The following is a 115,343-nucleotide window of genomic DNA, read 5'->3' on the forward strand; positions in this document are numbered from 1 at the left end:
AGTTTTGCGCCAAATCATTTACATAAATTGTGTTTGTTGCATCAGAAAACGCACCCGCAAAGGCTGGGTCATCTTGCATCAGCACTTTTGCTTCTACCGGGTCAACGCCCATTTGTACAGCCACTTCATTGGCAAGTGCAGTATAAGCTGCTTGTTTCTGCTCAGGAGTGGCAGAGGCATCCCCTAACGTTGCAATATGCTCAGCATTAGCCTCATTCTGCATAAAGTTTTTGGTTGCGGTGAAATAATCTTGCTTATTACCAATGTGCTCACGCAGTGAGCTTTCACCATCACCACTTCCGGTTATAGAGACGCTTACCTTTAGTACATCTGCAACTGATTCACCCAAAATCTCAGTACGCTTCACATCTTCTTTAATCTGCGCCCTTCCCTCTTCACTCAACAAACGATGGTCAACGGTTAAATCTATTTTGCCCTGCTGACGGTTTACGTCGTAAATCTCGTTGGTGGTGTTGGCGGCGTCACGGTTTAAACCAGCTAACTCTGTTTCTTCACCACCCACAGTCACATTGCCTTCACCCACCGTTGCCATGGCTTTGCTTAAGCTTTGGCTGCTGTTGTTCTGATAGGCCGTATTGCTGCTGTTGAGCTTGGTGTCGGTGCCACTTTCATTGTGTTTGGCATCGGCTGTCAGGCCGACATTGGCATTGATACTGGCGCTTTGACTGCTACTGTAGCTGCGGTTGTTTAAATCGCTGTAGCTGATGGTGCCCGTGCTTAAGGTCAGCGCACCGTTGTCGTTACCGTTATTGTCCATGGCTGCAATAAGGGCACCAGTAATGGCGGTATTGCCGCTAACATCTACATTCACGTTGCCACCGGTGATACTGGATAGCACGGTTTCGGTGCTGTGATACCGGCTGTTACTGGCGTTTAGGCCACCATTGACGCTGGCGGCGCCAGCACGGGTATCACCCAGGTTGCTTGCCGCCTTGGCCACCGCTTTGTGCACATCCAGGGTGTTGTTTTCACCGCCGGTATTACCAAAGCCCATGCCTGCACTGATACCCATTCCTTTACTGCTGCCAGTGTAGCGGTTTTGCACCGATTCTAAGGTTAAGTTACCGCCAATGTTCATATTCAGGCTGTCTTGGCCGTGCAGGTTGCCCCCGCTGATGGTGGCATCGCCGCTGGTTACCACATTCATGTGTTTGGCCGTTAAGCTGCTGTTGGTGTAAGTGGTGGCTTTATCCTGCTGTTCGTTGCTGCCCAGGCTGGCATTGATGGTGGGGCCGCCTGCGGCACCCCACAGGGTGTGGGCGATGGTTACATTGCCGTATTGACTGCTGCTACGGCTTTGCTGGGTGTTTTGGCTGGCCGTGACGGAAAGCGTATCGGTCAGCACGTTAAAGCTGTTTTGTGCAGTTAATGCACTGCCTGAAATGTGGGTGCTGCCGCTTTGCCCTTGTGGGCCGGTGACAATATTAATGTTATTGGCATTCACCGTTGACCCGCGAGATGTGGTGCTGTGGGTGGTGCTGCTGGTTTGGTTGGCCGCAATATCCAGCTGCACGCCCGCATTAAACCCATAGGTGGCGGTACTTTGTGCCGCGGCGGCGGATTGTTGGGTCAGTAAGGTAATTTTACTGGTCAGGTTAGCCGCGGCGGTGGCCAGGCCTGCCTGATACCAGCTTTCATCACCTTTTACGTCATCCAGCAGGCCCTGTAATTCATTGACATCGGCCTGAGTGAAACCTGGTTTACCTGCGGTCACATCGGCCTTAAGCTGGGCCAGTTGCCCTTCCAGTTGCGCGGTTTCTTTTTGGTAGCGGCGGTAGTCGGCCTCGGCCTGTTTTACCTGGTCTTTGGCGTCATCAACCGCTTTGGCGGCTTTGGCCACTTCCACAGCCTGATGTTGTACTACCACACTAAGCGTGGCACTGCCGTGGGTTTCATCGTCTGTTTCAGCGAAGGTCTCTACCGTTTCAGTTACGCTGACATCACCCTGGGCAAAGAAATTAGCGGAGTCGTCAGCCGAAATGTCAGAGCCCGCAATGGTAATATCACTGATGGAATCAAGCGTTACGCTGCCTTTAGCATTTATCTGACTGGCTTTGTATGTGGTGCTGTCAGTAGTGCGGTTGACTTCATCATAGCGGGCATCGGCTACTTTATAGGTCAGTTGGCCATTGTCGGTGCTAAACAGCTCATCCGGGCGTGAGAACCCTTCCATGGCGTCACCAAAACTAACCCCCACCTGTTTATCGCTGGAATAGGTATGCTGGGTTTCTTTTGCGGCCAACACCTGTATGTCACCAATATCCGTGGTAACCGAAATGCTGTTATCGGCATTCAGGTTTGAGCCGATCACGGTAGCACGTCCCGCATCCACCACGATGTTGCCAGAGGCGTTTAGATTGGTGCTGTTGGCAGTGGTGCTTGCACTACCACTAATGTTTTCGGTAGTGGCGTACAAGCTGCCACCACTGAACAGGCCGCCAGATTGACTGCGAGACTCGCGCAAACTGCTTTCCTCGCCAGAAGCGATGAGTACTTCGTTAAAGGCGGTTAAGGCAATGTTATTAGCATCCAGATCACTGGCAATGATGCTCAGGTTATCCCCTGCATCCATGAAGATATTGTTGCCCGCTGAAATAGTGCTGCCAGCGAGGAGATCATCCTGGGCCAATTCTTCTTTTGTCTTTGATTTAAAGCCGCCCAGACTGCTTTTGCTGGTATGCGTAAATTCATCATCCTGATAAGTTGCGGCGGTTACAGCGATGTTGTCACCCATCGCTACCACGTTTTCAGAAGCATTGATGGTCGCAGCCGTTAGCGTAACGTCCCCTTGTCCTGATTGAATTATATTACCCTGCTCGTCTACGGACGCGTTTAACAGCACATTGGTAGCATCAATACCGGTACCTTGCACCTGCTCGTGCAGAGTTACCGACTCGGTGACTTTTTTCTTTAAAAATCCTTTTTCGGTCTTTTTATTGGCCGCATAATGGGATTCAACCACTGCATTCAGGTTCAACTGATTATCAGCTGACAAGCTGGCCGTTTTACCCGCACTAAACTGCGCCCCTTCAGACTCAAGATTATTACCTGCGTTAACGGTTAAATTCCCGCCCGCATTCAGACTGACTACATCAAAGGTGCGGTGCTCGGCTTTGTCGTACCCCCCTTTGAAGGTTCGGTCGTGCGCGTAAACGGTTTCAACGGTACCAAGCAGAACATCGTTTCCAGCACTGAGGTTCATATCGCCTTTGGTGCTCAGCTGGCTGCCTTGTAAATCAAGGTTGTTGCCGGCCTCCATATTCAGACTGTCGGTTGACACAATTTGTGGGGCGTCGCCAATTTCAGTGTAGGTGGTGGTATTGCCCTTTCTATCGGTCACGGTGTGATGGCTGAACTCGGTGCGGTTAATGATGTCGCCTTTGGCAGTTAAGCTCACCGCGCCGCCGCTGATCAGGCTCTGGTTAATAAGGTCACCGCCAGCATTTAAACTTAAGGTGTCGCTGCCGGTAAAGCTGCCCAGGTTGGTAATATCGCCTGCAATGTCTAACCATAGGTTTTTACTTTCCAGGGCCAGGGTGTTGGTGAAATCGCCGCCTAATTGCAGGCCCAATAAATTGTCGCTGTCAAAAAAGCCCAGGTTAGTCATATCCAGGCCGCGATCGCTGCGTAAAATCAGCCCTTCACCGCCTGCAATACCCCCATCTACGGTAAAGCCTTTTGCCGCGGTGATATCAATGGTACCGCCCGCGCTTAGGGTGACGCCATCAGCCATTAAGTCGTTGTGGCTGATGGCGGCATACAGGCTTTTTTGGCCTTCATTAATCGCTTCGGCATCAAAGCCTAAGTCTTCGGTAAGCACGCGCATTTGTGCAGCCGTTAGAAATACATTCTGGCCAACCTGATGGGGGTTTTTGGGTGGCGTAAGGTGTTGCCCTGCCGCCAAATCATGCGGTGCATCTGGCTTAGTTTGCTCTGCCAGCATGCCCTGCTGATGGTCGATTTGCTGTTTAATGATTAAATCAGGGTTGTGCTGACTTATGGTGTCCGGTGAAAGCGGCACGGCACTACCCTTGCCTGTATATTCACTTGGGATCGCCCCCGCCTGCCCCTGAGCAAAGTGAAGATCCGGGTTGATATTGGCAGGATCTGCGAATTGCCCTTGCTGACCTGCGTGAACCGCAGCATCATCAATGCCGGGCTGGCTGGCAATATACGCCTGAATGCGGGCTTCTTCCTGTTCACGCTGCTTTTTCACCTGCTCCTGGTTGGCGGCCGAATTGGCTGGAATAACCGTAGTGTTGCCATCGCTAACCTGGCCGTTGGCGTTAACGGCAGAGGCAGTATGCAATATTGCACCTTGCGTAAGGGTTGCTTCCACGTCGCTATTTGCGCCGTCTACTGTGGTGAGGCTTGCCCCTTGTGTCGGCGTATTGGTGTAATCTGTGGCTTGCTCATCGGCTGATAAGGCGGTTAATCCGGAGGATACCTGCTCGTTGGCCTCAGTACCGCGGCCAGCGCCAGTTCGCGTTTCAGCGCTGGTGCTTTCTTCAGTAGCCGCAGCTTTGGCTACCGTGACATTGTTGTTTTTGTCAAACGACGCGCTGCTGCCTTTTTCACCCGTTCCTTTACTGCCATTGGCGTTAGTGTTGACATGTTCACTGTCAGCGCTTGTTACCCCGTCAATAATCTCGACTTTATTTTTCAAATTGCCGTATATATTGCCGCCAGCAGCAATGGTGCCGTAACTGCCTGCGCCGCCATAACTAACCTCTGAATAGGTGTCTATTACACGTTCACCGGTTTTATGTGGCGAGCCTGGCTCAGAGCAAAAATAATTGCCAAACCTATCAGTGGTGCCTTGCAGACAGTTAGCGGTCCAGGTTTCTTCAACTACAGTTACATCCGATTCATGTTTGTTCTGAGCGTTGATGTTAGTCAGGCTGGTACCCGACAAGGTTAAATTGTTGCCCGCCGAAATGGTGCTGTACTGGTTGGTAATAGTGCCATTGAGGGTCATATTGCGACCCGATGATATCAACCCTTCCTGTCCATTCGCAGAAACACTGTATGACGTAGTCGCTCTATCTTCTCTATTGCGGGTTGATGTAAACTGGTTTGTAGTAGTGCCGCCACCTTCGTTTGAACCCCCTGTGTAAGACGATGAGTTTGTTGTTGCACCTTTTTTGTAGCTAAACGCGCCAGCATACTCATTTTTAATGGTTCCGCTGATGCTTAAATCTCTTACCGCTGCAATTACCCCGCCCGTATTGGTAATAGTGCCGCCTTTCAACGTAGCGTTGGCGCTGGAATAAATGTTGGCGGTGTTGGTTACGTCTCCATCAATGGTAAGGTTGCTACCTGCAAACAACAGGTTTGAGTTGGTGATGTCGCTGTTAATATCCAGCGTGCCAGCAGATGCCAACGTGCCACTGTTAGTGGTAGTGCTGGCGTTGACGATCAGATCTGTATTTCCACTGACTGTCCCCCGGTTTACTAAACGGGTTAACGACAGGATGGTTTTATTGTCGGCACTGATGTTAGCGCCGCTGTTGTTGGTTAATGTGTTCGCAGTAACGCCTATGGTGCCTGAACTGGTCACGCTGCCTGAGTTAGTGATGTCGTTATCACTGCTTAGCTCTAGCGTATTGAGGGCGCTGAGTACCTCAGTGCTTTGAACGGTAATCTTGTTTTTACTGTGAACATCAACGTCCTGGCCGGTGATTCTCCCTACATTAATGCTGGTCACATTTACGTTAACTGTGCCGTCTGATTGGAGTTCGCCGTCCCGGTTGTCCAACGTTACCCCATCAACGTCTACGCCTGTTTTGCCAGAGATTTTGCCACGGTTAGTTAGCGTTCCTGTGCTGTCGATATCTACCTTGCTATGGCTGCTTGTAATGGCGTTAAGGTTAGTAATGTTTCTGGCATTCACCGTTAACTGCGACTTGGACGAAATCACCCCTGAATTAGCAACACTGTTGCCACCGTTCAGGACCAGCATGCCGTTACTTTTTATCGCTGACGAATCCGTGCTGTTAGTGATAGAGCCGCCAGAAACCGTCAGCTTACCGGTGCCCTGATGGAGTATTTGGCCGCCGTTGTTATTCAATCCAGTGGTAGTTAGTGACAGGTTTTCGCCTTTCGAACCAATCAAGCCATTCTGGTTATACAGTGCGCCACTTTCGATACTGCTGGAGCCATAGCCTGTGGCAACAATGGTTCCTGAATTATTGGTGAGGGTTGCGTTAGTATCAATTTGATAATAACTGGCAGTGATGTCACCCCCCGTATTGTTCAGGTTGCCCTGAATGGCTGTGGTAAGTTTTCCTTCCGTGTTGATGATGCCGTTACGTTGATCGAGCTGGCCTGCACTGCTTAACGACAGTACGCCAGCGCCTTTATGCAGTATTTTGCCGTTGGCATTGTCCAGTTCGCCGGTCTGCGCAGAAATGAACAGATAATCGTTGGTCGACTGAATGGTACCGCCATTGTTATACAGGGTCGTTGCAGTGATGTCGGCGTTGCCTGCGCCAAGCGAAGTAATGGTACCATTGTTATTGTTAAGGACACCTGTGGTAACACTTAGATCATAGCCTTGTAAGCGCCCGGTATTAGTGACCGCCCCGGTAGTGTTTATGGTGAGTTGTCCGTCACTTAACAAGCTCCCACCCTGATTGTTCAGCGCGCTGCTAATGAGCAAATCACCTTTAGTGTAAAGTTCACTGTTATTGGTGAAGGTGCCGTTGCTGTCGATGTGCATGCCCTGTTCAGCAAAGAGTTTGCCGCTACCGGAAACACTGTTTTTTAAGGTGGTGCTGCCCGCACTGGCGATGCTGCCATTGGCATTGTTGATACTGCCGGTTTCGCCTAATTTCAATACGCCAACGCCCGCGTGGATGATTTCACCGTGGTTGGTTAAGCTGCCTTTTACATCTACGTTTTGCGCGCTGCTATAAAGGGTGCCGCTATTGTTGAGTTGCGCGGTGTTAAGTTGAAAGCTGTCAGCCTGAGAATCTGCATTGATGAGCACACCGCTGGCTTGGTTTTCCAGCGTTGTGCCACTAAAGCTGCTGGAATTACTTTCAATACGACCATTGTTTTTAAGTAAACTGAAATTTGCCGCGTTTACGCTATCGCTTGACCAGGTGCCAGTGTTAGTAATGCTGTTGGCATTAACCGAAGTGTTGTTTCCAGCATAAAACAAATTGCTGTTGTTTAGATGGTCTGCGCTAACGTTAAGGTTGTGACTGGCTGAAATGACCCCTTCGTTCGTTACGCTACCCGTGGGCGTTAACAGGGTAATAGTATTACCCAGCAGCGCCCCCTGAGCTTGATTGCTGACATCGCCATTAACATTTAGAAGCTGTTGTGCCTGAATATTACCCTGATTGATCAATTCATTACTGGTAATGTCTAAATTCGCCGCCGCAGCAATAGTACCTGTGTTAGTCATCGCACCACTGTGTGAGAGGCTAAATGTGCCGTCTCCATAATGAATCAGTTGACCAGCCTGATTGGTCAAACTGGTTAACATCAGATCCCAGTTAAGGCCATGGCTGCCAATAATGCCTTGCGTATTGTTCAGACTGTTAACGTCTAACTGAAGTGCCTGATCCTGACTGCCCAGCGCTAAAATCAGGCCCTGCTCATTAAGTAACGTTGGCGTGGCAAGTGATAATGTCTGGGTTTCGATAATGCCGTTTGTATTGGTCACACTCTCTTGTGCATTGGCTGTTAAATGGCCGTTTACCTGAATCATGCCCTGTGAATTATTAATTTGGGTGGCATCCAGGTGGGCATCTGCAGCCGCCAAAATACTGCCTTGTGCGTTATTCAGCATTTCAGACCGCAATACCATATTTGCATTACTGGCCAGTTCGCCTGCGGAATTGTTAAGTGTTTGTGCGTCAATGCTTAACGTACCATTGGTCTTGATCGCACCGGCATTGTCGTTATTCAGTACTCCTGAGACATTCAGTTGCACGTTATTTTCTGCCGACAGGTTGCCGTTGTGATTGTTGAGCGATGCTGCAGCCAGGTCGATTGCATTGCCTGCGTACAGGTTGCCAGCCATGTTGTCGACGTGATCTGCATCAATATGCAGATTGTTTGCGGCTTCAACTTTACCCTGAGCGTTGTTCACATCACCGGAAAGCAGAATATCTGCGTTACTGAGCACCTGCCCTTGCGTGTTATTATGCAATGTGGTGATAGATATATTGCCATCGCCTAGCTGCACGACATTGCCCGCAGCATTATTGAATTGGGTATATAAGAACAGGTTACCGCCATCACTTTGGATCAGGCCGTGTTGATTGTCAGTGGTGGCTGAATCAATTTGAAGTACCCCGGTAGTGCCGTAGCTGGCAATAAGCCCATCGGTGTTGATCACACGCTGCCCGTCAATAGTGACCTGTGTTCCAGAGACTTCGCCGCTGTTATTCAGTTCATCGGCGCTTAGCGTAACGGTTTCAGCTTGTACATAGGCACTGTTCAAAAACTGTTCGGTGATAGTCGCATCAAGCTCAGTAGCGCTGATAGTGCTGTGGTTATCCAGCCGAGTCAGCGTAAGCTGCATGCGGCCGTCACCCGTCTGGCTTAGGATACCCTCTTCGGTATTCAGCAGCGACTCTGCGTTAATGTGCATAGCACCCTGGCTGTGCAACACTCCCTGGGTGTTGTCAATGCTATCGGCTGTTGCGTTCAGCGCATTTTGCGCTTCAATAACCCCTTGCTGATTGGTTAACGTCGCGGTGCTTAATATGATATCTGCAGCACTGATGTGGCCCTGGTTGGTTAATTCTGCTGACGTGATCTCCAGAGTTCGCTGTGATTGAAGCTGTCCGTCAGTGGTAATTTCAAGCGTGTCGGCATTAATCGCTACATTCTGTTCACCGGCGATCACTCCATCTTGCAGCGCCAGATCGCCTGCGTTGACGGTTAATAGGTCTGCTGCGCTGTAAATACGCCCCTGCCCATTCGACAGGTCCGCTGTCGCCGTAACTGATGAGGTGATTCCAGCGCTCGAGATGGTGCCGTTACGGTTATCCAATGTTGATGTAGTAAGTACAAGAGCGTCGTCGGTGATCAGTTGCCCAAACTGGTTGTCGAAAGTACCAGCGTCAACCGAAACCGGTCCGACTGCCTGAATAATGCCTGCATTGTTGTCGGTGTCGCCATTTATTATCAGGCTGCTGGCGGTGAAAACACTGCCTTGATGGTTATTTAAATGCGCTAAAGAAAGTACGCCCGTACCGGCGTGTGCAATGGCGCCATTGCGGTTGTCAAGATTGTCCTGAATCGTAAAGGTGTGGCTGTCACTTTGAATATGGCCGCTATTGGTAATGCCATTAGATGCTGCGATTACCAGTGCTTCGCCCTGGGTGTTCGTGGCTAGAATGCTACCTTGATTATTCAGAGTCGTACTGGAAAGTGTCGCGTTGCCCGCCTGAATATGGCCTTGATTAGTTAACGCTTCAGCGTTGACATACAAAGACGCTGACTGTAGGTCTCCCGTATTCGTTAACGCAGCACTGTCGATATGCAGAGCACCCTCACTGACGATTTGACCATTGAGGTTGTCCAGGCTGGAGGTGGTTTGGATGTGAGACGTTGCTGCACCGGTAAGGGTGATGAAACCGTCGTTGTTAATCAGGCTGTCGGCAGAAAGTGAAGCACCGTCAGCACTTGCGATATCTCCTAAGGTGTTGTCTAAGGATTCGCTGTTACTGATTAATTGTCCGGCAGTTTGAATGTTACCCTGCTGGTTATTCAACACACCAAGGACATCTAGCTGCAGTACGCCCGTGCCAAGGTGAGAGATTTGCCCCTGGGTGTTATCTAACTGCATGTCAGTTAGAGAAAAGCTTTCTCCGTGACTCTCGATATTACCGGCATTGCGGAGCGACTGAGCCTGAATTGACAGCGCCTCTTGCGCTTCACCGGTTGCTAAAACGGTGCCCTGATTGGTAATGGTTGTTGCTGTTAGTGCAACCTGCGTACCTTCAATTATTGCTGTTGCGGCGTTATCAAGGGTTTCTGAAAGTACTTCGACGTGACTGCCACTGATCAGGCTATCGTCACCGTTAGTCATCGCTATGGTTTGAAGTGTCAGATCCTGGCTGCTTTCTATTACCCCTTTGTTGTTATTGATGCTGTCGGCCACAACTGTTAGGTTTGCTGCACTTATTATCCCGTTTGCGTTTTCAAGGGTGTCGGTGGTTATAGATAGCTCGCTGCCAGCTACTGCCCCGGTGTCATTATTAAGTCGGTCGGTTATTAGTGTCAGTTGCGTTGCTGCGGTAATATCGCCTTTCACATTATCAATATCAGAGGCTGTAAGTTGCAGTGAACCATTACTTTGCACCTTACCGTCGCTATTGTTAAGCGCGTTTTGAATATCTAATACCAGGCTGGCATCATTTAACTGATTAATCTGACCTGCTTCGTTATTGATTGATTTTGCGGTTATGATGCTGTCAGCCGCGAACTGCAGCGTGCCTTCTGTATTGTTGATGTCATCAGCAATCGTCAGTGTCGTCACGTCAGTAGCTGAAAATTGAGAGATACCACTATTGACGTAACTGTCAGCGTTGATCTCAGTCTGTCCGTTAAACACGATTGAGCCGTTATTAACAACTTCGCTGACATTTATCACGGTTGCCTGATTAAACGTACTTTGGGCATTATTTGCTAATTGCGCGGACAAATTAAAGGTAGCATTTCCTTCGGCAATAACGTTGCCACTTTCAAAATTAACACTTTGGCCAGAAACAGTCATAGCGCCTGAATCACCGACCTGGTGGAGCGTACCCTGGCTTTGGGTTAGCTGTTTCACTGTCAGCGTGGCGTTATTTGCCTGGATATATCCCGCGTTCGTCAAACTGTCTGAGTCAACGTTTAGCTTAGATGCGGTTAAATTACCCTGGTTTGCAAAGAGAGGCATTGCAATGCTTGTCGTGTCGGCGTACAAGGCAGCATCAGCATGATTTTGCAGCGCTTTGGCGGCAATGTTGAGCGCTCCCTGGCTAACAATATTACCCTGATTGTCCAACTTATCGGACAGCGCAATGTGTATTTGAGCATCGTCTTGCCACTCACCCTGCAAGGTAACGCCGGATAACATATCACCCTGTTGTACCAGCGAGTTTGCATTAAGCGTAATTGACTCTTTAGACGCGACTAAGCCTGTGTTAGTGACTTTTTCGGCAGCATTAATATTGACAGATTGACCATATACTGAACCTGTTGTCTGAATGCTATCGTTAACGGATGTTAATGCTAACTGGCCTTGCGCAACGGCGTCTTTGAGCTGCAATTGGCCATCAACGCTAAGTTGCATATTCTCAGTGCTGCTGATTAAACCTTTACTACGCACACCTAAGCCAGCTTCTGTGCCGATAAGTTTAATTTTATTGGCGTACATGGCGCCCAGAGCTGAAGCATCAAGGGCAAATTCATAGGTTGAATCAGCGCCAGATTGCGCCGTACTGGTTTGGTGAGTGCCAGTTGCGAAATCATAGCGATTGATGCCAGTAAGAATATTCAGCTCGTTGGCGTAAAGCGCGGCATTGAGCTTGATTGCGCGGGTTAAAATATCCAGCTGGTTCACATTTGATGCGTTTAAGCCTGCGCCAGTGATCAGCACATCGCCTCCGCTGACACTGAGTCCGATCAGATTGCCGTTGTTTAACTCGGGCGTTCCAGTGGCTAACACGGTGCGGGGAATATTGATAAAGCCGCAGCCGTTACAAGTGATGCCGTTGGGGTTGGCAAGCACAAATTCAGCTGAGTTGCCTAAAACTTCAGTAAAGCCCCGCAATTGTGAACGATTAGCGCCAGTTATTTCAGCAAGAATGACGTTGGCCGACCCACCCGTCATGCGCCTGTTACCATCCGTCCAGCCGCCAATTATCGAAATTGCTGGATCAAGCGAATTATTCAGGATCACGCCATCTGTGGTGACATTGTAATTAATAAACTGGTTGTGCGAGACGCCGCCCTGAGTAGGAGCGGCTATGTTCACCACAGTGACACCATCGGCTGAGGAACTTAATTCGCCTGATTGACCATTGGCGAACATGATTGCCGGGTCATTGTAAGAGGAAGTGGCTGTGCTGGAGGTAGACGATGCCGGCGGGGTATTTTGCGCAGCCATTGCTTCCAGTAAACGCAGTTCCATTAAGCGTTCATCGTATGCGCGCTCAGCACCATAGGCAGCCATCAATACCGGATTTCCTGCCAATACCACTATCAGGGCTTTGGTTATACCATTGCGCCATTTTCTGGGTAAAATTCTCATCAGCTTTCCTTAAAAACTCACTCGCAATGACAGGTCAACTTCCTGTTGCTTTTGGGTAAAAAAATCAGGCACGCGCAATGCTCTGGCATAAGACAACGTCGCTTCGACCTGATTGCCATGCCACTTAATTCCTACTACAGAACCTGCTACCCATTCACTGTTTTCCTGCGGATATTCAGGCAAATTTGACACGCCTGCATCAACGCCGAAGAAATAGTGAATTTGATTTATAAATGACAGTTCACTTGCTACGGGCAAGGTGAACTCATTGCGGATATATCCGCCTTTGTAACCGAACAGACTGCTTTGAGAAAGACCGCGTACGGTATAGCGGCCACCTACTGTCAGGCCTTCGGAAGCAAGAATGATGTCGGGGGAATATAAATAATTTGCAGAAATCGCATAAAGGATCGGCGTTTCGGCCATACGCCATTGAGTGTTATAAGCCAAATTTGCCTGGTATTTTATAAACTGAAAGTCATCTTCTGCGGCGACCAGTTTCTTTTTCGCATCAAACCAGGACACACTTTTATAGATATGAAGTCCTGCACTTAGGCTGCCCTGGCTGAGCGAACGTCTGTAAGCGGTGTGAAAATCCCAGACATACAAAACGCGCGAAGACGTGTCTAAAAATACATCTTCAATGAAGTTCTTGCTCGTTTTGCGGGTGAGACTCAGGGCCAGATCGATCTTGTCAGTTTGGTCACGGTAAACTGTGTAGCCTAGCTGAAGGCTGCTATTGAATGATGAGCCATGAATCGCAAAATTGCTGTTTTCACCCACCACGATTTGTTCGTATTCGTAAAAATTACTTTGGGCACCGAGAGACCAATAATGAACTGGCACCGACCACGATAACGCGTAGCTTCTTGACATGGCGTGAGGTAAATCGTGACCGCCAATGTTGGTAGACGCTGAAAACAACGTGGTGTCGTTGATGCCAACCAGATTGCCCATGACCAGATTCGCGTCCAATTGGTATTCACCCGTACTTTCTACGCCATAATTATTTAAGCCTACCGAGCCTTGCCAGTGTTTAGCAGGTTGATTGTTGATGGCTACTTCTGAGCCCCCCTGCTGTAAGGCTGGATTCAATGCGACGGTGGTGTTATTGCCCGTTAACGTGTTGAGATTCTCAAGCCCCTGCTCAATATCGCGGATATTCAAGGTGTTACCTATAGTAACGGGAAATGCCCAGGCAAGTTGTTGAGCGGTAATAGATTGATCCGTAGACGAAAGGGTTTCGACGAAGCCTTCCACAATATCTATTTCCAGATGTCCATCAGATAGATCCTGCGGGCCGATATAGGCACGGCTTGTCACATACCCTTTATCTAGATACAGATTTGTAATGCTGCCAAGTAGCGCGTTGATCTGCTCTAAACCGAGACATCGGTGATAAAAGGGGCTGGTTACACGTTGAATTTCGTCGGCGGCAATCGATTTCTCACCTGACACTTCAATACTGGTGATATTAAAGCACTGATCTGACGCGCTGGTGCCTTCTGATGTACTTACCGATTCAGGCCTGGAAAGATGGATGACAGGACGATTCTTCAGCGGCTCGATCTGGTTTTCCAGGCGATCAAGGCCTTGCTTGATTATTTTCTCGTGCTCTGAAAAGACGGGTTGCTGCGCACTGGTTTTCGCTGACACACACATCGCCACTAAAAGCCAGACAACAGCTATGTATAACCGACGATGGTGAGTGAAAAAGAAACAGCGCACTTGATTACCTTCTTATGTAAACAACAACGACAATCCTTTTGGATTGTTGATTTACAAAAGACAAACGTGCGCAGACACAGCTGCATGGTACGCAGGAATTACCAGCATATTACCTTACAGGTAATGCGACTAAGTTAATGCAATCGATGCAGTCATTGGTGCATTTGCGCCTTTAGATCACCGACTTTGCGTGCTGCCCTTTCGAAACAGTTTGCCTTTTAATTGTCTCAGCCAGCGAAATGCTAAATTTCTTGCTAGCGAAGATCCGAGAGTATATACGACGAAAGTATTAGATCAAGTCTGTTTAAATTTTATTCTGTTTCAAAATTTTATTTACGGGGGAACGCTAGTGCTGAAGATTTATGAATGTTTTTGTTTTATTTAGAGTAAGGGGGGAAGTCAGCCGGTATTTTCTTTTCTTTTGTCTAATATACATCAATGAAAATTTTGGGGCTGGTTTGTTTGGAACTGATATTGTGATATTGCCATCTTCAGGTATGCGAAAAGCTTATATGACTATGGTCAGAGTGTGGGTGTCCATGACTGTTCAATTTTGTTCACATGGGAGCAAAGTGTAGATGGCGAAAATTGAATCCAAAATTGATGCGAAGACTGGTTTAAGAATAGTTTTTATTTTTAAGATGGATATAAATTTTATTATTTCTTCATTTCTGTTATAGAAATTATGGGTTAATGAAAATTTTTGAACTACTATCATTGGAGCCAGTTATCGCTATTCAGCTTGGAGTCGCTGGCAGGTTGGTCAACAAAAGATGTAGATGTTGATGATTTTGTACATTCAGGGAAAAGGAAAAAAATTATGCGATATCATTACAGACTTGCGGCTCTAATTGCTCTTTTATCAGCATTTACTGTTAGTGCTCGGGCAGAACTGATTATCTTCAATGTCACCGGTAATCCTTTAATATCAGGTTACTTCACCCTTGATGACGCATTACTCGATGGGTCAGCTGCACAGATAATCAATAATTCGGATATATCGGACATGGGTTTCGAGATTTTTCCAGGCTCACCTTCTGGTACCTGGACATTTTCTGATCTTATTTCATTACCCAATCCAGAAGAACCTGGAGTAATACCCGCATTATTGATCGACTCATCTGGCTTAGCGCCCCGAATTATTGACGCTCGTGGGGGCCTTGCAGATAATGGTACCAACATTATTTCGCTATTTGGAAACACCTCACTCATTACAAGGTCTTCAGACCCCTTTACAATTGGTGATAGCGTCACTTACGAGATTGAATGGACGGTTGAAACTACGGGGAGTGGTATCCCTGTTTCTGAACCCAGTTTATTGCTTTGGCTATGCGTGGGCCTGCTGTTGTGCTATTCCCGCAAATCAACAGTGAGCAACCCCGTTCCAACTTTGTAATGATAGAGAAAGATATCACCCTGCAGAGATATCTTTCTTCGGTGGCTGTCTACACTCTAACGATAACATTCTTACGATATAGCAGATAAGCGACAGCATAAAACAGCACAACCAGCGCTAAGCTGTACAGCAATGAGGCCAGGTTCGCTGGTATGTGCTGTGATAACAGTTTAAATAGCTGTGTTTTGATTGAAAAGGTGCCGAGATCAGTGGTTAAGTTTATCTTTTCCATTGAGACGGTAAATAGCCAGGCCAGTACGTAAATGAGAATGGGATTGGTGCCATATATACGCAATGGCTGCAGCATAAAGCGCACCTGCTTTTGCTCCCACAACCAGATGAAAAGCGACAGGCACATGCCTGCGGCTCCTGCAGTGACCAGTACAAATGTGGGTGTCCACAGGTATTTATTGATTGGTTGAAGGAACGTCAATGCAGCACCGCTCAGCGCAAGAGCCGCCCCAAGGCATAAGGTTGCTTTTACTCTCTGGCCGGGTTGGTTGATACCTTGCAGCAGCAACGCAAACAGGTATCCGCATAGTACGGTGACGGCGGCGGGAATGGTGCTGAGCAGGCCCTCCGGATCAAAGGGGATCCCCTTCCCTTTCCACATATGCTCAGGTCCGATGATAAACAGGTCCAGTTGAACTACGGCATTATGCTCCAGTGCATACGGTGCTGGTGAAAACCCAATAAGCAGCGCCGTGTAGACGACTAACGCACCTATGCCAACGGCGACTAAACGGCGAGGCGGCACAAAAAGTACCAGCAACCCCGTGATAATAAAACACAGGCCGATGCGTTGCAGTACCCCCATGTAGCGCCACTGCTCCGGGGGATGATCAAACGGGAATAAATGCAGTAGAAAGCCGATGGCAGCGATAATCAGCCCGCGCTTAATTACCCTAAAAACGGGTTTTTCATCTTGCTCAATTGCGGACTTAAATGAATACGCCATGGCGGCGCCCACCACAAACAGAAAGAAGGGAAAGACCAGATCAGTGGGCGTCATACCATGCCAGTCGGCATGGCGCAGCGGTGGGTAAATATGGGCCCATGAGCCCGGATTATTCACCAGGATCATAAAGGCAAGGGAAAGCCCCCTTAAGATATCAATGGCTTCGATGCGCGCTGAACTTACCGCTGTCATGGTGTGATACGCTAACCCTTAACAGGACTCACTTCGCCGTTAATCCAGCACTGTTGTACAGCAAGCTGCGAATTTAACTGAATGAAATCAGCGCGACAACCGGGTTTCAAAAAGCCTCTGTCGTTACTATGTAAAAACTGTGCCGGGGTTGAGGTCGCCATCTGTAGTGCATCGGCTAATGGCAGATGTACCTGATTTACCATGTTGTTCACCGCGCCTGCCATATCAAGACAAGATCCGGCAAAAGTGCCATCTTCGGTTAACAGTTTATCGCCGTGGCGGGTGATCATGGTGTCTTCCCACGCCATTGTCTGCACTGTGCTGCCTACGTGCGCCATGGCATCGGTGACCAACATCAGTCGCTGAGGCCCAATGCTGTTAATCGCCAGGCGACAGTTTGCCGGATGCACGTGCTGCATATCGGCAATAATTCCTACGTAAGCTCCGGTTTGTGTCAGCGCTGCACCAATCATGCCCGGCTCTCTGGCTTTTAATCCCGACATGGCATTGAATAAGTGAGTGAAGCCACGTGCTCCCGCTTCAATCGCGGCCACCACGGTTTCATAATCGGCATTGGAATGCCCTAACGAAATCACTACCTCTTTGTCCGTTAACTCTTTAATAAGGTCAGGTCTTAGGGCTTCTGGCGCAATGGTCAGCATGACCTTCCCAAGGTCTTGACGCAGGTAGGTGTTCAGTGCTGCGTCATCGATATGACGAATGGATCCTGCGGCGTGAATGCCCCGCTTTGTTTTGCTTAAATGGGGTCCCTCAAAATGCACTCCGATGATGCTTTGATGATTGTTTGCAATGGCCTCGGCAATAGCATCAGCTGCTTTAGCCATTTTTGCTGGTGTATCGGTAATTAGAGTCGGCAATAAGGCAGTGGTACCAAACTGACGATGAGCAGTCGCAATGCGGTCAAGGGCATCTAATGACTGCGCGTGATTAAACAGCGCGCCGCCGCCGCCATTCACCTGGGTATCAATAAAGCCCGGACAAACTATGCCATCCAGCGTATCACTTCCCAACACCTGGTCATGTAAAAGTGACGTCACTACCCCATCTTCAACAGTCAATACACAATTATGCAGCATGCGATTGCCGTCAAACAGCTGTTTGATTTGAAACTGGCTCATGTCTTTCCCTTTTTCATTCACGTTACCGTGCTAACTACGCAGGGTTAACTCACCCCAGCGCTTAGTCGCTGTGTTGCGCGGCATCATTATAGGCGGTGGTGCCATACAGCGGCACGGTAGACAAACTGTGCTTGAAACTACCTGAGGTTTCTTTAGTGGAGTAAGCCAGATACATCAGGGTCTGGTTTTTCTCATCAAGAATGCGACGGATTTTCATCGCTTTAAAAAAGATGCTTTTTGACTTGGTGAATAGGATCTCGCCATTTTTACTTTTATCTATTTCGTTAATCATGGCTAAGGTAATCGGCCCGGTTTGACGGCAGGCGATTGAGCTATCAGACGGATCGGACAGATCGAGGTTGGCTTCAATACTGGATACATGGCAGGTAACGCCTGTGACCACCGGGTCGGTAAAGGCATCAAGTTTGATATCTTTGGTGGTAAACATGCCCAGCGAGACATCGCCCACCTCATTTTGATCGCACCCGGCCAACGCCAGTGTGGTTAATGCTACGTATAGTAATCGCATAGGAGACTCCCCATTAATGTGCAATTAGCATATCATTATCAACAACCTGGGTGTTAGATAGAATATTAACACCGTATGAAATACTTATTCCGCCACGCCCTTGTACGTAGATTTAGAAAATTGGCTGTGCTGATTAGTGGCTTTAATGGGGGTAACCGCGTCAGCTAACGATAGCATGCATCAGGCACGGTAATAAATTGTTCAAACTGCGGTCTGGCGAAGAAAAAGCCTTGTTGTCGGGTAATGCCGATTTCAGCCAGTACATCACGCTCCGCTTTGGTTTCGACACCTTCTGCAACCGCTTCGATGCCTAATGAAGACGTCATCTGTTGCAGTTGCTTGACGATGAGTTTTCGTTTTGGCGATTTATCAATTTCGTTAACCAGAGAAATATCAATCTTGATGCTGTTAGGGTTTAGGTACGCCAGCCAGTCGAGATTGGCGTAGCCAGATCCAAAATCATCTAATGCGATGCTCAGCCCAATTTTCTGATAGTACTGAGCGATACTTTCTAAACGGGCTATGTCGGTTACGTGGTCGGTTTCAACCATTTCAAAGTTAAGTAATTCAATAGGGAAACGATTGGCTTGAGCAGCCGCCAATGTGGTACGAATACACATATTCGGCTTATAGATAGCGCCAGGAAGAAAATTGATGCTCAGCATCTTATTTAAGCCAAATTCGGCCGCAAGACAAATCGCCTTTACCCGACAGAATTGATCAAACTGGTATATGTTATCGGCGTTTACTTGATTGATTACCGTGTAGGCGGGTTCGCAGTTTGGTCCTCGAACTAGTGCTTCGTAGCCGTAAGTTTCTCTGGTTGACAGGTCAACCAACGGCTGAAACGCCATGGAAAAATCGTATTCAAAGTGCTGTCCTTCTCTACACGAGTGACAGGGAACCGACTGTGCACTTTGTTCTGTGTAATTATTTTCAAGTTGTTGTCGATCAACGTTGCCAAACCGCACTCGGGCCTCTTCTTATTTTCCAACAGAGTTTAAAATAAAATTATTAAAGCAAAGTTAAGCTTCACGCTTCAATAATTTCTCTACGGGTAAAAATTTTATTCATATCAATTGAACCGATATCAAAAGTACGTTTCGTCAATAGTATTGTGTATTTTGATAAGTGCAGCTTGTAAATCATCAATAACAGCATGTAACTTCTCTTGCTTCAAATCGCGGGTATCCAGTTTCGTCAGCTCACCAGACATTTCAGCGACTTTTTTCTTAAACGCCTGCGACTTAGGCAGTTCGCCAGCACATTTTCCCAGTTGTTTTACAGAATGGCTGATCGAGCGTGGAAAGATATCGCGCTTTAACAAAAACTCAAGAATATCAGCGCGGCTGATTCGCAAGCGCATTTCCTGCCGGTACATTTGGTATGCCGTTAGAGATTTCAAGACGCTCATCCACTGAATATTCTCAAACGCCGTCAGTTTGCCGGAGACATTAGGTAACAACGACGCAGAGCGAACATCGATGATACGTGTTGTCATATCGGCCCGTTCCAGATGGCGGCCAAGGCGTAAAAACGAATAGCCCACATCGCGATTCATGGTCCCCCCCATTAAGCCGGTGATGGTTTGATTGCCTGACACAATTTTATCTAAGCATTCAAAACGATGGCGACGGGTTAACACGCTTTGGCTGTCTTCTTTCGCTGTTGCATACAGTTGGTTGATGAGCTCCCATGCTTCTGAGGGGATGATTTCGCGGATTATGCGCGCATTTTCTTTCGCATTTGCCAAACAGTTGATGATTGAGCCTGAATTCAGTTGATCAGTGACTACAAATTTGATCACGTTTTTCTCATCTGCGGTGTCATAATGCTCATAAAAGGTTTCGCGAAAAGAAAGCATGTCGACAATCGGTTCCCACCCCAATGTTACATCTCTGGGTAAGTCCAGTAACAAATGGGTATTCACCTGAATGAGGCGCGCAGTATTTTCTGCTCTTTCCAGATAGCGAGCGAGCCAATAAATATGATTAGCTACACGTGAGAGCATGTTATTTATCCTCCATGTCGACGATCCAGGTATCCTTACTGCCGCCACCCTGAGATGAGTTTACGACCGTAGAACCCTTACGCATTGCCACACGTGTTAACCCACCCATGGTCACACTGGTCGTCATCCCCGATAAAATAAAGGGTCGTAAATCCAGATGCCGCGGCTCCACTTTAGTGTCAATTAGCGTCGGCGCGGTGGATAGCAACAGCATGGGCTGAGCGACATAATTTCTGGGGTCGCGCCGGATCAGCCGAATAAACTTTTCGCGCTCGGCTTTCGAAGCATGTGGCCCTATCAGCATGCCGTAGCCCCCGGATTCATTCGCCGGTTTAACCACCATTTTATCGATGTTGTCGATAACGTGATCACGCTCTTCCTTGTTTACACATTTGTAAGTGGGCACATTAGGAATGAGCGGTTCTTCATTCAGATAATAACGGATCAAATCAGGAACAAAGGCATAAACCACCTTATCATCTGCAACCCCTGCCCCGGGCGCATTAACCAGCGCGACATTGCCCGCTTTCCAGGCGCGCATCAAGCCGGGTACCCCTAACATCGAATCTTCTTTGAACGCTTCAGGGTCAAGAAACGCGTCATCTATACGTCGGTAAATGACATCTACGCGCGCCAGCCCTTCGACGGTTCGCATATGCACAATGTCGTCCTCATCCACCACAAGATCACTACCAACGACCAGTTCGGCCCCCATCTGCTGCGCCAGATAGGCATGTTCAAAATATGCCGAATTGTAGATGCCGGGGGTCAGCACTACAATTTCCGGTTGATGAACTTTACGTGGTGACATTTGCGAAAGCATGTCATACAGCTGAGAAGGATAATTATCGATAGGGAGAATATTGTATTTTTCAAACATATCTGGAAAAACGCGTTTCATCACATGACGATTTTCAAGCATGTAGGACACGCCTGAAGGCACTCTTAAATTATCCTCCAGTACATACACAGTACCGTTTTCGTCACGCACTAAATCAGACCCACAAATGTGCGCCCAGATCCCGTGCGGTGGAGTGATTCCTCTACATTCAGGTAAATAATTTTTGGAGTGTTCAAGCAGGCTTTCAGGCAGTATCTGGTCCTTAAGTACGTTTTGTTCATTATATAAATCATTAATAAACATATTCAGGGCTTTAACTCGCTGTTTCAAACCTTTTTCAATCTGATCCCATTCTTTTTTAGGAATGATTCTGGGGATAATGTCGAACGGCCACGCCCGATCTATCGAGCCCTCTTCTTCGGAATAGACGGTAAAGGTAATCCCCATCACCTGAATGGCTGTGGTTGACGCGGTTTTGAACTCGTTAATTTCCTTTTCGCTTAAGTTCTTCAAGTATTCACACAGCTCCAACGCGGCATCCCGAGGTTTATTGCGAACACGAATAAGTTCGTCGTAAAAAGGCGTTGGATAATAATTTCCCCAGCGGATAGCCATAGAACAATCTCTGTGATTGGTGGTTTATTTATTATTCATCTAAGCTGCAAATGGGAAAAAAATCAAAATTTCTTTTAAATTCAATAGCAGAGTTTCTGGCGAACTAATCGCTTTTTGCTATGCTGCATGAATGACTCCCAGGAGGAATACAACATTGACTTACTGTCTTGCTATCAAAGTGAATAAAGGCTTAGTTTTTGCGTCAGACTCGCGCACCAATGCCGGCGTCGATTACATTGCGACATATAGTAAAATGACCCGCTTTGTGTGGCCTGGTGAACGGGTATGTGTTTTGTTAACTTCAGGTAGTCTGGCCACATCACAGGCGGTGGTAAATGCGGTATATCGCGATTTAGAAAATCCCGACGCTGAAGTTAACTTGCTCAGACCCAAACATTTGCACGAATTAGCCAGTTATATTGGCAAACTCAGCCAAAAAGAGCAGTTAATGCACGCAAAGGCGATGGAAAAAAGTGGTTCCAGTGCGGAATCCAGTTTTATTCTGGGCGGCCAGATTAAAGGACAGGAGCCTGAAATTTTTATGATTTATCCGCAAGGAAACTATATTTCAGCATCGCACGACACCCCATACTTGCAAATTGGTGAAAATAAATACGGTAAGCCGATACTCGATCGCATCATACAAGCCAGCACGACATTGGAAGACGCGGCAAGATGCGCGTTAGTTTCATTAGATTCAACCATTCGCAGTAATATTTCTGTAGGCCCGCCAGTTGAACTGGCGATCTATCAGAATAATCAGATTGACGAGCCTTTTCACCAGACCCTGACCCTGAATAGCCCCATGTATAAATCCTTGCAGAAACAATGGACGCAGGGATTAAAACGCGCATTTAACCGCTTGCCGCGGTTCGAATGGGAAAAAAAATAAGCTAAGCAGAAAGTTGCTTTTGCACAATATCGTGCACGAACCGTAACTTTAGTAACGCCCTATCGGAAATAACAAACGGATAAGCATCATCCAGCCCCATGCTTCTATTAAGTGCATTAAGCACAGTGGTTAGTCTGCACCAATCTTCATAAACGACATCAAATTCTGGGTTGGCGGCACCATTGTTTGTCAGTGGGTTGACCGTTTCGTATCCCAACAGAGCAACTTCGTATTCGGTGGCCGTTTCCAGCGTATCTACAATGTGTAAATAGTGGGCCCAGGTTTCTGCCCAATCTTCCCACGGGTGCATGCTGGCGTAGGCGCTAATGTAATTTTCCTGCCAGTTGGCGGGCGGCCCTGACTTATAATAGGCTTCAAGAGACTGCATGTAATCGATATTTTCATCGCCGAACAAGTCACGAAAGGATTGCTGCCAGGGTGAATTTTGGATTAAAACATCCCAGTAAAAATGGCCTGACTCGTGACGAAAGTGACCAATTAACGTGCGATAACGTTCATTCATCTTTTCACGCATTAGCACTCTGGACGCATCTTCAGCTTCGCGCAGATTAAGCGTAATAACACCATTATTATGCCCGGTGATAATCGTCGATTTTACAGTAAGTTCGTTGCCGTATTTATCCTCTTTTACATCTTCTAAGAACCGAAAACGTAAGGGAGGTTTATCTGGTATCGGACGCCATACAGGTAACCCAAGCTTCTTCAAAGTGTATAGCAGACGCCTTTTGGCTAATTCCATGCGGTACCACAACAATACATTCTCCTGACGCGAGAGATCGGGGATATGCGTGGTGAGCGCACAACTGCTACAGTACTCGCCCTCCTGATTTAGAGGTACCAGCCAGTTGCACACCTGATACTTTGTGTAGTTGCTACAAGGCTTGTAATGCTGATTGTCGGCATACGCCAGCCAGACGTTATCTTCAATAAGTTCACAGGTAGATAACGTTAGTTGTTCAGGGATAAAGCCCACGGACCGGCCGCAGGATAGACAGCTTGAATTGGCAAAATACAAGGTATTGCCACACTTACAGGTGAAGTTTCGCACAGATGGTTTGCTCGCTATGGGCTTTTATCTAACCACAGTGTAACGTAAATTTATGCAAATAGAGCGAGTTATTGCGTAAATTGAGATTACAAATGATTAAGTGAGCAATCAAAACACTTAACATTTAAAATCAGCATCTTACAGGGTTACGCATAACCATAAGGTGGGCGGGAGTACTTATATTTTCTGGTTTTTTGATAACATAGATAAAAAGCGGGTGGCGGATGACTGGGCGGCTTCGAGTTTCTCCGTGGACATGCGGCTTAGTGCATTCATTACCATATTCATGCGTGGATTATCGGACAGAATTGTCTGATGCTTGGCGACAAATCGCCAGTACAAATAATTAAAAGGACACGCGGTCTCACCCGTTTTGACGCTGACTTTATATTTACAATGCTTGCAATAGTCAGACATCTTATTAATGTAATTGCCGCTGGCAATATAGGGTTTGCTGGCCAATTTACCCCCGTCGGCAAACAAAATCATGGCATTCACATTGGGCAGCTCTACCCATTCGTAGGCATCCGCATAAACCAGTAAATACCATTCCTGCACCTGTTCTGGTGCTATTTCAGTAAGTAAGCAAAAGTTGCCCAATACCATGAGCCGTTGAATGTGGTGGGCGTAGGCGTTTTCCCGGGTGTCGTTAATGCATTGGCGTAAACAATTCATTTTGGTTTCGCCATTCCAGAAAAACGCAGGCAAATCTCGTGATGCCTTAAAAAAATTATCTAATTTCAAATTGGGCATGAAATGCCAGTAAAACCCTCTAATAAACTCACGCCAACCTAAAATTTGTCGGATGAAGCCTTCCGCTGAATTCAGTGGCACTTCGCCACTGTGGTATGCCTGCTCAGCCGCCTGCACCACTTCCTTAGGGCGCAGTAAGCCGCAATTAATATAAAATGATATATGAGAATGGAATAGCCAGGGTTGGCCGTGCTTCATTGCGTCCTGATACTGGCCAAAATCTTTTAGTCGGACCTCGACAAAATGCTGTAGCACCTTTAGTGCCTGTTCTCGGGTAACGGCCAGATCAAAGTTGTCTATTTCACCAAAATGGTCGCCAAATTCGGCTTTTACCAACTCAATTACTTGTCGGGTTATCTCGTCAGGTTCAAAGGTTACCTTTTGGGGAATTTCAACTGAGTCAGGCAACGCCTCACGGTTTTGCTTGTCATAATTCCACTTGCCGCCTATTGGCTTATTGTCTTGCTCAATCAGGACCTGATGGTCAACGCGCATCTGGCGATAGAAATACTCCATTCTGAGGATCTCCTTATCGCTGGCCCATTGGTTAAAGGCTTCGGTGGAACAGAAAAAGCGAGGATCGGGCAGCAAGGTGGCAGGTAGCTTTAATTGATGTTGCCATTGCTGCATACTTTTGAGTAATCTGAATTCGCCAGGTTCAGTCACTTCAACGCTATCGAACTTTTGCTTTTCGCATAATCGTGCAACTTCGTTTAGCAATGAGCCTTGGTTATTCGGGTCGCTATACTTGCGATACACAACCGTATAGCCATCCTGTTTCAACTGTTGCGCAAAGTGGCGCATGGCAGAAAATAGCAGAGCAATTTTCTTTTTGTGGTGTTTTACGTAGGTGGCTTCTTCTTTAACTTCAGCCAGCAGAAAAACATCTTTTGTTTTCACGGCATCTTTAACTATAGGCAGTGTGGCATCAAGCTGATCACCCAAAATTAAGCGTAATGTTGTCATGACGACTTAATCTGATCATAGCGGTCAAGGGCACGTTGTCGACTGGCCTTTAAGTCAACAATGGGCTCTGGGTAATCTTTGCCCAGTGCAACACCCGCCTCCTTTAAGGTGTCCTCACTGGCTTTCCATGGCTGATGAATATATTTGTCAGGTAGGTCGGCTAATTCAGGACAATATTTGCGCACATACTCGCCCTGCTTGTCAAATTTTTCCCCCTGCAGAACGGGATTGAATATACGAAAATAAGGCACAGCGTCAGCGCCGCATCCTGCTACCCATTGCCAATTCGCATTGTTGTTGGCCAGATCCGCGTCGAGCAGACAATCCCAGAACCACTGCTCTCCTTTGCGCCAGTCTATTAATAGATTTTTAACTAAAAACGAACCCACAATCATGCGCACACGGTTATGCATGAAGCCGGTTTGCCAGAGCTCACGCATGCCCGCGTCGACGATAGGATAACCGGTTTTTCCCTGTTGCCAGGCATGCATGGATGAGACATCAGTTTGCCAGTTGAACTTGTCGAACTTCTCATTGAAGTTGGCGTGACACATCGAGGGAAAGTGGTACAGTAAATGGTAATTAAATTCGCGCCAGCCGATCTCGCTTAAAAAGGTGTCGACATGAACGCTTTGTTGACCTTCAAATTTATCCTTAACCGCGTACCAGACCTGGTGGGGTGACAATTCACCGAAGTGTAAATGAGGGGACAAACAAGATGTACCTTGCGCGGCGGGTTCATCACGCGCTGATTTATAGCGTTCAATTTCATTGTTAATAAACTGCTGCAGTCTGTCCGCTGCTCCCTCCTCGCCCGGTTTCCAATGCTTATCGATGGTTTCAAACCAGTTAATTGAAGGAAACAGACCCAGGTCATCGAGCGAACAACCTTTATCAGCTGCATTCTGATAGGTAATTCTGCCTGGCGCACCGCTTGGATAGCGTGGGTTAGGTCCATGTTGCAGGCAGCCCTTTTTGTAAAAAGGGGTAAATACTTTATAGGGATCGCCATCTTTTTTACTGATTTCGAACGGCTCCCACAACAGCGAGCCGTTGAATGAAGTGACATTATATCCTTCGTCGGACAATTGCTTTTTCAGTTTTTGGTCGCGGTTGATTCGCCAGGGCTCATAACAGCGATTCCACACAACCCCATCGCATTCGAAAGCTTTAGCCAGTTCTGGTAATAGTTCTGCTGGATCACCTTGAAAGAATTGCATATGACCATTTAGTCTTTCATTCAGTGAATATAAGCTCTTATGCAGCCACCAGTTGGATGCCTCACCACGTTGATATTTTTTAGGACACGAAGTGTCATCAATATAGATGGGGATAATCTTACCGTTATCGCTAGCGGCTGTAAGCGCAGGATTATCTTTGACGCGTAAGTCTTGTCTGAACCAGACTAAGGTGGTTGGGACTGTCACAATTACAACCTGTTTTGATTACTTGCTTGAGTGGTACGGCACGCAACCCTATTAAAGGTTAAAAATTAATAATATTTTTTGTTAATGTGTGCTTCATTTAGTTAGCGTTTATGATCTTTAAGCCACTCGTTCAGCAGTTTGATTTGACCACATTTGTACGCAGCAAATAAAACCCGCAGCGCATTAGAAAGGGTTTCACTGTCACTCCAACCCGTTTTTTGTCTGATTTCGTCGTAACATTCCTGCGCCTGAGGCGTCACATAGCCACGAATTAATTTTTTACCCGCTTCTTGTTGGCGCGCTCTGAACCGGCGTTGTTTTTCAGCATTTGCAGACGTGTTCGTGCTTTTATCATTTTTCATAAGTGCGTCGTTTATTGAGGGCGATGTGAATGTGTAAAGTTTAGCACGGTAAAATAAGTGAAATAAATCACTGTTCGGAGTTGTTTAGCGTACAAGTGTTCGCTAAATTAGCCGTTCATTTTTTCAGAAGCGATATTGAGTAATGACAGAAAGAAAAAATAGTTTTGACCGAGACGACTTGTTGGCGTGCAGCCGAGGTGAGATGTTTGGTCCGGGTAACAGTCAATTGCCTGCCCCGAATATGTTGATGATGGACAGAATTGTTAGCATTACTGAAGACGGTGGTGAGCACGGTAAGGGACAAATTATCGCAGAGCTGGATATTGCAGAAGATCTGTGGTTTTTCGATTGCCACTTTCCCGGCGATCCTGTAATGCCGGGTTGTTTAGGTCTAGATGCGATGTGGCAGCTGGTAGGCTTTTTTCTTGGCTGGAGCGGAGGCCCCGGTAAGGGTCGCGCATTAGGTGTAGGTCAGGTGAAATTTACCGGTCAGATATTGCCAACGGCGAAAAAAGTAACTTACCGTATCGATATGAAGCGTGTGGTAAAGCGCAAGTTATTCATGGGCATGGCAGACGGTACGGTTGAAGTTGATGGGCGTCAGATTTATTCGGCTAACGATTTAAAAGTGGGCCTGTTTCAGGATACCTCTGCTTTTTAATCGCCCTAAAAAAGTAAAAGCCCCTAAACGGGGCTTTGTTACTACCTCAGAAAAGATTATTACCGAACTGACAATCCTTGCTGCCGATCATCAACAGCCTCACGCCATCCCCCTAACCAATGCGACCGCGCATCATTTGATTGAAATGGACAGTTTTCCTTAGATCGACCGCTTATTCCTGCTTGATACCCTTTTGCATGGGCGCGTGTCAGTTTATCTCTTTTTTGTCTTTTCATTGATAAGCCTCTTTTTTGGTTAACGTGCAAAAAAACACTTACCGAGCGCTCTTACTAAATTCGTATCGTTAGTGCCGATAAAATGTTTCGCACATTACTGAGATAGCGTAATTGACAAAATGGTTCAACAAAGTTTTTTTAATTGGCTAATTGACAAACAGTAAGCTATTAATTGCATTATTCTTTTTTATTACAATTTTTTGTCATAAATATGTCATTTATTGCCAATATTTGGCATAAAAAAACCGCCCTAAGGCGGTTTCAATTTCGTTTAGCAAAGTTTTCGCCTGCGTAAACAAATCAACAAGCATAGAGCGAGCAAAGAGACAAAGGTGCCGGTAGCAGCAGCGCGCTCGTAGTTTGGTTGCTCTTTTTCATCACAGGCTTCAATTTGACCGTTTGCGATAGGTGATAACTTTACAGCGACGATTTTATCGACCTTAATATTTTCGCCGTTCTCATCGAGTATAGGTGTGCCACTTGCGTATCTTTCGTTTGCACGGATCCTGGCGTTTGCAATAATTTCGTTGTCATCATTAATATCGATCGCTTCAACTAGCAAATATGGCGTGTCGCATTGAGTAAGCTGGTTGAGGTTAACAAACTCATCCGCGTTGATGTCATACATAAAGGCGTTAGTTTCTCTGTTCGCTTCATTGCTGGACTCAATATCCGCGCCGCCCACAACGATATTTTTATTGTTTATCGCCTGCGGCTTAACCCCAGCATTAACAAAAAAACCATCCGGATAGCGGGTTTCAGCGGTGGCTGCGTTATGCACGAAAAAGCGTTCTCTGGCGACCTCATTAGGCGCTCTAAAAACGGTTCCTGTTATCCAACCGCTGTCATTAACCGCCGTGGCCTGACTTGAGAGATCACGCTCATCGGAAAGAAATGCAACAGTTGCACCATCCTTAAAATAGGTTGCGTGCTGCTCTGGTCGATTAACGGGCACCTGGTTATCTGGAAGCAATAATCTGACAGAATCCCCCGTGTGCGTCCAACCTACTGCCAGACCATTATTATTAATATTAAGGATGCGGTTTTCCCAGGCAAACTGGTTAGATTCAGGCTCAAACGGTAACGGGAACGTTTCTTGTGAAAGTACTTCCCCGCTAGCGCTCAGCTGCCAGACAGTAGCTCGCTTGGATGAGTTCTGTTCAAACTCTGCGCCGGTGATGATACCGAACAGACAAACTTCCTCCGGCACATCACCCCGTTCGTTTTCATCAGCACACGCTGCGACGCTGTCGCGTAAGGCTGGGGAGAAGCGGGTTGAACTGTAGCCGCCTACCTGAAAGTTACGATTGACGGCAAAGGCTTCGGATAGGCCATTGGCAAGTTTGTCTTTTGGCAATAACGCTGTGGTGTCACTACCAACCTGAACAAATGCTCTGCGCAGGATATCGTTAACCGTATACCTGATTAGCTGATCGTCTGCGTTGGTGTATTCAACGTCAACGAATGGAGATTGCGAAGACCCCACGATAAAATCACCATCCACACTGTCATAGGCGATGGTGGTAACTGACTTACTGAAGTCATCAAATTTTTCAACGTAATTATCAAATCCGGCAATGAATTGAGTATTAACTAAATCAGTGGCATAGCTTTTAAATTGGGCAATTTTTTGCTTGCGCAGAGAAAACGCACTCTGGTCATTTTGAACGATCAGATAATTTACGATTAACGTGTAGTCGATATCACTGAATATACCATTGCGGATATCTTCTTCGCTTTCAATCGACGCTTCATTTGTTGAAAAAAAGTTGGTTTGGGTCAACCGTTTTACGTCTATCGGAGAATTGAACTCATTGCTGGTCGTAACCAGCATAAAATCGCTATTATCAATTGACTGGGCAAATGTACCTTTTGCCTTATTATTGACCGGAAGCGGTGTTATCGAATAAGTCGCAGCGACAGTACTCATGCTGGTCAATGTTAACAGGGCGGCTGCAATTGGTGTTATTTTCATGGATTATCCTATTTACTGCTGATCTTCCAGCGTACTTTCTAATTCATCCCAGCGAGCGTATTTCGCTGCTAACGTATCCTCAATTTCAGCAAGTTGCGCGAGTGCTGTTGAGGTCTCATCATTCGTTCGTTTAAAAAATTCGGGTTGGTTAACTTGTTCTTGTAATTCTGCCAGCTTTTCCTCTAACGATTCAATCTCTTGAGGTAAGCTTTCCAGCTCTCTTTGTGCTTTGTACGAGAGCTTTTTAGGCTTTTTCGTTACTGGCGCTGGCTTTGGACTGCTTTCCTGAGATTTAGTTTCACTTTTAGCTGACCTGAGCTGTTTTCTTTCAAACACATCAAATACCGATTCGCCTCTGCCTTTATACCATTGTTCAATATCAGTAAACCCGCCGACAAATTCCTGAATCTTGCCGTTACCGGCGAAAAACAAGGCACTGTCAGCTACGTTGTCAACAAACTCCCTGTCATGGCTAACCAGCAACACGGTGCCTTCGTAGTTCAGTAGCAGGCTTTCCAACATTTCCAGAGTTTCGACATCCAGATCATTGGTCGGTTCATCGAGAACCAGAACATTACTGGGTTTAAGCATGAGCTTGGCCAGCATTAAGCGGTTTTTTTCTCCGCCAGACAAAGATTTTACCGGTGCATTAACCCGCTCCGGCGTGAACAGGTAATCTTGCAGATAGCTAATCACGTGTCGGGGTTGGCCATTCACGGTTAAATCGCGTTTGCCGTCGCCAACCGCATCGATGACGGATTTTTCCAGATCCAGCCCTTGTCTGTGCTGATCGAAATAAGCAACTTCAAGATTTGCGCCTTGCTTGCAATTTCCGCTATCGGGTTCAAGTTGACCTAATAACAGTTTGATAAGGGTGGTTTTACCGCATCCATTAGGGCCGATAAGAGCGATTTTATCACCCCGTAACAGGGTCAGGTTTAAGTCACGAACCAGACACTTTTGTTCAATTGAGTAGCTCAGATGGGTGGCTTCAAAAACGGTTTTACCTGAGCGTGTAGAGGCTGATTGCGATACTACCGCATTGCCCTGCACTTCCTGGCGTTGCCTGCGCTGTTCGCGTAGCTTTTTCAGGGCTCTGACCCTGCCTTCGTTACGTGTTCTGCGTGCTTTGATACCTTGACGGATCCAGACTTCTTCCTGCGCTAACTTTTTATCAAACTCTGCATTCTGAGTTGCTTCAATTTCAAGATCTTGCTGCTTCTTTTCAAGATAGGTCGCATAGTTGCCCGGGTAACTGGTGAGCGTACCTCTATCGAGATCAATGATACGGGTTGCCATACGTCTGATAAAAGAACGATCGTGGCTGATAAAAATAATGGCCCCATTATAAGTCGATAGAGAGCTTTCTAACCACTCTATCATAGCAATGTCCAAGTGGTTGGTTGGCTCATCAAGTAATAAAATATCCGGTGAACGCACCAGCGTGCGCGCCAGTGCTGCCTTGCGGCGCCAGCCACCAGATAACTCAGCGAGCCTGGTATCAGGAAGCAGTTGTAACTGTGACAGCGTTTGCTCAATTTTCTGTTCAAACTGCCACGCATTCTGTGCTTCCAGTTGTTCTTGCAGATTTTGTAGCCGCACTAAATTTGCTTCTGATGGATCTTCTGCCACGGTTTGCGTTTGATGAAAGTAGGCCTTTATCGTTTCACCCAACTCGGCAAGACCTTCGGCTACATAATCAAAAATGCTGACGTTATTGGTTTGGGGTGGATCCTGTTCCAACCGGGCGATAATGGTGTCATTATCGATAATTCGCTGGCCGTCATCGGCATTAATTTCACCGGCAATGACTTTCAGTAAAGTCGATTTACCGCTGCCGTTTCGTCCAACCAGGCAGACCCGCTCTTTAGGTTGTACCACCAGATCAATGTCATTCAGTAACGGAGGGCTACCGAACATTAACGAAATATTTTTTAACTGAATTAAACTCATTCTAAAAACTGCTCAAGAAGTTCGGTATCAAATGGCCAACCAAGTTCGGCATCGGTATCTTTTCGTTTTACCACTGGAATGCGTGCACCATACAAATGATATAGCTCGGCACTCTCTCGGATATTGACCTTTTCAATATCAACGGGCCGATTCAGCTCGGCAATGATGGCTAGCGCATCATCGCATAAATGGCAGCCAGGGCCGGTGAATAAAATAAGACTTAGCATGCCAGTAGCCAACACTTATGAATATTGCTGTGCCGTGCAAAGTCAGTGGGGATAGTTTGTTGACTTATGTCGGTAATGTGGAGGCCCAACGCAGCGATGTCATCGGTTGCTAACTTAAATCCCCGTCGATTATTTGAAAAAACAATCTCTCCTCCCTCTCGCAAACATTTTCTAGCGTTAGTAATCAGCTCTACATGGTCGCGCTGGACATCCCAGGTAGTATTCATGCGCTTAGAGTTAGAGAACGAAGGTGGGTCAATAAAAATTAAATCGTATTTGGCGTTGTGTTCGGCTAACCAGCTCACACAATCAGCTTGAATAAACGCATAAGCGCCACTTAATTTATTCTGCTTAAAATTGTCTTTCGCCCACTCAAGGTAGGTATTCGACATGTCAACCGTGGTAACAGAACGCGCTCCACCCAGTGCGGCAAACACAGACACTGAACCGGTGTACGAAAACAAGTTTAACACATCTTTATTGGCGGCTTTGCTTTTTACTATCTGACGGGTTTCCCGATGATCGAGAAATAATCCGGTATCCAGATAATCAGTCAGGTTTACCAGAAATTGGGCACCGTTTTCATGCACAACCTGCTTGTCGCCTTTTTGAGATAGCTTAGTGTATTGCTGAGTGCCTTTTTGTTTTTCGCGAACTTTCAAATAAACATTTTTGCTGGCAACGCCGCACACCGCTGGCGCGTGCAATAGGACTTCCTGTAAACGGCGCTTGGCTTTGTCTTCGGAAACCGTTTTAGGCGGAGCGTATTCCTGGATAACCAGTGCCTCACCGTAACGATCAATTGCTACGTTATAGTCAGGTAAATCTGCATCATAAATACGGTAACAGTTAGTTTGCTGAGACTTGATCCACTTATTAAGTTTTTTAAGATTTTTTTGCAAGCGGTTAGCAAATTCATGATTACTGCCAGATTCACTAAACTGCTGGCAATTATCTTCGTCTAAAACATAATTAACCAGGCGGCACTCCAGCTTGCCATTGTTAATGGCATAATCTTTATTCGCCCTTAACTTAAGTAACTTCAGGAGGTCCCGATTACTGCTCAATAGGGATACATGCCATCCCTGCCATGCGGTTTTAAGATGCTGTCCCCAATCGGTAAATAACTCAATCAGTTCAGTCAGCTGGCCAAGCCTCTCTCCGTAGGGTGGATTACTAACCAGATAACCGACAGTTTTCAGCGGCGGGCAGAACGTGGTGGCGTTAGAATGAGCAAACTCGATATCACTGAACACGCCGGCATTGTCAGCGTTTTTACGGGCGACTGCCACAAGGTTTTTGTCTATGTCAGCTGCGAAGATGTTATTTAATGCCGGCGTTTGTGCGGCCAGGGCTTCAGTATTTAACTGATCCCACATCGCTTCGTCATGTTGTTGCCAACGATTGAACCCCCAATACTCGCGTTTTACACCGGGTGCGATATTGCGTTGAATGTATGCCGCTTCGATTGCCAGCGTGCCAGAGCCGCACATGGGATCGATTAAAGGACTGGAAGTCTTTTTCGTCCAGCCGGAACGCATTAGAATAGCGCAAGCAACATGCTCTTTAAGCGGCGCTTCGCCGGTGGATTGTCGATAGGCACGCTGATGTAAACTACTACCACTTAAGTCGATACCAATGGTGATCAAGTCTCGTTTGCAGCGGGCATAAATGGGCAAGTCAGGCTTATATTTTTGTACCGAAGGGCGCTCGCCCACGTTTTCCATAAATTGGTCAACGATGGCGTCTTTTATTTTAACAGCACCAAACTGGGTGTTTTTTATTACCCTGTTGGTACCGTGAAAGGCAATACTTAACGTCTGCGAAGGCGCTAGATGTTCTGACCAATCAATGTCTTTAGCCGCATCATAAAGCCCTTCAGCATCATCAAATTTACTTTCGTTTAATACCCAAACCACTCGGTTGGCAAGCCGTGACCACAAACAAAGACGGTAGGCCTGCTCAAGTGTGCCGGTAAACGTAAGCTGACCGGGCGATGATTTTATTTGCGCATCCGGCACCAGCATTGTCACTTCTTCAGCTAACAGTTCATCCAAACCTTTGCTGGTTGTGAGTAATATTGAATTCATAATCTTCTTAATTAAAGCGACTTGGCAATACGTTTGATCAAGTCGGGGCCCTGATAAATAAAGGCTGAATATACCTGTATAAGTGACGCACCGGCATCTAACCGCTGACGGGCAGTGTTTTCAGAATGAATCCCGCCGACACTGATTATAGGTAGCGCTCGATCCAGTTCGGCAGCAAGCTGTTTGGTTACCTGGTAACTTTTATCATCCAACACTTCACCACTTAGACCGCCCGCTTCCTCTGCATTTTTAAGGCCCTCTACAGGCTTGCGATCAAGGGTAGTATTGGTGGCAATAACGCCATCCATTTTTGATTTTATCAACGCGCGCGCAAAGTCCGATACTTCAGATTGAGACAGGTCTGGCGCAATTTTAACGAAAATAGGAACGTATTTGCTGTGAGTCTGACACAGTTTTTCCTGGCCCTGCTTTAACCCGTCCAATAAGTGGGACAATGCCTCACCATGCTGCAAGTTACGCAAACCCGGAGTGTTGGGCGACGAAATATTAACGGTTATGTAGCTGGCGTAAGGATACACTTTGTTTAAGCAAACCTGATAGTCGCTAAGTGCCTGTTCGTCGGGTGTATCTTTATTTTTACCTATATTGATACCAATGACACCGTCATATTCTGTTCGCTTAACTTGCTCGACCAGGTAATCAACCCCTTTATTGTTAAAGCCCATGCGATTGATGATCGCCTGCTTTTCAGGGATCCTGAATAATCTCGGTTTAGGATTTCCTGACTGAGGACGCGGGGTAACCGTGCCTACTTCGATAAAGCCAAAACCCATGGCGGCAAATGCGTCAATACATTCGCCATTTTTATCCAACCCCGCAGCTAAACCGACAGGATTAGTAAATTTAATACCCGCCACGGTGGTGGGCTTAGACACAGTCTGGTGTGAATATAATTTATTCAGTGGCGTATGTTGGGTGCGATGTAGCCATTTTATTGCCAATTCATGGCTGGTTTCTGGGTCGCACTTAAGCAGTAAATTTTGAATAAGTGATTGCATGTAATTATAAAAAAGCCCTGTATCCCAGGGCTTTTATTCGTCAGGTAACAATTGTGACCATTCTAATGGTTAGACTTAACGCTTAAAAGCATCAATTCACGCAATGCGACAGAAAACTTAGCAAATTCGTGTGTATTGCTTGTTTTAAACTCAGACATCATGTGATACCAACGTTTCAGAAGCGTTTGATTTTGCTCAATCCAGCTGTTTAAAATTTCATCCGCATCTTTTGCGTCGGGACGCGATTGCAGTAAATTTGCTGTAATCGAACGTTGTTGCCAGTCAAGCTCTTCACGATAAGATGCTCTGGCCAGTGCTTGCCAGTGATTACTTACCGATTGATTAGTGATTTGCTCTAAGAACCAATGCAGCTCCAGTTTTGAACCTAACTGGAAGTACAGCTTGGCAATCACTGAGGTATCGTGTGAATCGGCTTCATCAATTTGCGCCAGATCCAGACTCGAGAACATATTGGAGAAGCTGGCTACTTGATAAGCAATATCCTGCGGCACCCCTTCTTTTGCATAACGCTGGGTCATTTTTTCCAGATACGAATATTCTGCTTCTACCAGGTAGTCCTGCAGATGACGAGTCAGGTTTTCGAAGGTAGTACGATAACGGTCGATAGACTCCTGAATGCCCAGCGACTTATTACCATGGCGTAAATACCAGCGTGACGCTCTGCGCATAATGCGACGACACGCTTCCAGCATTTCCAGTTGCAAATCAGCAGGTACCTGGTTATCTAAATCTTCGATTTTTTCCCAGATGGTTTCGATATTAAAAATACCTTTGATGATTGCATAGGCGTTAGCTATTTCATCAACGGTGGCACCGGTTTCTTCCTGCATTCTGAACACAAAGTTCAGGCCCATGTCATTAACAATGTTGTTAGTTAACTTGGTGGCGATGATTTCGCTTCTTAGCGGGTGCTCCTGCATCTGCTGGCTGAACTTATCACGAAGCACTTCAGGGAAAGCGGTGATGAGTAATTTGCCGTGATACGGGTTAGACGTAATTTCAGGAATATCCAGAGACTCTTTCAATACCATTTTGCCGTACGCCGAAAGTACACTCAGTTCAGGACGTGTAAAGCCTCTGTCAGACGCAACGCGGTCAGATATCTCTTCATCAGTAGGAATAAATTCCAGTTCACGATTTAATAACCCTTCGCGCTCCAAGCCATGAACAAAGCGTAACTGCTCTTTCAGCAACGAGACACCTGAGCGTTCGGTAATTGAAATAGATTGAGTCTGGCGATAACAGTCCTGCAATACCAGTTCGGCGACGTCATCAGTCATGTCATAAAGCAAGGCGTTACGCTGCTTTAGTGTCATATCACCATTTGCAACTAGGCTGTTAAGCAAGATTTTGATATTGACTTCGTTATCTGAACAGTCAACACCACCCACGTTATCAATGAAGTCGGTATTTACCCGTCCACCATGCGCGGCATACTCAACTCGACCTAGCTGGGTCAGACCCAGGTTACCCCCCTCGCCTACAATTTTCGCTTTCACATCTTTACCGTTTAAGCGTAAATCGTCATTGGCACGGTCACCCACGTCGGAGTGAGTTTCTTTGCTGCTCTTGACGTAAGTTCCGATGCCACCATTCCAGAGCAGATCGACTGGCATTTTCAGAATGTTGTGAATAAGCTCATTCGGCGTCATCGTTTGTTGACGCGTGCCTAACCACTTTTTCATTTCGGCAGTTAACTTAATCGATTTTGCCGAACGGTTAAACACACCACCGCCTGTTGAAATCAGCTTGCTGTCATAGTCTTCCCATGACAACGACGGATTTTCAAATAAGCGTTTGCGCTCTTGATAACTGGATTTAGCATCCGGGTCAGGATCGAAGAAGATATGTAAATGGTTGAACGCGGCAATTAAACGCGTGTGTTCTGACAGCAACATACCATTACCGAATACGTCGCCTGCCATATCACCCACACCAATAGCGGTGAAATCAGTGGTTTGACAGTTCACGCCCATTTCGCGGAAATGACGTTTAACCGATTCCCAGCCACCGCGGGCGGTAATCCCCATTTTCTTATGGTCGTAGCCAACACTGCCGCCTGATGCAAAAGCGTCGCCTAACCAGAAATTAAATTCGGCAGAGATACTATTTGCAATATCAGAGAAGGTGGCAGTTCCTTTGTCTGCAGCAACAACCAGATAAGGATCATCTTCATCAAGACGAACCACATCTTTAGGGGGGACTATTTCACCATTGACAATATTGTCAGTAATATCTAATAAACTTCTTATAAAGGTGCGGTAACAATTCTGACCTTCTGCCTGAACTGCTGCACGACCTTCGCTGAATGGCAGTTGTTTACAGATAAAGCCACCTTTCGCACCCACTGGCACGATCACGGTGTTCTTCACCTGCTGCGCTTTAACCAGCCCGAGGATTTCAGTGCGGAAATCTTCCTGGCGATCTGACCAGCGCAAGCCACCACGGGCGACTTTGCCACCACGTAAATGCACCCCTTCAACACGGGGGCTATAGACAAAGATTTCAAATTTAGGTAACGGCAGGGGCATATCAGGAATAAGCTCAGGCATCATTTTAAATGACACATAAGGTTTTTCCATGCCGGCATCGTCCAACTGATAGAAGTTGGTACGTAAGGTTGCCTTCATTAAATCCAGGTAGCGACGGATTATCCGGTCGTCGTCCAGATTACTCACCCCATCTAACTGCGATTTTATTTCGCTAAGAATGGCTTCCTGTTTCTTCTGATTGCGTTTTTTCTTGGGATTGAAGCGCTGTTCGAAAAACTCGATTAGCAGCTTGGCAATATCAGGGTAATTAGACAATGTGTTGGCAATGTAATCACGGCTGAATGAGCTACCCGTTTGACGCATGTATTTCGCGTACGCACGCAAAATAGTAACCCGTCGCCCGGTCATACCGCCACCCAGGATCAGACGGTTGAATGCATCATCTTCCAGCGTGTTGTACCAGACTTTGGCGAACGCGTCCTGAAACAGTTCCTGCGCTTTTTCCATGTCCATATGCTGACCACTTTTGTGCAGCATGGTGAAATCCATCACCCAGTTGCGCTCATTTTCAGAACAGGTAATTTTATAGGGACTCTCGTCTACCACGCGCAGACCAAAATTTTCCAGCATCGGCAAGACGTCAGAAAGATGGATCGGTTCAGCTTTATGGAATAGCTTAAGTTTTACGATCTGACTGTCTGATTGCTCTTCCTGTGGGCGATAGAACAGCATGTCCAGCGTATGGTTTTCATCCAGCAATTCAAGCTTCTGAATATCAATCAATGCTGCGCTGGGTAAGTTCTGTTCCATGTAACTACGGGAAAATGCATTGAGATAGCGTTTCTCTAGTGCCTTACCATTTGCCTCACCGTGTGCTGCAGTGATCGACGAAGCTAGCCTATCGTTCCAGGTTTTCGTCAGTTCGATAATATTTTTCTCAATTTCCTTCACATCGTATTCCGCATTGTTGTCATCGACCCGTGCAATGTAGTGTGTTCTTGCATACACAGATTCAGAGAAATAGGTAGTAAATTCGACTTCTTCCTGGGCTCCTAAGGAAGCTTTCAGTAGCGCCTGCGTGTCTTTACGCAGTTGTGTGTTGTAACGCTCTCTGGGTACGAATACCAGACATGAGAAGAAGCGACCGAAGATATCTTTTCTGATAAAGAGCTTGGATATGCCGCGCTCCTGCATCTGGAAAATACCTTTTACAATCTGTGCAAGCTCGGCTGACGGGGTTTGCAATAACTCATCACGTGGATAAGTTTCAATAATATTAACAAAGGCTTTATAGGCGTGAGTTCCCGGCTCGAACCCGGAATGGTCACATACTCGCTTAATTTTCTCGCGCAAGATGGGTAAATCGATGGCGCTTGAGTTGTAGAATGAAGCCGAATACAGACCCAGGAAACGGTGTTCACCGACAACATGCCCCTCTTTGTCAAATGCCTTGACACCAATGTAATCCATGTACGCAGGACGATGGACGCGGGCTCTGGAATTGGTTTTGGTTAAAATAAGCGGGTTACTACTTAACGCTGCGGCGCGTGCGGTAGCAGGTAAGTTAGAAACCAGGCGTTCACGATCACTGATGGAGTTTTTCATCAGCCCTAAGCTGGAGTCATTCGCCGGTACCCAGCGATGGTCACCTTCGATGGCTTTTACATCATAGTAGCGGTAGCCCATCAGGGTAAAGTTATGGTCGGCTAACCAGTCTAAAAAGGTTTTAGTTTGCTTTTGTTCGTCTGCAGCAACAGGCCAGTTTAGTTTGTAAGCCTGTTGGATGACTTCGTCAAGTTTTTGTCCCATTGCCTGCCAGTCATTCACTGCAAGCCAGACTTCATCCACCACCGAATGCAATTCTTTGGTCAGTGTATCAATATCTTTTTTAGCAGTTTGACGGTCAATCTCGATAAACAGGACGGTTTCTTTGGTTATGCCATTACCTGCTTTGCCGGGTTCGACAAATTCCGTGATCTTGTTTTCGTTATTGCGCTTCAAGCCGATCGGGCTGTGCAAGAATAAATGCGAGTTAATGCCCATACGGTTGAGCGCCATACGCACAGAATCAACCAGAAATGGCATATCCTTAACGATGATTTCGACTATAGTGTGACTGGAGTGCCACCCCTGTTTGGCAATTTCAGGATTAAAAACCCGGATGAAGGGTTCTTTACTATCAAACTTCTCCAGTGCATTCCATAAACTTAATGTTGCACCATATAGATCGCTATCATTGCGGTATTCAAGGTCATCGTTGGAAATGTTTTTATATAACAGACGACCAAATTGCTGAACGAGCGATTTTTGCTTCGCGTCCACTTTTTTATCAATAAGTGAATAAACATTGTCTAGCAGTACTGAATGCCGCTGAGAGGTGACTGTCATGTATAAACCTTTTTGTTGTCGTAAGTGCAGAGTATCACTAGCTATTTTCGCTAAATATTAGCGTTAATGAAAGCCTTATTTAACGTCATTTTAACAGCATAGATAAGTATGCAGAATTAACCTATAAAAAAGGGCCTGATTGGCCCTTTTCTGCTTAGCTATGCAAAAATAATTTAACGATTATAGCTCATTTCGTTTGTACCAAAGAAGTCTGGCCAGTGCGGGTAATACGATTATTGCGCCTAACATGTTCACTAGGAACATAAATGTAAGCAGTATACCCATATCCATCTGGAACTTTAACGTCGAGAAGACCCAGGTACTTACACCTATTGCTAGCGTGATACCGGTGAACAACACCGCGCTTCCACGCTCTTTCAACGCTGCCAGGTAAGCTGCTTGAACAGTGTCACCCTGCTTCAGACGACGGCTCATGGTGGATAAGATATAAATACCATAATCAACACCGATACCTACACCTAGCGCAATGACCGGTAGCGTAGAAACGGTCAACCCGATTTCAAGAAATGTCATCAATGCCTGCGCTAAAACCGACACCACGTAAAGAGGTATTACCACAGATAGCGTTGCACGTAGTGAACGGAAACTGAGTAAACAAAGCAAAATCACCGCACCGAAAACGTATGCCATCATCGGCATTTGCGCGCTTTTTACCGCCTCATTAGTAGCAGCCATGACGCCAACCGGGCCAGAGGCCAGGCTAAACTTCATATCGTCTGTTTCATAGTCCTGACGATAGGTTTTAACAGCATCGACAACCCGTGAAATGGTTTCGGCTTTATGATCTTGCATAAATAAAATAACGGGCATAACCGAGCAGTTGCCATTTAGCAGCCCGGAGGTCGTAGGAATACGTGAAATAGCCTGCACCAGCGTTTGTTGGTTGCGAGGTAGAACTTGCCATTTAACGTTGCCTTCGTTATATCCCGCATTAACCACTTTGGCCACAGATGCCAAGGACACCGTCGACTGCACTCCTTCGACGTTTTCCATCTTCCATTGAAAATCATCAATAGCTTTCATTACCGTGTGCGAAGTACATGCTTCAGGAGAGGTCTCCACTAAAACCGAAAGATAGTCGACGGTGACTTCATATTTGTCAGTGATTAAAAACGTATCCTGATTGTAGCGAGACGATTCATGCAAGGCAGGTGCGCCAGCATGCAAATCACCAATTTTCATCTTCTGTGACTGATAGAAGCCAAAGCCGAATAACAGCGCTGTAATTACCAGAATGATCGGCGCAGCCTTCTTATGCGAGCAGCTAGCTACGATATTCCAGAATCTACTGGATTTCTCTTCTTTACCGGCAAATTTCTCGACATACTTTTTATCGAACGTTAAGAAGCTCATCAACACGGGTAACAGAATAAGGTTGGTCAAAATGATGACCGCTACACCCATACTGGCAGTAATAGCCAACTCGCGGATTATACCAATGTCGATTACCAGCAACGTCATAAAGCCAACAGTATCAGATAACAGCGCTATACCACCGGGTACCAACAAGGTACGGAATGCGCTCATGGCAGCATGTTTAGCACCAGCTCCGTTAACCGCCTTCTTTTCCACCGCATTGATCATTTGTACGCCGTGGCTGACACCGATAGCGAAGACCAGGAAAGGCACCAGAATGGACATCGGATCCATGCCAAATCCCATAAGGGAAAGTAAGCCAAGCTGCCAGACAACTGCAATTATTGAGCAAAGCAGTGGCAGGATAGTCAACATGATGTTTCGAGAGAAGAAATACACCATGATGGCTGTAATAGCTAAAGCAATGGCAAAAAACAACAATACATCTTTTGCCCCATCCGCGACATCGCCAATCATTTTGGAAAAGCCGATGATATGAATCGAAATCTCTTCAGAGCTGAACTGGTTGCGCAGTTTCTCTTCTAATTCGCTGGCAAACTTTAATGTGTCTAATTGCTCACCGGTTTGTGGGTCTAGCTCTAATAGTTGTGCCGTTACCATGGCGCAACTGTAATCGCTGGACACCTGACGACCAACAATATTGGCTTTTTCAACATTAGCCGCAACCAGTTGTAATGCTTCCGGAGAGGTGGAATCAAAGTCTGCGGGAATTACGGGGCCGCCTGCAAAGCCGCCCTCAACGATCTCGGTGAATCGTGTAGAAGGCGAAAACAGCGAAACGACGAGAGCCCGATTTACGCCATTGATAAAAAACAGTTGGTCGTGGACATTTTTAAGGGTATCAAAGAAATTCTGGTTGTAGATGTTGCCCTGTTTATCACATACCGAAACCAGAACACTGTTAGCACCGCCAAAATCGTTGCGATACTTCATGTAGGTTTGCATATATTCATGATTGAGCGGTATGTTTTTCTCGAAACCCGCATCGAGGCGCATTTGTGACGATTGATAACCTAAAAACAAGGTGGCCAGAACAAACAGGAAGACGACAACTTTACGATTCCCAAATACAATGCGTTCTGCTAAATGAGTGATACTTGACATGTAGCTTGCTAGTCCAAATTAAGTTTTTTGATGCCGTTAGCGCTGACACCAATTATTTTGTTGTTAAATCTTACAGCGTTTAAAACCGCGGCTTTATCGTCCAACTGCTGGACTGACACTTCCTTGGGCCGCTCACACTGATAGAGTGGCGTGTATGGAGTGCTGGTGCTATCAGGTAACGGGCGACTGAGTGTCACCAACATGCCGTTATTACCCAACGCAGTAATGCTTTCGTCTGAAAGCGGGAAAAGTGCGTTTAAGGTGCTGGGCGCACAGGTGCTGACATAGCTCCACACCCCCTGCTCTTTCATTTTAAAAATGTTGCCTCGTAATCCAACAGCGACAACGGTATCGCCACTTAATGGCCGGATATCAAAAAACGATCCTGTGTAATCAACATCGTAGCGATTCCAGCTTCTGCCCTTGTCGTTGCTGTAAGCTAACAGGCCCGCTTCGCCAGCCATGTACAGCGTGTCACCATCAAGGGTAACGTGATTTATGTGAGGAAGAATGGAGTTTAATTCTTGCTGATAAAAGTCTTCGTCTTCTGCTTTTACCTGTTCGAGGTAGGCCTGATCATCGGCACTGAGCAATGTCGGATGACGCTCTGACTTCCAATTATTACCGCCATCAGTGGTACGGTAAAACAAGCCATAGGCACCGACCGCAATGCCATGTTGGTCATCAAAAAACAACACGTCTAAAAATGGCCGTTCGATGTCAGGGTTGTACAGCTGTTGTTGCCAGGTGACACCTTTATCGGCTGAATGCAAAATGATGGCATCGTGCCCAACCGCCCACACATTATCATTAACGATATCGACTGCCGTCAGGGTGGAATGGGTAGGTACACGTTGCTGTGTAAATGTCTCACCATCATCTGACGTTAATATATGGCCGCGTTCGCCTACAATTACCAAATAATCTGTTGCGACAACATCAAGTAAAACAGACTGCTTTACCAGTGGTGCCATAAATGCTTGTTCTGCATTGGCGGAAAAACCAGCACAAGCTAAGGCCATAGCCAAAAAGGCTTTTTTCATAAGTAACAAGTAACCCTTTTTTATTTCAATAGCTCTAAACAAAAACGGTTGGCAAAGCCAACCGTTTAAACTCGATTAGCGCATCCCTTCACGCCGAAGTGCTTGCGGCGTAAATTCTACTTCTCGTGGACGAATAGAAAAATCATACATTTTCTCTTCGTTGTCTAACCCAATCGCTAAATAGCGACGAGAGTTCAAATCATGGTACACATCAAGTGTTGACCAATGGGTTGGTACTTCATAATAGTTGATACCGTAAGCAAACGCGACCCGATATAGTTCGCCGCGGTTGTCATACATATCAGCTACCTGTACTTGCCAGCTGTCTTCGTCAATAAAGAAGACGCGTTTTTGGTAAACATGACGGAAACCATCTTTGAGTGTAGCTTCAACTACCCACACACGGTGTTTTTCCCAACGAGTAAGATCAGGATTGATGTGGTTCGGTGTTAAAATGTCGCTATACGAAACGTCTTTACTATGTAACTGATAGTTGTTGTACGCAACGTAGAGTTCTTTTTTACCCTTCAGCTCCCAGTCATAACGGTTTGGTGAGCCGTTGAACATATCAAAGTCATCAGTTGTACGCAGGCCGTCGGCCGCGGTTCCTGGTGTGTCGTAAGCAATGTTTGGTGCTAAACGAACACGTCTTTGTCCCGTGTTGTATGTCCATGCTTTACGCGGTTCTTTAACCTGATCAACGGTTTCATGAACAAGCAACGCAGTACCTGCCAGACGCGCTGGTTCGGTTACTTTTTGTTTAAACATAAACAAAATGTTGTCTTCAAGCAGTTGTTCCGGCGTCGCATTTGGCTCGCTGTACTTTAACAGTAACTGTTCATCAAAGCCGATCACGTTGTAACTACCTGAAGAAGTGACGGCCGCCTGACCGCCAGCACGTTCAACCGCCTCACCACGATAGCGAAGAATGTGATTCCAGATAACTTCCAGTCCATTCTCAGGGATGGGGAAAGGAATACCGACAGCCGCACCTTTGATGCCGTTACCGCCATCTAAAAGTTCTGCGCGGGTCGCATTTGCCCTGGTTGCATCATAGACCGCTTGCGGATTAGATGCCGTTCTACGGGTTTCGTAGACAGGCATTTTGAACGTATCTGGATAGGTTTCAAATAACTTGATCTGTCCAGCAGTTAAATTATCCGCATATTCTTTATAATTGTCGGCAGTAATTTCAAATTTTACTTTATCACCCTCGAACGGATCAGGATGGTGGTCACCCACACTGTATCCCGCAGGCGCTTTGGTTATACCACCGTCCCACGCAGGAATACTGCCATCAGCGTTTGCCGCTTTTTCTGCACCTAGAGGTGTAAGACTATCACCTAGTTTTTTAGCCTCACTTTCAGACACTTTAGCTAGCGCACTGCTGCCGATAGCGAGCGACATTGCAGCCGCAATTAAACCAACTTTTTTAATCATCTTAGACACCTCTAGATTGAATACTTGATGTTAAACGAGACAAAATCTCTGTCTGATAAGCCGTTAGTCGTACCAATACCACCCCAGAAAGAACTGTAAGACGCGGTGGCAGACCATTTACTTAAGTAATCAAACGTCAATGCAACGCTTGCAGATTTAACATCTTCAGTAAACAGGAACAATGGATCAGGTGTTGTACCATCAACATCATGTGAGAACGTAGCCCGCGCGCGCATATTGATGCCAGCGAACACGTTGTTGTAATCAGCTACAGCAAGCAGGCGATAACCCCAGGCATCGTCTGTTGCAAACGGGTTTTCCTCTGGACCATTAGACAAACCAATATGTAATCCCGTTCTTGGGTTACCACTAGGCGTAGGCTCAAGCGAAGGTGTTCTATTGGTTCCCGGTGCATTCAAACGAATAACGTTTGGATCAGGGAAGTCAACGATATTAACCCAACCCACTTCACCTAACAGGATGAAGTTGTCTGAACCTAACGTTGGCCCAAACACGTGAGATAACGTCATTTGCGCCTGAAGCGTATCAGAGAACAGGAAACCTTCAGCGGTCTGGCCTGGTCCGACATTACGGCCGATATTGTTAAGCTGTGAGATGCCCTCAAGATCCGGACGAATGCCCGCGTTGGCTAACTGTTCTGGCATACCCGTATAGAGCAACTCTACATCATCAATTTGCAGAGGTTCATCTTTACGGTATGCAATCTCACCCGCAAGAGCGGTAGTGCCAACGTTGGTATTGAAACTGAAACCGTACAGTTTAATATCTTCCGGGTAATAAAACTGTGCTTCAGTAAAGGCTTCAAGATCAGTTACATTAAACTTGTCTACGCCTTGCGCTAAGCGAGCCAGATCACGTTCAATTGCTTTCGGTGTAAAGTTTGATGTAACACCTGAAATCAACGGACGTTGGCTATGATAATTGATGTGGTAGAAGCTTAATTCAGATTCGTTTAATGCTTCTGCAAACCAGGTTAAACGCAACCCGTACTGGCCTTGATCGTCAGCATCAACATGCGCTTCATCAGAGTAAGCACGCAACGCCACTTTAGTGGGGTATGCTAAATACGCCTGTGAAATCTGTGCAGCATCAGCGCCGGCATTTAATGCGGCACCTAAATTGTTCAGCGAGGTAAGCAGGTGATCGAGATCGATATCAGGGTTACCGGTAAAACCTAACTGGATGTTGTTAGCTTGTCCACCTTCACCAGCGAAGTCGTTAGTAGCAAAATAACTGCCTGCGACAGGCAACCAGCTACGTTCCCATTCATATTGATAGTAACCAGAAAGACTGACCGTATCTGTAATACCCAAAGAGGCGAAAACCATTCCAACAGGAATAAATACTTCTTTTAATTCAGCACCTGGTGCGCGTGCACGGGTGACGTCAATCGGGTTAGTGGTGTTGATACCATGCTGGATAAAAGTGCTCTCACCCCAACTGATTACCTGCTGGCCTATGCGAACAGTAAGTGGTTTGTTGCCAATCCACCAGTCACCATAGAAAAACGCGTCCAGCAAACGTGCATCCTGGCAGAGCAGTTCTTCTGCATCCGGGTCTTCACACAAATCAACCTGCTCTCCGGTGATCGGGTTGGACCAAGGGCGATCGCCATCTTTCTGTTCAAAATCGTAGAACCAGAAACCACTGGCGAAGAAACCGTAATCGCCAAAGTTAATATCCAGTTCATGAAGTCCTGATATCTGCGTTGAATAAGGGTCACCGGGATCGTGTGCAAGGTTGCCTAAGTCACCATTGGTAGAATAGGCACCATTCGAATTGGCCCATACATCGGCGCTAGGGTAAATAACATTGGTAGCGGCATTGTAGCCGGTCCAATCAAATTGGGGATGGTTGCTGTTCCCGATAAGACTATAGTCCCTGTCTTCTGTACGAATACTGGTTGCAAGAGTGAAACTAGAGTCAAGTGATACATTAACATCACCAAATTGCCAGCTTGCTGCCTGAGTGGACATCGAAGCTGCGCCTAGAAGGGCGATAACTCCTGCTGCAATAGGTGACTTTTTAAATGCGCTAGGCCTGTTTGTCATATTTTTTATTCTCCTAAATCTACGCTTCAAAGCGAAGACATAAAGACCAACCATATTGATTAACAAAATGATTACATCATTTCGTTTGAATCGCAAGAACTAATCGTACCAGTTCTTTAATAGATAACACGAAAGGTATCAACCAGTTATTTTTTATCTTTATATTTACCATCCAAAACAGACACTATCCTATCTTCTCAAATGAAACAATTTTGTTGTTATTATCGATCGTCATTCTGAATCTTCCCTGAATACCCTGTTTTGTCACAAACGCACGCATGCGAGACGTAGGAATTTGAATTCGGTGACCGGTGTCAGCGGTGACAATAACCGAGTTATTGCCAGGCTGATAAAACGCCTCACACCGCTTATATGATAATGAAATGGAAAAAAAATAAACGCGGCCATTATTCGGCTGATGATTCATAGGCGAGACTTTTACTCACTTTCTCATATACGTCGTTACTTAATCCCTCTTGCTCTAGCAACCGGGCAAGCTGGGTTTTCATTTTATGTTGATGATGTTTATTAAACCGTTGCCATTGCGTCAGGGGGGTGACTAAACGAGCGGCTACCTGAGGGTTGCTCGAATCCAGATTAATCAGATAATCAGTAAGATACTCATAGCCACTACCATCAAGAGCATGAAAACCGCTCGTATTATAAAACGCAAAGCTTCCTATCAGCGCGCGCACACGATTGGGGTTTTCAATACTGAACTGAGGATGTGCCTGCAGCATGGTCAGATGAGAAAGTATATCTTCGCGTTCCGTGGTAGCGTGCAACGAAAACCATTTATCCAATACCAGCGGATCACTTTTCCAACGTTCACCGAACGAGTCCATCAATGCATTGAACGGATCACTATGGCCCTGCTGAGCGGCTTTTAATGCACCGAGCGTATCGGTCATGTTGTCTGACTGCGTATAATGCTGCTGAACAAGTTCACTGTTTTGTTGCAGTCTGCCCAGATGCGCTAACACTACGTTTTTACAACGTCGGGCAATGACATCCTGCTGATCGTAGTGATAGTCCGCCAGGCTGATCGATTGATAGATCGCCAGTAGCTCAGGCTCAAACCTTTCGGCAAATTCTCTGACAAACTGTTCGCGGGCCGCATTCAGGGTTTCAACATTAATGTTGGTCCGGGACTGGCAGAGCGTTTCAAAACTCGGAATGATGAGACATTCACTGAGTAGTTCAAAGTTTGTTTTTTCGCTACTCAGCGCAGACTTCAAACCTTCCCAGATAGTTTCATCGACCTGTTGATTGGCTTCGTATTGGCTAATACACCAATCGTACAATTGTTGTAGCGCATCCCAACGATTGAAATCGTCATTTGCGTGTAAAAATATTGCGAGTAATTCGGTACTGTCTAAAGATTGCTTTATACGCACTGGTGCGGAGAAATTGGCTAACACTACGGGGATCAGCTCAGACTCCTGCTGATCATAAGTCAGGGTTATCTGTTGTTGGTCGAGAAGTAAAATCCCGTTTGTGACTTTGCCTGCACGGTCCTGATATTGCTGCCCAGTTGCATCGATACAGGAAAACCCTAGCGGAATGAATAAGTCTTCTTTTTCTTGCTGGTCGGCGGTCGCTGGTGTGCGTTGCGATACGGTTATCAGCGTCTTATCCCCTTCCCGCTTTCTGGTAACGGAAATTTCAGGCGTACCGGATTGACTGTACCATTTTGAAAAGTGCGTTAAATTCAGATCCGTGACCGACTGCATCGCGCTGACGAAATCATCGCAGGTTACGGCCTGGCCATCGTGTCGTTTAAAATACTCATCCATTCCTGCACGAAAACCGTCTTTGCCTAACAACGTATGCAACATGCGGATCACTTCCGCACCTTTGTCATAAACGGTTACCGTATAGAAGTTATTCATCTCGATGACTTCATCGGGACGAATAGGATGGCTCATTGCGCTGGCATCTTCGGCAAATTGATGTTCTCGAATGACGCGGACATGCTTTATGCGGTTGCTCAGTTCAGACGTCATGTCGGCACTGAACTGCTGATCACGAAACACAGTCAGCCCTTCTTTGAGACTTAATTGAAACCAGTCTCTGCAGGTAACACGATTTCCGGTCCAGTTATGAAAATATTCATGTGCAATGACAGACTCAACATTGAAAAAGTCTTCGTCGGTGGCGGTAGCAGGATTCGCTAAAACAAACTTACTGTTAAATACATTCAGCCCTTTGTTTTCCATCGCGCCCATATTGAAAAAGTCGACCGCAACGACCATGTAAATTTCCAGGTCATATTCGAGACCGTAAACCTGCTCATCCCACTTCATTGCTCGTTTTAATGAATCCAGTGCGAACTGACCACGGTCGAGCTTGCCTTTATCAACATAGAGTTCTAACGCAACCTGCTTGCCGTTCATAGTCGTGTAAGTGTCGGTTAATAAATCAAAATCACCGGCCACCAGAGCAAATAAATAGGAAGGTTTAGGATGAGGATCATGCCATTTTACCCAGTGCGTACCGTCGTCATTATCACCCTTATCTACCGGATTGCCATTTGAGAGCAAGGTTGGTAGTACTTTTTTATCACCATGTACGGTGACCTGATAAGTCGCTAATACATCGGGTCGGTCTAGAAAGTAGGTTATACGACGAAACCCTTCAGCTTCACACTGAGTACAATAAACGCCATTAGAAAGATACAGCCCCTCTAACGCTTTGTTACTATCAGGCGCAATGGTGCAAACCGTACTTAAAATAAACTCATCCCCCACAGATGGAATGATGAGGGCGGTATCGGTTACCTTGTGATGATCGACAGTTTGGTTGTCTATTGTGATTTCAACCAGATTAAGTTGCTCACCGTCCAGAACCAAATCATGTTGATGGGTGCCGTTGCGCTTTATATGAAGTGTGCTTTGCACCCGCGTGGAATGCGGATGCAGATGCACGGTTAACTCAACATTGGTAATAAAGAAAGCAGGCGGTTGATAATCCGCCCGACGTTTGACCTGCATACTCACGTAACCTCCTATTGCTCGTTACGATTGCTGCTCCTTTACACTGGCCTGAAAAGGAGGCGTTAATCTTAAAATCTTCACCCCAAGAAATGCATAGATGATTGCCAGGATTGGGTTGATCACATTAAAGAAAGCGTAAAATATATATTCAAAAGGATGTACAGCCAATACACCATGCATGTACGCGCCACATGTATTCCACGGTATCAGCGGAGATGTTAGCGTGCCTCCGTCCTCTAAGCTGCGCGAGAGATTCAACTGATGAAGGCCGCGCTTTTCAAATTCTTCCTTATACATCCTGCCTGGCATGACAATCGCCATATACTGGTCAGCCGTAATTAGATTGGTACCAATACAGGTTAAAATAGTACGACTGATCATATCACCAGCAGATTTCGCACCTGCCAAAATAGCATTTACCGCACGCTTTAATAAGCCCGCTTTTTCCAACACCGCGCCGAACGACAACGCGCAGACTATCAGCCATATCGTATTGAGCATAGAAGACATCCCACCTCTGCTCAACAGACTGTTTAAATTTTCGTCCGGGGTTGAAAAGCTTACGCCGTCAAAAAATGCCGTCCATACTATTTTAATGGTGCCGACTACATTGCTATCGCCCTGCTGAATCATTCCGGCAATGACATCGCTTTGAAAGAGTACCGCCCAGATACCACCCAATACTGCACCAATGGATACCGCTGGAAACGCTGGCATTTTTTTGATGGCCAACGTAAGTAGTACGATTAGCGGGACCAATAAGTGCCAGCCTAATGAAAATGAGTCTTGTAAAAGCGACTGCATGTACTCAATTTTTTCGACCGAGGCATTACCACTTTCAGAAAAACCCAGCACCAGAAATAAAATCAGTGCTATTACAAAACTGGGAATTGTTGTCCACAGCATGTAACGGATATGTTCAAAAAGGTCAGTACCGGCAACCGCGGGAGCTAAATTGGTTGTTTCAGACAGGGGCGATATTTTATCGCCGAAATAAGCACCAGAAATAACCGCACCTGCGGTAATTGCTGCAGACATCTCCATCCCGGTTGCAACACCCATAAGTGCAACACCCACGGTTGCCGCCGTGGTCCACGAACTGCCGATACTCATTGCAACGACCGCACAAATCAAGCAGGTGGCTGCATAGAAAAACGCCGGATTAAGCAACTCTAAGCCATAATAAATTAACGTGGGCACCGTCCCGGCAAGCATCCAGGTGCCGATCAGTGAACCGACCGCCAGCAGTATCAAGCAAGCGCCTAACGCCATTGAAATGCCGTGCACGATTCCTTTTTCTATTTCTTTCCACTTAAGGCCGTTTTTCATCGCAATGACTGCGGCGATACCTGTGCCGAGTAATAAGGCTATTTGATTCGGACCGTATGAGGATGCGTCGCCAAACAGGTAAACAGCCGCACCCATCATGATGACTAATAACACTATGGGCAACAACGCATCTAACAGCGTGGGCGATTTGAGTTGATTATTCATTATTATAAGTCTCTAACTACGCAATAGAGCGGTAAAACATAAAGGCAATAACTATGGGACAGACGAAGCGAACATACCAGGGCCAGACCTTCCAGAATACGGTGTGTTCAGCTTGCGCATTTCCTTCTTTCAGTTCGGCTAAAATATTGTCTCTGCGCCAGACCCAGCCAGCGAATATGCACAGTACCAAACCTAGCAGGGGTTGACTATATTGCGTAGTAAGCGCAATGACAAAGCCAAACAACGCCTGGAAATTAAAGATGATAACGGCACTGGCAGCAAATATAACAAATGTCATCAGCCAGACCGCCTTGTTGCGCATCATTCCCTTACTTTCCACCAGATAGGCGACAGGTACTTCCAGCATTGATATAGAAGAGGTCACCGCAGCTATTACCATTAAGGCAAAAAATGCAAACGCGACGAAAACACCTACTCCTCCAATAGAATCAAATAAAGCAGGTAACACGGTAAAAATCAGTTGATCACCTTCAATCAACACCCCCTCTGCAGTGAAAATTTCAACACCGTTGTGTAAGGCGACATACATTGAGGGAATAATCAGCATTCCGGCAATTATGGCAACACCAATATCGACCAAGGCGACAGATGCGCCAATGGTAGGCAGGTTTTCCTGCTTTGACAGGTATGATCCATACACCAGCATGGTGCCTACCCCCAGTGACATCGAAAAGAAGGCTTGTCCCATCGCACTTATCAGCAGTTCGGGATCAAGCACGCGACTGAAGTCAGGCACCAGGTAAGCGCTCCAGCCATCTAATGCGCCCGGCTGAAAGCTTACATAAACAATCAGCAGTAAAATAATAATGACCAGCGTCGGCATCAGTCTGACGGACCATTTTTCAATACCCGCTTTAACCCCACCTAAAACAATAAAGGCAGTTAAACTTAAAAATAGTGCACAGAAAATAAGATTGCGGGGTATGGAAAATGACACCAGCCAATTTGAGAGCGATTCAGCCCCCACCAGGTTTACCGCGGACTCGCCAAAATAAGCAATCATCCAACCGCCAACAATGGCGTAGAAGGCAAGAATAAGCGATACAGTAATACCGCCCCAAATCCCTACTGCGCGCCCAATCGCATTGCCAGAAATTTTTCCCAGCGCATCGACCATATTGGACCGATTCGCCCGGCCAATGATCAGCTCTGCCATTAAGACCGGATAAGCAAGAACAAATGCGAGCAATAGGTAGACCAGAACGAATGCCGCACCACCATTGCTGGCGACCTGGGTTGGAAAGCCCCAGATGTTGCCCAGTCCGACCGCGGATCCGGCTGCTGCTAGTATAAAACCAATTCGTGAAGAGAATTCACCTCGAGATGCCATACGTGTAGTCCCTGATTTTTTGTTTATTATTATTTCTGGCAGACAAAAAAAAGAGGCTGGTACAGCACCAGCCTCTTTTCAAAAAACGCTTTTAATTATGGGTAATCGCGTATTTGCCAGTGTTGAGCATATCATACGTGATATTTGCCGCTTCGGTAAGTAGTGGATCGATTTCATCCAACTCATCCGGCAAGTCATCCAACGATTTAATTGGCTCTTTGCCCAGACGCGCCAACCGCTCATTTGTGCGTTTGAGCTGCTTTTCTTCAGCCTCAACTTTTTCCGCAATACGCTCAGACTTAACTAACGAGATATAATCGCGGTCCTTATTTTTGTTGTACTCGCTGATATCTTCCTGGATATAAGTAAACTCAGGATCCTGCATGATCCGCGCATTATGCTTAGCAGTCAGTACATCAACGGCATTCTGACTGTCAGAAAACGTTGTGTAGTTAGCGCGATTGATACTGTCCCACGGCAGTGCATTTTCTTCCTGACTCTCGCCCCAGTCTGCCGGATTAATAGGCGATGGAAACGCGATATCCGGAACCACCCCTTTATGCTGAGTACTACCCCCATTTATACGGTAGAACTTAGCGATGGTAAATTGCACGCTCCCCAGAGGGTTGTCGTAAAGGTCATAGATTCGTCCCAAGCCACGATGCTGCTGCACTGTGCCTTTACCGAATGTTTGTTCACCAATCACAATACCCCGATTGTAATCCTGCATGGCTGCAGCAAAGATTTCTGATGCAGAAGCACTATAACGGTCAACCAAAACGGTTAACGGGCCGTCGTAAGCAACTAAACCGTCAGTATCACGATTAACAGAAACTTTGCCTTCGCCATAACGAATTTGTACCACAGGGCCTTTTTCGATGAACAGACCTGATAACAGTGTTGCCTCTGTCAGCGAGCCACCACCATTGCCACGTAAATCCACTATGACACCTTTTACATCTTGCGCTTTCAGAGAATCAATTTCTTTCTTCACATCAGCATGCAGATTATTGTAGAAACTGGGGATTGTGATTACGCCTAACTTTTCGCCCTGATGAGGACCTGAATCTGGTACAAACACTTCAGATTTTGCCGCGCGGTCTTCAAGTTTAATCTTGTCGCGTGTCAAGCTGACAACCGACATAGTTTTGCTCTCAGTTGCGCCTTTTTGAACCTGCAGACGAACTGTGCTGCCTTTAGGGCCCTTAATCAGTTCGACAACTTCATCTAATCGCCAGCCAATTACGTCAATAAACTCATCATCGTTTTGGGCAACGCCCACAATCTTATCTTCTGGCTTAAGTGACTTGGATAAGTCAGCAGGACCACCTGGGACGATACTTTTAATGACCGTATAGTCTTCTTCGCTTTGTAATACCGCTCCAATACCTTCAAATGACAAATTCATGTCCATTTGGAACCGCTCTGCATTCCGCGGAGAAAGGTAGCTTGTATGGGCTTCGATACTGCGTGCGAATGAATTCATCACCGTTTGAAATACGTCTTCGCTTTTCGCTTGTTGCAATCGCTTTATTGCACGGTTGTAACGCTTGGTCAGCAACTCTTTAGCTTCTTCCCATGATTTATCTGCCAAGACCAGGTTCAGCGCATCATATTTAATGCGTTGACGCCATAGTTCGTCGATAGCCTCTTGCGAGTCGGGCCATTCGGCATCATCACGGTCAAAGTAAAACTTGTCACCTTCTGCTTCAAAGTCGAACGGTTCTTCAAGCAGGCTCAATGCATATTTAAAGCGTTCGATACGACGTTCGGCATTGATGTTGTACATGTCATAGGCAATATCTAAATTGCCTTTGCTCAGTGCATCATCAAATTCAGTGCGATATTTTTCAAATCTTTCAATGTCAGATTGAACGAAAATCTGCTTATTGTGATCAAGGGAAGTGAGATAGCGATCAAAAATTTTAGTCGAAAGTGCGTCATCCAACGCAATCTCTTTATAATGCGCGCGAGTAAAAAGTGCGCTAACACGCTTAGCGGCGACACTGTGCTGTGTCTCCTGCTTAAGTATAGGCAGTTCATCAACAGTGGCTGAACTGGTGGTTGCACCGGCTCCAACACTCATTGATAAAAATGCGCTAGCGATAGATATACGAAGGATATTTTTCATTTTACGACCTCTTGGAACTTGCCAAACGTAAAGCCTCAGAAGTGACTTTTACTACCATGCCCGAATCCAACTGAACGTGAATGCCATCTTTTGCTACTTCAGTAATTACAGCGTGCATAGGCGCTTTACCTAATTTCACTGTCACTTGGGTACCTGCGTGCAAATCATTCTCAGTTAATTTTGGCGGCGGTGTTTTAGTTGGTCTGCTAGATTTAGATTTAGTTCCCTTTTTTCCTTCAACATTGCGTCTGGCAGGTGACGATGTTGTTGAAGCCTTTTCTCGCTGCCTGGTGTTTTGCTTGTGAGACGCCGAATCGTTTTGCGCTTTTCTTTTAAGCGCAGCCTTTTCTTTGCTCTCATCTAATTGCTGACGGGCATGATCGGCATGCTCTTTCTCAATTTGTGCGTCCTGATTACCATCGAGATCAACCCGGTAAGCGCCCTCCTTGATACTGTGCAGATAACGCCAGCTGTTAGTGTAATGCCGTAAAGTAGACCTCAACAGGGTCTTACTCACACGCTCGTCTTCCTCTAAACGGGTTGCCAGTTCCTGAAAAATACCAATCTTAAGTGGCTTGGCATCCCCTTTTAGAGAGAAACAGTTCGGAAACTTATCAGCTAAATACGCAATAACTTCTTTACTGTTTGAAAATTTTTGTTGTGCTTCTTCCATCAATGGTTCTATATCAATCACAAGTTATCTTGGTTATCTGCATCATCCCAAGTTGCCAACGTATGGTCAACCCAATCCAACAATTCATCTTCATCAATGTCTGTTAAATCTGGGTAACGATGCCAGGTTTCCCAACAATATTGAAATAAACGCTCCATGCTCGATGCACTTATATCGTCATCGGCACGATCGTACAAAACATGAACAATAAAATTAAATTGTTCTGCCGCTTCATTGGCGTCATCAAAAAAGTCTTCCATGTCGGCAGGCGTCGCCAATACTACCTGCACATCTACATTTTGCTTCACGATTGCGTTGCCAGCAAGCTATTTGCGATTGCTGTCAAGCCCGCTTTATCCACTTCTGTAAAACGCCCAATGCTGGGACTATCAATATCTAATACACCTAATAAAGTATCGCCTACAACCAGCGGGATCACAATTTCTGAATTTGATGCTGCATCACACGCTATATGACCTTCAAATTCGTGCACATCGTGTACCAACTGTGTCTCACGGTTAGCCGCAGCTGTTCCACAGACACCTTTACCCATCGGTATTCTGATACACGCAGGGTTACCTTGGAACGGCCCCAACACTAGCTGGTCTTCTTTATACAAGTAAAAACCCGCCCAGTTCACATCTTCCAGCTGGGTATATAATAATGCGCTAATGTTCGCCATATTTGCGATTAAATCCGGTTCACCTGAAACCAGACTGTCTGCTTGATTTACCAAGCGTTGATAAAAATCGTTTAACAAAGGTATTTTCACTCTTACTTATGTATGGAAAAAGTTACATTAACACTTGCCGAAACCGTTTGTTGCCCCGGCAAAGACGGGGCTGCTTCGGCTTGTATCATGCGATATTTAGGTTGTGAAATAGGCATATAACCGCCAGATTCAGAGATCTGCATCACCTCACCCAATTTCACATCCAATTGTTTGCTCAACAAGGACGCACGTTGCTTCGCGTCATTCACCGCGGCAGTCAACGCCTGCTCATAATAGGTTGCCTGCTGGGTAATTACAAAATCAAAATGCTGGATACGTGTCACACCCCGGGCAAGAATGCCGTCAATTAATTTGTCGTAATCATCCAGATTTTTATGGGTTACCGTCACTTCGCGTGAAAGCATAAAGCCATTTTCACGATGGCCCTCCGGGGTTGACTCGTAATGGGGCGTAAGTCTGACTTGCATCGATTGAATCTGCTTTGAATCAATACCCTGAGCCAATAAAAAATCGATAACCTTGGTTAACTCAGCCTCAACTAACTGGTTTATTTTAGTGACAACCTGCCCTTTTTGTTCGAGCACAAACGTAATTGAGAAGGCGTCTGGAGTAACATCAATTAAGCCATTACCCTGGACTTGTATGGTAGACGCTGTGGCCGCATCATCATGGGCACTTACATGACCGACAAAAAACAGCAAAACACATACCAGCCAATACGAACTCAGTTTAACCATAAATAGCCTTTGCTCAGGGGTTATAATAATCACCTGACATAGCATAGTGACGCTCAACATATAGCGTCAATAGGTAAACGTTAAAGTTAGCCAAAAAACCAATAACTGACTGCGATTGAAGTAAAAATACCCGCGCCATCAGCAACCAGACAACAGCCCACAGCGTAGCGGGAGTGCTTTACACCCACAGCACCCAAATAAACAGCTAATACATAAAACGTGGTTTCTGTAGAGCCTTGTAAAACGGAAGCTAAGCGTCCGGCAAAGGAGTCTGCACCATGGTGTGACATTGTTTCTATCATCATTGCCCGGGCCCCGCTGCCACTCAGCGGCTTCATTAATGCAGTGGGTAGAGCATCGACAAACCGGGCATCAAATCCCATAAAGTGCACCATGGCACCGATTGAGCCGGTTATCATTTCTAAAAGACCACTGGCTCTCAACATGCCAACAGCAAATAGCATTGCAACCAAGTATGGAATTAACGTAATCGCGGTCTCAAAGCCTTTTTTTGCTCCTTCAATAAACAGATCATAGGTATCCAGCCCCTTTTTCCAGCCGACAATTAACACAATAACAATGAAACTTAGCAGTAAGAAGTTCGCCACAGTGGCAGATTGATTGGCTAAATCAGTGGCAGCCAAATGGGTGAAATAAAGGATTACACTAGCCATCAAACTGAAAAACAGTCCCAGGTAAAGCAAGATAACTTGGTTAAACAATTTAACCCGCTGGATCATGCAGGTAACAATGAGGCCTGCCAGTGTTGATGCGCTTGTAGCGATCAAAATAGGAATAAATACATCCGTTGGTTGCGCAGCGCCCTGCTCTGCCCGATAAAGAAATACCGCGATAGGAAAAAGTGTTACCGACGATGTGTTCAATACCAGAAACAAAATCTGTGCATTGGTAAGCGTACTTTTATCGGACGATAAAGTTTGCATGTCTTGCATCGCTTTAATACCAAAAGGCGTTGCCGCATTATCCAAGCCCAGAACGTTAGCTGACATATTCATGGTAATGCTGCCAAGTGCAGGATGATGTTTTGGGATCTCAGGCATCACTCGACGTAGAAACGGAGACAACAGCGCGGCGAGCTTAGCGATTAAACCTGAATGTTCTGCTACTTTAAAAATGCCCAGCCAAAATGCCAGCACACCGATCAGGCCAATCGCAATTTCCACACTGAGTTTTACCATCTCAGTGACAGCTTGCATGACGTGCTGAAAACTTTCCGGGCCTGTCCCGGAAAAAAATTGTATAACCGCGGTTAAAAATGCACTGACAATAAAACAGAGCCAAATTTTATGTAGCATGCTGCCTCTTATTGTTTTTATAGGGCAAAGAAAAAGAACCGCTACTGCGGTTCTCGTTTATTTTTCAAGTCTACCTTAACAGAATTATTTTAAAACAGATTTTAGGGCCGCCAGGCAGTAATCAACATTTCGCTGTGAACAACCATGCCCCATCAGCCCGATCCGCCACACCTTACCTGACAGTTCTCCCAACCCAGCACCTATCTCCAGTTGAAATTCTTCCAGTAGAACTTTTCTGACTCTGGCCTCATCAATACCCTCTGGCACACGCACGGTATTTAATTGTGGTAATCGCGCATCGGGTTCAACCAGCATGCTTAAGCCCATTTCAGCTAAGCCGGCTACCAGTTTTTGGTGCAGTTGCTTATGCCGGTTCCAGGCATTCTGTAGCCCTTCCTGTTTTAAAATAAGCAGCGCTTCATGTAACGCGTAGAGACTATTAACCGGCGCTGTATGGTGGTACGAGCGACTGCCTTCTCCCCAATATCCCATAATCAGGTTCATATCTAAAAACCAGCTTTGTACCGGATGCTGGCGTTGTTTAATGATTTCAACGGCGTGTTCACTAAAAGAGACGGGAGAAATACCGGGGATGCAGCTAAGGCACTTTTGCGACCCTGAATAGATGGCATCAATTTGCCATTTATCCACATTTACCTCGATGCCACCCAATGACGTTACAGCATCGACTATCGTCAGGCAGTCGTAGTTTTTGGCAATCGCACAGAGTTGTTCGACGTCATTGCGCACACCCGTAGAGGTTTCAGCATGTACCATCGCCACCGCTTTTACTTTTTGATGACTTTTTAAAGCTAATTCAAGTTTATCCGCAGATGTTTGTTGGCCCCACGGCGAGTCAATTGTAATGGGTTCACCGCCGCATCGAATCACATTTTCGACCATGCGCTTTCCAAACACGCCATTGATACAGATTATGACTTTGTCACCGGGTTCGATTAAATTAACAAAACATGCCTCCATTCCCGCAGAACCCGGGGCAGAAACAGGTAGCGTCAAGGAATTTTTGGTTTGAAAAGCATACTGCAACAGTGCCTTCGTTTCGTCCATTAGCATAACGAAGGCAGGATCAAGGTGACCGATGGTAGAACGACCCAGTGCATTGAGTACTCTGGGGCTGACGTCAGATGGACCAGGCCCCATCAGGGTGCGAGTTGGCGGTATAAAAGTGCTTGTTTCAGTCACGACTTATCCTTATTGCTTGAGGTAAGCACAATCTTGTCAAGATATTCACCATACGACAAGCACCCCATGACTAACATACACATTGAAAATATTAGGAAAAAATGTATTTGTTAAATCGGCGATATAGTGATGGTAATATCCTGTTTGAACTTTGTGCACTACCTGTGGACAACATTTTCAATTCTAAACTCTGTTACTCGCAATTAGCTAAGCAACTGTATTTATTATGCTTCTTAATTTAATGCGATAAATTAACAAAATTGAAAGATTAAATTCACAAAAAACTGTTTATATCTTGGTCAATAATGTTCTATTATATCTTCCCCTTGTAAAAAATTTTGCATGAATCTCTCCCTTGCAAAAGTTAGCGCACGGCTCAGCAATGAGCCATTCCCCTAGGCCCGGAACTTTTGTTCTGGGCATTTTTTATCTACCAATAAATTAAATAAACGCAGCAGGATCTGACAGACTCGTCAGTTGTTCGCGGTAGTGTTGGGCGTTACTGACATAGTGTGCGGCCGAATCGATCAACGATGATTCGATGGACTTATCCAGTGTGCGGATAATTTTGCCGGGGGAACCGACCACTAATGAATAATCCGGTATTTCAGTGCCTTCAGTAATGAGCGTATTCGCTCCAATAATACAGAACTTACCAATTTTAGCCTTGTTAAGCACCACCGCATTAATGCCTATCAAACTGTAATCGCCGATTACACAACCGTGTAACATTGCTTTATGTCCTATCGTAACACCTTTGCCCAGTGTCAGCGGGACCCCTTTATCTGTATGCAGTACACTGCCGTCCTGAATATTTGAACGTTGGCCAATAATAATTTTATGGCAATCACCACGAACCACAGCATTAAACCAGATACTGGTGTCGGTTTGCAGTTCAACATCACCGATGACATGAGCACCGGGGGCAATGTACACGCCGTCAGCCAACTGCGGGCTTTTATTTGCCAATCGATAAATCACTTCACTCACCCACCATACGCATCAGACCTTCCTGCATGGTAGAGGCAACCAGTTGACCTTGCTGATTAAATATCTGGCCTTTAACAATACCACGGGCATTCCCTGAAAACGGACTTTCCATGGCGTAGAGTAACCACTCATTAAAATTAACTGGACCATGAAACCACATGGCATGATCGATCGTTGCAATACGCAGTTTTTTATCCAGCAAGGAAATGCCGTGGGGTTGCAACGAGGTACTTAGAAAATGGTAATCTGAAGCATACGCCAACGCAGCCTGATGCAGTGAGATAGCACTACCCAGTGACTCTCTGGCGCGCATCCAGATATAGCGCGTAGGTTCGCGGCGGGCTGATTTATAGGCATTTGCCGCATCAACCGTGCGAATATCAACGGGACGATGATAGCTCAATGCTTCTCGTAAAGGCCGCGCAATTTTATCAAAGTTTGCCTCATAGAATTCAATATCTGATTGCAGCGTGTTGACATCGGGTGCCTCTGGCATTACCGCACTTTGATGTGTTGCCCCTTCCTCAGGCGACTGAAACGACGCAGTCATATAAAAGATATTTTTACCGTCCTGAATGGCTTTCACCCGGCGGGCCGAGAAACTGCGTCCATCTCTGACGATTTCAACATCGTAAACCACCGGCTTTTTAGCATCACCAGGTAACAGGAAATAAGAATGAAAAGAGTGCGCAACGCGACCGGGCTCGACAGTTTGGTATGCAGAAGCGAGCGCCTGCCCTAATACCTGACCACCAAACAATGCGCGAAAGCCTAAGTCCCAACTTTCTGCGCGATAAAGGCCTTTTTCAATTTTCTCTAACTCAAACAATGAAGCAAGCTTCACTTCGCTCATTAATTTACTCTCTTTTTATGCATTGGTTAAACTGGCTCACGGCAACGATTTGAAAAGGTTAACACGCTCTGGGGTTACGCGGATAATACTTTTCAGGCAGTTGCGCCTTGTGTTCAAAATAACGGGTGTCTTTATACGGAAGTTTCATAAATCCGGATATACCAAGGCCATCAATTAGCGGTACGGCTTTAACAATTTGTTCTAACAATTGAGTGAAACGCTGCGTTTGTTCGTGGTCAAGCAACATAAAATAACTATGAATTTTCAAATGCGTCGGTAACGCTTCGAAAATAATACAGCCAGTGTGATGAATTTGATTGAGTTCCTGCAGTAATGACATCATCACATCTGGCAGTTTCAGCAGTTCATCAGGGTCCTGTCCGTCTTCAAAATAGGAGTGCGTGCGGCTTTGATCATGCGTGACCGAAAGTCCTGACAATTCAAACGGGATATGACAGGACCTATCGGGCATGAAAGCTTCGTATTGATTATCTCTTTCTATATGAAGCGTATCTTTTGCATTGAACATGCAGCACTTGAATACACCCTGGCGGTGAATAGCTCTGGCCAGATGAATAACATTGTTAACCGCTAATTCGAACGCAGCTTTGAGGTTTTCATCATACAGATTTAAGCTCGAATCAACATAAATGCCGTCCGCTTCCCAGCGAATCACCACGCCTCCGACCACAGGGTATCGTCCAAGCCGACTTATCGCCGCCAAAAAAGCTTTTTCAGTGGCTCCCATTCCCTGCATATAATTTTTATAATAACGCTCAAACTGAGCGTCGTTAATGTAATTGAGCTCGTCTTCCTGTTCTTCATTTTGCAAGCGCAAAAAAGATTTGCGAGAGCTATAGACAACGGTTTCAATGCTTTTTTCGGTGCGCCCTAACCAAGTTGGGATCAGTGAATTTACAGGCGGCTTATCATCGTCTGCGAACACCAGACGCTTTAAAACATGCAGGTTGTTAAAGAAATAGTCACCACCCTGATGTTGTTTGCTAATGTTGTCGCTGAGCATATTGGCTAAGATATTGGCGAACAGTTTCGGTAATCCCAATGACATTGGCGTAATAACATTCTTACCAAACCGGCAGGACTGGCCCGACGCCAGTGCGTAAAGTGTGCTGGCTAATCCTTGTTCATCAAATCGTGGAGACGATAACGCACCATTTAACTGGTCATCGCCAATAAAGTAGATATCACCCAGCCTTGCGTTGGTTTGCTGCATATCACCAGACATTAAGTCCATAACATTGCTGCCGATGAACTGACCCGTTTCATCGATTTGGGCGAATACCGATGATCCCCAATCTATTAGCTCTACAGTTTCCCGTTGCTCATTCCACACCAGATTGGATGGCTTAATATCGCCGTGAACCAGTGGCTTGGCTTCGCCATTTTTTTCTTTATAGTTTTTTAAGGTAAGCAGGATCTCGCCCAATTGAACGGCAATTTTAAGCACAATGCGCGGCGACAGTGGCCCTTGTTCCAGACTAACCTGCTCCAGATCTTTGCCCAGCGCCCTTTGCATCACTAATATCGATTGTTTACCCACATGCTGAAACTCGACCAGCGCCGGAACTTGTCTGTGCAGAACGTGGGATAACATGAATGCTTCTTCTTCAAGGCGATCCTGTACGTGCTGCGGTAAATTAATACGTGAAAATTTAAATACCCGATGGCGTCCCGCAGCGGTTTCGCCTCCGAATACAAAGCCAAACGCACCTTTACCTATGAAGTGGATTTTGCGGTAGCCGAGGTGCGCGAGTTGTTCGATACATAGGGCAACCCAATCTTTGAGCTTTTTGGCGTCCTGATGAGAAAGCAGATAAATTGATTGCTCTTCAGGAATATAAAAATGTTTAAGCTCCCGGGGTTTGGTCATACGTTACTGCTTATTAAACCAATGCACCCGGCTACTGGACGACGCTGCTATCTGACAAAACTCGTCTAACGCCTGACCTAGTTGCTGATCCAGGTTCCAGCTTGGATTCACTACGCAAACCCCTGAACCATACATGCCAACGTCACTGGTTTTTTGCCCGATAAGCAGCTCTACAGTGAGTGTCTCGAAACCTAAATCAACTATGTCGCTGACCATCTGTTCACTTAAGCCCGTTTTATCTCGCGCTCTCTCGGTTAACAGCGGGAACCATATAATGATTTGTGCATTTCGCCATTTGGCCAGTGTCGTGGTGACACACGACACGACGGCGTTGTATTCCTGTTTTTGTTCGTAAGGTGGGTCAATCAGGACTGCTCCCCGCTTACTTGCCGGAGGTACCAGTCCCTGAAGCCCTTCAAGGCCGTCACGATGGTGCACCTGCGCTTGCCTGTTATGAGTATAGGGTTTTAACGCTTGCCGCAAATTAACCACTTCATTGGGGTGCAACTCCATTACCTGGAGGGTATCTTGAGAACGTAGCGCGTTTGCTGCCAGTAGCGGTGAGCCAGGGTATAAGTTTTGACGCCAGTAACCACTGCATACATCCTGATAATGCTGCAACAGGGACGATGAGAATTTACTATCAATAACAGTGCTGATGCCTGTCTTAAATTCACTGTTTTTCTGCGCATGCTCAGAATCTAATGCGTACTGCCCTGCGCCTGCGTGAGTATCAAACAGTGTAAAGGGTTTATCTTTATTTTTTAGATAGGTAATAACGCTGAGCCAGCAAAGATGTTTAATCACATCGGCATGGTTACCAGCATGAAATATGTGTTTATAACTTAACAAGGTAATACGATTGGTTTGCCAGGAATGGGGTCAGTGTACCTTGTTGAAAGAAAATCGGACAGGGAAAATCTCCCTGTCCAATTAATCCTAACGCATGTGCATTAGCATGGTGCTGGGATTGGTCAAATAACTCATAAATAAGTTATTAAATTTAACCATGGTGGCACCATCGATGATGCGATGATCGCCTGACCAGTTCACTTGCATAATGTGCTGTTTTTCAACCTCATCGTTTTCATTGAAACGCGGCAACGCCTGCGTTTTACCCAATGCAACAATTGCCGCCTCCGGCTTGTTGATCACTGGCGTGGCAGTCATTCCGCCAATTGCCCCGATGTTAGAAATACTGATGGTGCCGCCTTTCAGCGTGTCACCACCTAACTTACCTTCTCTGGCCTGGTCGATGATAACCTGCATTTGCTCAGCGATGTCCAATAGTGAAAGGTTTTGTACACCTTTTATGTTAGGTACCAGCAGGCCAATTTTTGAATCAACTGCGAAGCCAATGTTGTGATCACTGAAATAAGTTAATTCTGTGCCATCATCGTTTAGCTGCGAATTGATTATTGGGAAGTCATTTAAAGCCAGTGACAATGCTTTGGCGAAGAAAGGCATGAAGCTTAACTTAACACCCTGCTTTTCAAATACCGGCTTAAGCTGTTGACGTAATGCAATCAATGCATCCATGCGCAATTCGTCACTGACGGTGAAATGCGGAATAGTATACACTGAGGCCGACATCTGTTTTGCCATCGCCGCCTGAATGCCACGCACTTTCTCTGTACGCGTTTCACCTTTGGCCTGAGCGGGCTTAGAGGCAGCGGTTGACGTACTTGACTTTGCCGGTACCGGTGCATTTTGTTGGCCATCAACATGCTGAACGTCGTTTTTTAAAATGCGTCCTTTCTTGCCTGAACCTTCAATTTTCGTCAGATCAATTTCCTGCTCTCGGGCAATTCGTCTGACTGCCGGACTTGCCAGCACTTTGCCGGGTATTGCTACCGGTGGCTCGTAGGCACCATCGGGCCAACGTTGCTCAGTTTGCTTGGCAGACGGCTGTGATTTAGAACTTGTCTGGGGTTGAGACGGCGTTTGCGTGGTAGTTTCGCTGCTGCCTTCAATCGCAAGCGCGAACAGAGGTTTATGAACCTTAGCGATATCTCCCTGCTGATGATAAAGTTTAGCGACGGTGCCTGCATGTTTTGCCGGAATTTCCACAACCGCTTTATCAGTCATTACTTCAACCACTGGCTGGTCTTCCGCAATAACATCACCCTCCGCCACATGCCATTTAACAATTTCGCACTCCACAATACCTTCACCGATATCAGGCAAAATGAAGTCTTCTGTGCTGGTGTTGTCAGATGGCTGAGCGGATGCCTGCTTTTGCTCTTCGACCGTTTCTTTTGCAGCGTCTGCCTCTACCGGTGCCGAACTCTCTTCACCGTCAACATCAATCGCAAATAACGGTGAGTGCACTTTCGCAATATCACCTTTTTTATAGTGCAGTTTTTTCACTGTACCTGAATGCATTGCGGGGATCTGCACCGTGGCTTTGTCAGTCATGACTTCCGCAACGGGTTGATCTTCCTCAATATGCTGACCTTCTTCAACCAGCCATTCGAGCAGTTCACATTCAACGATACCTTCACCGATATCAGGTAAAATAAAATCTGTCGTCATCATCTTACCCCTAGTACTTCAACGTACGTTTAATGGCTTCGTATGTCTTGTATTGATCCGGCATGTACTCTTTTTCATGCGCCAGCGGATAAGGGGTATCTAAACCGCAAACCCGGGCAATGGGCGATTCAAGATACAAGAAACACTTCTCCTGGATAGTCGCCGCAATTTCGCTGGCAAAACCGCCAGTCTGCGGTGCCTCGTGATTGATCAATAAACGACCGGTTTTCATCACTGATTCTGCAACTGTATCGGCATCCCAGGGTAAAATACTGCGTAAATCGATAATTTCACAGGATACGCCATCTTCCAACGCCATTTCAGCCGCTTTTTGAAGAATTTCAATTTGCGCGCCCCACCCCAATAAGGTGATATCCTTACCCTCTTGTACAATGTCTGCTTTACCTAGCGGTAGCTCGTAATCGTCTTCCGGCACATCAGAAACCGAAGCACGGTAAAGCCGCTTCGGCTCCAAAAACAACACTGGGTTATCATCACGAATCGACGCTAATAACAGGCCTTTTGCCTGGTACGGATTACGCGGTACAACAATCTTCAACCCTGGACAATGTGCAAAAAACGCCTCAGGTGACTGGCTATGATACAAGCCTCCGGCAATTCCGCCGCCATAAGGGGTACGAATTGTTAGTGTGCCGCAACTGAACTGGCCACCAGAACGGTATCTGAATTTTGCGGTTTCATTAATGATTTGATCGAATGCTGGAAAGATGTAATCGCCAAACTGAATTTCCGCTACCGGAACCGAACCTTGTGAGGCCAAACCGTTGGCGAAACCAATAATACCTTGTTCCGTCAACGGGGTGTTGAAACAACGACCTTTACCAAACTTTTGTTGCAGGTTGCTGGTTGCGCGGAATACCCCACCAAAGTGACCTACATCCTCGCCAAACACCATTACGCGCTCATCCTGCTCCATCACTGTGATCAGGGCGTTATTAATAGCTTGTAATAAATTCATCTTCGCCATTATTTTATTCTCCCTGAAGTTTTAGGATAAACATCCGGATACTGGCGAATATGAGACTTCAACTGTTCTAGCTGGTCTTTTAAGTGCCATGGAACTTCCGAATAAACGTCATTAACAAGATCTTCTATGGGGGGAACATCTATTTTTTCGGCCAATTTTACTGCTGCCAATACGTCCTGACGGGTTTGTTCGAGCAATTTTTGCGCAGCTTTTTCATCAAACCACCCCTTGCTTTCCAACCACTTTTCCATGCGTTTGATCGGATCTTTAGCACGCCACTTATCCTCTTCTTCGCGAGAGCGGTAACCCGTTGGATCGTCTGAAGTAGAGTGCGCGGCCAGACGATAGGTCATCGCTTCAATCAGCACTGGACACTCATCTTTAAGAGCTAATTCACGCGCTAACTTGGTCGCCGCGTAAACTGCCAGAATATCATTGCCATCTACACGAATGGTTTTGATTCCGTAGCCTAAACCGCGCGATGCAATTCCATCACCGGCAAACTGTTCATCAGACGGAGTCGAAATGGCGTATCCATTATTACGGCAGAAGAAGATAGCCGGACAATTTAGTACAGCGGCCATATTCAAACCTGCGTGGAAATCACCTTCTGACGCTGCACCTTCACCGAAATAGCAAATCGTCACCGCGTCTTTACCCGCCATCTTTTGGCCATAGGCGTAGCCTGATGCTTGCGGAATCTGCGTCCCGAGTGGTGAAGAGATTGTCATGAAATTCAGTGGCTTGTCACCATAATGGATGGGCATCTGACGCCCTTTGTTAGGGTCTTTTTGATTGCTGAACATCTGATTCATGAATTGTTCAGTGGTATAGCCACGGTATGCCAATGCGCCTTGTTCACGGTACTGCGACATGATCATGTCATTATCTGACAACGCAGCTGCGCTGCCTACCGCTGCAGCCTCTTCACCGGTGCTGGCCAGATAAAAACTGATTCTGCCCTGACGTTGCGCAGCAACCATACGTTCGTCAAGAACACGGATATACGCCATGGTGTTATACATTTTTGTGGCGGTTTCCTGATCCAGTTCTGGAGCAACGGCTTCCTTGTGCACACTGCCATCGGGTTGCAGAATTTGTAGCATCGGTATATCAATCAGGCCATTTTCAATTACATTGACCTCATGTGTTGTTGATACCCGCGCGAGATGATTTCTGTCTTGCACGATACATTCCTCTTAAAAGTGTGAGGTGAGTAACCTGAATTCAGGTTAAGTACTTTATTTTATAAATGTGGAAAGTAAAAAGTATTCAGTAATACGGTTTCAGTTTATGTATGCTAGATCATAGCAACATAAAAGACCTTGCTATTTAATGATATGAAATCAGACTGCAAAAAATTTTGTTCCAAAAATAGTGCGAGCTTTAAGATAACTATCCTAATTTTTTAAACTGATGTTAAATTTTATGCAGATTGCTTAACATATTAACAATAGCTCCTCGGTTTTGCGTCAAAATTTACTCGTAACTATAGGTTGCTTAAATTAGCATTAAAAAATAGTGCAATTAAGCAAATGTTCATAATCCTTTGCAATAATTAATCAAATTTAATCGCATTATGTTTTCTTGTCCGTAGATAGTACTGTTGCAGTTTTCTTTATCGGTGGTAATGATGTCATCAAACGGATTGGTAACAGGTAGTAGGAGATTACCAACATGAAAAATAAACTTTTTTTCGCAGTCTCGACAGCGGTCATGTCGATGTCTGTGCATCCTGTTGCAGGCGATACGGGAAAGGATGGGAGCCGGTTGCAGACGCCAGCGGCATTGAGCGTCCCCCCATCATTAGCACAAAAGAAATACACTAAAACACAGAGCGGCAAAGTTGTATCTCACCACGGGGTGCCTAGCGGTTCGGTAAAAAAGTTCGTCTACCTTGTCCAACTGGAAGATAACCCGGTTGCATTGATGAATGAACCCAAAGGGTTGCTGTTAAAAAAACCGGTCAGCGCAGTTTCTTCACTCAATCAGATGCCAAATCGCCAGGCGTCAAAAGTGAATGTGCATTCAACCGACGCGCAACAGTATAAAACGCAGCTCGAGAGAAAACAGGCATTGGTTGAACAGAAAATGCAGGCAACCATGCCACAATATAAACGTGTTGCAGCGTTTCAATATGCGTTAAATGGAATGGCCATCCTTGCCACACCTGCTGAAGCGGAAAAGATAGCTACTATTAAGGGCGTAAGTGCTGTCGAAAGAGATCGAATATATCAATTGGATACGGATACTGGCCCGCTGTTAATCGGCTCCCAGGGAGTATGGGATGGCAGCGCGACCGAAAGCGGTATCGGCCGCGAGGGAGAAGGCATTGTTATCGGTGTGCTTGATTCCGGTATCAACAGTGACCATCCGTCGTTTGCAGACATTGGCGGCGATGGTTATAACCATACCAATCCGTTGGGCGCCAATAACTATTTAGGTGACTGCGCGGGTGAGTTCTCCACACTCTGCAATGACAAATTGATAGGCGTTTACTCCTACCCAGAGATAACCAATGCTTATGATGATGACGCTGTTTTTTCAGTGTCTCTACCTAAAAACGGCGAGGATTATAACGGCCACGGCTCCCATACGGCGGCCACCGCTGCCGGAAACGTATTGTTTAATGTGCCTGAAGTCACCCCTGAATTTGAGGTAAATGAAAGCGACGGCGAACCAACAGGGTTCGTATTTGACCGCATTTCTGGCGTCGCGCCGCATGCCAATATCATTTCCTATCAAGTATGCCAGCCGGGGAACACGGGTGATACGTACGGAGGATGTCTTGGTACCCCAATGGTGGCAGCGGTGGAAGACGCCATTGAGGTTGGTATTGTTGATGTTATCAATTTTTCCATTTCAGGAGGGGGTTACCCATGGACAGGCGCGCTTAATGCTGCCTGGCTATCAGCGCGAAATGCAGGAATTTTTCTTGCCCACTCAGCAGGTAACGAAGGGCCCACGCCTTTTTCAACCGCTAAACATGCGCCATGGGTAACCGCGGTAGGTGCTTCGTCCACTGGCCGTACCGTTGAGTATGAAAAATTTCTCACCGACTTTACGGGTGGTGCCTCGTCATTGTCTTCTATCGAAGGCAGAAGTAATACGGGGGGCATCACCGCTCCCATCGTTTACGCGGGTGATTTTGACAACGCCAACGCACCAGGAACTGATCCGGCTCAATGTCTGGAGCCTTTTCCAACTGGCACGTTCAGCGGACAGATTGTAGTATGTGATCGCGGTGAAATTGCACGTGTCGACAAAGCAATTAATGTAGCCGACGGTGGCGCAGGTGGTTTTGTGCTGGCGAATGTTGAAGATGGCCAGATTTCATTGAACAATGACGCCTATATCATTCCCGGTATTCACATCAACACTGCGGATGGCAATAGGCTTAAAGCCTGGCTAGCCTCAGGAAGCGGCCATCGTGCAACCATTACGGCTGCCGTGGGTGAGTTAGTTATCGACGATACGCAAGCTGATATTACCGCAGATTTTTCATCCCGCGGTCCTAACCGGTCTATCAGTACCCTCACCCCTTCGCTTATTGCACCCGGTATTGATATTTATGCAGCCTACGCAGATCAGCAGTATGGTCAGGATGAGACAGGTTCTGCGCCGGCAGACTACGCCTATCTTTCCGGCACGTCGATGTCCAGTCCACACGTGGCGGGTGCTGCTGCACTGGTTAAACAGGAGCACCCCGGTTGGTCACCAGATAACATCCGTTCAGCGCTCATGATGACTGCGAATACTGCGTTATTAAAAGAAGACGGCGCCACCAATGCGGACTGGTTCGATATTGGCGCCGGCCGCATTCAGGTAGACCTTGCCGTGCGTGCTGGCTTGGTGATGGATGAAACCGGGGCAAATTATGCTGCCGCTGATCCGGAATTAGGAGGCGAACCACGTACGCTTAATTTACCCTCTGTAACCGATACGGAATGCTTTGGTATTTGCAGTTGGACCAGAACCTTTATCGCAACCAAAGATGGCAGTTGGAGTGCTTCGGCGACTTCACTATCTGATGATCTGTCAGTGTCAGTTACGCCCGCCAGTTTTACCCTGAACGAAGGTGACACACAGGTATTAACAGTGACGGCTGACGCGTCACAGGCCAAGTCAGGTGTGTGGCAATTTGGTATTGTCAATATGACCTCGCCATCCTCACCGGATTTACACATTCCCGTTTCGGTAAAGCCTTCCAACGGAACTTTGCCCGATGCACTTAATTTCACTTCTCATCGCGACCATGATTCCTATCTGGTTAACGATCTGACAACAATCGAAATAACTGACTTTCAGGTAACTGGCTACGGACTGAACCCGCCGAAAGAGATTTCAGCGACGGTGGCGCAGGATTCTGACACCAGTGATTTTCTGGACGACGTAACTGACGGTGTGTTTATTGAAGAAATCAACGTTAAAAATGATGCCTTACGTTTAGTGGTCGAAACCAGACAGTCGACCTCACCTGATTTAGATTTGTTTGTGGTTTTCGATGCTAACAGAGATGGTATTCCATCTGAAAGTGAGGTGATTGAATTCAGTCAATCCTCCACTGCGGATGAGTATATCAGTATCGAAAACCCACAAGCGGGGGATTATCTGATCATTGTGCAGAATTGGCGTGCGTCGTCCGCATCAGCCGCAGATGAATTTATTTTATCCACTTCAGTTGTCGATAATACGCCCACGTCTAATCTTAATGCTACCGCCCCTTCCAGTGTGCAGCAATTTGAATTGTTTGATATGCGGGTGATGTGGGATCTGGAAAAAAGCGAAACCGGCAAGCGATATTCAGGCATGTTGGTATTAGGTACCGATGCTGACAATCCCGCTAACTTAGGTGCGATCCCGGTTGATATTGTCAGAGGAACAGATGATGTCTTTTTAACCGGCAATGCCATCACGTCAAGCAATGCAAATAGTCAGCAACTTACACTTAATGTTATCGCAAATTTCACCACTGAAGACAGAGAGTACAAGATTACACTACCATTGCCTGACAACGTTGAAGTTGAATCTACCTCTGGTCCGGGAAATATCAGCATTAATCAGCAGAGCCTTACATGGACGCTTACCCAGAATTCCTTGTTTGGTTTTGAGCCTGCTTACCGGATGACAACCAATCTTACCGATGCTACCTGCAGAAATCCGGATTTAGGAACGGGGACTGGCTACATCAACCTGAGTGATTTTGACATTGAACCTACTGAAATGGATGGTGATACGGTGTTAAATTCTTTTGCAGTCTCTGCCAGTTTGTTCGGACGACAGTACAATTCACTTATTGTGTCTGATGACGGATTTGTGACGGTTAACAGTGATGTCGGTATTGAGCCATGGATTAATCAATCCATGCCGGAAGTAAACGCACCAAATGGGGTGGTTGCACCATTTTGGCGCGACTGGATCCTGGATATTGAAAACGGCGCAACGGTTTCAATTGCAGAAAGCACGCAAGATGGCATCACCATTATTGAATGGGACAATGTCACCTTTCCCTTTGAACTCTACAATGTGGAAGACACCTTTACTGACATCGCAGATTTCCAGGTTGTGTTCAACAACAACGCTGTTGCTGGTGAACCACAGATTGTATTTTCCTACGCCAATGTCATACATGATTATATTCCCCCCGTGTCGGTAGGCCTGGAAAACAGTACAGGTACCAGAGGCAACACGCTGGTTCATTTGCCCTATTTTGAGCAAAGTGAAGCTACGATTGGTAATGTTGAAAGCCAGATCGTTGATGGCACTCAGGTATGCTTTTATTACGCGGATGATATTTCTAAACCGAAGTCACTCGATATTACTCTCACGGGTTCCGGCGTTGCAAATGGGGTTAAATATCAGGCGAGCTCAACCGTGACTAACATTCCGAATACACAGTCAGAGAAAACTAACGCGTTTTCTGCGGCAACGGTTAACCAGCCTCCGGTAGTGACCGTTAATGCCCCTGCGACAGTGCGGGTTGGTCAATCCTTTACAGTATCAGCAACCGCAGTTGATCCTGAGGGCGATGCGTTGACAATAACCATTAACGGTAATGAAAGTAGTAGTTTAACCCGTGTTGCGCCCAACCGACCCGAGTTGACATTCACGGTTCGCGTCACTGATGGTATCAATCGGGTCACTGAAACAATCACCGTCAATATTAATCAAAATGCCCCGGTTACAAATACCGGCGGTGGCGGCGGCGGTGGTTCGATGAATTGGATGGTACTGTTGGTACTGCCTTTGCTTTATCTAAGAAAAAGACGTTAACTGGCAGAAATATTCCTGTTAACTACATTTTTATCCGCAACGCGAAATACATCCATTGTTGCGGTCTTTTTTTATAGCTTTTTTCAGGAGGTAACATGGCTGATGGACGGTATCGAATACCACGGGATGGACAAAATGATCACAGTAACGAGCAGGCGGAAATCCGCAGAGACTTTTTGCAGCAGCAAACGGGGGCAACGTTAAAGTACACCGGTGAATACACCATTGATCCCGGAGTGTTACCTGGCAATATCGAGAACTTTATCGGCATCGTACAAATGCCCGTGGGCGTTGCAGGCCCTCTGGATATCAATGGTGAACACGCGCAGGGACGCTTTTATGTTCCATTAGCGACTACCGAAGGCACATTAGTTGCCAGCTACAGTCGCGGCATGCGCGTGATCAATGAATGTGGCGGGGTCAAAACCACAGTTGTCGAACAATTTATGCAACGTGCTCCAGCGTTTATTTTTGGTGATGCCAGAGAAGCACGAGATTTTGGCAACTGGCTGGAAGCCAATATGGAGGGTATCCGTCAGGCTGCTGAAAGTACCACTTCGATTGGTAAGCTTCAGCATCTGGAGCAATGGTCAGTATCACGTTTACGCTATGTCAGGTTCAATTATACGACCGGCGATGCCGCTGGGCAGAATATGGTAGGCAAAGCGACACTGGCAGCGTGCGAATGGATTAAACGGCATTACCCCGGTGATTGCGAATACTTGCTTTCAGGCAACATGGATACGGATAAAAAACATTCCCATTTAAATATGCTGCATTCTCGTGGCAAACGCGTGGTGGCCGAAATTACTCTTGATAAAGACATCATGCGCAAAATGATGAAGGTAGAAACCACCGTTATGGCACGTTCTTCGGTGCTCGCCAACATGGGCGCGATGTTAGCGGGCGCGGCCTATAATGGTCCTCACTCCGCCAATGGTATTGCTTCGCTATTTATAGCCACAGGTCAGGATGAAGCTAATGTAGTGGAATCGCATGCAGGCTTGCTGTCACATGAGCTGTTACCCAATGGCGATCTTTATCTTTCGGTAACCTTACCATCGTTAATTGTCGCCACTTATGGTGGGGGCACAGGGTTACCCACTCAGCGAGAATGTCTGGAACTTCTAGGTTGTTACGGTAAGGGCAAGGCCAACAAGTTTGCGGAAATTGTGGCCGCTACCGTATTAGCCGGCGATATTTCGCTGGCGTGTGCGGTTATTGCCGGCCACTGGGTTTCCAGCCATGACAAACTGGGACGCAATCGCGACTGACCCAAAACCAGACGCACCCTATTTGGGTGCGTCATTTTTTTTAATCCTAATTTAAACTTTTTACCCTTCCCGCTCGACATAGCAAAAAACAACGACAGAATCTTTTGCTATGCATATCGCCGATACCAGTGGACAGGACACCCTGATCGCACCCAAAAAATCTCGAAAAACACTCTACATCATAGTTGCACTCGTGCTTCTTATAATAACCGCACTTTATCTGATCCCCGTGTTAACCCAGTGGGGAAATTCTCAGGCCAGTGTCTCTGCCGAAAGGGTCAGGATTTCAACCGTTAAACAAGGGGATTTGGTCCGCGATCTGTCGGTGCAAGGACGGGTGGTGGCAGCGGTCAGCCCAAAACTATACAGCCCCGCCCAGGGAACAATTACCTTCGAAGTAGATGCCGGTGATGAAGTAAGCCAGGGCCAGGCATTGGCTACAATTGACAGCCCGGCCCTGGCAAGTGAATTAGAGCAAGAACAAGCGGTACTGGACGAACTGACCACTGCTTTGGATAGACAAAAAATTCAGGCCAAAAAGCAAATGCTTGAAGACCAAAAAGCAATTGATTTAGCGCAAGTATCGCTCACCGCAGCTGATCGGGAAAAACGGCGCGCGGATAAAGCGTTTGGCACAAATGCAATCAGTACAATTGACTATGAGAAAGCGCAAGACGATTTACATAACGCCAAACTGGTGCACCAACATGCAGTAGATGATGCCAAGCTGAATGCGGAGAGCCTGCAATTTGAAATTCAAAGCCGCTCACACCAACTTAACAGACAGCGCCTTAAAGTCGCCGACCTTTCGCGAAAAGTGGACGAGCTTACCTTACGCTCCCCGGTTAATGGGATTGTCGGTAATTTAGCGGTGGCGCAAAAAAACCAGGTAACCCAGCATCAGGCTATTTTAAGTGTGGTGGATCTGAGCGAGTTTGAGCTGGAAATAGATATCCCCGAAAGCTATGCCGACGACCTCGCGATTGGCATGGCAACAGAGGTCGAATTCAATGGCCGCAATTACCCGGCTCAACTCGTCACCATCTCGCCAGAAATTCAGGATAATAAGGTCAACGGACGGGTACGTTTTAGTGCACAGAGCGCTGACGGTGAAACTTATACCGCGCCGCAGGGCTTACGTCAGAATCAGCGTCTGACCACCCGCATATTAATGGAAACCAAAGACAATGTGTTATATGTCGCGCGCGGTCAGTTCTTGCAAAGTGGTGGCGGAAAAGTCGCCTACCGGGTCGACGGTGATGTGGCCCATCTGGTGCCTATTATCACCGGTTCACGCAGTTTATCCAAAGTCGAAATAGTAGAAGGTCTGGAAAAGGGTGACAAAGTCATCGTCTCTGGACTCGAACAGTTTAACGGTGCTGAAACAGTGCTGCTCACACAATAATAACCAAGGAAAGATCATGTTAAAAATGAACAACCTTTGCAAATCATTCAGAACCGAACTGGTTGAAACCCATGCGCTGCGAAACTTTACCTTTAGTGTAGAGGAGGGTGATTTTGTGTCGGTTACAGGCCCATCCGGTTCCGGTAAGACGACTTTTCTGAACATCGCCGGGCTGCTGGAAAACCATACATCGGGTAGCTACCTGTTAGATGGCATTGATGTGCAAACGCTCTCCGATAAACAACGCAGCAACTTAAGAAATGAAAAAATAGGCTTTATCTTTCAGAGTTTCAATCTTATCCCCGATCTGGATTTGTTTGATAATGTAGATGTTCCACTGCGCTACCGCGGTCTGAGTCGCTCTGAGCGTCATCAACGAATTAAAGAGAGCCTGGAACGTGTTGGTCTGGCGAACCGGATGAAACATCTACCGTCGCAATTGTCGGGTGGACAACAGCAGCGTGTTGCCATAGCACGCGCGCTGGCCGGTAAACCCCGTTTTCTATTAGCGGATGAGCCGACTGGGAATCTGGACAGCCAAATGGCGAAAAGTGTGATGTCGCTGCTACAGGAAATTAACCAACAGGGCACGACGATTGTCATGGTCACTCATGATCCTGAACTGGCTATGCAAACATCCCGCAATGTCTTTGTTCGCGATGGCCAGATAAGTGAAGCGGAAACCATCCTGCCATTAGCCGCAGCGTCAAACCAATAGCGGGAGCCGGTTATGTTTATTTATTATATGAAGCTGGCGATAAAAAGTATTCGCCGCAACATCTGGCTCAGCAGCCTGATGGTACTTGCCGTAGCGTTGGGCATTGGCGCGTGTATGACCACGATCACGGTGAATTACATGATGTCTGCCAATCCAATCCCACACAAAAGCGACCAGCTATTTTATGTGCAGCTGGATAACTGGGGGCCCCACTTCCCCTTCAATGATGAGAATGAGCCACCGGATCAGGTGACATGGCGCGACGCCAACAACCTGATGCAACATGATCGTTTTAAGCAGGTCGCCATGGGCACATCAGGCGGTGTTATCGAGTCTGACAACCGTGAAATCAAGCCTTTCATGGCGGGTATTCGCTTAACCTATACAACTTTTTTCAACCTCTTCGAACCGCCATTCCTTTATGGTGGTCCCTGGCAACCTACCGCTGATAAAAATAGCGAACAGGTCGTTGTGTTAAGCAAAAAAACCAATCAACAGGTTTTCGGTGGTGAAAATTCAGTTGGCCGTACCTTAACCATCGCGGGTAATCGCTTTCGCGTAGTGGGTGTGTTGGATGACTATGAACCTATACCGCGCTTTTATGATGTCACTACAGGGGCATTTCAGAGCCCTGAAGATGTGTTCATGCCGCTCACTTTAAAGCTACCGTTAGAGCTGGGGAGCAGCGGCAACAATAGCTGTTGGAAAGATCCTGATGGTGACGGTTTTGAGGGCTTTTTGATGTCAGAGTGCATCAATTATCAGTTTTGGGTTCAGCTGGATAATGCAGCAGAGCAAGAACAGTACATGAGCTTTTTGAATGCCTATGTGGAAGAGCAAAAAGCGTTAGGCCGCTTCCCTCGCCCACTGAACAACCGCATCTCTTCGGTAATGGAGTGGATGGAAATTCAGGAAGTGGTTGCCGATGATGCGCAAATCATGATGTGGCTGGCTGCGTTATTCCTGCTGGTGTGCCTGTTAAATACCGTTGGTTTGTTGCTTTCCAAATATGCCACACGTACTGCAGACATTGCCTTGCGCAGAGCAATCGGTGCGCCTAAACAAGCTATATTCTCACAATATATCACCGAGTCTGCTTTAATTGGCATTATCGGTGGTGTGCTGGGATTGGTACTCGCCCTGGCCGGTATCGAAGCAGTGAAATCAATGTATGGTGACTTTGTCAGTGAGCATGTGGCAATTGATTTGACCATGGTAACCGTGGCCATTGCCCTTGCCGTTATCTCCAGTGTGTTGGCTGGATGTTATCCGGCGTACAAAGCGTGTTCTGTGCCACCCGCAACACAATTACGCAATCAATAGGAAACAACAATGAGTAATTTAGAACTTGGCCCTATTATGCGGGCGCTGCTGCGCAACAAAGTTGGTGCAATGTTAATTGCATTACAAATTGCAGTCACCATGACCATTATCGTAAATGCCGTGTTTATCATCGTTGAACGCAAGTCCATGATGGAGCGGGAAAGCGGTTTAGATGAAGCCAATACGTTTTATCTGACCACTACCGGGTTCGGTAACGACTTTGAAAGTAAACGGGTGACCCGTGAGGATTTGGATTTAATACGCAGTACCCCAGGTGTGGTGGATGCGATTCAGGTTAATGCTATTCCCATGAGTGGCAGCGGTTGGTCGATGGGGCTCACCACTACGCCGGGGGATGAGGTTGAGAGTGTCGGTACCGCCAATTACATGGTCGATGATCACGCATTGAATACATACGATGCCGCGCTTGTGGCAGGTGAAAATTTCAGTTTTTCTGATATTCGGTTCCGAGAACGCAATCAGTCTGACTGGCCCGATGTTGCAATCATCACCCAAGCATTAGCGAAAAGCCTTTTTCCTGAATTGAGCGTAGACGAAGTTGTCGGCAAAACCGTCTATATCGGTGACAACGAGCCGATGATAGTTAAAGGAATCATTGATAAATTACAAGCACCCTGGGTGGGCTGGAATAATCTGGATCACGTCACATTAACCCCGGAGTGGATGGCATTTCCCAGTATGCGTTACCTTATTCGCACTGAGCCGGGCATGCGTGATACCTTAATGACTTCACTGGAACAAACCTTAGCCAACCAATACCCGAACCGGATCATCCGCAATGTCGAGACAATTACCTCAACCCGCGATGCAAGCTACCGCCAACACAGCGCGATGATAAAAATCTTAACGGTTACCATGGTATTACTCACGCTTATCACCGCTTTAGGTATTATCGGTCTGGCCAGCTTTAACGTAAATCGTCGCCGCAAACAAATCGGCACACGTCGGGCACTAGGCGCGAGTAAATCAGCAATAATCCGTTATTTTATGGTGGAGAACCTGATAATCAGTTTGTTCGGCATTGTACTGGGTGTTGGGCTAACCATCGGACTCAACTTTATGCTAATCGAGTGGTTTGCGGTAAAAGCATTAGACTGGTATTACATTCCTGCCGGTGTGGTGTTGCTGTTTAACGTTGGCCAGCTTGCTGCCTTTGGGCCTGCGTTCAGAGCAGCTAAAATTTCGCCGGCATTAGCAACCCGAACCATCTGATTATTGTTTACTCATCAGCCACTTAAGGTGTGGCTCTTCTTACCCTATACACCTCAGGTTAATCCTCCTTAACCTGAGGTGCGTTTAACTGAGTAGGAAAAGCACCTTACATCAGACTCCCCTCTCCCGCTGAATCGGATATTCAAAAGTAAGTTCCTATTTAGCATTACTTTTTGGGTATAAACCCATTACAATAAATTCGTTTTGAATTAATGACAGGACGTTTTTTTGATTAAGTGGTTTCAACGACTTTCGCTTAGTGAAGATGAGTTTCTGTATAAATCATCGCTGCGCATTGCAGTTGTGTTTATTATCATGGGACTTCCTTTCGCTGTAAATCACCTGATAAATGGACAGACCGTACTGGCGGTTTATTCCCTGGGTATTATTGCAGTACTCGCACTGAACGCCATAAGCACCATTAAACTTAAACGCTATCATACCGATCTGATTTTATTTGGTTTAGTACCCGCCGTAACCGTCTTTTTAATAGAACTACTGTTCACCCAGGGTGTATTTGGCTGCTTGTGGTGTTATCCGGCAATCATTGCCTGCTACTTTATGCTCCCTGAGCGGCGTGCCTGGGTAGCTAGCGGGTTCATGTTACTCCTGCTTATTCCAAACATCTGGTTAATTTTTGATACCGCACTGGCTATTCGTACTTCGATTACGCTAATTATGGTCGCCTCATTCACTGCCATATTTATTCGCGTCATAGCAGTTCAGCATGAAAAGCTGAAGCAACTTGCAGTGACTGATGAGTTAACCGGCTTACGGAACAAACGTTCGCTGGAAGAGGAATTAACAAAGATTATTGAGCAGTCTAAACGTGGCGCTGTGCCCATTGCCGCGGTCACGTTTGAAATTGATCATTTTAAACGTATCAGTGACCAACTGGGTGAAAACGTAGCTGATGGTGTCTTAAAAGGTGTCAGTAGCTTCTTAAAACAGCGTTGCCGTAAAGTTGATCTGCTGTATCGAATTGCCGATGAAAAATTTTTAGTGGTGTTATTTAATGCACCAATAGAAAAAGCAAACCTGGTAGCGGAGCAACTTCGCGTATCCATTGAGAAGCTTTACTTGCTTCAGGGTACAAATGTTACAGCCAGTTTTGGTATCGCCGGTATTATTGGCACTGATGACTGGCGGGCCTGGCTTCAGCGAGCCGAGCAGCGTCTGCTCAAAGCCAAACAAGCAGGTCGAAATCAAATTGTGTCATCGGATGAGCAGGTAAAATAACGCTGCCAGCTCACATTGGCTCTGATTCGTCGTCCATTTCACTACTGACTAAGTCACTCGCGAGTCGTTTGGATGACTGTACACCTAACAGGCGGAATTGCTCTACCTGGCGAACCATGTTGCCGCGGCCCTGACTTAACTTACTGAATGCGCCTTCATAATGTTTCTGTGTGGTCTCCAGAGACTTGCCAATTTTCTCCATATCGCCAACAAAGCCGACAAATTTGTCATACAATTTAGTCGCATGCTGGGCAATCTTTTGCGCATTCTGATTCTGGTATTCGTATTGCCAGATATTATTGATAGTGCGCAATGCAACAAGTAAGTTGGTGGGGCTAACTAACATAATGTTGTGGGACAGTGCCAGGTTAACCAGATTAGGGTCTTCCTCAATGGCCAACAAAAAAGCGGGTTCAATTGGAATAAACATCAAAACATAATCCAGCGTCTTGATGCTCTCAATTTGCTGATAATCTTTTGCTCCCAGCCCTTTAATGTGCGTTCTTATGGAGTTGACATGTTCAGTGAGCAAACGTTTGCGTTCAGACTCATCGTCAGCATTATAAAAACGCTCATAAGCAGATAGGCTGACCTTTGAGTCAATGATAACGTCTTTTTGATTCGGTAAATGCACTACAACATCGGGTTGTTGCAGCTTACCTGCAGCACTTCTGGCGCTCACCTGGATTTCAAACTCATGCCCCTCGCGCAGCCCGGACTCGGTCAAAATGCGCTCAAGCACGACTTCGCCCCAATTGCCTTGCTTCTTGTTATCTCCCTTTAGCGCCTGGGTCAACGCCGCTGCTTCTTCTGTAATTTTCTGATTGAGCTCTTTCAACGAATGAATTTCGGTTTTGAGCGACGCCCTTTCCTGCCCTTCACGAATGTATTGATCGCTGACCTGCTTTTTGAAGCCTTCTATTTGTTCCTTTAACGGAGTCAAAATCGCGGATAGCCCTGATTCATTTAACTTGCTGAAGTTCTCACTCTTTTGTTCAAAAATTTTGTTGGCCAAATTTTCAAATTGGGTCTGCAATCGCTGTTCAGCCTGTTCCATCAGTTGCAGTTTTTCCTGATGAGATTTTTCAATTTCGGTCAAACGCGCAGATTTGGCTTCGTAACGACCATGCAGTGAAGACAATTCACGCTTATGTTCGTTCAGTTGATACTGAAGGTCGGCCAGACGTTCTTCAGTTTGCTCAAGCTGCTCTGCTTTGGCGAGTAACTCTCCCAACTGGGTACGTGAATGATAGATCTGTTCACGATGTGCTTTTAACTCATCTTCGAGTTTATAAATATGATGAGCCGATTCGGCCTGTGATTGCGAAAGCTGATGCTTAAGAATGGTATTTTCCGCCAGCGCTTCCTGACTGGTGTTGCTGTGTTTACGATAGCTGATTAACCAGCCAAAAATGAAACTCAGTACGACAGCCGCTAGTACTAATGCGAGAAAATATTGATGGTCCAGATACATCACAACAAGGCAATCCGTATAAAAGATGGGAGCCCTTCGGCCCCCTTGTTATTAGTATTATTTAGACAGTTCCGCGTCTAACGACTCGATGTTCGCCTTCCAAATTGCAGGCCCGGTTTCATGCGCATTGGCGCCCGTGCTATCCACTGCAACTGTAACAGGCATGTCTTCCACTTCGAACTCGTAAATTGCTTCCATACCTAAATCTTCAAACGCCACCACACGGGCTTTTTTGATTGCTTTTGAAACAAGATAAGCGGCGCCACCAACGGCCATCAAATACACCGCTTTATGCTGTGCAATTGACTTGACGGTGGCAGGACCGCGCTCTGCTTTACCAATCATGCCAATCAATCCCGTTTGTTCCAACATCATATCGGTGAATTTGTCCATTCGGGTAGCCGTTGTGGGGCCTGCAGGGCCTACCACTTCATTACCTACCGCATCAACGGGGCCAACGTAATAAATAAAGCGATTGGTTAAAGCGACTCCGTCTGGTAAACCTTCGCCATTTTCTAACATGGTCTGAATACGCTTGTGCGCAGCATCCCGTCCGGTCAGCATTTTGCCTGACAGCAATACGGTTTCGCCCACTTTCCATTCCTGAATATCTTTTTTGGTTACCTCGTCCATATTCACGCGACGGGTATTTTCACTCACTTCCCAGGTTACCTCGGGCCACTCTTCTAATTTAGGGGCTTTCAGTTCAGCCGGCCCTCTGCCATCTAAATAAAAGTGCGCATGGCGTGTGGCAGCACAGTTGGGGATCATGGCCACCGGTTTGGATGCCGCGTGGGTCGGAACCGATTTAATTTTCACATCAACCACAGTAGTCAGGCCGCCCAGCCCCTGTGCACCAATTCCCAGTTTATTAACCCGCTCAAATATTTCAAGTCGAAGCTTTTCATCGGTAGTTTGTGGCTCGCGTTCCATCAACTCCTGAATATCCACCGGATCCATCAGACTTTCTTTAGCGAGTACTGCAGCCTTTTCAGCGGTACCTCCTATACCTATTCCAAGCATTCCTGGGGGGCACCAGCCAGCGCCCATTGTCGGCAAGGTTTTGACCACCCAGTCGGCGATATCGTCGCTGGGGTTTAACATCACCATTTTCGATTTGTTTTCTGAGCCACCGCCTTTAGCTGCAATCATCACTTCAACTTTATCACCGGCCACCATGTCAATATGTACCACTGCTGGAGTGTTGTCTTTAGTGTTTGTTCTGGCGCCGGCCGGGTCTGCAACGATGGACGCGCGCAACGGATTATCCGAATTAAGGTAAGCACGGCGTGTGCCTTCATCAACCATTTGTTGTACGGTTAAATCATGCTTATCCCATTGTACCGACATCCCTATTTTAACGAAGCAGGTAACAATCCCGGTATCCTGGCATAAAGGACGTTTGCCTTCTGCAGACATTCTGGAATTGATTAAAATCTGCGCCATTGCATCCTTTGCCGCCTGGCTTTGCTCTTTTAAATACGCCTGTTCGACAGCTTTAACGTAATCCAACGGGTGATAGTAGGAAATAAACTGAAGGGCATCCTCGATGCTATCAATAAAGTCTTGTTGACGAATTACGGTCATGGCTTCCTCATTTAACTGATTGCCTGCTTCACTATCTTTGCGCGATACTTTGCTGGTTATTAATATTTTTTCGCAAAGCTAAATCTGCTGTCTGGTTCGGTTTGCCTAAGATGGCTTAAGCGCGACACGCAGGCTCCGGATAGTAAAACGGTTTAATTATAGTCTTGGCATTACAAAAAAGCGTATACTAGCGCAACTTAACGATGCTCACCAAGCAATAAGCCATTTCAGGCAAAGATATTTCGCCTTTTTCATGCTTTATGAGTGTAAATCGCACGCACCAAACTCAGTTAAATTTATCATTGTTTTATGTCAGATAATTTGTCGCAAAAACTTATTGTTACATCGCTAAATCGTCCCGCTTCAGTTGATTTACATCATCTATTTGAGTGTATAGAAAGCAAACCGTTTTCGGTTTTATTTGATTCTGCTGGCAGTCGTGAAAGTCATGCTCGCTTTAATATCGCGGCATGGGAGCCGGTGTTTGTGGTAGTGGCTGAAAACGGACGAACATTTGTTCATGATCGACGCAATAACGTTGAAACCACTTCCAGTCTGGCACCATTGCAAGCTGTCAGCGAATTGATGCAGCGTCACTTTAAACACTATTCCATAGACAGTGATATAGATAATGATGTGATCGATTCGCTGCCTTTTCTTGTCGGCGCGGCAGGTTTATGTAGCTATGATTTGGGCAGATATTATGAGCATTTACCCAATACGGCAGTAAGTGAATTATCTTGCCCGGACATGGCAATTGGTATTTACAGCCACACACTGATTGAAGATAGTGTTAGCGGAGTTATTTATGAATGCAGATTGGCTACTGAGCCAGCGATTGATATTGCAAGCTGGTTAAACCAGAGAAAAGTTGCTGACCGTTTTGATTTAACTTCCGACTGGCAAGCCAACTTAACGCAGGCCGAGTACACGCAGGCGTTGGATAAAATTGACAGTTACCTGCGAGCTGGAGATTGCTATCAGGTCAACATGGCGCAACGATTTTGCGCAAGCTATCAAGGCAGTGAGTGGGATGCTTACATGCGTTTACAGCAGCAAAATAAAGCGCCCTTTTCAGTGTTTATGCGCTTGCACGAAAACTGTATTTTGAGTATTTCGCCAGAAAGGTTTATCTCAGTCAGACAGACGGAGGTGGAATCTAAACCGATCAAGGGGACACGACCACGTTACCCTGATAAGGTCAAAGATGAGGCAAGCAGCAATTCACTGCTGAATTCAGAAAAAGATCGTGCAGAAAATCTTATGATAGTTGATTTGTTACGCAATGATCTCAGTAAGCATTGTCAGCCTTATTCAGTTGATGTCCCCGCCCTGTTTGCACTTGAAAGTTATGCTGCCGTCCACCATCTTGTAAGTACGGTTAAGGGCAAACTGAAGTCAGACAGCAGTGCCTGGGATCTGCTTGCTGGCGCATTTCCTGGCGGCTCAATCACAGGGGCACCTAAAATCAGAGCCATGGAAATTATTGATGAGCTGGAACCTCACCGCCGCCACGTTTATTGTGGCAGTATGCTTTATATGGGTATTCGTGAAGATATGGATTCAAATATACTGATTCGCACATTGTTAACAGAAAAACAGCATGTTTATTGTTGGGCGGGCGGCGGCATAGTGCTTGATTCAGATGCGAATGAGGAATATCAGGAAACCCTGGATAAGGTTTCAAAAATATTGCCCGTGCTGGGACGAACGCATGAATAGAGCAGACTTTCTGCGTCGTTTTCATCATATTGAACGGGTTCACAGCGAACGTGACTATCCGCTTTCCTACACCGGCCGTCCTGCTGCGGTACTTATCCCACTGGTGGATTATGCCAGCGAGTTGCGTGTACTCTTGACTGAGCGAGCTCACCACTTGCGCCATCATGCCGGACAAATTGCTTTTCCCGGTGGTGGGGCTGAAGCTGAAGATTCCTTTCCGGTGGGTACTGCGTTACGTGAAGCTGAAGAGGAAATAGGCCTTTCACCTGAGCGAGTGCAGATAATTGGCGCGTTACCTGATTATCGGACCATTAGTGGCTACACCATCAAACCAGTAATTGGCCTGGTTAAACCTGAAAGTAAATTAACCTTGGACAAAAATGAGGTTGCCAGTGCCTTCGAAGCCCCTCTGTCCTATTTGATGGACCGTGAGAACCATCTTACGCATCATACCCATCGACACGGGCAGACATTTCCCATTTATTTTATTCCATGGAAGCAATATATGATTTGGGGAGCGACCGCTGCCCTGTTACGCAATTTATCGTTTCACCTGATCGCAGATGATAAATCACTATCAAGTTAAGTTTACAATCCAGCGCGTTCATTTTCGACTACATTTCTAATAGTGTGTTGTAGTTACCATTGACTACATGCATGATCACATTAAATATAATATTGGACTTATACCCTATGATTAGTATTTTCGATATGTTCAGTATCGGGATTGGCCCATCCAGCTCGCATACTGTAGGCCCTATGCGGGCCGGAGCTGAATTTGCAGCAAAACTCAAACAAGAAAACGTACTTGAGCAAATCACCTCGATAAAAGTAGAGCTTTACGGTTCGCTGGGGCAAACCGGAAAAGGCCACGGCACCGGTAAAGCTGTTATCCTGGGCCTGTTAGGCGAATTGCCTGAATCAGTCGATGTCGACTCAATTGAGGCCCGTCTTGAAACTATTCATAACAGCCAAAAGCTGCTGCTCAATGGTGAGCGCGAAGTGGCCTTTCCTAACAAAAATGCTATCGTTTTTCACCGTCGCAAATCACTACCACGACATGCCAATGCGTTGACGTTCTTTGCCTACAAGGGTGAAGAAATATTACGTCAGCAAACCTACTACAGTATCGGTGGTGGCTTTATTATCAAAGACGAAGAGTTTGAAGAAGTCAAAGATAATGCTTTGTCGCAGCAGGCTAAAGTCCCCTTCCCTTTTAAAAGTGCTAACGAATTAATGGCGATGTGCCGCGAACAGGGTTTACGCATCAGTTCGTTAATGATGAAGAACGAGGCTGTTCATCGCCCAGAAAAAGAAGTGCGTTCTATGCTCTTTGAGATTTGGCAGGTAATGAAAGCCTGCATTGACCGTGGCATCGAAAGTGAAGGTATCTTACCTGGCGGCTTGAAGGTGGTCAGACGCGCGCCCGGTCTTTATCAGCGTTTACAGAACGAACGCTCAAATGATCCAATGCAAACCATGGACTGGGTCAACTTGTTCGCGCTGGCAGTGAATGAAGAAAACGCTGCAGGCGGACGGGTGGTTACTGCGCCCACCAATGGCGCTGCTGGTATTATCCCTGCAGTCATGCAGTATTACGACAAGTTTGTACGTCCATTGGATGCCGAAACGGCCAGTCGGTTTTTACTTACCGCCGGCGCAATAGGCATACTATACAAAGAAAATGCATCCATATCGGGTGCAGAAGTAGGTTGTCAGGGTGAAGTCGGCGTTGCCTGTTCAATGGCAGCGGGAGCATTAGCTGAAATCATGGGTGGCTCAGTTGCAGCGGTTGAAAACGCCGCTGAAATTGGCATGGAACACAATCTGGGGCTCACCTGTGATCCAGTGGGCGGATTGGTACAGGTCCCCTGTATTGAGCGCAATGCGATGGGCGCAATTAAGGCAATTAACGCATCAAGACTGGCCCTGCGTGGCAGTGGCGAGCATAAAGTATCGTTAGATAAAGTTATTAAAACGATGCGCGAAACCGGTAATGACATGAAAACCAAATACAAAGAAACCGCGCGTGGCGGTTTAGCAGTTAACATTATCGAGTGTTAAAATTAACGGGCAGCTCGGCTGCCCATTATTTAACCGGTAACGTCACCCCTTTAAACATTTTTTCCACTTCATCATTGTTTTTGCACATCATCGCTTTTTCGATCTTATCTTTGCTAAGGTGAGGCGCAAAACGCTCAATAAAGTCGTACATATAGCTTCTTAAGAAAGACCCCTTGCGGAAACCAATTTTGGTGGTGCTGTAATCAAACAAATGGCTGGCATCAATTTTCACCAAATCAGAATCAAGTTCTTCACTTACCGCCATTGAGGCGATGACGCCGATACCCACGCCGAGTCTGACATAGGTTTTGATGACATCGGCATCAGTAGCAGTAAATACAATTTTAGGCGTTAGGCCCGCGCGTTCAAATGCCTGGTCCAGTTCGCTTCTACCTGTAAAACCAAATACATAAGTGACAAGAGGATATTTTGCAATATCGCTGATGTCTATTGATCCTTTGTTAGAAAGCGGATGATTTTTATTGACAATAACACTGCGATTCCAGTGATAACATGGCAACATGACCAAATCATTGTATAAGTGTAATGCCTCTGTCGCGATGGCAAAGTCGGCCTCACCCTTGGCCGCCAGATCTGAAATCTGCGAAGGCGTACCCTGGTGCATATGCAACGATACTTTAGGGTACTTGTTCATAAACCCTTGAATGACGTCAGGCAATGCATACCGTGCCTGGGTGTGAGTAGTCGCAATATTGAGCTTGCCCTGATCAGGTAAGGTATGCTCACGCGCCACCGCTTTAATACTTTCGACTTTAGCTAAGATTTCGCGGGAGATATTGATGACATCGTGGCCGGCATCGGTAACATGGGTCAGGTGCTTACCGCTGCGTCCAAAAATCTGAACGCCTAGCTCGTCTTCCAACATGCGTACCTGTTTGCTGATCCCTGGCTGAGAGGTGTACAAACTTTCTGCTGTGGCTGAAACATTCAGGTTGTTATTGAGCACTTCAACTATATAGCGCAGCTGTTGTAATTTCATATCAAGGTATCCGCTACCTACTGGAATTATATGGACTTAATGATAACGTTATATCGAAAAGTCACCATGAATGCTATAAAACTTTAATGTTTGGTAATAAATAAGCTGCAATTTCTACAACACGAATGTATTGATAAAACTGTTAGGTATTCATTTATTTACGTAGTTATGGGAATGTATTTTTTATATCATTTACATTTTAAGTAGCGTATAAAAGGATTATCACCCGTGCTTAAGACAATCGAATCTGAACAGATGGATCACCCTACCGCCACATCTAACATAGACTTTTCTTCCGTGTTGGCTGCCGCTGTGCACGATATGAAAAATTCACTGTGTTTATTGATCCAGTCGATTGAAAATTTATCTGATTCTATTCCTAAAGAACTGGATGAAGCTCACAATCAAGTTGCCAACGTTCATTACGAAGCCTCCAGATTGAATACGAACCTTGTGCAGATGCTTTCACTGTACCGGGCACAGCTGGAAACGCTACCTATTACAGTTGACGAACATTTTATTGCCGATTTATTCGAAGATGTGACAGGCTCCAACGGTTTATATTCCAGACAACGTAAAGTCGCCATAGAAGTTGATGTCGATGCAGAGCTAAACTGGTACCTGGATGGTGATTTAGTATACATGTTAATCAATGATGTGGTGGTAAACGCTTTGCGCTACGGCACTTCGAAAATCAGGTTGAGTGCCAAAGAAGAAAACGCACAACTGGTTATCAGAGTAGAAGACGACGGACCCGGGTACCCGGAAGATATGCTGATAAAAAGTAATACTGAGCTTTCAGAATTTCAGGTGAGTCAGGGAAGAACCGGCCTGGGATTATTTTTCGCCAGACTGATTGCTGCAGCACACACCCGGGAATCTGATTGTGGGACCATCACCCTTTCAAACGGCGGTGAATTAGGTGGTAGTGTTTTTGTAGTAAAATTACCGTAAACTCTGCCGAAATAAGTATTAATGAAAAACGGTCGCGGTCGATAATGAGCAAAGCGACATGAAAAAGCGAGCTTAACGATTTATGTTCACCATAATAATAATTTTAATCGTACTGCTGATTATCGCAGCTATTTTTATTAATGCTTTTCAGCAGCATCGTGCAAAACAGGAAGCGGATGAACGCGCCGAAGTAGCCAAGCAGAAAGCCATTATTGATGAAACTGAAAATGTGATGATGGCGGCCAGCAATATGCCCATTTCACCTCGCATTTTACAGATACTGCAAAATCGCATTGTCAACGCGTTAAAAACGATTCGTTCAACCCGCCAATCTAACGCGGATATTAAACAACGTATATCAGACGCTGAGAGCCGTGCTACCGCCCTGGAAAATGTTGACAGTTTACCGGTTAATGATTTTACGTTGCCTGACAATGACAAAATGATCATTCAGTATATTCAGGCGGTGAAAAAATTACGGGTGATGCTGCGTTCAGAACACACCAAAGGTAAAGTCGATACCAAAACCTTTATTGAAGAAGACAAAACCCTTGAGCGCTTGCAGCTGAAAGTTAACGTTGAAACACTGGCTCGCCGTGGCAGAAAAGCCATGAACTCAGGCATGTTGGGCTCGGCCCGCCAGTATTTTGAAAAAGCCATAGTGGCGCTCGATGCGCAATCACAACCAGACGACTATGCCGTATCACGCTTGAACACATTAAAAGAGTGGCTGCATGAAATTCAGGATAATCTTAAAAATACCAACGCAGAAGATCGCGCGCGCAAAAAAGAAGCTGAGCGTGACGAGCTGGACGAGTTGTTTGCTCCTAAGAAGAAATGGTAAGCATCTGTTAATTAAATGCGTGTGTTGTGTCTTTGCAACACATGCAACAATTTAGTCAGGGTTGCTGACAGCATTGCTCCCACAAGCTCAAAGATGCCACCGACATACTTCCCCTCAGCGAGCGCACCATACCGACGTTTTTTTGCAATGGTGAATTTAACAATGGTATACAGGTTAATCCAATGCCCTCCATTTGCTCCTGACACAACGAAGGTACAAGTGAGATGCCTAATCGTTGCTTAATTAACTGACCAATCGTTCCCAATTGTCCTGTTTCCGCAACAATGGTGAGTTGACCGTGGGCTAAAGCAATTTCGTCTATCCACTTACGTAGTGATGAGCCACGATTCATAGCGATAAAGTCATAGTGACAAACATCTTGCCATTGAACGCCTGATTGAGACAGGGTCAGAGGATGTTGTTCATGGACCACTACAATAAATGAATCATTGAATAAAGGATGGAAACACAAACCGTCGCAAATTTCGGGTTCGAAGGTAAATCCCATCTCAACCCGTCCCCCCACAACTAAATCGATAACTTTCTCCATCACTACATCTAATACACGAATACGAATATTAGGTTGATTTGCATGGAATGTTTTGAGGATACCGGGCAAACGAGAAGCTGCAAACGACGGCATTGCGGCTATTGAAAGTGTTCCTTTCTTCATTGCAAACAGGTTTTGCATGTCCATCACCGTGTCATCCCACTCGTTAATCAGTCGCTTGGCTTTAGGCAGTAGCGTACGACCTTCCGGTGTAAGTTGCACCCTGCGCGTACTTCTGGAAAATAGAACACCACCTAACTGAGATTCCATTTTCTTTATCGCGCTAGACAGCGCCGGTTGGGTAATATGCAACTTGTCCGCCGCTTCAGCAAAGGTAGTGGACTCAGCCACACGAATAAAAGCAATCATGTTACGATAGGATATCGACATAGTATTGATAAATTTTATTTATTAATCCTGTTATAAAATTAATTTTACAATTTATTTTTACTCACTGATACTTCTCGTTAACAAAAAATCAATGATTAGGAGAGCAGAATGTCTGGTTTTGATAAAGTCGTTACCAGCTACGAACAAGCCATGCAAGGGCTAGAGGACGACATGACCGTAATCGCCGGCGGTTTCGGTTTATGTGGAATTCCTGAAGGGCTTATTGCACAGATCAAGAAACAAGGGGTAAAAGGACTCACGATTGTCTCCAATAACTGTGGTGTGGATGGTTTTGGTTTAGGCATCCTGTTGGAAGACAAGCAAATCAAAAAGATGGTTTCTTCCTACGTAGGTGAAAACGCGTTATTTGAGAAACAGTTGCTCAATGGTGAATTGGAAGTGGAATTGACTCCACAGGGTACGCTGGCAGAAAAAATGCGCGCTGGCGGCGCTGGCATCCCGGCATTTTATACTGCTACTGGATATGGTACACCAGTAGGTGAAGGCAAAGAAGTCAAAGAGTTTAATGGACGCCCCTACATTTTAGAAGAATCTATCACTGGTGATTTTGCCATTATTAAAGCGTGGAAAGCTGACAGATATGGAAATTGCGTTTATCGTCACACTGCACAGAATTTCAATCCAATGGCAGCCACCGCAGGTAAAATTACGGTGGTCGAAGTGGAAGAAATTGTCGAACCGGGCGAGCTTGCACCCACTCAAATTCATACACCAGGTATCTATGTGGACCGTGTAATCAAAGGAACATTTGAGAAACGTATTGAGCGCAAAGTACTGGCGAAGGAGGACCGTTAAGATGGCGTTATCCAGAGATCAAATAGCAATGCGCGTGGCGCGCGAGTTTCAGGATGGAAACTATGTAAACTTAGGCATCGGTATTCCCACTCTGGCAGCAAACTACGTACCTGAAGGTATTGAAGTCATGCTGCAATCTGAGAATGGTCTGTTAGGAATGGGACGTTACCCTTCTGAAGCAGAAGTCGACGCTGATATGATAAATGCTGGCAAAGAAACGGTGACGGCCATTACCGGAGCATCCATTTTTAATTCTGCGGAGAGCTTCGCCATGATCCGTGGCGGCCATGTAGACTTTACCGTGCTAGGCGCGTTCGAAGTAGATGTTAACGGCAACATCGCTTCGTGGATGATCCCGGGTAAGCTGGTAAAAGGCATGGGCGGCGCCATGGATCTGGTGGCCGGAGCAAAAAATATTATTGTCACTATGACACATGCTGACAAACATGGTAATTCTAAACTGTTACCTGCGTGTACCCTGCCGCTGACCGGGGTAAATTGTATTACCCAGATTATTACAGATCTGGCAGTCCTTGAAGTCGCTGATGGCGCATTTCATCTGAAAGAGCGTGCACCGGGCGTATCAGTTGAAGAAATAAAAGAGAAAACCGCAGGAAAATTGGTCGTTGAAGGCGACATTCCAGAGATGAAATTGTAATTTTTTATACCAAGCGGGCCGCTCTGGCCCGCTTTCTTTGCGGCTCAGACTTTATAATGCTGTTACAATAACGGATAATAATCGTTTTTAAGCAGCCGAGCGTTCACTTTGCAAATAACTGATCTTCCCGTTCACCATAAAATTGTTTCTCGCTTAGTCGAAAAAGGGTTTCAAGAACTTACCGAAATACAGCAGAAAACCATTTTGCCTGCGTTGAAAGGTCAGGACATTATTGCATCATCCAAAACCGGCTCAGGTAAAACACTAGCATTTCTAGTCCCCACAGTGCACAGATTGTTAAGTCAAAAGGCGTTAAGTAAACAAGATCCTCGTGTATTGATACTCGCTCCTACCCGGGAACTTGCCAAGCAAGTGTTCGGAGAAGCGAAAACACTAACCGCATCGTTAGGACTGAAAAGCGTACTGGTGCTGGGTGGAGAGAATTTTAACGACCAGGCAAAGCAACTACGTAAAAATCCGCATATTATTGTTGGCACCGCTGGTCGCGTCGCAGACCATCTACGGGACAAAGCATTTTTCTTAAACGGATTGGAATTACTGATCCTGGATGAAGCTGACCGCATGCTCGATCTAGGCTTTGCTGATGCACTCATTCAGATTAATGAACAGGCTGACCATCGCAAAAGACAGACGCTGATGTTTTCTGCTACGGCTGATTCCGTTGCAATGACCTCACTCAGTCAACAACTGTTAAAAGCACCGGTAAGAATTGCCGTGGGTGATGCTGGTGCTGAACATGGTGATATTCAACAACAGTTGTATTTTGCCGATCATGTAGAGCATAAAGACGAACTGCTCCAGGTATGTATCGACAATAATGATTTCAATCAGGCCATCATTTTCACCGCTACTCGCGAAGATACCGCCCGACTTACCGAGTTACTTAATCAGAAACAACGCTATGCGGTGTCGCTTAGCGGAGAGTTAGCCCAGAGCAAGCGCGCCAATATCATGTCCGAGTTTGGCAGAGGAAAACACAGTATTTTAGTTACCACCGACGTGGCTTCACGAGGTCTGGATTTGCCCAAAGTAGGACTGGTAGTCAATTTCGACCTACCCAAGCATGCGGATGAATACATTCATCGAATCGGCAGAACAGGTCGCGCTGGGAATAAAGGCAATGCCATTTCACTTGTAGGCCCAAGAGACTGGTCAAGCTACCTGGATATCAGGCAAAACGTCAGTTATTCTCTGGAATGTGCACCCCACCCTGAATCGCCCGCCAAGTTTGCCGGTAAGAAAGCTAAAAAAATCGAACCTCGTCGTTACGAACAGGATAATAAAGCGTCGGAGAATAAAGCAGACAATCTTAAACCCGTCAAACGCGTTAAAACCATGTCTGGTGAAGATGCCGGCCATATGCCAGTAAAACGCAAGCGCACTCAGATTCCTCCGGACGAATCAGAGTAAGTTGCCAAAACTATTTGATAGTTAAACTAAATATTGCAATGCTGGTGAATGATTAACTATAACTAAAGGATGTACATTAGTGGAGCAATCAGAATTGCTTTTCAGCTTTAGCAGTGTTTCTATCGCGCTTGTCCTGTTCATCGCCATAATGGCGTTTAACGAAGTCAGTTTTCGTCTTGGACGCGTGGTACAAAAGCATACCGACGATGAAGTAAAGGCGTTAACGGGTTCGGTTCAGGGCAGTATTCTGGGTTTGTTAGCATTACTGCTGGGGTTTACTTTTAGTATGTCCATGCAGAGATTCGACAATCGCAGTATGGCGTTAATTGATGAAGCGAATGCGATCGGCACTGCTCTGCTGCGGGTGCAACTGTTGCCAGAGGTGTATCAACCGCAAGCTAAAACGTTATTTGAAGAGTACATAAAACTGCGCGTTGAGGTGAGTAAAGTTCCCTTGGATGAAAAAGCGGTTCGAGTTGAGTTCGATACCAGAGTAGCACAATTGCAGAACCAGCTTTGGCAATTGGCTGTTGCTGCGTCAAAAGAGGATCCGCGTCCGGTAACCAGTGGTGCATTTACTCAATCGCTCAATGCAGCGATTGATAGCCAGGGTAAACGTAATGCGATTTTACGCTCTCACGTTCCTGAACCAATACTGATGCTGCTGTTTGTGGTATTTGTTGCGTCTATAGGCATTATGGGCTACTCATCAGGCCTGACCGGTAAGCGTATCACGCTGCCGCTGACATTAGTTTCGCTATTGATTACCCTCATTGTGTTTATTATTATCGATCTGGATCGGCCCAAACGAGGCTTAATCACGGTTAATCAAACAGCTCTACAAGAACTTATTGTCGTTGCCCGAAATTGATTGGCAGGCAATTGAAAAAGGCAGCGTTTCGCTGCCTTTCCTGAAAGTATCTGGTTAGTTAGTATTCCCACCATCCTTCCTGCCACCAGGAAAGAAACTCCTCAAAATCGATATAGCCATCATTATTACTGTCGATAAGCTTAAAGCCCTCTTCAACATGACTGGCTTTCGTTTTTGGAGACAATACAGTTAACAACTCGATAAATTCGGGCAAATCAATCTGACCGTTGCCATCGCGGTCAAAGAAATTGAAATCACTTTGTATTTCAGCAATTTTTTCTTCAGAAAGTTGGGCTTCCACTTATATTCCCTACTCGATTACTTCAATAAACAACCAGTGTACCGTCCACATGCGCAACTGTCTACGCCTGTTTTTGCTTTGCCGCCAGCGCACGTTGGCGTTGCTCTTCCGCTTTTAGTTGGCGACGACTTTCCATGACGTCACGGGCTTCTGTGCCCACATGTTCTTCATTGCGTGCACGAGCCAGATTGACCTGCTTTTCGCGTTCCCTGAAGCGCGCCAACTGCTCCTCGGTGTGCTTGCCATAACAATGGGGGCAACTCACTCCTGCTTCGTATTGCTCGCTTTCACGGTCTGCCGCCGTAATGGGTAAACGGCAGGCATAGCATTGGTCATACACACTTTTTTCAAGTTGATGGTTTACGGCAACACGATTATCGAATACAAAGCAATCGCCTTCCCACAAAGATTGCTCCTGTGGAACATCTTCAAGGTACTGCAATATGCCACCTTCCAGATGATAGACTTCGTCAAAGCCCTGTTCTTTCAAATAGGCGGTTGACTTTTCACACCGTATTCCACCTGTACAGAACATTGCGACTTTTTTATTTTTAACCGGATCGAGGTGTGATTTTACGTAATCAGGGAACTCGCGAAATGTTTCGGTGTTTGGATTGATTGCATGTTTAAACGTACCAATCTCAATCTCATAATCGTTCCGCGTATCGATCACGGTGACATCGGGGTCACTGATTAATGCATTCCAATCTTTTGGCTTAACATAAGTACCTGCCGTACTACGTGGATCGATACCTTCAACCCCCATAGTAACGATCTCTTTTTTTAACTTCACCTTCGTGCGATAAAAGGGCTGCGTCTCGTGAAACGACTCTTTATGCGAAATAGGATTGATGCGCGCATCACTATTTAAATAGGCAATTAAATTATCAATGCCATCTCGACTTCCAGAGACGGTACCGTTGATACCCTCTGCGGCTAATAACAACGTGCCTTTAATGCCATTGCTTTCCATCGCGCTGAGTAACGGTTCACGGAGTTGCTGATAATCTTCAAGCGCGACAAATTTGTACATCGCGCATACAACGAATGGGGACATATTCTTTACCTTTTAACCTTTGCTGATTGGAACGTAAGACCAGTGCAAAATGCGGGCGCGAGTATAGCCAAGCGCGCACACAAAATCCAGTTTAAGGTGGTTAAAAATTGAGCTAATTTAAAAGTGAAACAGAATTTTGCACAATATCTGCCAGGCGAGTTTCATCCACCTCGATTGATTGGCTAAGCTGGTGACTGAGGAGTCGTTGGGTTAAATAACTGCAGTTGGTTTTCACATCTGGTGGAATTTTATTTGCATTATCGACCACACTCAATGGATCAGGATGCATGGACTGCCACAGTAATACCCCTTTTAAGTCTTGTTGTTGTACCAATCTGCCGGTGACATTAAGGCAACCTACCGATTTCTCACTGCTGGCGCAGGGAGCTCTCCGGTAGTGATTGAGTGAAGTAACATCGAACTGTTGTGGTGCGTCCGCTTTTACCTGAAATGATAGATGTGATGCACCAGGTTGGCTGTGCATTGCCAGATAAAGTGAAAATAATGATTTGGAATGAACTGAAGCTGCAAGCTTGCCTTGCCATTCGATATTTTCTGGCTGCGCTGATTGAACCGAATCTACCACGTTACTTCTACTACCCTGATCACCAAACCTTTATTAGCTATCGGTCCAAACCAAAATTTCTTAATCAACTTTTGTATTAATCAAGCTGGTAATCAGTACCCTTCACTCTATATACTTGCCGGGTCTGTTTTATTATTTAACGCTTATTCTTAGCTGCAATGTATCTGATAAGAGGTAGTAACTAGCCGATGGATTGTAAGGACAAACAGGTACTTATCGTTGAGGATCAACGCCCATTCCTGCTTTTGTTGCGCGGTTTACTTAATACCATGGGGGCAACAGAAGTAGATACCAAAGGTTCTGCGGAGCTGGCTATTTCGCTATGCAAAAAAAGAAAATACGACATTGTTATCGTAGACTTGCATCTAGGCGCAGATCGTAAAAATGGCTATGAATTTATTGAAGAGTTAAGAATAAGAAAGCTGGTTAAACCCTCTGCCATTTTTTTATTGATAAGCGCAGACAGCGCGCGGCCGGTAGTACTGGGTTCACTTGAGCGTCGTCCCGATGATTATTTGATAAAGCCTTTTTCTCAATCCCAGTTAAAGACGAGAATTTCACGAGCATGGAATAAACGGCAGTTTTTATTGCCGGTTCACGCTGCGATGATAGAGCAGGACTGGCAAACGGCGATAGATCATTGCAAAGCAAAAATGGCGATGCCCTCACCTTTTCAGCGGTTCTGTTTGCAACTGTTGATTGAAATATATTGGAAAAGTGGCGTACCAGAAAACGCACTAGCGTTGTTATTAAAGCAACAAAAAGAAAAGTCGGCGTTGTGGTCGCAAATTGCATTGTCAAGAACCTACTTACAGATGGAGAAGTACCAGAAGGCCATAGAGACAGCACAGCTTATTTTGCAGTCAAATCGTTTCAATGCAGAGGCCTATGACATTCTTGCCGAGTCACAAAATAAACTGGAAAAAGGTGAAGAAGCCCTTTCTGCAATAAAGTACGCAATCAAGTTGTCGCCCTACTCATTACAACGCCATTTTACCTCCTGTGCCATTGCCAGAGAAAACCAGGATTTTGATTTAGCACAGGAATCGTCGCTGTCGATTTGGCAGCTTTCAAAACGAACAATTCATCAGGACATCGCCTATTGGTGCAGCTATATTCGCAGTATTTTAGATGCGGCTGAACATGCTGAAGACAAAAAAACGAAGAATCGATGCCAGCAGGAAGCGTTGCTGGTTTTACAGCGAGGCAAAAACGACGAGGTCGTGCAGCGCTTGAAAGGCGAGTTTGATCTGGAAGTTTATGAACAGGTGGTTCAGGCTCGCATGTGCACGCTGGATGGGAAGATGATGGATGCAAAACGCAACCTTGCCCAATCCCAGGTCACTATTGAAGAAAATTACGAGGCCTACCCTATATCCTATGCGCCTGACAGTCTTAAGGTAATGTATGACCTGGGCGAGTACGATGATGCGCTAGCATTGATAGAGATAATGAAAGATCAGGGTGTTGAGCTTGACCCGAATACTATGCATTTAATGGCGACAGAGTCAGCGCGCAGTGAAGAAAAGCAAAAATTATACTTACAGTTTAATCAAGAGGGTATTCAGTTGTATCAGGAGGGCAAATACGAGCAAGCGAAAGACGCTTTTTCCCTGGCTCAGCAGTATGCGCCGGTAAATTCCGGGGTAGCACTTAACCTCTTGCAATGCATACTGAAAATTTTAGCTAAATTCGATAAACCTGATGCTGCATTGGTAAGAGAATGTCGCAGGGTCTATAAGTTAATAGAGGATGTTCCTTTAAGAAAACAACATCAGGAAAAATTCGATGAGCTTAAGGATGATTTATTTACGTATATTAGCTGATGCTAAAAATCATTGGCATGGGTCCGCTGTGCTGACTACGACCCTTATAGTGCTGATCACAGGTTGCAGTAGTAAGCCGGTCTGTGAAGACGTAGTAGAGGTAAACCGCCAACACCAGCAGTGCGCACGCCTGGCAAAGGTTATGAACAATCCTAATTTTCCTCAGCAGGCGTTAACCGCCAGAAAAAGATTCACTGAAGAGTGCGAGGATCTCAGATACCAGCGCGATGATTACGACACCATTTGCAAGAATGAAAATTAAATAACGCTGAACTTACACTAAACGTTGTCCTCGCAAATAAACCCTTTGTTGCGTTGATCGGCCGCAGCTTACTTAATTGCACCGCCGCGAATTTGTTCTGCGATAATCGGCGTTCTCTTACCCAGTGCGGTCAACATGGAACCGGCAATCACCATCGCGCCGCCAGCGTAAGCCAGCCAGCCTAACTCAGCCTGAATGAACATATCAGGTGCAATTGACTCAGCCACTAACATGCTTAAATATGTAAATAGCGGGGTCAGTGCAAGGATAGCGCTCACTCGGGACGCGTACCACACTCTCAGAGCCTCAGTGAAAGCGCCGTAAGCCACCACGGTGTTCACGCAACAAAATAACAACGCCCCAGCTTGCAATAGATTAAGATTGGTAAGCAGACTCAAGTCACTTAATGGGAAAAGAATGGCGGTACCAATTAAATAGATCAGTAAAGTGAGTTGCATTGCGCTCATGGAGCGCATCAATTTCTTTTGGCAAAGCGCGTAAATCGCCCAGGTCAGTGCAGCCAACAAGACAATGACAATCCCTATTGCATCTTCAGATTCTGACGTCATTATCTGGGGCAGTCGCTGATTAAAGAACAACAAAAGACCGGCAACCAGCAGCACACTGCCGAAGAACTGTATCCGGTTGAACGTCTCTTTATACAGATAGATGCCGCCAATCATCAATGCAAACGGCGCGACCTGCATCAACACTTGTACACTTGACGGACTCAGGTACTTAAGTCCGATGACATTGGCGACATAATTGATAACCAGCATCACCGTGGCCCCTATTGTAAGCCAGATGACCAGACGACTGTAGCTGCCAATTTTTGGTAATTTATGGCGACGGTAAAGTATTAAACCCACTACAATCGCTGCGAATAAAAAGCGATATAAGGTGATTGTTTTACTGTCCATTACCTGTAAACACATTACCAAAAATACAGGCAGCACGCCCCATAATATCGCAGTTACAAATGCTAACAGCAGCCCTTTTATAGGATGTAAATCGTGGTCCAAGGTAGGTTCAATTCATCAGATCTTCAAGGTCGTCGATAATATCCTGAATTTCGTTTAAAAGCTTTTTCTTTTGTCTGGGGCTTAGAGATTGCCCGATTCGCTCAATGAACTGGGCGTAAAGTGCATTGTTTTTTTCCCTGTTCACTTGGTAACGGTTGCTTCGAAAGTCATCCGGATTGTTCATCAGGCGAATGAGATCCGCTTTAAAGTTCTCGTTCGTGGGGCGGGTTACAAATAGGCGTCGGGAAGCTTGTTGAATAGCCCGTCGGTAAGCAATCCAGTCGGCATGGGTTGAAGTGAACTGTGGTGCGAATTCTGCCACAATACGTTTCTGTGCTGATGATAAATCACCGATACGCTCTTCCAGATCTTCAGTCAGCCCTTCGATTCTTTTTTCCAGCTTTTCCTGTTCAGACTTTTCAAGATACTCTGCTAACTCTTCATCTTCTTCTTTATTATCCTTTTCCAGCGCAGCGAAAAACTGTATGAGCTGTTCATCGGTGACTTCAGTAGCCAATTCAGCAATTTGTGGCGTGATTTTCTCACGGACACTTATCCAATGGCCGCGGGCTTGTTGCAGGTTTGCAGAGACTACTTGCTGAGTCAGATTATCGTTCTGCACATCTGCTTTGAGCGCCTTCAATTGCTTTATGTAGCTTGCCAGCTCTTCCTCACGATGCCACTTGATCCATGAAGCTAAATAACCATCGAACTGCGCTTCCTGAGCATCATTTAATTCGATGTAGTCATCCAGATACCAGTAAATCAACCAATCTATGTTGTTATATGCCAACTTCGATGAACACGCTGAAAGCAAACATATCAAAAGCACACACGCAATTTTTTTCATACCTATCCTTAACTTCACTCCGTAAAGCAACTTCATACGTATCAACTTGGCAGATGGTTAGGCTTCTGCCATGCTGTAGGGGAAAAAAAGAGTTTACCTTTTCTGTTCGTTCAATAACATTTTCAAAAGGTTACTATTTGTGACAAAAAAAGTAGCAGTGCTTACATCAGGTGGAGATGCACCCGGTATGAATGCTTGTATACGGGCAATTGTATTGGCGTGCGAGCGCGCGGATTACGCCATTATCGGCTATCAGCATGGATATAATGGTTTACTTAATCAAGAATACTGTCTGCTGAATAACAATCAGGTTCATAATCTTATTCAACGTGGCGGTACCGTACTCCATAGTGCTCGCTGTCACGAATTTAAAACTGACGAAGGGGCAAAAAAAGCGGCTGAGAACCTGGATGAACTGGACATTGATACATTAATTGTGATTGGTGGCGATGGTTCTTTCAAAGGGGCAGATCATCTCAGTGCATTTTGGTCAGGACAGGTACTGGGGTTACCCGGCACGATTGACAATGATATTGGTGGTACTGACGCTACCATCGGTTTTTATACTGCTATCGAAACCGCTGTCACATCAATCGATAAAGTCAGGGACACCGCCGATGCCTTTGAGCGCATATTTTTAGTTGAAGTAATGGGCAGACATGCAGGCTTTCTGGCGCTGCACGCGGCTCTGGCCTCATCAGCTGACTACGTCATCTTACCCGAGCTATTTGAAAAACCTGACGTCACCCTTGAATGCATCACTGAACAGTTGAACGAGCGCAGAAAACAAAGTGATCATATCAGCTATATTATTGTGCTGGCAGAAAAACTCTGGCCAGGCGGAATAGATAATCTGGCTAAAGCGTTGACCGAAAAGACCCAATCTGAGGTTAGACCGGTAATTTTGGGACATGTACAGCGGGGAGGCTCACCCGTAAGTGAAGACCGAATTCTTGCCACAAAGCTAGGCGCTTATGCCGTCAGCCTGGTTACTAAAAACGTTTCAGGAGTGATGATTGGCGAGCGCGCAGGTCAAATTGTCGAAGTACCGTTAAAGTTGACTTGGGAAGAATCAAAACCACTTGATAAACAGATGGTTACTACAATGAAAACGCTAATGAATGAGCGTTACGCGTAACGCCTTTCAAGCGCTACGTCTTCATTGCCGCTTTCACTTTGTCTCTGTGCGAGCGACTCACCTTTAATTCTGTATCATTTTGCAAAATGAGATGGTATTCGCCGCTAATATGACTGACCAGTTTTTTAACGTACCTTATATTTGCTATTGCGGAGCGGTGAACACGCACAAATATTCTCGGATTAAGTTCCTGCTCCAGTTCTTTCATTGTCTTACGCATGATATGCATGCCATCTAACGCATGAACACACATATAGTCGCCTGCAGCGTCAATCCACTGAATGTCGTTCACCGCGACGCGGGTCACTTCAGAACCATCTTTTATTGCCAGAATATCAGGATAAGGATCGGTTTCAATGGGTTCACCTTTGGCAAGTTTACGCAGAATCTCTTCGCAATCATCGCCGGTCAGCTCAGCCACCAGATTGACCAGCTTTTGTGACTGCGTATCTTGATATTGATTTTCGAAATACTCACGAACCTTACCCAGTGCCGATGACAGGCGCTCATTGTCGGCGGGTTTAAGCAGATAATCCAACGCATGCACATCAAACGCTTTTATCGCATAACTGTCGTACGCCGTAACAAAAACAATTACGGGAATGGGCTGTTTCAATTCCTTGAGTTTTTGAATTACCTGAAAGCCATTTAAGCCAGGCATCTGAATATCCAAAAACACCAAATCGGGACGTAGCTGACTGATTTTACTAACCGCATCAACGCCGTTCTGACATTCAGCCACGACCTCAATATCACTGTGGCTATCTAAACGCGTACGTAAACCTCGACGCGCCAACGGCTCATCATCAACCACAATTGTTTTTATAATTTTAGTTTGTGTGTTCATACATCGTTAACCTCGTAAGGAATGCGAATTCGCACGCGTACGCCTTTAGGCTTATTATGCTCAATCGAAAAAGCAAAGTTTCTATGATAAAGTGACTGCAACCTGTCGCGAATATTTGCCAGCCCTACGCCATTCTCTCGGGTTAACTGGCCGTTCTGAATATCTGCACCTGGTCCGTTATCTGCAACATCCATTAACAAGTCATTGCCAAAGCTTCGCGCCGTAATGTCAATTCGGCCGCCCTCTTCCATTCGCGAAATGGCATGCTTTATGGCATTTTCAATTATAGGTTGTAAAATCATGCTGGGAACTAACGCTGCCTCACAATTCTGTTCAATATCCCATCCCACATCAAGACGATCATCGAAACGCACCTTTTCAATCTCCAGATATAGACGCAGCGCCTTTATCTCCTGCCCCAGGGGAACGCGCTTGATGGGATCATTATCTAAAGAATAGCGTAAAAAGTCGCTAAGCCGTGAAACCATTGTTTCTGCCGAATCATTTTCTTTTAACAGGATCAGCGTTGATATGGCGTTTAACGTATTAAACAAAAAATGCGGGTTGAGCTGATAGCGCAACATTTTGATATGCGCCTGATGCGCCATGGTGGTCGCTTTAAGGGCGTTCTGTTTTTCCTTTTGCAGCATCTGGAAGTTTTTGATGCCAAAATAAACACCACTCCAGCATCCAATCATAATCAGAGAGTTGATGGTGTTAGTAAAATACATATACCACTCTTCCGGCCGGTATCCGTGCTTGTAAATCTCCCAGTAATTGACGTTTTTTACCACCGCCCATATCAGAGCAACAACATAGCAGGCAACGATTACTATCAGGATCATCTTGAGCGGCGATTGTCTTCGCGCCCACCTGAAGATGTAACGCAGCGGGATGGTCAGCAGCCAGCCGGCGTAAGCATTTAAAAGAATGACAAACATCCAGATGGATCTGACATCATGTAAAAACGAACCGATATAATAGACGATGGCAAAGCCAGTCCATCCGGCACAATGAAGTACCCAGAATAAGCGTTCGTTACTGTCGAAAAGGCGGTGCCAACGGCTCACAAAACTACCGAAATATATAAACTTATAAAAATATTATAATGAATTTAAACGTGAAATTCGCGAGCTTGGTCGTAGCCCTAGGGCGTCTGGTCGCACTTTTAGTTTCAATTGCAACACTAGTAACCAATGTGCATTCGTTTCAGCCAATGCGTCCACCACCATGCTGGCCCGATTAAAAGAAAACGTAAATCTTCTAAAAAAGAAGGCTTTTTACCCTCAATTTTGTGACCCACGAATTGCAGAATCCACATAACAACAAATAGCGCTAAACAAAACTGCCATACAGAAATCTGGTAATACTCAAGTAATTTTATACCACCAAAGGATGCCAGCGTTAATAAGGTCATTGCGGCACCAATGGGTCCAGACAATTTAAAATAATAATACAGTACAGGAATAATGATGAGGTGCGCCCAGTTAATTGCAAATTGTGCCAACCAGTCCGGTCTGGGAATTGACCAAATCAACCCGATAGTCACAAAAAATATGCTGGGTACAGCAATAGCGTGAATCGCCACGTTAGTTTTATTTTGATGGCTTTCATTGTAACGGCTCAACAACCTTTCAATCTGCCGCATCGTATTCTCCTTGCAAACACCTGATGTTAAAATACTGTTAACAAGTAGAGAGTTTACTTATTACTGCTCGATGAGTATATGTTTTTCTAGCAATTTATGGACGGTAGCCTGGTTCTCAGCGAACCTGATGCCGTAATAGTGATGCTCCCGGTCTGAGTTTTTATTCTTCACTTTGCCTACAATCGAGACAGGTTTGCCGGCAGCTTCGTATTGCAAGGTGATACCTTCTTCTTGATCAAACACCGGATAATCAGGATGGATCGCTAGCGCCACGCGGCAACCTTTACTTGATACATCAACGATTATGCCGTGAATTTTGGTGTCAGCGGACTGTTCTGAGGTTTCCACGCTTACGGCAATACCTGGCTGAGCACGCTTTTCTTCTCTTAAACCGAATGTTTGCAATGATTTTGGAAACGTAGTGATCAGGATGCCAAATGGTTTTGTTATTAACTTTATCACTTTGACCCTAAAAGCAATAACATGCCCTACTCCGCCTTCTAGAACGTAACGTACGACTATGCTATTGCCGGGCGTAAGTAAATCGCGGGTGAATTTCCAGTTCGGTGAATTCGGCACCTGAAAAAGAATACCGTGAGGCGCATCCATACCTATATATTGTGTTTTCACCCGTTTGGGAGAAGTGGGTGTCGCTATTTGTAAATCCACCAGTGTGCTTGGCTTTAATGCATGCAGCCATTCAATATCATCACTTGATAAAGCATCGTAATTACGCTTCAAACCCATGAGTAATCGTAATAGTTTTTAAGATGTCTTTATCTAAGCACAAATTCCTGCGGCTGACAAAGTCAACTGAGTGTAGCATCATATGGCAATTCTAAGTATTGAGCGTTTTCTTATGACATCAGCCATTCCCGCAATTCAGTTTACATTGAAAGTTGCATCAATCAGCCAGCACCTTTTTCATATTCACATGCGCATTCCAGCATTGGATCAGGCTTCGGTGGTTGTCTCCCTGCCCGCCTGGATTCCCGGCAGTTATATGATTCGGGATTTTGCCCGTCACATTGTTGAAATAACCGCATGGGATGAACACAACGGCCAGCTGAGCCTTTCAAAAACAGATAAACAAACCTGGAGCATTGATAATCCTGACCGGGGAGTGGTCTACGTACAATATCAAGTATTTGCATTTGACCTATCGGTGCGTTCTGCTTTTATCAACGATGAATATGCGTTTTGCAATGGTACCAGCGTCTTTTTGCAGGTTGAGCAAGCGCAATCATGTGAGTATCAACTTAACGTTGATATGGAAGGTCTGCCTGAAAATTGGCGCTTACACACGTCTATGCCACCATTGCATGAAAGTCAGAAGAATCATTTTGCATGTGAAAGTTATCTGGACTTCATAGACCATCCCATCTTTATTGGGCGCTGTCAGACGCAAACCTTCTCGGTAGGCAAGGTAGACTTTACCCTGTTACTCAGTGGCGATTATTTAATTGATATAAAACGCATTTGTGATGACTTAACGCCTATCTGCTTACATCATCTGAATCTTTTCGATGATGAACCGCCTGTTTCCAGTTATCTGTTTATCACCTTGCTCAGCGACAAAGGCTATGGAGGTCTCGAGCACCTCAATTCAACCGCGTTGCTTTTCCCACGTTTCGATCTCCCGCTGATGGGTGAAGCGAAACAAAGGACGGATAGCTATATCAATTTTTTAAGTCTATGCAGTCACGAGTTCTTCCACACTTGGAATGTGAAACGAATTAAGCCTGAAGTGTTGGTAAAGCCCAATCTTTACTGTGAAGTTTATACCAATCAACTTTGGATGTATGAGGGCTTTACCAGCTATTACGACGAGTTGGCTGTTGCGCGAGCAGGTATTATTACTCCGCAAAAATATTTGGAGATGCTGGGTGAAAACCTGACACGGGTAATGCAGGGTAACGGACGAACCCGACAAAGCGTCGCTGAATCAAGCTTTGATGCGTGGACACGATTTTATAAACAAGATGCCAGCTCGGTAAATCATATCGTTTCTTATTATGTAAAGGGGGGCTTAATCGCTTTGGCTCTGGATTTACTTATCAGAGAACAATCTGATCACCAGCACAGTTTAGATAGCCTGATGCGGATATTGTGGCAGCAGTTCGGTAAACGAAATTTGGGCACCCTGGATAATTCGGTAGTACAGTTATGCAAAGAGCATTTCCAGGTCGATGTCAGCGACTTTGTAGAACAAGTTGTCCATGGCACACAGGATGTTCCGTTTGACCAGCTACTGCACGTAGCTGGCTTATCGCTTCATCAGCGTACGAGAACACATAAAGATGACAAAGGTGGTAGCCCTACTGAAAAGCCAACTCACACCAGAGAGTTGGGGATGATCGTTAAAAATACTGAGGTTGGGGTCATCATCCAGCAGGTCAAAGACAACCTGGCCGCCGACCAGGCGGGTCTGCAAATAAACGATCGTATCATTGCCCTGGATGGCTATGAGGTGAACGAAAATTTACTGCAGCGACTGGTAGAGGTAAGTCAGGAAGATTCACTGCCAATAACCATCATAAGGGACGGTCGACTGCTCACTCGTTCGTTCCCAGTTGTCAGTGCAGAGAAAAACCTCTTTTATCTAAAAATTGAAAACGAGTCGCAGTTTGCAGCCTGGCTAGGTGATATTTAATTTCTGCGCGGCACCAATAAGGCCGGATCAAGGCGCATTTTACCTAAATTGATGCGCCAATCCAGATGAGGCCCGGTTGAACGACCGGTTGAGCCGATGGTGCCGATTTGACGCCCCTGCTCGATCAACTCGCCTACTTTGACCTGCATCTCATTCAGATGCAAAAAAGTAGAAAAAACGCCCATGCCGTGGTCCAGAATGATGGTGTTGCCTGAATAATAGAGATCGTCCGCCAGCGTGACGTACCCCTGAGCAGGTGCAACCACTGGTGTCCCCTTAGGACTCCCTACATCGACACCATAATGTGGCCAGCGTGGCTCGCCGTTTAATATTCGCTGGCTTCCATAAACCCCGGTGATCGGGCCCTCGGCAGGCCAGATAAAGCGAGTAAACACGGCGTCGTAATCACGCACCTTGGCGCGGGCTTGGGACACTTTAGCGCTATCATTTTGAATACGTTCGGTAACTTCTGGCGGCGGCGTGACCATTTTAGGTTCGATCCCGTCGATACGCTGTATATCGTATTCTCTGCTGGTGACGGAAAGGCGTTTTTCAAACCGCTGCCCTTGCTCATCTGTCCAGGTTAGCACGTGGGCCGGCTCTGCTTCTCTGGCAAATCCAATCACAAACTTTCCTTGGGGATTAACCTTAACCGGCTTTCCGTTCAATGTCACTGTGGAACCCGGCGCAACCTGTCCTCTTATCAGGCTTCCCTGGGTCAATTCACCGTTAAGCATCAGGCCTTCGTCATCCTCACTCGCCTGAGCTTTACCCATACTTAATATTAATATGAAAAAAAGGAATTTAATCTGCAACCATCGCACCTTTACCGACTCCTTCGTAGGCAATAACTTTAATTTTGCTATCGGGCAAACGCTGTTTTTGTTGTTCATAAATAAACTGAGCCAGGCATTCGACTGTGGAATCTGTAGTAATGACTTCGCAGGCAGATTTATGCATGATCAGCTCAAAATAGCCCTGAGACGACTCATACGCAAAACACCAGTAGTCGCTGGCATTGTCAATTTGTCCGGTTATTTTTCTCGAGGAAATGTCCACCAGGTCTTCTTCTGTAGCAATATAAATATCTGCCCAGCGTTCAGCCCAATTTTTCTGACTTTGCTGGTCCACTTTATCGTTGCTAAAGAGATCAATTCTTGAGCGATGCCCATGCGCGATACGTTGGCAGTTGCCGTCGTGTTTTTTCAAACCATGCGTATAATGGTAATAAGGAACGTCGATTATTTCAGTGCGCAAATTTAACGTGATGTTATCTACATTATCGGGCAGATGGGTCGCGATAATTTCTTTCAAATAGTCACCAACAGATGCCATGGTTACCGTATCACTATAAATAAACGCATAAGCTTCCGCAGGGCAACGCAGCATTATCTGGCGCGCATCAGCACATTGAAAGCGAACTTCTACTTCTGATTCATCACCACTGTTAATTACTGTTGTAGCAGAGTGTTCAGCGGGAACCAATAACTTGTGATCGACATATTCATCAATCAGCCGTTTGAGATTCTTTTTAACAATGCCGAAATCCTGAACCATACTCTCTTCGTTCAGCTCGCCATCTAAAATGACATCTACGATCCAGCTTTCCCCCACCATGCCACGCTCGTGGCAGAGGTAAGAAAAATCCATCACGGTAAGGTCATTAACAAATAATTGCATGTTACCCTTATTTAGCTTTTCGCTTAGTGCTAACTACGATTTTAAATCGCATTAGTATACGTGTTTTAACAACTGTTCGCAGGCCTTATTCGGTACCTGACTGCCGACTTAATTGGTCTTTCAGATTCGGCGGAATCCCTTTGATGGTTAATGTGTCGGTACTTGGATTATAAATAATTTTATCGCCGAGAAGTTTGCGTTCAAAACTTAGACTTAACCCGCCACCTTGTCCGGTGAATTTGGCAAGTTGCTTTAATGCCGCCGGATCAGGTTGAAAAGAATCCTCCAGTGGCGCCTCCAAACCTGAACTAAATGCCTTGAAGTTATGCTGCGATGCCTCATCACTGGGCAAACGAGCAGACAACTCTGTAACTGACAGATTTTCACCACTGTCTATTTTTTCCTTAAAATACGATTTAACTTCCTGACGATGTTGTTCCTGCTCCTGTGGTGCCAGATTCTCGCTGGCTAAGTAAGCATCAACCGTGCTGACCAATTGCTTGTTTTGCTGTTTTACGTCGACCAGTTCTTCACAACCGATAAACTGCATGAAAAAATCGGATACCTTTCTGCCCATACGCCCTTTTATAAAAGCGATGTAACGCTGTTGTTCCGGCTGGATCTGCCATTGGGTCATATCGATACGTACGGCCAATTGCATGCGCGCCAAATCCAGGTGCTCTTTTGCGGTTAACTCCAGCGCTTGATTCACCTCAACATGAGAGCGAGTATTAAGCAACGTAATCATCAGATACTGGGTGGCAAGGTATTCATACTGACAAAAAATCAGAAACCCGGTTTCCACTTGTCCTGTATCGGTTAATGCCTGAATCAGTTTGTGCGCTGATTGCAGCGAGAATTGATGAAACTGCTGTTCCAGGTCATCACCGCCAGCCTTCTGTGCTGCGACAAACTCCTGCAAACAAAGATTGAAGGCCATGCTCTGTGCATCGTCTGCATCGTGTTCAACAAAGTGCCCTACCCCTTTGCCCGGTTTGGTATTGAAACTGTGATTGATCTGGTGCGCCAGATGTTCAATTTCAGGCGTGACAGTAAGGCATTTTTCGCGGGGTATTGCCTGTATTTTGCCTTCATCATTCACAACAATACGATGAACAACAAAATGATGAATCAGTGCGCTCATAGAGTAAAATTTGCCCTTTTCTTAAAAATTGTTTGAAAAATACCCGAGGATAAGGGAGTTTAGTGAATGAATGATTGTTATCACTCAAACAACGATTATAATCATTTTATTCAAGAATTTATTCTTTTTATAAAAGAAAACATAAAAAAGAGACAACATAATGCCTCAACAAAGCCGTTATCAGGATAAAGATTTTGAAGCCCTGATGAACAAAGTCATTCTGACACTGGAACAGGAAGATGCCGACCGCGATTTATCGTTAATGGTACTGGGAAACGTGATCACCCATATCATGAATACGCAAGTTCCAGCAGCCAACCGTAAGCAATTCGCTGAGCAATTCACCAATATTCTCAAAAAAAGCATTAACGAGTAACCTGAAGAATTATGATATTAGCTGAATCGCCGAGACGGCAACGCGTCACTAAACTGGTTAGCTGGGGACACTGGTTTGCTTTTGTAAACATCTTTCTGGCATTGATAATTGCTTCGGTGTTTATTTTTTCATCACCGGGACCTGATTCGATCATCGGCACGCTTTATTTGCTGTCAAACTGGTTTGGTCACATTGGCTTTTTGACCTTTGCAGGCTTTGTCATATTCGTTTTGCCGCTATGCTACGTGGCAACCAACCCTAAGATAATCAAATCGTTGGCGTCGGTTATTGCTGCACTTGGTTTGGCACTACTGGCGTTTGATGCGCTGTTGTATAATCGTACTGGCTTTCATTTAAATTTTAGCTCCACCGATTTACTCAGAAGCGAAGCGCAGACACAAATCAGTCAATTCGGTCCTCAGCAATGGGGTTACTTATTGCTACTTTTCGTCATCTGGCTTGGCTTCCAGTTGGTCCTGGCAAATGCGATTTGGAAACGGATAGATCGGTTTCAGCAGCGCAAAATTGGTATGCCAGTCACGGTTTTCTTTGTGGTTTGTTTCGTCAGCAGCCACGTAGTCCACGTATGGGCTGACGCCGCGCTCTATCAACCGATAATAAAACAGGACAATATGTTTCCCTTATCCTACCCTGCTACGGCAAAGACGACCATGTCGCGCTACGGCTTGCTGGATTTAGAAACCTATGAAGAACGCAAGCAATTACAGTTTGCTCCCGACATCCACCAAATCGTTTATCCCACTGAGCCGGTGTATTGTGCAATTGATAACAGCAATACCACCTATCTGATCGTGCAGACGGACAATGGCAGTGAGCTGGACACTAGCGCACTGAATTTAAATAAGTCAGATAAGTATTTTACTAACGCATCGTCACTAGACGCCTTAATCATGTCCACCTTGTTTGGTGTACCAGAAATTTACTTTGAGAGTCTTACTCAGGAGCGTCCGGTGTTAATGGAACTGCCTGAGGCATTAGGAATGCCTGTGGCAATCCATATTGATGAGTCGTTACCCACCAGTATGCTCAATGATTACAAGCAACCCATTGAAAGTTCAGGTGCTGGCTTGCACATCGCATTTCTCCCCGCATCTAAGATAAATGCATTTATAGATGATGAGAAAGTGGACCTGGAAAAAAACCAGCTAATTATCGCCACCGGGTTTGCACAGGGTTCGGGCGTGCAAAGAGGTGCATTGCTGACTAACCTTGATGTCAAAGCTGACGCTATCAGCACAGAAGATTTAGCACCCACTATTTTAAATTCACTGGGTTGTAACGCGCCCAGCCAGTTTTATTCTACCGGTCAGGATTTTACCAACCCCCAACGCAACTGGTTGGTCAGCACGTCTGGTGAGCGGGTAATTGTAATCCATGAAAATCAACGAATTGAAGTGTTGAGTAACGGCAGTTACGAGATCACCAATATTGATAACGGCAATCGTAGCAATGCGTCGCTTAATGTTGATTTGCTAAGTCGGGCGATAAAACAACTAACCCGGTTTTCGCAACCTCACTGAGATATCACTACTGCGGGTTCAATTTCAGTAATAGCACTAAACGTGTGGGTACAGGAAGCAGCGATGGCATTTTGCTTTTTTTCTGTCACCCACAATCGTATTGGCACCCCTGCTGCCCGTGCTGCTTCTAAATCACGTATGCTGTCGCCGATCATCACTGAGCGACTCAGATCAATGTTGTAATCCTGCGCCGCTTTGAGCAATAAGCCTGGTTTAGGCTTTCGACACTCACAATCCGTTAGGTATTCACCTTTGCCATCGGTGGGATGATGAGGGCAAAAATAAACGGGAACAGGTGCAATATCGTGGGCCTGAAAACGCGTATTCATCCACTCACATAACCTTTTGAACGTCTCTTCGCTGTAGTAGCCCCTGCCAATACCCGATTGATTGGTCACTATGATGGGCAGATAACCGGCCTTAGTGAAGCGTTCAATCAGCCTGAATATGCCTTCAACAAACTCGAAATCAGCAATTTTTCCAACGTACCCTTTGTCAATATTTATAATCCCATCACGATCGAGAAACAGTGCTTTATTGTGCATGTTCTGGCTCCTTTGGGTCGGGCAAAGATAACTTCCACAGGGTTAATGCAAAGTCAGCAGTGACGCTTTGCAGCGAATTTTCTATCTGTGCACGCTTGTCCTCTGTCAACTTCCACACATAGGGGGTCATGTTCAGAAGCCCCTGTTTTCTATCTGGGTCGTCAAGTTCAAGCTGGAATGAGACTTGGTGCGTTGAGACTGGTGTGAACTTGCTTGATCCCTGCTCTTGTTGAACATGCTGTTTAGGATTGGAATAGATTTTTTGTTTCAATTCCCATAAATGATTTGGGCCTGGTTCAACCATTATCAAAAGCCCGCGAGGACGTAATATCCTGGCATACTCAATCATTTTACCCGGAGCAAAGACCTGTAACACGACATCTTGCGACGCTGCTGGCAGTGGCAGTTTGAAATTACTCGCCACCGCGAATCGCGCTTGGTTAAAGGCTTTTGCTGCTGCCTCAATGGCGAACTTCGAGATATCGACTCCGGCACTGCATACAGGTATGCCTTTGCCCTTTAACGACATGGCGATATTTTGCAGATAACTGCCCTCTCCGCACCCAGCTTCAAATAAAGATAAGGTATCGTCTTGGTTTAAGCAAATATTGGCGGTAATAAGCTCAGTCAGCTTGTCCATTAAGGGGGTATACCCGCCACTTGCGTGAAACAGTCTTCTGGCTTTTACCATGAGTTTGTTATCGCCAGGCTCAAGTGATTGCTTGTACTGTACGGGTAAAAGATTTAAATAGCCTGATTTGGCCTCATCAAAGCTGTGTCGATTGGTACAGGCCCATGTTTTACCGGTTCTAATCAAGCTTTGTGAGCAGAGTGGACATAACCACATGTGATGCAACTCTTGCAAAAAACAATGCGGGGAATTGTAACAAGTTAACGTGAAAGAAGAAAAGAGAGGGACACGCCCTCTCCATCAGGATTTGCCAAACAATTGAAAGATGCTTGAAAAATCTTTATCGGCGTTCCCTTTATTTTGATGTAACTTATACAAACTTTGTGCGGTGGCAGCCATGGGTGTGGATGACTCACTGTTGGCAGCTGCATTCATTGCCAGAGTGAGGTCTTTGTTCATAAGTTTAACCATGAACCCGCCCTGATAGTCTTTTGACGCAGGTACATTCTCCATCACACCTGGGCAGGGGTTATACTTTTGTAACGTCCAGTTACAGCCCGAGCTTTGGAGCATAATATCCGACACGACTTTCGGGTCCAGGCCATTATCAATTGCCAGTTGCAATGCTTCAGACGTACCCGCCATCAGCACGGCAAGAAGCATGTTGTTGCAAATCTTGGCGACTTGCCCTGCTCCCGTATCGCCTGCATGAAACAGGTTTTTGCCCATACACTGTAAAACAGGCGTTGCTTTGGCAATCGCTTCTTCCTTGCCGCCCATGATAAAGGTAAGCGTACCCGCCTGTGCGCCGGCGGTACCACCGGACACAGGCGCATCGACAAAGAGTCGCCCTGCCGCCGTAACCGCTTCACCGACCCCTCTGGCCGATTCAGCATCAATGGTACTCGAATCAATCAATAGAGTGCCTGGCTGCGTTGCTTCAATTAAGCCCTGCTCTCCCAGATAGAGCGACTTAACGTGCTTAGCGGCGGGCAGCATAGTAATAACAACATTGGCATCTTTAACGGCTTCGATGGCGCTGGCCGCTGCTTTTGCCCCTTTACTTTTAAGTGAGGCAACGGCCTCGGCAACCAGATCAAACACTGTAACCTGCATACCACTCTTAATCAGGTTTTCTGCCATGGGGCCACCCATGTTGCCTAAACCGATGAACGCTATTTTATTCATATTATTCTCCTAACAGCGATAATGGGTGAGTGTCTTGTTTCCAGGGTGACTCGAAAAAGTGTGCAATTAAGGATTCTGGAACCTCTTCTACCGAACTGTAGCGCCAGTTTGGTGTGCCATCTTTGTCGATGAGCAGCGCTCTCACGCCTTCCTGAAACTCGCCCACTTCACCGCAGCGGCAAGACATGATCAGCTCCATTCTAAAACAATCAGCTAAAGATAGTTCCGCGCCACGCTTAATTTGTTCATAAACTAAGTGTGCAGTGATCGGTGAGCCTGCTGACAACGTTTTCTGCGCACGTGATAGCCACTTATCATCACCGCTTTGCATGTGCTTTATGTTTTGCACCACTTCAGCAAGGGAATCAGCGCTGCACAATTCGTCAATCAGGTTCTGTCGACTTTCTACATTCGAATGCGCAATCTCATTCTTTTCAGGCGCAAAGCTGGCGAGCAAGTGGCTCAGTTTTGCAGATACATCGTCTTCACTTAACCAATCATGTGCCAGTATTGCGTCAAGTGCATTTTCCCTTGCAGTGTCGGCGCAGAGAAGATCTGCGAGACCTACAAAGCGGGCGTCAGCAGCATTGATACTGGCTCCAGTCAACCCAAGAAACAAACCGCTTTTGCCGGGTAAGCGCGGAAGAAAGTAACTGCCGCCGACATCCGGATAAAGACCTATGGTAATTTCTGGCATCGCCAGTCTCGAGCTTGGCGTGACAACTCTGTGACTAGCGCCGCAAAGTAGCCCCATACCACCACCCATAACGATTCCACTACCCCATGCGATGATGGGTTTGGAATAAGTGTGAATGGTATAGTCCAATTCATATTCAACGGTAAAAAATTCTTGCAAAAAACCCGGGATCGCATCGGGCGAGGCTTTCATGGCTTGATGCATAGAAACCACATCTCCACCTGCACAGAACGCTTTGTCTCCGACGCCATCAATCATCACCATGACAACATCTTCTCGATTCTGCCAGCTCTTCAGCGCATCTAACATGATCTTAGCCATTTCCAGATCAAGTGCATTGAGTGCTTTGGGCTT

86 protein-coding genes and 1 riboswitch (1 of these 87 running past the window's edge) are annotated in these 115,343 nt (G+C 46.0%); of the genes, 25 read left to right on the forward strand and 61 right to left on the reverse strand.

The genetic code is table 11. From position 1 onward, the window contains the following. Together HCJ96_RS00005 and HCJ96_RS00010 are read right to left on the reverse strand one after the other, a co-directional pair. On the reverse strand, positions 1-12,283 hold a 12,283-nt coding region (locus HCJ96_RS00005; protein WP_169208989.1), incomplete at its 3' end, for a two-partner secretion domain-containing protein. Positions 12,284-12,292: 9 nt separating this feature from the next. Further along, the gene (locus HCJ96_RS00010; protein ID WP_169208990.1) at positions 12,293-13,939 is read right to left on the reverse strand and encodes a ShlB/FhaC/HecB family hemolysin secretion/activation protein; all 1,647 of its coding nucleotides are present in this window, start codon (positions 13,937-13,939) and stop codon (positions 12,293-12,295) included. A gap of 207 nt (positions 13,940-14,146) precedes the next feature. Beyond that, positions 14,147-14,237: riboswitch (cyclic di-GMP riboswitch) on the reverse strand. Between the two features lie 477 nt (positions 14,238-14,714). Between HCJ96_RS00010 and HCJ96_RS00015 the strand changes: the two genes are divergently transcribed. After that, the gene (locus HCJ96_RS00015; RefSeq protein WP_169208991.1) at positions 14,715-15,407 is read left to right on the forward strand and encodes a hypothetical protein; all 693 of its coding nucleotides are present in this window, start codon (positions 14,715-14,717) and stop codon (positions 15,405-15,407) included. A gap of 49 nt (positions 15,408-15,456) precedes the next feature. On the opposite strand, the gene HCJ96_RS00020 is transcribed toward HCJ96_RS00015, so the two are convergent. From HCJ96_RS00020 to HCJ96_RS00045, 6 genes are all read right to left on the reverse strand, one after another. After that, positions 15,457-16,557 (reverse strand): acyltransferase family protein, encoded by a 1,101-nt coding sequence (locus tag HCJ96_RS00020; protein WP_169208992.1) that lies wholly within the window; start codon positions 16,555-16,557, stop codon positions 15,457-15,459. 11 nt (positions 16,558-16,568) lie between these two features. After that, positions 16,569-17,696 carry an N-acetylglucosamine-6-phosphate deacetylase gene (gene nagA / locus HCJ96_RS00025; RefSeq protein WP_169208993.1) on the reverse strand — a complete coding sequence of 376 codons (1,128 nt, stop codon included), beginning with the start codon at positions 17,694-17,696 and terminating at the stop codon, positions 16,569-16,571. Positions 17,697-17,757: 61 nt separating this feature from the next. After that, positions 17,758-18,225 carry a CreA family protein gene (locus HCJ96_RS00030; protein ID WP_169208994.1) on the reverse strand — a complete coding sequence of 156 codons (468 nt, stop codon included), beginning with the start codon at positions 18,223-18,225 and terminating at the stop codon, positions 17,758-17,760. Between the two features lie 164 nt (positions 18,226-18,389). Continuing rightward, positions 18,390-19,196 (reverse strand): EAL domain-containing protein, encoded by an 807-nt coding sequence (locus tag HCJ96_RS00035; protein ID WP_343034623.1) that lies wholly within the window; start codon positions 19,194-19,196, stop codon positions 18,390-18,392. A 119-nt stretch (positions 19,197-19,315) separates the two neighbouring features. Continuing rightward, positions 19,316-20,236, reverse strand: a complete 921-nt coding sequence (locus tag HCJ96_RS00040; protein ID WP_169208995.1) for an alpha-E domain-containing protein — start codon at positions 20,234-20,236, stop codon at positions 19,316-19,318. A gap of 1 nt (position 20,237) precedes the next feature. Next, entirely contained in the window at positions 20,238-21,692 is a 1,455-nt protein-coding gene (locus HCJ96_RS00045) for a circularly permuted type 2 ATP-grasp protein (protein WP_169208996.1), read from the reverse strand. Positions 21,693-21,846: 154 nt separating this feature from the next. Between HCJ96_RS00045 and HCJ96_RS00050 the strand changes: the two genes are divergently transcribed. Next, complete coding sequence (locus HCJ96_RS00050; RefSeq protein WP_169208997.1) at positions 21,847-22,584, forward strand: proteasome-type protease; 738 nt, start codon at positions 21,847-21,849, stop codon at positions 22,582-22,584. Between the two features lies 1 nt (position 22,585). Here the strand turns inward: HCJ96_RS00050 and HCJ96_RS00055 are convergent, their stop codons facing one another. From HCJ96_RS00055 to HCJ96_RS00070, 4 genes are all read right to left on the reverse strand, one after another. Further along, entirely contained in the window at positions 22,586-23,653 is a 1,068-nt protein-coding gene (locus HCJ96_RS00055) for a putative zinc-binding metallopeptidase (protein ID WP_169208998.1), read from the reverse strand. A gap of 177 nt (positions 23,654-23,830) precedes the next feature. Beyond that, positions 23,831-25,372 (reverse strand): cryptochrome/photolyase family protein, encoded by a 1,542-nt coding sequence (locus HCJ96_RS00060; RefSeq protein WP_169208999.1) that lies wholly within the window; start codon positions 25,370-25,372, stop codon positions 23,831-23,833. After that, positions 25,369-26,799, reverse strand: coding sequence for an FAD-binding domain-containing protein (locus HCJ96_RS00065; protein ID WP_169209000.1), 1,431 nt, complete (start codon positions 26,797-26,799; stop codon positions 25,369-25,371). Before HCJ96_RS00065 ends, HCJ96_RS00060 begins: the two co-directional genes overlap by 4 nt. 101 nt (positions 26,800-26,900) lie before the next feature. After that, positions 26,901-27,161: a hypothetical protein gene (locus HCJ96_RS00070; protein ID WP_169209001.1), complete on the reverse strand. Its 261-nt coding sequence runs from the start codon at positions 27,159-27,161 to the stop codon at positions 26,901-26,903. A 142-nt stretch (positions 27,162-27,303) separates the two neighbouring features. Here HCJ96_RS00070 and fabA point away from each other — a divergent pair, with 142 nt between their 5' ends. Next, the gene (gene fabA, locus HCJ96_RS00075) at positions 27,304-27,822 is read left to right on the forward strand and encodes a bifunctional 3-hydroxydecanoyl-ACP dehydratase/trans-2-decenoyl-ACP isomerase (RefSeq protein ID WP_169209002.1); all 519 of its coding nucleotides are present in this window, start codon (positions 27,304-27,306) and stop codon (positions 27,820-27,822) included. Between the two features lie 59 nt (positions 27,823-27,881). Here the strand turns inward: fabA and rmf are convergent, their stop codons facing one another. The 29 genes from rmf to HCJ96_RS00220 all read right to left on the reverse strand — a co-directional run bounded on the left by rmf (position 27,882) and on the right by HCJ96_RS00220 (position 68,358). Next, a complete protein-coding gene (gene rmf, locus HCJ96_RS00080) occupies positions 27,882-28,058 on the reverse strand; it encodes a ribosome modulation factor (protein ID WP_169209003.1) in 177 nt (58 codons plus the stop codon). 271 nt (positions 28,059-28,329) lie between these two features. Beyond that, positions 28,330-30,033: a DUF3466 family protein gene (locus tag HCJ96_RS00085; protein WP_169209004.1), complete on the reverse strand. Its 1,704-nt coding sequence runs from the start codon at positions 30,031-30,033 to the stop codon at positions 28,330-28,332. Positions 30,034-30,045: 12 nt separating this feature from the next. Then, entirely contained in the window at positions 30,046-31,986 is a 1,941-nt protein-coding gene (uup, locus tag HCJ96_RS00090) for an ATP-binding cassette ATPase Uup (RefSeq protein WP_169209005.1), read from the reverse strand. Beyond that, on the reverse strand, positions 31,983-32,213 hold the full coding sequence (locus HCJ96_RS00095) for a glutaredoxin family protein (protein WP_169209006.1): 231 nt from the start codon (positions 32,211-32,213) through the stop codon (positions 31,983-31,985). The genes uup and HCJ96_RS00095 overlap by 4 nt, the downstream gene beginning before the upstream one ends. Beyond that, positions 32,207-34,303 (reverse strand): bifunctional 23S rRNA (guanine(2069)-N(7))-methyltransferase RlmK/23S rRNA (guanine(2445)-N(2))-methyltransferase RlmL, encoded by a 2,097-nt coding sequence (rlmKL, locus tag HCJ96_RS00100; protein WP_169209007.1) that lies wholly within the window; start codon positions 34,301-34,303, stop codon positions 32,207-32,209. Before rlmKL ends, HCJ96_RS00095 begins: the two co-directional genes overlap by 7 nt. Positions 34,304-34,314: 11 nt before the next feature. Then, positions 34,315-35,322: a quinone-dependent dihydroorotate dehydrogenase gene (gene pyrD, locus HCJ96_RS00105; RefSeq protein WP_169209008.1), complete on the reverse strand. Its 1,008-nt coding sequence runs from the start codon at positions 35,320-35,322 to the stop codon at positions 34,315-34,317. Between the two features lie 62 nt (positions 35,323-35,384). Next, positions 35,385-40,223, reverse strand: coding sequence for an NAD-glutamate dehydrogenase (locus HCJ96_RS00110; RefSeq protein WP_169209009.1), 4,839 nt, complete (start codon positions 40,221-40,223; stop codon positions 35,385-35,387). A gap of 180 nt (positions 40,224-40,403) precedes the next feature. Next, positions 40,404-42,725: an efflux RND transporter permease subunit gene (locus HCJ96_RS00115; RefSeq protein WP_169209010.1), complete on the reverse strand. Its 2,322-nt coding sequence runs from the start codon at positions 42,723-42,725 to the stop codon at positions 40,404-40,406. A gap of 8 nt (positions 42,726-42,733) precedes the next feature. Beyond that, positions 42,734-43,768, reverse strand: coding sequence for a WD40/YVTN/BNR-like repeat-containing protein (locus HCJ96_RS00120; RefSeq protein WP_169209011.1), 1,035 nt, complete (start codon positions 43,766-43,768; stop codon positions 42,734-42,736). A gap of 75 nt (positions 43,769-43,843) precedes the next feature. Next, entirely contained in the window at positions 43,844-45,208 is a 1,365-nt protein-coding gene (locus tag HCJ96_RS00125) for a DUF1329 domain-containing protein (RefSeq protein ID WP_169209012.1), read from the reverse strand. An 11-nt stretch (positions 45,209-45,219) separates the two neighbouring features. Continuing rightward, positions 45,220-47,280, reverse strand: a complete 2,061-nt coding sequence (locus HCJ96_RS00130) for a DUF1302 domain-containing protein (protein ID WP_169209013.1) — start codon at positions 47,278-47,280, stop codon at positions 45,220-45,222. A gap of 184 nt (positions 47,281-47,464) precedes the next feature. Beyond that, positions 47,465-47,707, reverse strand: coding sequence for a DUF2835 family protein (locus tag HCJ96_RS00135; RefSeq protein WP_169209014.1), 243 nt, complete (start codon positions 47,705-47,707; stop codon positions 47,465-47,467). Beyond that, on the reverse strand, positions 47,688-50,279 hold the full coding sequence (pepN, locus tag HCJ96_RS00140; protein WP_343034624.1) for an aminopeptidase N: 2,592 nt from the start codon (positions 50,277-50,279) through the stop codon (positions 47,688-47,690). The genes HCJ96_RS00135 and pepN overlap by 20 nt, the downstream gene beginning before the upstream one ends. A gap of 18 nt (positions 50,280-50,297) precedes the next feature. Next, on the reverse strand, positions 50,298-51,770 hold the full coding sequence (gene nhaC / locus HCJ96_RS00145; protein WP_169209015.1) for a Na+/H+ antiporter NhaC: 1,473 nt from the start codon (positions 51,768-51,770) through the stop codon (positions 50,298-50,300). Positions 51,771-51,786: 16 nt separating this feature from the next. After that, positions 51,787-53,121, reverse strand: coding sequence for a sodium-dependent transporter (locus HCJ96_RS00150; RefSeq protein WP_169209016.1), 1,335 nt, complete (start codon positions 53,119-53,121; stop codon positions 51,787-51,789). 91 nt (positions 53,122-53,212) lie between these two features. Beyond that, complete coding sequence (gene prc, locus HCJ96_RS00155; protein WP_169209017.1) at positions 53,213-55,252, reverse strand: carboxy terminal-processing peptidase; 2,040 nt, start codon at positions 55,250-55,252, stop codon at positions 53,213-53,215. Between the two features lies 1 nt (position 55,253). After that, positions 55,254-55,925 carry an RNA chaperone ProQ gene (gene proQ / locus HCJ96_RS00160; protein ID WP_169209437.1) on the reverse strand — a complete coding sequence of 224 codons (672 nt, stop codon included), beginning with the start codon at positions 55,923-55,925 and terminating at the stop codon, positions 55,254-55,256. A gap of 17 nt (positions 55,926-55,942) precedes the next feature. Then, on the reverse strand, positions 55,943-56,233 hold the full coding sequence (locus HCJ96_RS00165) for a hypothetical protein (protein WP_169209018.1): 291 nt from the start codon (positions 56,231-56,233) through the stop codon (positions 55,943-55,945). Beyond that, positions 56,230-56,691, reverse strand: a complete 462-nt coding sequence (locus HCJ96_RS00170) for a GAF domain-containing protein (RefSeq protein ID WP_343034639.1) — start codon at positions 56,689-56,691, stop codon at positions 56,230-56,232. Before HCJ96_RS00170 ends, HCJ96_RS00165 begins: the two co-directional genes overlap by 4 nt. 8 nt (positions 56,692-56,699) lie before the next feature. Further along, on the reverse strand, positions 56,700-57,395 hold the full coding sequence (locus tag HCJ96_RS00175; RefSeq protein ID WP_169209019.1) for an SIMPL domain-containing protein: 696 nt from the start codon (positions 57,393-57,395) through the stop codon (positions 56,700-56,702). 86 nt (positions 57,396-57,481) lie between these two features. Next, complete coding sequence (locus HCJ96_RS00180; protein ID WP_169209020.1) at positions 57,482-58,711, reverse strand: nucleoside recognition domain-containing protein; 1,230 nt, start codon at positions 58,709-58,711, stop codon at positions 57,482-57,484. 84 nt (positions 58,712-58,795) lie between these two features. After that, entirely contained in the window at positions 58,796-59,872 is a 1,077-nt protein-coding gene (locus tag HCJ96_RS00185; protein WP_169209439.1) for a pyridoxal-phosphate-dependent aminotransferase family protein, read from the reverse strand. A 483-nt stretch (positions 59,873-60,355) separates the two neighbouring features. Further along, positions 60,356-60,895 (reverse strand): gamma carbonic anhydrase family protein, encoded by a 540-nt coding sequence (locus HCJ96_RS00190; protein WP_169209440.1) that lies wholly within the window; start codon positions 60,893-60,895, stop codon positions 60,356-60,358. A gap of 1 nt (position 60,896) precedes the next feature. Continuing rightward, the gene (locus HCJ96_RS00195) at positions 60,897-61,757 is read right to left on the reverse strand and encodes an acyl-CoA thioesterase domain-containing protein (RefSeq protein WP_169209021.1); all 861 of its coding nucleotides are present in this window, start codon (positions 61,755-61,757) and stop codon (positions 60,897-60,899) included. A 58-nt stretch (positions 61,758-61,815) separates the two neighbouring features. Continuing rightward, positions 61,816-63,648: a protein kinase domain-containing protein gene (locus HCJ96_RS00200; RefSeq protein WP_169209022.1), complete on the reverse strand. Its 1,833-nt coding sequence runs from the start codon at positions 63,646-63,648 to the stop codon at positions 61,816-61,818. A gap of 3 nt (positions 63,649-63,651) precedes the next feature. After that, the gene (gene rlmJ / locus HCJ96_RS00205; RefSeq protein WP_343034625.1) at positions 63,652-64,455 is read right to left on the reverse strand and encodes a 23S rRNA (adenine(2030)-N(6))-methyltransferase RlmJ; all 804 of its coding nucleotides are present in this window, start codon (positions 64,453-64,455) and stop codon (positions 63,652-63,654) included. Positions 64,456-64,587: 132 nt separating this feature from the next. Continuing rightward, positions 64,588-66,183 carry a dihydrolipoyllysine-residue acetyltransferase gene (locus tag HCJ96_RS00210; protein WP_169209441.1) on the reverse strand — a complete coding sequence of 532 codons (1,596 nt, stop codon included), beginning with the start codon at positions 66,181-66,183 and terminating at the stop codon, positions 64,588-64,590. 10 nt (positions 66,184-66,193) lie between these two features. Next, positions 66,194-67,171 (reverse strand): alpha-ketoacid dehydrogenase subunit beta, encoded by a 978-nt coding sequence (locus HCJ96_RS00215; protein ID WP_169209024.1) that lies wholly within the window; start codon positions 67,169-67,171, stop codon positions 66,194-66,196. Next, positions 67,171-68,358 carry a thiamine pyrophosphate-dependent enzyme gene (locus HCJ96_RS00220; RefSeq protein WP_169209025.1) on the reverse strand — a complete coding sequence of 396 codons (1,188 nt, stop codon included), beginning with the start codon at positions 68,356-68,358 and terminating at the stop codon, positions 67,171-67,173. Before HCJ96_RS00220 ends, HCJ96_RS00215 begins: the two co-directional genes overlap by 1 nt. Before the next feature lie 490 nt (positions 68,359-68,848). Between HCJ96_RS00220 and HCJ96_RS16420 the strand changes: the two genes are divergently transcribed. From HCJ96_RS16420 to HCJ96_RS00255, 7 genes are all read left to right on the forward strand, one after another. Further along, positions 68,849-73,444 carry a S8 family serine peptidase gene (locus tag HCJ96_RS16420; RefSeq protein WP_169209026.1) on the forward strand — a complete coding sequence of 1,532 codons (4,596 nt, stop codon included), beginning with the start codon at positions 68,849-68,851 and terminating at the stop codon, positions 73,442-73,444. Between the two features lie 95 nt (positions 73,445-73,539). Beyond that, the gene (locus HCJ96_RS00230; protein ID WP_169209027.1) at positions 73,540-74,718 is read left to right on the forward strand and encodes a hydroxymethylglutaryl-CoA reductase; all 1,179 of its coding nucleotides are present in this window, start codon (positions 73,540-73,542) and stop codon (positions 74,716-74,718) included. 109 nt (positions 74,719-74,827) lie between these two features. Beyond that, on the forward strand, positions 74,828-76,123 hold the full coding sequence (locus tag HCJ96_RS00235) for an efflux RND transporter periplasmic adaptor subunit (RefSeq protein ID WP_169209028.1): 1,296 nt from the start codon (positions 74,828-74,830) through the stop codon (positions 76,121-76,123). 16 nt (positions 76,124-76,139) lie between these two features. Next, a complete protein-coding gene (locus HCJ96_RS00240) occupies positions 76,140-76,841 on the forward strand; it encodes an ABC transporter ATP-binding protein (protein WP_169209029.1) in 702 nt (233 codons plus the stop codon). Positions 76,842-76,853: 12 nt separating this feature from the next. Next, positions 76,854-78,164 (forward strand): ABC transporter permease, encoded by a 1,311-nt coding sequence (locus HCJ96_RS00245; RefSeq protein ID WP_169209030.1) that lies wholly within the window; start codon positions 76,854-76,856, stop codon positions 78,162-78,164. A 9-nt stretch (positions 78,165-78,173) separates the two neighbouring features. Further along, entirely contained in the window at positions 78,174-79,397 is a 1,224-nt protein-coding gene (locus HCJ96_RS00250) for an ABC transporter permease (RefSeq protein ID WP_169209031.1), read from the forward strand. A 228-nt stretch (positions 79,398-79,625) separates the two neighbouring features. Then, positions 79,626-80,636 carry a GGDEF domain-containing protein gene (locus tag HCJ96_RS00255; protein WP_169209032.1) on the forward strand — a complete coding sequence of 337 codons (1,011 nt, stop codon included), beginning with the start codon at positions 79,626-79,628 and terminating at the stop codon, positions 80,634-80,636. 10 nt (positions 80,637-80,646) lie between these two features. Here HCJ96_RS00255 and rmuC read toward each other — a convergent pair whose 3' ends face one another. Both rmuC and HCJ96_RS00265 read right to left on the reverse strand, forming a co-directional pair. Further along, on the reverse strand, positions 80,647-82,110 hold the full coding sequence (gene rmuC / locus HCJ96_RS00260; protein ID WP_169209442.1) for a DNA recombination protein RmuC: 1,464 nt from the start codon (positions 82,108-82,110) through the stop codon (positions 80,647-80,649). Between the two features lie 57 nt (positions 82,111-82,167). Continuing rightward, positions 82,168-83,697: a fumarate hydratase gene (locus HCJ96_RS00265; protein ID WP_169209033.1), complete on the reverse strand. Its 1,530-nt coding sequence runs from the start codon at positions 83,695-83,697 to the stop codon at positions 82,168-82,170. A gap of 309 nt (positions 83,698-84,006) precedes the next feature. Here HCJ96_RS00265 and pabB point away from each other — a divergent pair, with 309 nt between their 5' ends. The 3 genes from pabB to HCJ96_RS00280 all read left to right on the forward strand — a co-directional run bounded on the left by pabB (position 84,007) and on the right by HCJ96_RS00280 (position 87,483). Further along, entirely contained in the window at positions 84,007-85,419 is a 1,413-nt protein-coding gene (pabB, locus tag HCJ96_RS00270) for an aminodeoxychorismate synthase component I (protein WP_169209034.1), read from the forward strand. Then, complete coding sequence (locus tag HCJ96_RS00275) at positions 85,412-86,005, forward strand: CoA pyrophosphatase (protein WP_169209035.1); 594 nt, start codon at positions 85,412-85,414, stop codon at positions 86,003-86,005. The genes pabB and HCJ96_RS00275 overlap by 8 nt, the downstream gene beginning before the upstream one ends. Positions 86,006-86,112: 107 nt before the next feature. After that, positions 86,113-87,483 carry an L-serine ammonia-lyase gene (locus HCJ96_RS00280; RefSeq protein WP_169209036.1) on the forward strand — a complete coding sequence of 457 codons (1,371 nt, stop codon included), beginning with the start codon at positions 86,113-86,115 and terminating at the stop codon, positions 87,481-87,483. 25 nt (positions 87,484-87,508) lie between these two features. Here HCJ96_RS00280 and cysB read toward each other — a convergent pair whose 3' ends face one another. Beyond that, a complete protein-coding gene (gene cysB / locus HCJ96_RS00285) occupies positions 87,509-88,483 on the reverse strand; it encodes an HTH-type transcriptional regulator CysB (protein ID WP_169209037.1) in 975 nt (324 codons plus the stop codon). Between the two features lie 255 nt (positions 88,484-88,738). On the opposite strand from cysB, the gene HCJ96_RS00290 reads away from it, so the two are divergent. Together HCJ96_RS00290 and HCJ96_RS00295 are read left to right on the forward strand one after the other, a co-directional pair. Continuing rightward, positions 88,739-89,437: a sensor histidine kinase gene (locus tag HCJ96_RS00290; protein WP_169209443.1), complete on the forward strand. Its 699-nt coding sequence runs from the start codon at positions 88,739-88,741 to the stop codon at positions 89,435-89,437. Positions 89,438-89,519: 82 nt separating this feature from the next. Next, on the forward strand, positions 89,520-90,281 hold the full coding sequence (locus tag HCJ96_RS00295) for a hypothetical protein (RefSeq protein WP_169209038.1): 762 nt from the start codon (positions 89,520-89,522) through the stop codon (positions 90,279-90,281). A gap of 55 nt (positions 90,282-90,336) precedes the next feature. On the opposite strand, the gene HCJ96_RS00300 is transcribed toward HCJ96_RS00295, so the two are convergent. Then, positions 90,337-91,221 carry a LysR family transcriptional regulator gene (locus HCJ96_RS00300; RefSeq protein ID WP_169209039.1) on the reverse strand — a complete coding sequence of 295 codons (885 nt, stop codon included), beginning with the start codon at positions 91,219-91,221 and terminating at the stop codon, positions 90,337-90,339. Between the two features lie 108 nt (positions 91,222-91,329). Between HCJ96_RS00300 and HCJ96_RS00305 the strand changes: the two genes are divergently transcribed. The 4 genes from HCJ96_RS00305 to HCJ96_RS00320 all read left to right on the forward strand — a co-directional run bounded on the left by HCJ96_RS00305 (position 91,330) and on the right by HCJ96_RS00320 (position 94,997). Beyond that, positions 91,330-92,037, forward strand: coding sequence for a CoA transferase subunit A (locus tag HCJ96_RS00305; RefSeq protein WP_169209040.1), 708 nt, complete (start codon positions 91,330-91,332; stop codon positions 92,035-92,037). 1 nt (position 92,038) lies between these two features. Next, on the forward strand, positions 92,039-92,695 hold the full coding sequence (locus HCJ96_RS00310) for a CoA transferase subunit B (RefSeq protein ID WP_169209041.1): 657 nt from the start codon (positions 92,039-92,041) through the stop codon (positions 92,693-92,695). 108 nt (positions 92,696-92,803) lie between these two features. Continuing rightward, positions 92,804-94,126 (forward strand): DEAD/DEAH box helicase, encoded by a 1,323-nt coding sequence (locus HCJ96_RS00315; protein WP_169209042.1) that lies wholly within the window; start codon positions 92,804-92,806, stop codon positions 94,124-94,126. A 79-nt stretch (positions 94,127-94,205) separates the two neighbouring features. After that, on the forward strand, positions 94,206-94,997 hold the full coding sequence (locus HCJ96_RS00320) for a bestrophin-like domain (RefSeq protein WP_169209043.1): 792 nt from the start codon (positions 94,206-94,208) through the stop codon (positions 94,995-94,997). A gap of 58 nt (positions 94,998-95,055) precedes the next feature. Here HCJ96_RS00320 and HCJ96_RS00325 read toward each other — a convergent pair whose 3' ends face one another. The 3 genes from HCJ96_RS00325 to HCJ96_RS00335 all read right to left on the reverse strand — a co-directional run bounded on the left by HCJ96_RS00325 (position 95,056) and on the right by HCJ96_RS00335 (position 96,941). Further along, the gene (locus HCJ96_RS00325) at positions 95,056-95,298 is read right to left on the reverse strand and encodes an EF-hand domain-containing protein (RefSeq protein WP_169209044.1); all 243 of its coding nucleotides are present in this window, start codon (positions 95,296-95,298) and stop codon (positions 95,056-95,058) included. A 61-nt stretch (positions 95,299-95,359) separates the two neighbouring features. Next, on the reverse strand, positions 95,360-96,355 hold the full coding sequence (trhO, locus tag HCJ96_RS00330) for an oxygen-dependent tRNA uridine(34) hydroxylase TrhO (protein ID WP_169209045.1): 996 nt from the start codon (positions 96,353-96,355) through the stop codon (positions 95,360-95,362). A 112-nt stretch (positions 96,356-96,467) separates the two neighbouring features. Beyond that, entirely contained in the window at positions 96,468-96,941 is a 474-nt protein-coding gene (locus HCJ96_RS00335) for a VC2046/SO_2500 family protein (protein WP_169209046.1), read from the reverse strand. A gap of 188 nt (positions 96,942-97,129) precedes the next feature. Here HCJ96_RS00335 and HCJ96_RS00340 point away from each other — a divergent pair, with 188 nt between their 5' ends. Further along, positions 97,130-98,767 carry a response regulator gene (locus HCJ96_RS00340; protein ID WP_169209047.1) on the forward strand — a complete coding sequence of 546 codons (1,638 nt, stop codon included), beginning with the start codon at positions 97,130-97,132 and terminating at the stop codon, positions 98,765-98,767. Next, positions 98,730-99,029 (forward strand): hypothetical protein, encoded by a 300-nt coding sequence (locus HCJ96_RS00345; RefSeq protein ID WP_246261030.1) that lies wholly within the window; start codon positions 98,730-98,732, stop codon positions 99,027-99,029. The genes HCJ96_RS00340 and HCJ96_RS00345 overlap by 38 nt, the downstream gene beginning before the upstream one ends. 68 nt (positions 99,030-99,097) lie before the next feature. Here HCJ96_RS00345 and HCJ96_RS00350 read toward each other — a convergent pair whose 3' ends face one another. Together HCJ96_RS00350 and HCJ96_RS00355 are read right to left on the reverse strand one after the other, a co-directional pair. Then, positions 99,098-100,051 carry a DMT family transporter gene (locus HCJ96_RS00350; RefSeq protein WP_246261031.1) on the reverse strand — a complete coding sequence of 318 codons (954 nt, stop codon included), beginning with the start codon at positions 100,049-100,051 and terminating at the stop codon, positions 99,098-99,100. A gap of 7 nt (positions 100,052-100,058) precedes the next feature. Continuing rightward, positions 100,059-100,901, reverse strand: a complete 843-nt coding sequence (locus HCJ96_RS00355; RefSeq protein ID WP_169209048.1) for a DUF6279 family lipoprotein — start codon at positions 100,899-100,901, stop codon at positions 100,059-100,061. A 139-nt stretch (positions 100,902-101,040) separates the two neighbouring features. Here HCJ96_RS00355 and HCJ96_RS00360 point away from each other — a divergent pair, with 139 nt between their 5' ends. Then, positions 101,041-102,039 carry an ATP-dependent 6-phosphofructokinase gene (locus tag HCJ96_RS00360; RefSeq protein ID WP_169209049.1) on the forward strand — a complete coding sequence of 333 codons (999 nt, stop codon included), beginning with the start codon at positions 101,041-101,043 and terminating at the stop codon, positions 102,037-102,039. 13 nt (positions 102,040-102,052) lie between these two features. Here the strand turns inward: HCJ96_RS00360 and HCJ96_RS00365 are convergent, their stop codons facing one another. The 4 genes from HCJ96_RS00365 to HCJ96_RS00380 form a co-directional block, all read right to left on the reverse strand. Beyond that, entirely contained in the window at positions 102,053-102,886 is an 834-nt protein-coding gene (locus HCJ96_RS00365; protein WP_169209050.1) for a LytR/AlgR family response regulator transcription factor, read from the reverse strand. Beyond that, entirely contained in the window at positions 102,883-103,956 is a 1,074-nt protein-coding gene (locus HCJ96_RS00370; protein WP_169209051.1) for a histidine kinase, read from the reverse strand. Before HCJ96_RS00370 ends, HCJ96_RS00365 begins: the two co-directional genes overlap by 4 nt. 116 nt (positions 103,957-104,072) lie before the next feature. Continuing rightward, on the reverse strand, positions 104,073-104,534 hold the full coding sequence (locus HCJ96_RS00375; protein WP_169209052.1) for an Mpo1 family 2-hydroxy fatty acid dioxygenase: 462 nt from the start codon (positions 104,532-104,534) through the stop codon (positions 104,073-104,075). A gap of 60 nt (positions 104,535-104,594) precedes the next feature. Then, positions 104,595-105,281, reverse strand: a complete 687-nt coding sequence (locus HCJ96_RS00380) for a PilZ domain-containing protein (RefSeq protein ID WP_169209053.1) — start codon at positions 105,279-105,281, stop codon at positions 104,595-104,597. Between the two features lie 82 nt (positions 105,282-105,363). Between HCJ96_RS00380 and HCJ96_RS00385 the strand changes: the two genes are divergently transcribed. Further along, complete coding sequence (locus tag HCJ96_RS00385) at positions 105,364-107,187, forward strand: M61 family metallopeptidase (protein WP_246261033.1); 1,824 nt, start codon at positions 105,364-105,366, stop codon at positions 107,185-107,187. Here the strand turns inward: HCJ96_RS00385 and HCJ96_RS00390 are convergent. The 3 genes from HCJ96_RS00390 to yejK all read right to left on the reverse strand — a co-directional run bounded on the left by HCJ96_RS00390 (position 107,184) and on the right by yejK (position 110,011). Next, a complete protein-coding gene (locus HCJ96_RS00390) occupies positions 107,184-107,963 on the reverse strand; it encodes a M23 family metallopeptidase (protein ID WP_246261035.1) in 780 nt (259 codons plus the stop codon). The two genes, HCJ96_RS00385 and HCJ96_RS00390, sit on opposite strands and share 4 nt — an antisense overlap. A gap of 28 nt (positions 107,964-107,991) precedes the next feature. Further along, a complete protein-coding gene (locus HCJ96_RS00395) occupies positions 107,992-108,867 on the reverse strand; it encodes a 6-carboxytetrahydropterin synthase (RefSeq protein WP_169209055.1) in 876 nt (291 codons plus the stop codon). Positions 108,868-108,952: 85 nt separating this feature from the next. After that, positions 108,953-110,011, reverse strand: a complete 1,059-nt coding sequence (gene yejK, locus HCJ96_RS00400; protein WP_169209056.1) for a nucleoid-associated protein YejK — start codon at positions 110,009-110,011, stop codon at positions 108,953-108,955. Positions 110,012-110,171: 160 nt separating this feature from the next. Between yejK and HCJ96_RS00405 the strand changes: the two genes are divergently transcribed. Both HCJ96_RS00405 and HCJ96_RS00410 read left to right on the forward strand, forming a co-directional pair. Continuing rightward, complete coding sequence (locus HCJ96_RS00405) at positions 110,172-110,387, forward strand: YejL family protein (protein ID WP_169209057.1); 216 nt, start codon at positions 110,172-110,174, stop codon at positions 110,385-110,387. Positions 110,388-110,398: 11 nt separating this feature from the next. Further along, entirely contained in the window at positions 110,399-111,928 is a 1,530-nt protein-coding gene (locus HCJ96_RS00410) for a DUF3413 domain-containing protein (RefSeq protein ID WP_169209058.1), read from the forward strand. Here the strand turns inward: HCJ96_RS00410 and gmhB are convergent. From gmhB to HCJ96_RS00430, 4 genes are all read right to left on the reverse strand, one after another. Next, entirely contained in the window at positions 111,922-112,473 is a 552-nt protein-coding gene (gene gmhB / locus HCJ96_RS00415) for a D-glycero-beta-D-manno-heptose 1,7-bisphosphate 7-phosphatase (RefSeq protein ID WP_211162642.1), read from the reverse strand. The two genes, HCJ96_RS00410 and gmhB, sit on opposite strands and share 7 nt — an antisense overlap. After that, entirely contained in the window at positions 112,463-113,320 is an 858-nt protein-coding gene (locus tag HCJ96_RS00420) for a putative RNA methyltransferase (protein WP_169209059.1), read from the reverse strand. The genes gmhB and HCJ96_RS00420 overlap by 11 nt, the downstream gene beginning before the upstream one ends. Before the next feature lie 84 nt (positions 113,321-113,404). Then, the gene (gene mmsB / locus HCJ96_RS00425) at positions 113,405-114,292 is read right to left on the reverse strand and encodes a 3-hydroxyisobutyrate dehydrogenase (protein WP_169209060.1); all 888 of its coding nucleotides are present in this window, start codon (positions 114,290-114,292) and stop codon (positions 113,405-113,407) included. Position 114,293: 1 nt separating this feature from the next. Further along, positions 114,294-115,343, reverse strand: the 3' portion of a protein-coding gene (locus HCJ96_RS00430) for an enoyl-CoA hydratase/isomerase family protein (RefSeq protein ID WP_246261037.1). The gene runs 90 nt beyond the window's last position; the window shows 1,050 of its 1,140 coding nt (coding positions 91-1,140); the start codon falls outside the window, past its right edge; the stop codon is at positions 114,294-114,296.

The sequence above is a fragment of the Alteromonas ponticola genome, from assembly GCF_012911815.1.
Classification (GTDB): Bacteria; Pseudomonadota; Gammaproteobacteria; order Enterobacterales; family Alteromonadaceae; genus Alteromonas; species Alteromonas ponticola.

What these genes read in the sequence shown, in the direction of transcription:
- HCJ96_RS00020 (WP_169208992.1), bottom strand. Translation starts at nt 16,557, where the DNA reads ATGACAGCGGTAAGTTCAGCGCGCATCGAAGCCATTGATATCTTAAGG.
- nagA (WP_169208993.1), bottom strand. Translation starts at nt 17,696, where the DNA reads ATGAGCCAGTTTCAAATCAAACAGCTGTTTGACGGCAATCGCATGCTG.
- HCJ96_RS00030 (WP_169208994.1), bottom strand. Translation starts at nt 18,225, where the DNA reads ATGCGATTACTATACGTAGCATTAACCACACTGGCGTTGGCCGGGTGC.
- HCJ96_RS00040 (WP_169208995.1), bottom strand. Translation starts at nt 20,236, where the DNA reads ATGCTCTCACGTGTAGCTAATCATATTTATTGGCTCGCTCGCTATCTG.
- HCJ96_RS00045 (WP_169208996.1), bottom strand. Translation starts at nt 21,692, where the DNA reads ATGGCTATCCGCTGGGGAAATTATTATCCAACGCCTTTTTACGACGAA.
- HCJ96_RS00060 (WP_169208999.1), bottom strand. Translation starts at nt 25,372, where the DNA reads ATGACAACATTACGCTTAATTTTGGGTGATCAGCTTGATGCCACACTG.
- HCJ96_RS00070 (WP_169209001.1), bottom strand. Translation starts at nt 27,161, where the DNA reads ATGAAAAATGATAAAAGCACGAACACGTCTGCAAATGCTGAAAAACAA.
- fabA (WP_169209002.1), top strand. Translation starts at nt 27,304, where the DNA reads ATGACAGAAAGAAAAAATAGTTTTGACCGAGACGACTTGTTGGCGTGC.
- rmf (WP_169209003.1), bottom strand. Translation starts at nt 28,058, where the DNA reads ATGAAAAGACAAAAAAGAGATAAACTGACACGCGCCCATGCAAAAGGG.
- HCJ96_RS00085 (WP_169209004.1), bottom strand. Translation starts at nt 30,033, where the DNA reads ATGAAAATAACACCAATTGCAGCCGCCCTGTTAACATTGACCAGCATG.
- uup (WP_169209005.1), bottom strand. Translation starts at nt 31,986, where the DNA reads ATGAGTTTAATTCAGTTAAAAAATATTTCGTTAATGTTCGGTAGCCCT.
- HCJ96_RS00095 (WP_169209006.1), bottom strand. Translation starts at nt 32,213, where the DNA reads ATGCTAAGTCTTATTTTATTCACCGGCCCTGGCTGCCATTTATGCGAT.
- rlmKL (WP_169209007.1), bottom strand. Translation starts at nt 34,303, where the DNA reads ATGAATTCAATATTACTCACAACCAGCAAAGGTTTGGATGAACTGTTA.
- pyrD (WP_169209008.1), bottom strand. Translation starts at nt 35,322, where the DNA reads ATGCAATCACTTATTCAAAATTTACTGCTTAAGTGCGACCCAGAAACC.
- HCJ96_RS00110 (WP_169209009.1), bottom strand. Translation starts at nt 40,223, where the DNA reads ATGACAGTCACCTCTCAGCGGCATTCAGTACTGCTAGACAATGTTTAT.
- HCJ96_RS00115 (WP_169209010.1), bottom strand. Translation starts at nt 42,725, where the DNA reads ATGTCAAGTATCACTCATTTAGCAGAACGCATTGTATTTGGGAATCGT.
- HCJ96_RS00120 (WP_169209011.1), bottom strand. Translation starts at nt 43,768, where the DNA reads ATGAAAAAAGCCTTTTTGGCTATGGCCTTAGCTTGTGCTGGTTTTTCC.
- HCJ96_RS00125 (WP_169209012.1), bottom strand. Translation starts at nt 45,208, where the DNA reads ATGATTAAAAAAGTTGGTTTAATTGCGGCTGCAATGTCGCTCGCTATC.
- HCJ96_RS00130 (WP_169209013.1), bottom strand. Translation starts at nt 47,280, where the DNA reads ATGACAAACAGGCCTAGCGCATTTAAAAAGTCACCTATTGCAGCAGGA.
- HCJ96_RS00135 (WP_169209014.1), bottom strand. Translation starts at nt 47,707, where the DNA reads ATGAATCATCAGCCGAATAATGGCCGCGTTTATTTTTTTTCCATTTCA.
- nhaC (WP_169209015.1), bottom strand. Translation starts at nt 51,770, where the DNA reads ATGAATAATCAACTCAAATCGCCCACGCTGTTAGATGCGTTGTTGCCC.
- HCJ96_RS00150 (WP_169209016.1), bottom strand. Translation starts at nt 53,121, where the DNA reads ATGGCATCTCGAGGTGAATTCTCTTCACGAATTGGTTTTATACTAGCA.
- prc (WP_169209017.1), bottom strand. Translation starts at nt 55,252, where the DNA reads ATGAAAAATATCCTTCGTATATCTATCGCTAGCGCATTTTTATCAATG.
- proQ (WP_169209437.1), bottom strand. Translation starts at nt 55,925, where the DNA reads ATGGAAGAAGCACAACAAAAATTTTCAAACAGTAAAGAAGTTATTGCG.
- HCJ96_RS00175 (WP_169209019.1), bottom strand. Translation starts at nt 57,395, where the DNA reads ATGGTTAAACTGAGTTCGTATTGGCTGGTATGTGTTTTGCTGTTTTTT.
- HCJ96_RS00180 (WP_169209020.1), bottom strand. Translation starts at nt 58,711, where the DNA reads ATGCTACATAAAATTTGGCTCTGTTTTATTGTCAGTGCATTTTTAACC.
- HCJ96_RS00185 (WP_169209439.1), bottom strand. Translation starts at nt 59,872, where the DNA reads ATGGGGCCTGGTCCATCTGACGTCAGCCCCAGAGTACTCAATGCACTG.
- HCJ96_RS00195 (WP_169209021.1), bottom strand. Translation starts at nt 61,757, where the DNA reads ATGAGCGAAGTGAAGCTTGCTTCATTGTTTGAGTTAGAGAAAATTGAA.
- HCJ96_RS00200 (WP_169209022.1), bottom strand. Translation starts at nt 63,648, where the DNA reads ATGACCAAACCCCGGGAGCTTAAACATTTTTATATTCCTGAAGAGCAA.
- HCJ96_RS00210 (WP_169209441.1), bottom strand. Translation starts at nt 66,183, where the DNA reads ATGACGACAGATTTTATTTTACCTGATATCGGTGAAGGTATCGTTGAA.
- HCJ96_RS00215 (WP_169209024.1), bottom strand. Translation starts at nt 67,171, where the DNA reads ATGGCGAAGATGAATTTATTACAAGCTATTAATAACGCCCTGATCACA.
- HCJ96_RS16420 (WP_169209026.1), top strand. Translation starts at nt 68,849, where the DNA reads ATGAAAAATAAACTTTTTTTCGCAGTCTCGACAGCGGTCATGTCGATG.
- HCJ96_RS00230 (WP_169209027.1), top strand. Translation starts at nt 73,540, where the DNA reads ATGGCTGATGGACGGTATCGAATACCACGGGATGGACAAAATGATCAC.
- HCJ96_RS00235 (WP_169209028.1), top strand. Translation starts at nt 74,828, where the DNA reads ATGCATATCGCCGATACCAGTGGACAGGACACCCTGATCGCACCCAAA.
- HCJ96_RS00240 (WP_169209029.1), top strand. Translation starts at nt 76,140, where the DNA reads ATGTTAAAAATGAACAACCTTTGCAAATCATTCAGAACCGAACTGGTT.
- HCJ96_RS00245 (WP_169209030.1), top strand. Translation starts at nt 76,854, where the DNA reads ATGTTTATTTATTATATGAAGCTGGCGATAAAAAGTATTCGCCGCAAC.
- HCJ96_RS00250 (WP_169209031.1), top strand. Translation starts at nt 78,174, where the DNA reads ATGAGTAATTTAGAACTTGGCCCTATTATGCGGGCGCTGCTGCGCAAC.
- rmuC (WP_169209442.1), bottom strand. Translation starts at nt 82,110, where the DNA reads ATGTATCTGGACCATCAATATTTTCTCGCATTAGTACTAGCGGCTGTC.
- HCJ96_RS00265 (WP_169209033.1), bottom strand. Translation starts at nt 83,697, where the DNA reads ATGACCGTAATTCGTCAACAAGACTTTATTGATAGCATCGAGGATGCC.
- pabB (WP_169209034.1), top strand. Translation starts at nt 84,007, where the DNA reads ATGTCAGATAATTTGTCGCAAAAACTTATTGTTACATCGCTAAATCGT.
- HCJ96_RS00275 (WP_169209035.1), top strand. Translation starts at nt 85,412, where the DNA reads ATGAATAGAGCAGACTTTCTGCGTCGTTTTCATCATATTGAACGGGTT.
- HCJ96_RS00280 (WP_169209036.1), top strand. Translation starts at nt 86,113, where the DNA reads ATGATTAGTATTTTCGATATGTTCAGTATCGGGATTGGCCCATCCAGC.
- cysB (WP_169209037.1), bottom strand. Translation starts at nt 88,483, where the DNA reads ATGAAATTACAACAGCTGCGCTATATAGTTGAAGTGCTCAATAACAAC.
- HCJ96_RS00290 (WP_169209443.1), top strand. Translation starts at nt 88,739, where the DNA reads ATGGATCACCCTACCGCCACATCTAACATAGACTTTTCTTCCGTGTTG.
- HCJ96_RS00295 (WP_169209038.1), top strand. Translation starts at nt 89,520, where the DNA reads ATGTTCACCATAATAATAATTTTAATCGTACTGCTGATTATCGCAGCT.
- HCJ96_RS00300 (WP_169209039.1), bottom strand. Translation starts at nt 91,221, where the DNA reads ATGTCGATATCCTATCGTAACATGATTGCTTTTATTCGTGTGGCTGAG.
- HCJ96_RS00305 (WP_169209040.1), top strand. Translation starts at nt 91,330, where the DNA reads ATGTCTGGTTTTGATAAAGTCGTTACCAGCTACGAACAAGCCATGCAA.
- HCJ96_RS00310 (WP_169209041.1), top strand. Translation starts at nt 92,039, where the DNA reads ATGGCGTTATCCAGAGATCAAATAGCAATGCGCGTGGCGCGCGAGTTT.
- trhO (WP_169209045.1), bottom strand. Translation starts at nt 96,355, where the DNA reads ATGTCCCCATTCGTTGTATGCGCGATGTACAAATTTGTCGCGCTTGAA.
- HCJ96_RS00340 (WP_169209047.1), top strand. Translation starts at nt 97,130, where the DNA reads ATGGATTGTAAGGACAAACAGGTACTTATCGTTGAGGATCAACGCCCA.
- HCJ96_RS00345 (WP_246261030.1), top strand. Translation starts at nt 98,730, where the DNA reads ATGAGCTTAAGGATGATTTATTTACGTATATTAGCTGATGCTAAAAAT.
- HCJ96_RS00355 (WP_169209048.1), bottom strand. Translation starts at nt 100,901, where the DNA reads ATGAAAAAAATTGCGTGTGTGCTTTTGATATGTTTGCTTTCAGCGTGT.
- HCJ96_RS00365 (WP_169209050.1), bottom strand. Translation starts at nt 102,886, where the DNA reads ATGAACACACAAACTAAAATTATAAAAACAATTGTGGTTGATGATGAG.
- HCJ96_RS00375 (WP_169209052.1), bottom strand. Translation starts at nt 104,534, where the DNA reads ATGCGGCAGATTGAAAGGTTGTTGAGCCGTTACAATGAAAGCCATCAA.
- HCJ96_RS00380 (WP_169209053.1), bottom strand. Translation starts at nt 105,281, where the DNA reads ATGGGTTTGAAGCGTAATTACGATGCTTTATCAAGTGATGATATTGAA.
- HCJ96_RS00385 (WP_246261033.1), top strand. Translation starts at nt 105,364, where the DNA reads ATGGCAATTCTAAGTATTGAGCGTTTTCTTATGACATCAGCCATTCCC.
- HCJ96_RS00390 (WP_246261035.1), bottom strand. Translation starts at nt 107,963, where the DNA reads ATGGGTAAAGCTCAGGCGAGTGAGGATGACGAAGGCCTGATGCTTAAC.
- HCJ96_RS00395 (WP_169209055.1), bottom strand. Translation starts at nt 108,867, where the DNA reads ATGCAATTATTTGTTAATGACCTTACCGTGATGGATTTTTCTTACCTC.
- yejK (WP_169209056.1), bottom strand. Translation starts at nt 110,011, where the DNA reads ATGAGCGCACTGATTCATCATTTTGTTGTTCATCGTATTGTTGTGAAT.
- HCJ96_RS00405 (WP_169209057.1), top strand. Translation starts at nt 110,172, where the DNA reads ATGCCTCAACAAAGCCGTTATCAGGATAAAGATTTTGAAGCCCTGATG.
- HCJ96_RS00410 (WP_169209058.1), top strand. Translation starts at nt 110,399, where the DNA reads ATGATATTAGCTGAATCGCCGAGACGGCAACGCGTCACTAAACTGGTT.
- gmhB (WP_211162642.1), bottom strand. Translation starts at nt 112,473, where the DNA reads ATGCACAATAAAGCACTGTTTCTCGATCGTGATGGGATTATAAATATT.
- HCJ96_RS00420 (WP_169209059.1), bottom strand. Translation starts at nt 113,320, where the DNA reads ATGTGGTTATGTCCACTCTGCTCACAAAGCTTGATTAGAACCGGTAAA.
- mmsB (WP_169209060.1), bottom strand. Translation starts at nt 114,292, where the DNA reads ATGAATAAAATAGCGTTCATCGGTTTAGGCAACATGGGTGGCCCCATG.